We start from the raw sequence: 115,343 nt of genomic DNA on the forward strand, positions 1-115,343 counted from the left end.
ATTTGTATCGACAAGTCATTCTGGATCATTCCAGCCACCCACATCATCGGGGCACCTTGGATGATTCAACGTACAAAGTCGAATTGAATAACCCTACCTGTGGCGACGTGATCCACTTGGAGCTCGCTGTCGAAGGAGACACCATCAAAGACATCGCGTTTACTGGCGAAGGCTGTTCCATCAGTACCGCCAGTGCATCCATGATGGGGGATGCGATTATCGGTAAGACACTAGCAGAAGCTGGTGAGCTATCAGGCTTGTTTTCTGAACTCGTCCAAGGAAATGACATTCCTCAAAGCGATCGCTTAGGCGATGCTTCCATGCTTGGGGGTGTGGCGAAGTTTCCTGCACGCATCAAGTGTGCGACCTTAGCTTGGAAAGCATTAGAAAAAGCCATTGCTGCTGACAGTACACAAGCATCTGTCAGTCACAGCCACGCCAATGAATCTGACACTGAAGAAACCAGCGAATAGACAACCGCACTACAAAAGGAGTGAGAACCATGGGTGTACCCGAATTAGAAGAATATAAATTTGGCTTCCACGATGACGTGCAGCCTGTTTTTAGTACCGGCGAAGGATTGACCGAAGACATCGTCCGTGAAATCTCACGGGTCAAGCAAGAGCCAGAATGGATGCTTGAGTTCCGCTTGAAGTCTCTTGAAGCCTTCAACAAGATGCCCATGCAAAACTGGGGCCCAGACCTGTCTGACATCGATTTTGATGCCATCAAATATTACCAAAAACCAAGTGATCGTCCTGCCCGTGATTGGGATGACGTACCAGAAAAAATCAAAGAGACCTTTGAACGCATTGGTATTCCAGAAGCCGAGCGGGCATACCTGGCTGGCGCTTCTGCTCAATACGAATCAGAAGTCGTTTATCACAACATGAAAGAAGAGTTTGAAAAACTTGGCATCGTCTTTACCGATACCGATTCAGCCTTGAAGGAATACCCTGAGCTGTTCAAACAATACTTTTCAAAATTAGTCCCACCAACCGATAACAAGCTTGCTGCTTTAAACTCAGCCGTTTGGTCAGGTGGTACCTTTATCTATGTACCAAAAGGCGTTCGTGTCGATGTGCCATTACAAACCTATTTCCGAATCAATGCCGAAAATACCGGTCAGTTCGAACGAACATTGATCATCGTTGACGAAGGCGCCAGCGTTCATTACGTCGAAGGCTGTACCGCCCCAACCTATTCAAGCAATAGTTTGCACGCTGCCATCGTTGAAATTTTTACCCTAAAAGACGCTTACTGCCGCTACACCACCATTCAAAACTGGTCAGACAACGTCTACAACCTAGTAACCAAACGGGCCAAAGCCTTAGAAGGTGCTACCGTTGAATGGATCGATGGCAACCTAGGTGCCAAAACAACCATGAAATACCCAAGTGTGTATCTAGATGGCAAAGGCGCACGAGGCACGATGCTTTCCATTGCCTTTGCAGGTGCCAACCAAATCCAAGATACTGGTGCAAAAATGATCCATAACGCACCAAACACCTCCAGCTCCATCGTCTCAAAATCAATTTCTAAAGACGGCGGTGCAGTAAACTACCGTGGACAAGTCACCTTCGGCAAGAAGAGCGCAGGCTCTATCTCCCATATCGAGTGTGACACTATCATCATGGATGACCTATCGAAATCCGATACCATCCCATTCAATGAGATCCACAACAGCCAAGTGTCCCTAGAACACGAAGCCAAAGTCTCCAAAATCTCAGAAGAACAACTGTACTACCTAATGAGCCGCGGCCTCTCCGAAAGCGAAGCAACCGAAATGATCGTCATGGGATTCGTCGAACCATTCACCAAAGAATTACCGATGGAATACGCAGTCGAATTGAACCGGTTGATTAGTTATGAGATGGAAGGGTCTGTGGGGTAATGGAGTTGGATAAGCTAGAAATGCCTATTTGCAGGTGTTTCTGGCTTTTTTTATTTTGGGTGTGTATAAAGTAACACCATTTGGATATAAATTTTTAGAGAGATTTAACTAGTATGCAGTTATTTTTGCATTGTTAAGCCTAAATAAAATAATTAGTAGCGCCCAATTTTGAAAGTATACGTTTGCTGAATATATGAATGATAAAGGTAAAGAGACAAAACTATGGTATGTTACAAAAGATAATTTTGGAAAAGATACAGCAATTGAGTCTGTTTTAGTATTTGATAAGGATAATAAAATTAGCAGATATAAGAATACTAAGTTAACTATCGGCGAAGTCTCTAAGATGACAGATGAAGAGATATTAGAAAAAGTTAAGCAAGATGAATTTGATTATCAATCAGTTAGAATTCAAGGTATACGAGAAGATATTGCAATGGCGGAGGAGCTATTAGAGAAAAGCGACAGTTCCATAGTAAAATCAGGAAAAGAATTCCTATCCAAGATGAAATCAGATAATAATTTGAACCCAACTGATATCGAACCATCAGATTTTTATTTCAATATTATCACTGATTCATCAGGAAATCAGACGGAGAAGGAAGGGTTTTTATTTATTATTCATGAAGTGAGTTACCCTGATTCTAGTTATACAGGATTATATAATGTAGAAGGAGATTTGTATGCGATTGGGGACAATTATGTAAATGATGAGACAATCAATGAGGCAATCTCCAACAAAGAATATCAAATGCGTACAGTGCAAAACGAGGTAACTTATGAAATTACGGCTCCGACTGTAGTGCGAGCACCCCAAGTTTATGAAAGCACGTATAATTATTTTCCTATTGAGCCTCTGGGATGGTCTATAGCCTTCAGAACAAAAGATTTAGTCTCACTTAAATTTGATCAACCAGATACGGATATTGAGAATATTACCATTGATGAATAGTCTTTTGCTCCTTATTTTGTTATAGATGAAGTTTTTTATTTACTTAAATAAAAAATCACGTTTTCCAATGGTTATGAAAAAATGATTTTTGCTCTTTAAAACTAGCACCACTGACTAAAAAATTATAAACCCAAGGCATCGTTTAAATAGCAGAGATAGATCTAGCAGTATTTAGAAGCTGTTAAAATTGGGGGGAGAACATTTTTCTTTTGTTTGAAAAATCGGTTAGATAAATCTGTAATAAGGTCTATAAATCGTTGTTAATTCAGTGATCAATAGACCATTTTATTTTTTGAAAAGAGAGAAAAAATGTTGCTGTTTCTGTTCTATTCAGAATTGCAGGTATTGCAAATGATATATATTCAAAATTCTTAGATTGAAGTACAGTGAGACTATTTTGTTTATGAAAGAAATATTTATTACATTGTAAAATCTAGGGAAGAAAAGATCTGACTACCCTTGGCATGTTTTGCTTTGTTTTCTATTAGGACTATTTTTTTATTATTCGATTAAATCTATTTCGGCTATTGTAGAAATGTGGTAATTTAGTTAGAATGTTTATTGTTAGCTATTAGATCTGATTAGGATTTTTTTGTAGTTATGAAAATGGTTAATGCGTCAAAGCTATTTACTTGCGGAATAAAGAAAAAGGCAATTGAGTGAGATTAGTAGGAGGAAATTTTGGCATGCAGGGTGAAGAAATAGGGGCAATGAGGAGAACAAAAAAAATAGTCAGACAAAAGATACTACAAGAAAAAAATATATCTTTTATATTGGCATATTCTTTTGTATTAGTTTGATTTATGTGTATGTGAATAGTTATTTTCTGGTATCTGGTGCAGATTTTGATTTTCATACAAGCAGAATTATTGGTTTAGCTAATTCTTTGGAAAATAATCACTGGTTTCCAAAAATAAATTACTATATGGCAAATGGCTTAGGATATGGAACACCGATGTTTTACGGGGAATGGTTTTTATATATACCAGCAATCTTGATAAGTTTTTTTAATTTTTCCGTTGTTCAATCTTGGATGGCGTTGTATGTTTGCTTTTATACGGGTTCATTGACCATTCTTTTTTTTACAGCTAAAAAATTTGAGCTTAGTGACTTTCGAGCATTTTCATTCTCTGCATTGATTATTTTCAACTCTTTAATGGCAACTATAGTGAATGGGGCAATAGCTTTTGCTATATGCTTAGTACTATTGCCTTTGTTATTGTACTATCTGTATCAATTATTTTATTTTGAGAAGACGAATATAGCAGCTGTTTCAATTATAGCTGCAATTATTGTCAATACACATATCTTAAGCACAATGGTAGTTGCATTAATATGTCTTTTATTCTTTTTTTTAAATATACGAAGAGTAAATGGTAAAGTAATGCTTGCTTTAATGAAAACCATTCTTTTAACAGTGGGATTCTCCGCCTTTTTCCTTTTGCCATTACTAGAGCAGAAAGCCTCACAAGAGCTGATTGCATTTCATACACCTAATGCTTTTAGGTATACTAGTGTAAAAGGGATAGGGACTATTTTATTTAATTCTTTGAACGATAATGTAAGAACCATTAGTAATTTCCCGACATTAAGCGCTGTTGGAGTCATTCTTTTAACAGCTACATTGCGTAAGTTTGATATGAAACCAAGCCTGCTAAGAGATTTATCTTTCCTCATATTTGCATTGATTATTTTAGGAAGTAACATGTTTCCTTGGATAGAATTTTCTTCGTCCTCTCTAGGAGCTGTTCAATTCGTGGGAAGATATCTTGTATTTGCACTCATTCTAATCATACTTTTAAGTGTTCTGAATCATAAAATACCAAATTATTTGTTTGTGTTTTGTATAGTTTTGACAATTTTTTTGGGAATTTCTCGGAATACATTCCCAGATTTTACGACATCCGATAATCCGCAAGAAGTAATTATTCTTTATAATAGTCCAGAATATGAACAAAAAAAGTTAAATAGATATGAAGATTTGAATGCTATGAGAAGCGGTGTAGAAGGAAAATCAGTGGTTCTGGGTGTTTCAGGGGGAGAGTATTTAAATATTGGTGCCGATCCTAGCAATTTATCAACAAATGGCGAACCAACAATCAAAAATGGACAAATAGTGGGTACTGATAAATCCTATGGAAAAATAAAAATCCAATATACTATTGATAATGAAGAAAAAAAAGCAGAGATTGTGGTCCCATTGTTATGGTATAAGGGGTATGTTGCAAATTATTCAAAAGGAGCCAAAGGAAGTCAGCCTAACTTGCTTTTATCAGAAACGACTGGAAAAGCACTTGAGGATGGCAAGATAACATTGCTAGCAGAGAAAAGTGGCTCAGTTGAGATTTATTACGCTGGCACACTTATCCAGAAACTCTCGGCATGTCTCTCTGTATTTTTGGTATTGCTTGTATTGACTTTTAAAATTAGAAGAAAAGTAATGACTAAAAAATGAATTTATTAGTATATCTCTGTGAGTGAGGTGTCTCATAAAGATATGACATTAATCTTTAAATGATCGTTCTAACTCGATTAACTCTAAAATGAGTTTAATAAAGCAATTACTGTATTATAAAGCGATTAAATGACGATTATTGTCAATAATGATGAATGGGGTATGCAGAGCGTGAGAGCGACATTGATCGTAAAGTATGCTTTCGAAGTGTGTCAGATGCAAACTCAAACTCCGAGACACTAAAGCCACAACTGAGGTTGTTAAATCGTTAAAAGTGATGAAAGAGAAACGAGTAAATAAGTTGTTTATACGTTTGTTGGTATGGTTTGATCCCGGCAAATTGATTGGACTAAAAATGAAGAAAACTAGTGATAGAGAGTGTCATTTCCCCCGAAAGAAGAACTTGATCGATAGACCCAATCGAACACTCTGCAAACTATCAAAAAGAACATATTATTTATGATATGTTTTTTGAAGGTCAGTCTTAGTCAGAAATTGTTTCAGGTGGACTTTTTCTCATAGCTGTCATGGATTTACCAAATTCAAGTGCAGTGATTGGATTGCTAATCAAGTTTATATAGAGAATTGTCAAGAGGTATATAAGTAAATAACTTTGAGGCATTATACATCTTATTTTCTTATATAAAAAGTATATTCCTCTTTTAAGAAAGAAAAAGTGTACCCCGAAGCTTGCTGGACAATTGTAGTGACCCCAAAAAGTTAGACTTTTATGGAGTGGAGAAATCCACTCCTTTTTTGTACGATAAAATTAACTGTTAGACAGCTGTTTTTACAGCTTCTCTAAACTGAACCGGACTTCGCCGATTTAATTTCTTTTTGATGCGTTTATGTTTGTAATAATAGATATATTGGTCAATTTTTGTTTTCAATTCATCAAAACTCCGATAGATTTCTCCATGAAAAATTTCTTGCTTTAATAAACCAAAGAAGTTTTCCATAGGTGAGTTATCTAAACAATTCCCTTTAGGAGACATACTCTGGAAGATTCTACGAAATGGGCAATCATTTGTTATCTGGATTGCTTCTTCTAATCCTTCCATTATGGCTAGTGCGTTTGGTTTTTCAGAAATCCGATAAGATAGAATTTCACTATTGTAAAGATCCGTGAAAGGATCTAAATACAGCTTTTTCTGACGAACGACACCTGTGGTGTCTACCTCATAATACTTAAACTCTGTGGTATTAGTTGTAATTTTTTGGTGACAGATATTTGTATAAAACCGACGATGAATACGATTTTTGGCGACAGTGCCAACCTTCCCACGATAAGAATTGTACTGTCGAGATTTTCGAGTGTAAGACTTTACTTCGATACCTAGTTTTTTTATCAGACGTTGAATCTTCTTTTTATTGACATGAATCCCTTGATTCTCTAATTTTTTTTGTCGCAGACAGCCATAGTATTTATGCTCTCTGCGAATTTCAAGCACTTTTTCTTCAATTTCTTGGTCTGGGTTTAGTCTGTCAAACCGTTTCTGCCAATACATATAGGTTGCTTTAGGAAATTTCAATGTTTCAAGACGCTCAACTAGTTTGAATGATCCTCGGAGGCTGGCGATGATTCGTGCGATTGATTCTTGCGTCTTTGTTGGGCTTCCTGTTTTCGCAGCTTCCTCAACTCTTTTAAAAAGGCATTCTCAATTTGAAGGGATCGTACTTGCTTTTCTAATGCCTTAATACGGTTGTGTTCTTCAGTTGTTGTACTTTCTTTTTTGTTTTCTTTTTTTCTAGTCAAAGTAAGTGGTCGCCCTTTCTCTTTTGAGAGCCCTTCAATACCTGCTTCTCTGAAATTACGCATCCAATTGGCAATAAGCGCAGGGTTGTTCATTTCTAAAGTGCTGGCAACTTCTCGATAGGACATCTCACTTTTTTGATATAACTCTAGCGCATTTAACTTAAATTGAACAGAATATTACTGATTTTGATGCTTTCTCAATAGCCCTTCCTCTCCGTATTCACGATAGGCATTCACCCAATCACTTACTTGAGACACCGCATTTGTTGGCAAGATGACGATATCCGCCCACGCCACTAAGATATTCTTTAACGATTTTTAGTTTTAATTCAAAAGGATATTTTGCCATACAAATAACGACCCCCAAAAGTTAGATTCTTTGGTCTAACTTTTGGGGGTCGCTTCAAATCAAGCGAGGCGGGTATACTTTCTTTTTCATTTTCCCGCATCGAAAATAATATATCTTGCTTCTATTCTGAAAAATTGGTTTGGTTTCTTGAGGAATATCATCAAAATTATTGGTCTGACTTTTTGTTAGCTGTTAAGAAATCTTCTGATTGATGATCAAAATGAGAAGAGCTGTTTTTTTCCGTATTGTTTCCGATCAGAATATATTGCCTTTTAGATAAAACTCATTATATAGCGATTGTGTGATAATGGATTCGAACAACTAATTTAAATTGTGATTTTCCAACGAAATACTTTTCCTTAAATGAATGAAAGTAAAATCAGTTTCATGCAAATAAACGGCGACCATCTGCTCAAACACTACTGCTTATGATTGGATTGGTATTTTTGTTATTTAAATTGTATTAATATTGAGAAACTGCTATCATTATGTGTTGTTAGTGGAGTATTCAATTTTTTGAAAGGGGGCTTCTAGTGGGAACCTCATTACCAAGTAAACAGAACTTTCCAGAATTCTTTTACTTATTTGCAATTATGATTTTCGGTGTAATCTCAACATTTATTACGTATCCCATAACCAACGGGGATGAAGGGTATCATTTAAGCAGGAGTTATACTATTTTCTCTGGAAATAATCCTGATTCAATGAAGACTGATACTGTGCGTAACCTTGAATTAATGGCGATAGCATCGAATAAGGAAGAACATGATTTTGACGTAGGCTCTTTCTTTAAAACAAAGTTGTCGGATGTCCAGGAGGACACGTTAAGCTTCCATCTGCAAAGAGAAAATAATTCAATCCTCAAAATAGGTATAGGTCATCTTCCAGCAGCCATAGGTGTGTTGATAGGTAGATACGTTTATCCCAGTTACGGTGTCATGTTAGTCTTTTCCAGACTTTCAAACTTAGTTTTTTTCGCGATCAGCTTATTCTTTATTATCAAAAGCAGTAAGGTAGCGAAATGGGCGTTGGTCATGCTGTTTTCAGTGCCATTTTTACAGAAAATTGCTAGTCCAAGTTATGATGTCTATTCTTATGTGGTTCTTTCAGCGTTTATGGTCAATTTATTGAACTTAGCTAGAGTAACTAGATTTAAAGATGTAACCAAAAAAAAGATAGGCTATACCCTTCTTACGATTTTTTTCATTTTGTTTGCAAAGAATAATTATGTTTTTGCATTACCTTCATTGTTTTTTCTGCCGTTGTTTACAAATAAAGCAACAGAGATATACACACGACAGAGGAAAGGCGTTCGCTTCGCTTTTTGGATTTTTATCATGTTAGCCGCTGTTGTTGTACTGTATTTCTTAAATCAGATATTTGGTTTAAGCAACTTTTTTAAACAATTTATTCATTCTTATTTGAATACTGAAACAATGGATCGAAGAGGAAGAACCTTGTTCAATGTAGTTTCTACCATATTGCCAGATATGTTTAATCTGTTCTGGTTGTTGTGCTTGTTTTTTGTGATGTTAACTGAAAGAAAATTCTCATGGAAACCAGCATTTATTGTGGGATTGATTGCAATTTTCTTCACAAATTGGGTTGGGGTTTTTGCCGGTTTTTATCTCATATTAGATAAACCAACCCAAGCATTTGATGAACTTAGTGGACGCTATCTGCATCCCTTTATTATCTGCTTCTTACCTTTTATCCAAACGATAAGTTACAGATACAATTTAGTATCCTCGCAAAAAGCAGTAAAAATGGTGGCGATTTTTTCTACAGTCTTAATAATGACATTATATTTGGTTGTTTGCTACTATAGAGGGTATGTTATTCATACCACACCTACATGGACGACAAGGTAAATGAATGGGGGGGCTGACCAAGTGAACTGGACATCCATTAGTAAACTAAAAAGTCAGACTTTTATGGAGTTGAGAAATCTACTCCTTTGTTTACCTCTTTCACCAACTTCATTTTACGACGTGCGCTAGCAAAGATTTGCATGTCTAGAGGGAAACGTAAGAGCTCTCGCAAAAAAACTCCTTTCTATTTAGGGTGCGACCGTTTCCTAAATAGAAAGGATTTTTTGTGTTTGAGAATTATAAAGACAAAAGGTGGACAACAGGAAATCAGCAGTCATTTTTGAATACCAAAAAGGAAATAATCGCTTTTGATCAAATAATCTTCTGTATGAATGGCAAGGAATCCAAAACAAGTGAAAAATGCCTTTATCGTTGAGGTCTGTTTGATATGCTCAACAAACAATTTCCGCAAAAGTATATATTTATATTGAATAAAGTATAAATATTGTGTAACATATTAAAGAAAGCGATTACAAAGACAGGTAAATGGAAACTGAAGAACAATCATGAATGATAGTCTGGGCATAACACTCTTCTTACCAAGGGATCAGAACATACTATGGCAGTTTTCTTTTTCATACTACTCTTAAAGCTTAAAAGTCTTGTGGAAAAACAATGAGAAGAACAATAGGCTGTTTACACGTTCGGTATAGCCCAGCAGCATTTTATTTTCGTGTAGAAAGGAAAGAACTATATGGATCAAATCAATGCAGTAACATTTGGGTTTATGGCACGACGCGGCGAATGGGAGACGGAAATATGTAAATCTTCACTAAAAATCATGAAGAAGAGATGTGGTGCAACTCATGTCATTTTACCGATTGTAGTGACGCAAAAAACTCCACAATCCACAGTGATTGATTGGCAAGCAGAAACGGTTCTAAGTGATCTCGAAGTGATCCAACTGATACACTATGCCAAAGACATCGGTCTATCTGTGATTTTAAAACCAATGGTCAATGTCGCTGACGGGACATGGCGTGCGCATATTAATTTTTTTGATCATGATGTCCCATGTGAGCCTAAATGGTCTGAATGGTTCAGCTCCTATGAAGCGTATATTTTACATTATGCAGCGATTGCTGAGAAAACCCAGTGTGAAATGTTTGTTGTTGGCTGCGAGCTGGTTAATTCAGATCGACGGGAAGCACAGTGGCGGGAATTGATTGCAAAAACAAGAAACAGCTATGCTGGACAAATCACTTACAACTGTGACAAATACCAAGAAGACCATGTTGCTTGGTGGGATGATCTAGATGTAATTTCTTCTTCAGGTTATTATCCCATCGATCAATGGGAATCTGAATTGGTTCGAATTGAACAGGTTGTAAAAAGATACAACAAACCCTTTTTCTTTTGTGAAGTAGGTTGTCCTAGTCGTAAAGGGAGCCAGTATTTGCCGAATGATTGGCAGTTGAATGGATCTGTTGATCAATCTGCACAAAAAGCATGGTATGACAAAATGTTTGCTGCTTGTCAAAAATATCCTTGGGTTAAAGGGTTCGGCATTTGGGACTGGAAAGCCGACGTATATCCGCTGGAATTAGTCGACAATGACACAGATTATGCTATCTATGGAAAAAAGGCAGAGAAAGTAATAAAAAAATATTTTGAAGAAAAATAATAAAAGTATATACATTTAAAATAAAAAGTGATAATATCTAAATGTAATCGTTTTCTTTATAATTTTATTAGGAGGAGAGAGCATGAAATTGAAGTTTTTGAAGGTATCTGGGGTTATAGCAGCAGTTGGGATTTTAGGAGCTTGTGGCACTGGCAGCTCCAACACTGATTCTGATGGAAATGAAGTTGAAACAATTACTTTTATCAACCATAAAACTGACTGGGAAGGAAACGGGAAATGGGATGAGTATATGGCGGAATTCAATGAAAAATATCCCAATATCAATGTCGAAATTCAAACGATCACAGATTATGCTGGTCAAGTAAAAACAAGAATGAACAGCAAAGAATATGGTGATTTGCTAATGATTCCTGGTGATATAAATCCTCAAGATTATAGTACATTTTTTGAACCGCTAGGAGACAAAAGCGAACTTTCTGAAAAATATTTAGGCTTAAATGATCGTTCTTATCAAGGAATATCTTATGGCATTCCAACTCAAATGAATGCTACGGGTATGGTGGTAAATATGCAAGTCTTTAAAGATGCCGGCATTGAAGATTTTCCAAAAACACCGGAAGATTTTATAGAGGCTTTAGAAATGATCAAAGAAAATGATGAAGATGTGACACCATTGTATACAAACTATGCAGCAGGTTGGACTTTATCAAATTGGGATTTTGTTCGTGCAGGAGCGGCGGGTGATGCTGATTTTACTAATAAGATGACTTCTGACCCCGCACCATTTTCTGATGGAAAAATTATGAATACGATATACAGTACACTTTATCAAGCAAGCAGCAAAGGTTTGATTGAAGCAGATCCGACTACCACTGATTGGGAACAATCAAAAATTGATTTAGCCAATGGTAAAATTGGTGTTATGGTATTGGGCAGCTGGGCAGTACCGCAAATACAAGAAGCAAATCCAGACAATGCAGAAAATATTACTTTTCAGGCCTTTCCAATGACTGCGCCGGACGGCAAGCAATATATGGGGGTTGGCGGCGACTACAACTTAGGCATCAATGTCAATAGTGAACATAAAGAAGCTGCAAGAAAACTATTGGATTGGCTGGTGAACGAGTCAGATTATGCTAAAGACAATGGCGGTCTTCCTTCATTGATTGGCGCAGAATATCCAGACTCTTTAAAAGACAGTCAGGCAGCTGGTGTTGAGTTATTAGAAGAGAACCCTGCGCCAGAAGGAAAAGAATCCTTGTTCAGCGATATTAATAACCAATCAGAACTAGGCATTGGATCAACTGATAACGAAAAACAACGCATGATAGATTCGGCAATTGGGAATACATCTGAAAGTTTTGACGCTATCATGGATGATTTTAATTCTCGATGGTCAAACGCTATAGAGGCAGTTTCAGGTAACTAATATTTGAAGCGATTCAAAGAAAGCTGCTTAACATAGATGTGCAAGCATCTGTTTTAAGCGGCTTTATTTTTAGGAGTGTGAATCATGAGAAAAATTAAGATGTCACAAAAAATGGAGAAACGTTTAATTATTTTTTCTTTTACCATTATTCCTCTAGTGCTGTTGCTAACGTTCTCTTACTATCCCTTAGTAAAAATGTTTCAATATAGTATGACAGATTGGAATGGCTATAGTCCCAACAGTAGTTTTGTCGGGATAGATAACTATCGAACGGTTTTAACGAATCCTGCTTATTTCACTGTATTTAAGACAAGCATGTATTATTTTATTGCAACCTTTTTTCAATTAGGTCTTGCGCTATTATTTGCAACGATTCTATCGTTTAAAGTAAAGTTTGCCAATTTTTGGAAAGGGATTTTGTTTTTTCCATACTTGTTGAATGGTGTGGCGATTGGATTTATCTTCCTTTATTTTTATAAAGGTGGAGGAACATTAGATACTGTATTGACTGGTCTAGGGCTTGAGAGTCAAATTCGTTTATGGTTGGGTGATCGGTCAATCAACAATATTTCACTGGCATTTACATCCATCTGGCGCTACACGGGATTCAATTTTTTGATTTTCTTAGGAGCGATCCAATCGGTCAATCCGGAAGTCTACGAGGCTGCCGAGATTGATGGGGCAAATCGTTGGGACGAATTTTTATACATTATATTGCCGAGTATTCGCAACATTATTTTCTTGAATATTATCTTAGGAGTCAGCGGTTCGTTGAGCGTATTTGACATCCCGTATATTATGACTGGCGGATCGAATGGCACCACTACTTTTGTTATTCAGACGATCGATACTGCCTTTAAGTACAACAAAGTTGGCTTAGCATCCGCAATGGCGATTATACTGTTGATGATTGTGGTGGTCGTTACAGCGATTCAACGATTAGCAACACGAGAGAAAGGAGCCTAGCTATGAAGAGAAAATCATTCACGATCGGGAAGATAGTTCAATACGCTGTCTTGCTTTTGGGGACTGTTGCAGCAATTTTACCGATCCTCGTTGTATTTATCGGTTCATTAAAATCAAATGATGAATTTTTGACCACCGGTGTTTTAGCATTGCCTCAATCTTTTGATTTTAGTAATTATAAAACAGCATTTGTAAATGGACAAATGCTGTTAGGGTTTAAAAACACGATGCTTATTTTTGCTATTAGTATGGTTGGAAAACTTACGCTGGGTTCGATGTTTGCTTATGTAATGAGCCGGTTTGATTTCAAATTAAAAAAAGCCATCATGCTTTTGTTCATGATGGCAATGCTGATCCCAGGAATCACAGCTCAAGTAGCAACATTTCAAATTATCAATAACTTAGGATTGTTTAATACAATGTGGGCAGTGATTGTATTGAACTTAGGTACAGATGTTATATCGCTGTATGTGTTTATGCAGTATCTCCAAGAGATTCCCATCTCGTTGGATGAATCAGCGTTTTTAGATGGTGCCAGCTATTTTGGGATCTTTTGGCGTATCATTCTCCCCAATTTAAAAGCACCGATCGTTACCATGTTGATCATTAGCGGTGTAGGTGTTTATAACGACTTTTACAGTCCGTTTCTTTATATGCCCGACCGTAATTTGAAAGTGATTTCCACGGCATTATTTGCTTTTAAAGGTCCCTATGGAAGCAACTGGCCAGTTATTTTAGCGGGAGTAGTTATTGTGATCATTCCGATATTGATTGTGTTTTTAGCTTTACAAAAATATATTTATAATGGTGTAGCTGGGTCGGTGAAATAAGGAGGAAGTGTTATGCTGCAAACGTCATCACGCGTCGTTCTTTTTATCGAAAAGTGTTATCAATGCATCAGCAATTCTTTCTTTTTTTGGGGAATGGTTATTCGTCACTTAATTGTGTATGGATGGTCTAGCGCGATGCGAAGAACACTGCTTAGACGAAATATGCAAACAGACCAACAAGTGGCAGAAAGCTCAAAACGCTGGCATCCCTTTGACTCTATTCTTTCAACGATGTTGACAAGCGGATTAAGCTTGTTTTGGCTCAGTCAGTTTTCGAATACTGAAAGCAGGATGTCTGGTTTGATCAAAGTAGTAGGGACAACCTTATCGATTCTATCATATCTTATAATGGTTTATTATCTTCTAGAAAGTGAAAAAAAAGGACCTGGGGTAGCAGCTTTGTATCAAGGTATCAAGAATATCGTTATACGACCATTTTTCACATTCTTTCTAGTGTCGCTCTTTATTCTGGCAAGTCTTCTTTGGGTAATAAATCCCATTCTGTTTTTTTCGGCAGCACCAGGAATTGTGGTCGAATTTATTTATCAAGGAAAACAAAAAATTTTTTTAGCCCTGAAAAGGAGAAAATATGATCTATATTAATAATAATAAGGAGTTTCACTTAACGAATGGAATGATTAGTTATATCTGTAGGGTTGAGGAAAAAACAGGTGTCTTGGAGCAGCTATACTTTGGATCAGCCATTCCTCATCAACCAACGTTTGATTACTTGATTGAACGTGAGATTCGTCCTTCTAATAACTTCAAGAAAGAGGACCATACCTCTTCGCTGGAACATATTAAGCAAGAAATGCCAATGTATGGGACAACAGATTTTCGCTATCCTGCCGTTGAAGTTCAATACCCAGATGGAGATGCTATCAGTCATTTTAACTATTCGAATTATCGGATATCAAATAAAAAGAGAAAAATCCCTAATTTGCCAACTAGTTTCTATGACGAAGCAGAAGCTGAAACGCTGACGATTGTATTAAAAGATCGTTATTCTTCTTTGACAATTGAAATGGATTACACTATTTTCAGAGATTTCCCTATCATTTCTAGACAGAATCATATCGTGCATCATGATGATTGCCGTTACCAATTGATGCGGTTTATGAGTATGAGTCTTGATTTGCCAATAGATGACTGCGATTGGCTGCATTTAGATGGTGCTTGGGCCAGGGAAACGCAAGTGAAGAGGGACAAACTGCATAGTGGATTGCAGCAAATTTCCAGTACCCGCGGTGCCAGCAGTCATATCCACAATCCCTTTTTTGCAATATGCGAAAAGTCTGCAACTGAATTTCAAGGAGACGTGTACGCATTTAGTCTTATTTATAGCGGAAATTTTGTTGGACAAATCGAAGTGGATACATATCGTATCTCTCGTGTTCAAATGGGGATCAATCCCTATCAATTTTCTTGGCAATTAGAAAAAGGTGACGTTTTCTCCAGCCCAGAAGTCATAATGAATTATGCACAAAATGGCTTTAATGAAATGAGTAGAAACTTCCATGCTTTTTTTAAAAAGCATTTTATTCGCCAAACGTGGGCATCGAAGGAACGTCCTGTGTTGATAAATAATTGGGAAGCCACTTACTTTAATTTTGAGGAATCAAAGATTCTGGCATTAGCTCAAGAAGCAGCCGATTTAGGGATAGAATTGTTTGTTTTAGATGACGGCTGGTTTGGTCATCGAGACAATGATGCTTCTTCATTAGGAAACTGGCAAGTCGACAAAAGGAAATTACCGCATGGCATTCGCAGTTTATCACAAAAAATCCATGAAAAAGGTTTGAAATTCGGGCTATGGTTTGAACCAGAAATGGTTTCTATGGATACACCTCTTTACCAAGCTCACCCTGATTGGATAGTGGGGCACCCGCAAAAGAACATTTCACATGGGCGAAATCAATACGTGTTGGATTTTAGTCAGAATTGCGTCATTGACTGTATTTTTGAACAGATGGATGCAGTGTTAAAGGCATGTGAGATTGATTATGTGAAGTGGGACATGAATCGCTATATCTCAGAAGCGTATTCCGTCTCGTTAGGAAAACAGCGGCAAGGCGAGTTTTTCCATCGTTATATTTTAGGCGTCTATGCTTTGTACGAAAAACTGTTAGCAAAATATCCTGATTTGTTAATAGAATCCTGTGCTGGCGGCGGCGGTCGATTTGACCCTGCCTTACTGTACTATGCTCCTCAAACGTGGACGAGTGATGATACAGATGCGATAGAGCGCCTCAAGATTCAATACGGTGCATCAATGGTTTATCCGCTCTCTGCGATAGGAAGTCACGTATCTGAGGTACCTAATCATCAAGTGGCCAGGATGACGTCATTAAAAATGAGAAGTGATGTTGCCTTGTTTGGCACATTTGGGTATGAATTAGATGTGACTAAGCTTTCTCAAAGAGAAAAAAGTCAGGTCAAAAACCAGATCATACTTTTTAAAAAACATCGGACGCTGCTTCATACGGGCACTTTTTTCCGTCTGCAAAGTCCTTTTAATGGGAATGTATGCGCATGGATGGTCGTTTCTGAAAATCAAACAGAAGCTTTGATTGGTTATTATCAAATCTTAGCAGAGCCTAATCCGCCTTATCAGCGCTTGCGATTAAAAGGATTGAACGCAGATTTTGATTATACGATATGGGAAAAAGAACAGGTTCGAACGGGGAAAGATTTGATGGCTGTCGGCTTGATTTTTGGCGAGAATTATATTGATCGAGCATCAGATTTTTGGCAACGACAAATGGCAGGGGATTTTTCTTCAAAGCTCATTTATTTAACACGAAACAAAATGCAGGGTTAAATAACAAATAGACAAAGTAAAGGAATCAGGCTAAAATCAAAAGGGAGAGTAAGCGAAAGGTGAATGAGAATGCAAAAATATATTTATATTTCAAATGATATTCGCAATCGGATTTTAGACGGCACCTACAAAGCAAATGACCAGATTCCTTTTGAAAAAGATTTGTGTACAATGTATGACTCAAGTAAAATGACGATCAAAAAAGCGTTAGATATTTTAGTTTCAGAGGGCTTGATCATTAAGCGCAGGGGATCGGGAACATTTGTTAAGGACTTGGCTATTGAAGAGATCGAGCGTATAGCGATGGCAAATCAATTTCGAGGAACTACTGCGTTAAATCCTGGAAAAAAAGTGACTAGTCATGCGTTGACCTTTACTGTGGTAGTTGCTGATGAACTAGTCGCCAATAAGTTGAATTTGACACCAAATAGTTTTGTATATGATATTTATCGGGTTCGTTATATTGATGGAAAGCCCAAAGTCATGGAAAAAACGTATATGCCTATAGATTTGATTCCAGGTTTAAAAAAAGAAAATGTAGAAGGATCCATATATGAGTACATTGAAGAAGATTTAGGATTGGTTATTCAAAGTGGTCATCGACGGATTTCGGTTCGAAGAGCTACAGAGGAAGAATCGCAGTATTTAAAACTTGAAAAAGGCGACCCCGTCGCTGTAGCAGAACAAATTGCGTATTTTGACACCGGTGCTGCTTTCGAATACTCAAGATCGGTCCACCGATACGATGAGTTTTCAGTGGAAATGATCCTCACCAGAAATTGAGCAATCAGCGAATTGATTGCTCAACTTTTTACACGAAAAACACAAAAAGTATTTACCAATATAATTAAAAGTATATATCAGTTTTACGGTAAAGTGCTTCTGTGAAGGTATTCTATGATGTTAGCGAATCCGCTGCAATATTAGGGGATGGAAAGAAAATGTGATTGTTGAAAAACGATCATGGATGCTTCTAAATTAGAAGAGAACGTTGACGGCAAACAAGGATGTCTTTCAGACGCAGCTTAGTGAAAGCCGCTCAATTCTTTGGAGAGAGGGAAAAGAATTGAGTTCTAGCTTTTTTTACCAGCTCTATTTGGCAGCGCAATGAGAAGCGTATAGCGCAGACATCACAGAACCTTTCACAGGAAAAAGTAGTTGACACAGTGAACGTATCAAGGCTTGTTTTTATGCTTGAGGCGATGAATGGTACCATTTTTTAGTCATTACCAGGTGCCCGATTTCTTTCACAGATAGGTCCAAACGCCTTATTACTAGCAGCAGAATGTTGTGGTGAGAAGGGGAATCAGCAACAATTTCATCGCATCTTTTTTATTTCCTGCCAATCAATGGTACATCAGAAATTCCAATAAAATTCAGCCTGTACAGTTCAGAAAAGCTGCCAACGAATTGAACCAGCCGTTAATTTTAAAAAGAGGGAAGGAAAAACTATTGTATTTTAAGGATGCCCAAGCATTATGGGGAAAATATCTAGGCAGTGGGAAAAAGCCGAAAGATTTTGACGAATTTTGGAATAATGGGAAGAAGATCATTGAGGCATTGCCTAAAACGTTTGACCTAGTGCCTCATGAGATTTTTTCGCATGTCGCAAAGGGTTATGATTTGTTTTTTACCGCACATGACGGTAACCGTATCCACTGTCAATTCATCGTACCAATGGATGAGAAAAAGAAATATCCGACTCAATTTCAATTTCATGGCTATCATGGAAATAGCGGTGATTGGAGTGACAAAATCGGCTTAGCTGCAGAAGGGTACTGTGTTATCGCAATGGATGTTAGAGGTCAAGGCGGAATATCTGAAGACAGCAGAAAAGTTTCTGGCGGAACCTTGAAAGGTCATATTATTCGTGGTGTAGATGACGGACCGGATGAATTATTTTATCGGCAGGTCTTTCTAGATGTTTACCATCTGGTGCGTATCGCGTGCTGCTTGCCTCAAGTCGATGAGAATCAATTATCTGTGTATGGCGCTTCTCAAGGTGGAGCATTAGCAATCGTATGCGCAGCTTTATCGCCTTCAGTCAAACAAATTTTCACCTTATATCCCTTTCTAAGCGACTATCGTGAAGCGTTTCGATTAGAGGTGACACAATCAGCTTATGAAGAATTGGCATACTGGTTTCGCTTTAGAGATCCAAGTCATGCAAAGGAAGAAAGTTTTTTTTCGGTATTGGATTATATCGACATCCAATACTTGGCAGAAAGAGTACAAGGAGAAGTCTTTTGGGGGATTGGATTAGCGGATACTATTTGCCATCCGAAGACACAATTTGCTGTGTTCAATCAATTGCAAGGGGCAAAAGAAATGATTGCTTTTCCAGAATACGGACATGAATACATTCCGCTTTTTAGTGATTTCATGCGTAAAAAATTAATTGGAGGGAAAATGAATGAATGATTTTCCAAAAGGGTTTTGGTGGGGAGCCGCCACATCTGGTCCTCAAAGCGAAGGACGTTTTCAAAAAAAACACGCAAATATGTTTGATTATTGGTTTGAAATCGAGCCAGAGGCTTTCTATCAACAAGTAGGACCGGATACAGCATCCAATTTTTACAATAGTTATAAAGAAGATATTGCACTAATGAAGGAAATCGGACTAAACAGCGTACGAACATCGATTCAGTGGAGTCGGTTGATTGACGATTTAGAAAAAAACAGCATCAACGAGGAAGCTGCCGCTTTTTACAACGATATGATCGATACATTCCTTGAACACGGCATCCGTCCTATAATGAATCTGCATCATTTTGATTTGCCCGTAGAGTTATATCACACATATGGCGGTTGGGAATCTAAACATGTTGTAGAGTTATTTGCAGGGTTTGCGAAACATTGCTTTACTCTTTTTGGCGATCGCGTGAAAGAATGGGTGACACATAATGAACCAATGGTTGTTGTGGATGGGGAATATTTGTATGAGTTTCATTATCCAAAACAAGTAAATGGGAAAAAAGCAGTCCAAGTTGCTTATAATCTTAATTTAGCTTCAGCTAAAGCAATTGAAGTCTTTCGCAGCCTGGATTTGCAGTCAAAAGGAGGGCGCATCGGAACAGTCTTAAATTTAACCCCCACATACGCAGCTAGTGACCAGACTCAAGATTTGGAAGCAGCCCGCTTTGCTGAGTTATGGAACAACAAGATGTTCTTAGAACCAGCTGTTTATGGCAGATTTCCAGAAGAATTGGTGCAGATATTGGAGAAGGATCGTGTTATTTGGGAAGCAACTGAAGAAGAAGCTATTATTCTCCAGAACAACACCATCGATTTTCTAGGTGTGAACTTCTATCATCCCCATCGTGTGAAAGCACCTGAGATAGCACCTGACTCGGTTGGGGAATGGATGCCTAATCGTTATTACTCTGAGTATGAGATGCCTGGGAGAAGAATGAATATTGATAAAGGCTGGGAAATTTATCCAAAGGCGTTATACGATATTGCATTAAATATCAAAGAAAATTACGGGAACATTCCTTGGTTTGTCTCTGAAAACGGGATGGGGGTTTCGCGAGAAGAACGCTTCTTAAATGAGTCCGGTATGATCGAAGACGACTATCGTATTGATTTCATTAAAGAACATTTGGACTGGCTTCATAAAGGAATACAGCAAGGCTCAAACTGCTTTGGTTATCATTTGTGGACACCGATAGATTGCTGGTCATGGAGCAACGCCTATCGCAATCGCTACGGATTTATCTCTAACGATATTCATACCCAAGTGAAGACGATCAAAAAATCGGGTTATTGGTTTAAATCTTTTGTAGGAGAAGCCAAAATTGTTTAAAAGGCGCTTGTCTTATTGAAACTTTACGCCTGATCTTGGCAATCGCAAAGCTTTGTCCGTTTGTTAAAAGTGTTAAAAACTTGATTTCTAGAAAATCGAGGGAGTATTGGATAAGGGAAATTTAACTGCCGTTATTCCAAAGAGCCGATTGAAAAGAATGCTAATCAAAAGAAAAATCTTTTTAGGGAGGTTGATGTGCTAAGCATCAACCTTCCTTTTTTAATCATTTATCGTCGACAAATCGTGAGAGAGCAAGTAGTGCAAGCGAATTAGTGTGTAAAATGAATTTCGTTATTCATTAAATTTTAAAATTGAATATGGCAAAATGATTTTTTGAATTTAGTTCTAATAGTTTAGTTATTTAAATTGAATTGGCATTGAGTAACTGCTATTATAAAGTGTCGTCAATAGTGAAATATTTAATTTGGTAAAGGAGTACTACCTTTGAAATTGATACGATCCTTCGTTAGACAGCATCAATCAATTATATTGTTTACACTTTTATTTGGACTTGTTTTCATTTTAGGTTATTATCCTCTGTGGAGTCAAAAGCTATCTCTGATATGGAAAATAGATAGCGTAGGGCAGTACTATCCAGCATTTATTTATACTGGGCGTTACCTGCAAGACTTTATCTTAGGACTATTCAGTGGACAAATCAATCTTCCAAGCTTCGATCTTTCTATAGGTATGGGTGAAGACGTGATTGGTTCATTAAACTACTATGGTTTTGGTGACCCGCTCAATATTTTTTCTGTTTTTGTAACTGCTCAAAATGCACCATATTTATTTTCTTTTATGATTATTTTCAGAATGTGGTTGTCTGGTTATGCTCTGATGAAATATTTCTCGTATTTCAGATTTGACAAAGTAGCGATTATTTTTAGTGCCCTATCCTATGTATTCTGTGGTTTTTCGGTTGTAGGGGGAACAAGGTATACCGAATGGCTCTCAGTTCTAATTTTCTTCCCAATGATTTTATTGGGGATTGAGAAAATGATGCGTCAAAAGAAATTTAGTCTCTTCATTGTTTCTGTGATGTTTGCGGCTTTATGTGGTTTTTATTTTTTATTTATGGTTTCCGTTGTGTTAGCACTATATTTCCCTATACGTCTATTATTTAAACGTCTGAGTTTGAAATACTTAGTTGCAAATGTAGGAAAAGGAATATGTGCATATATCTTAGGAATTTTGTTAGCAGCTCCTTTTTTCCTACCGACTCTTCAAAGCTATTTCTTAAGTGAGAGAAACAGTGAACCGATGAGTAATATTATTTTCAATTTAAATAACTATATCCCGAATTTCTCAATCAATTTGGGGGACTTTCTTACTATGAAAGATGTCGAGCCGCCTATTTTCTTATCCGGAATTATAGTAATAGAATTATTAGCAATTATTCTATTACTTTTTCTGCCGAATAATAGAAAAAAAGTACAGTGTTTGATTTTTCTAGGTCTGGCATTTATTGCCTATTCTTTGCCTATCACAGGCTATCTACTCAATGGATTTGGTCAAACAAATGATAGATGGGCGTTTATAGTTCATTTGCTGCTTTCAGGAATTTTGGCTTATGTAATAACGGAGTATAGAAAAATATTGGACAATGAACTTACTCATCAAAAGAGTAGAAACAAAAAAATAAGTATTGTTTATCTTCTTTTAGGGACGGTGATCATTACAAATTTAATTGTAAATTTGTGGGGGATTTATTCTGATTATGGTGAAGGATGGACGCAAAAATTCATTCCCCTTGAAACTTCAGAAGTATACACAGCATCACCCGTAAAAAACTCAAAAAACATAAAGGAAGATGTTGAGCTGTTTAGAGTTTCTAACGACACATTTACTGAAGCTAATGGGCGTCCCGAAAATGTAGCAATGATTAATGATTATTACGGATTAACCTACTGGCTGAGTATAATAAATAAGCACACGCAAGAAATAGTTGATCAATACCACCAATCGTCTTTACGATGGCGGTCATATGGTTTTGAAAAGGATAATGCAATGAATACCCTGAGTGGTGTGAAGTATCATCTTTCAAAGGAGCCGATGCTAAATGAAGATGGGTACCAACAAGTTGAAACTCTGTCTTTCAACAATGAACAGTGGTATGTGTATGAGAATAAAAATTTCCGAGGCTTGGCTTATATTTTGAACGAAGATGACATGAATATCTCTGACATACATGTCGAAGAAAATCGGAGTCATTTGCAAAAAGTAATCAAAGATTCCTCAAGTAATGTGAGGGAGATATATTATAAAAAAAATATTTTTGAAATCAATGCAATTGCAAGTAAAGATGAAAATCTTGTGCTATCAGTTCCTTATCATAATAATTGGAAAGCCTATATAAATGAAAAAGAGGTAAGCCTGAATAAAAGCGGAACAAACTTTATGACTGTGCCGCTTAGTGAAGGAGAAAATCACATCAGGTTTATCTATTCCAACCCATTTATTTTAATTGGCACTATTTGCTCTGTATTTTCTCTCATTGCTTGTGCAGTAATTTATTTTTATTCGAAAAAAAGCGGATAACTAAAGAATACGATCTTGTCTATGTAATAAGTATAGATAAGATCGTTTTTTTGATTTTGATTAAGAGTCTGAAGAAAAAGAAATAAGTTATTTTAAAACGAGATTACTGCTACCTTTACAGGATTCACCGAATAAAATCTCTTACTTATTTGTGAAGTGGGCAGAAAAAGATTCAAAACTAGATTAAACTTGGTCATACAGAGTGATAATCATCAGACAATCAACTAGCTTGCTCATCACATAAGGAAACATTTGCTGGCGGGCACTTTTTGAACTTTTCAAAGGGTTATGCACCTTTGAATTACACATTTATCAGATTCGAAAAAGCAGTTGGAAACTCAGCGGAAATCGGAGCGATTTTTGACAAAGAATGACTAACAGTAAAAAAGCATATTTGTAAAAGTATTTGATGGAAATAGGATGGAAGAAATACTAATTCTGATTTTAATAATTACGCTACTAGTTGTAGAATTACACGATTCTATAAAAACACAAATCAATAATAATCGACCCTTGCTAGTGATCAATTTGATTGCTGGTATTTTTCTTGGCGTTTTTAGGTAGTGTCTTTCCTACGAGATGACAATATTTTTATTTGAATGGACAGGTATAGCTATTGGATTATTGGATGTAAATGCTGATGTGATCAAACAAGAAAATAATCAAAGCGACCATGTCGATGATCAGAGTGAAACAGAGCGAACACATTATCATATAGATTTAAAAAATGAAGAGTAGCTGTAATGGATGCTCTATTTTATATTAAAGGAGGGAAAATAATGGGAATCTCAAGTTTAGCAACCAAATATCAATTTGAAAACTTCGGTACAAAATGGTCGGGTACACGAAACGCATCTGCAATCACAACAGTTGTAGTACATCACCAAGCAGGCACAAACTTTGATAATATGCCTGGGATTTGGAAAAATGTTCAGGCATCAGCACATTACGGAATTGGACAAGATGGAACGATCAGAGCGTATATCGATGAGCTAAAGACCGCTTGGCATGCAAATAATGCTAACAGCTATTCGATTGGAATCGAGTGTACCAATACAACCGGGTCGCCAAATTGGCAAGTAGCTGAAAAAACAATTGATGCGTTAATAAAGCTGATTCAGGATATTGAAAAACGTTATGGACGGAAGATGATAATTATTGGACATAAAGATGCGCCAGGTGCTGCAACGGCATGTCCGGGTCCATTTTTATATGAAAGATTAGGGGAAATACGCAGCCGTGTGGCGAATGGATCTGTTATGGCTCCTAATCCAAGTTATGTAGTAGAACCATGGAACGTTCAGCAAGTCGTAAGCACCGATGTATTAAATGTACGCGCTGCACAAAATACTCATTCGGCTATTTTACGACAACTAAAGCGAGGGGACACGTTTCAGGCGACTAGAATTACTAGAAATGGGGAAAGCGTGAGTGGCATCACGACATGGTTTGAAGTAGCGGGCAACGGTTGGGTATCAGGGGCTTTGGTTACGCCTGTCAATCATGCAGTCACTGCACCGTCTGCAAATGTTTGGCACAGTCGTTCTGGAACAGTCACAGTGACTGCAAGTGCTGGTATCAATTTAAGAGGAACCTCCGCATCTGACACAACAAACCCAGGAAGTTTAGGGATTTTAGCTCTATTAAGACCTGGACAACAAGTCAAATATGATCGAGTATTGGTGCAACGCAATGGACATGCCTTTGTTCGTCAACCACGAACAGGTGGCTATGGGTGGCTGGCAATAGGACCGACTAAAGATGGCGTTGTTGTTTCTTATTGGGTTTCTGGGATAAAGGTTTAATTATTAGTATTAAAAAGATTTTCTAGTATACAGAAGGAATTAGGGGATAGTTAATAATTCCTAAATCATTAAGACTATAATAGATGTTTCTTAAGGTTGATGGGTGGAAAAACACTCATCAATCTTTTTTTGTCGCTAAGCTTTAAAAAAAGAAAATATCATTGATTTTTTTCAAATTGATTTAAATATAAGTGAATATATATGATATTATGATTTTAAATATTTTATAAGACTTGTTATAGTATAGGAGGAGTATATTTTAATGATTGAAATGATTGCCAGTGGGCTTGGAATTGTAGTAGTAGCTACAGGGCTATGTAGTGCTGCAATTAATCTGTTTTCTAATAAAATCTATATGACGAATATTGAAAGAGCTATAGAAACCAATCTTTCTAAAGCCAAGAGAAGTGTTGTGGAATATACTTCCATTGCTTTCTGTTCTTTTTTGATGTTGATCATTATTGTTGTTTTAAGAAATGGATTATTTCAAGGAGAAAACAGTTATCAAGAGATTACTCAGGATCAGTTGGAATTGATTTTAAATAATGAGGAGGAACAGAAAAAAAGACAAGTTTCTTTAATAGATAAAATTGAAAAAAGTAACAAATTAAACTATATACAGAAAATAGAAAAAAAAGAGACAGTGAATCAATTTTTTAGAGAATACAGTAAAGAAGATTCAAAAGCAAATTTGGTACGGTATAATAATATGATCAGAGATGTAGAAAGTATAAGAGGAAACCCATTGTTAGAGTTAGTTCTTGTTACAACTCTCTATATATTATTGATTGTTTTCTATTATTATCAATATAGAAGTTTTAAAAACAAATTCTATGTTAAAAGAACATTTATTAAAGATATTAATGATGAGATTTTCTACATAATTAAAAGAATAAAACCTGAGTTAGTACTATTAGAAAGTGCAGAGGGAATTAATAAAATAGTGGAAATGAAGCAAATATATGACAAAGCTATTTATAACGAGTCGAGAGAAGAAGTTAATAAGAAAAGACGAAAATATTTTTTTGCAGTTATCAAAGATACTATTTTTGATAAAAAGATATTTAAATTTAGGGTAATAACATATCTTAGTATTTTTTCTATATTAACCGCTATCGCCACTACCAGTAGTGTTTTTATTATAACTGATAAAATGGGTTGGTTAGATTTTGTTTCTAGTATAAGTATTGCATTATCAATTAATCTAATGTATATAACATTTCAAACTTGGGCTTATTCAAACTCAAAAAAAAATGATGATTAAAATTCATTCTTACGAACAAACTAGATATCAGCAAGCATTTAGCTTGTCTAATGAGAAAAACAAAAATATTGATAGATTGATTTGATCCATACGAGGAGATTGAGTAGCATATAGCAATTAGAAGTGCGCTAGTTATTTGAGCTAAAGGCAAGCAATGTTATACTAAAATCAGGACCATTCAATACATGTAAGTATACACAAAATCAAGCGAACAACGGAGAAATAATTGATGACCAACCAACTAATCATCGAAGATCATCATTTCAAGAAAGGTGAGCTATCTAGCATAACGACGGCATATATCGATCAGTACCCAGTCGTTTACATACTCTACAACCGAAATGAAAAGAAAAGACCTGTTGCGTACATTGGTCAAACGGTTCAAGTGAATAAACGATTGAAGCAGCACTTGAATAACTCTAAGCGCAGAGAAATTAAAGAAGTCTTGCTGATTGGTCATGAAAAATTCAATCAATCAGCGACCTACAATATCGAAACCAATTTGATCAATCACTTCATTGGGGATGAGCAGTTTCAGTTACAAAACGTCAGTCAAACAAGACAGGTGCAGATGCATCAGTATTATGAAAAAGAGTATTATGATGAAGTGGTCTTCCAAGAGTTATGGGAAGAATTGCAAAGGCGTCAGTTGGCGAAGCACTCAATCGATACGATTCGCAACAAAGATGTATATAAATTATCCCCTTTTAAAGAACTGACGCCAGAACAGTTAGATATAAAACTTGAAATCATTGAGTACTGTAAACAAGCGATTCAGCAGGATGAAACACAAAAAGTCTTGATGATTGAAGGAGAAGCTGGAACGGGAAAGAGCGTCCTATTGGCATCTCTCTATAACACCCTTCAAGACTATACAAAGTCAGAGCCTGTATTAAAAGGCACCGATAACTATTTGTTGGTCAACCATTCAGAAATGTTAAAAACCTATCATACAATGGCAGAAAGTTTGCCAAATTTAAAAAAGAATCATATGTTAAAGCCAACTTCCTTTATTAATAAAACAGATAATCAGAAGTTGCACCCAGACATCGTTATTGTGGATGAAGCCCATTTGCTTTTAACAAAGAAAGACAGTTATAACAGTTTTCACTATGAAAACCAACTAGAAGAGATTATCAAGCGAGCAAAAATCACGATTTGCATTTTTGATCCGAAGCAAGTATTGAAAATCAAAAGTTACTGGGATCAGGACAAACTGGATCAGTTTCAGAAAAGGTACAATGCTTCTCGCTTTCAGCTAAAAGATCAATTAAGAATGAAAAGTAGTCCACAAATAATTCAATGGATCGATGATATCGTAGAAAAACGTGTAACACCGATTCCAGAATCAACAGCATCTTTTGAGCTTCAGATTATGGAAACCCATGATGCGTTGAAGAATAAAATCTTTTCTCTCGATAAAAAGGAAGGTCTGTCACGGATCATCTCAACATTCGATTATGTTCATAAGAAAGACGGAGCTTCTTATCTTGTAGATCCTGGTGGGATCAACCTGCCATGGAATACGACCGATACGAAGCGAACATGGGCGGAGCGACCAGATACGATCAGTGAAGTCGGTTCAATCTACACCGTCCAAGGCTTTGATTTAAACAATGTAGGAGTCGTCATTGGTCCTTCCGTTGATTACGATCCAGAGACCGACCAGCTTGTCATCGATATCGATAAATATGAGGACAAAGGGGCGTTTACGGGACGTGACGATATGAACCAAGAATTGACGAAGAAAGCCAAAGAAACGATCATCCTTAATTCATTGAATGTATTAATGAAACGAGCAATCAAAGGGCTATATATCTATGCGATCAATCCCAATCTCCGCCAAAAACTCATAGCCCTACAAAACGAAAGGAGCCAGTCCAACCATGCAAAACCAACCCTCTTCAATGGAACGGATCAATAAATTCAGAGATGATCGCAATTGGCGACAATTCCATAATGAAAAAGATCTAGCTATTTCTATCTCCATCGAAGCCGCCGAATTGTTGGAGATTTTTCAATGGAAAACACCTGAAGAAGCCACTCAAGATTTCGAACATCTAAAAGAAGAAATTGCCGATGTTCTGATTTATTCCTATATGCTGGCAGACAATTTGGGTCTTGATATTGATGAGATTATCAAAGAAAAGCTGGAAAAAAACAACATGAAGTATCCGGTGAAAGAAAGTAAAGATTCGAAAAAGAAGTATAATGAATTCTAACAAAAAAAAGCAAGGACGCTGCTAGTTCTTGCTTCTTTTTTTGATGGAATAGGAGCAACAACGGCTTTCTAAATTCATCAGTGATTGGTTACGAACGTTAAAAATCTGACATAATTGAGAAAGTTGAAGAGAACTTCAAATTGGTTACAATTTTTCGGAAATTTGAAGTTAACTTCAAATAAGCCCAATTTTTTATAAAAAATGAAGTTAGACCTACTGTCTGCAAGAGCAAAAACAAGATTATCCTATCCGAAAATGAAGGCAAGGTAATCGGTAAAAAATCGGCAACAATGAAGGTCGTTTTCTATCAAAAATATTTCTCCCCAAAAACCTAAAAAACCTATTGCCCCCCAAGCTCACTTACTGTATAGTAAACAAGAATATTTCATGAAAATAACCAAAAATAACTAATTAAAAAGACTTTGTTATTGAAAATTGCGATTAAACGATGCCGAAAACGGAATGTAAGAAGGAGAAAACAATGACGTATCTAACAAACAATCTTGTGAATTGCATGATCACTTTAGGGTTTATCTTCATCCATCTATCTTCAAATGTTATCTCATCCAGAAAACTAAACGTGCAATACATGAGCTCCTTTGCCGCTGGGGTAGGGATCTCCTATGCGATCGTTCATCTATTGCCCCATTTGGCGTATTTTCAAACGGTGTTGATTGATGAATTTGGCTGGGATTCGGGGATTTTTTATAGTCATGGAGTCTATGGCATCGTTTTGTTTGGCTTGGTCTTCAGTTACGTGATCTACAAAATCGATGAGCGGACGTTTATGGTGTTAGAAAAGAAAGACATCACCAGTGCCAAAAACGCCTTTTTTTGGTCGGATATCGCTTTTCATGTGATCTACAATATCATGATCGGCTATATCGTGATTGCCAATACGCTATCGGAGCGTTTTTACATTTTGACCTACTTTATTGCCTTTGGTTTGCACTTTCTCATGAACGATTGGCTGCTCTATCACCATCATGGTGCCCTCTATAACAAATATGGCCGCTTTGTGCTTTCCTTCAGTATTTTCGCGGGAGCTGCGTTCTCCCTCTTTGTTTCATTGCCCTACTATTTGGTGGTCATCATTGAAGCCTTGATCACTGGGGCTTTGCTGGTGAATATCATCAAATTTGAGTTACCCAATGAAGGAGAAGGCAGTATTCGTGGGCTATTGGTAGGCACGATCTGCTCTGGAATTTTGTTTGTATTCGTCTAGCGCGAAAAGGAGGACTGAATCATGGATGATTCGGTCCTCCTTTTTTTATAAATACGCAAAGTAACAGATAATTCTATATGAATTGAAAAAAATCACAACAGTTTTTATATTTTTGACCATTATTTACAATTTTATTGCGATGTTCGCTTGCTTTTCCCAAAGACATTCTATAGAATGTAAGCGAATAGAAACCAAAAAAATAGGCACCCCGTAATTCTGTTGGCGCAGACTTACGAGGCCCTGATCAGTCACTCACTTTAGACAGTTGACCAATCAAGTTGCCATAGTTGATCCCTAAAGGCTCAACGTGTTTATTGTACCGAAAATCTCGCGGTTTTTCTAGTGATTCCAGCGATTTTATCGGAAAAAAACGCGGGATGCTGGAGGTTTATTTTGCTGTGTCAAGTCATTGGACATTTCCTGTCTGATGACTTTTTTTGCGTGTGTTTCGTTTCTTATTGGCGCCGATAAGAAAGAACCTACGCCTTTCTAGTGACGACTAGAAAGAAGTCGATTACACCTGACGAGGTGAGACAGACAGTGATGTCCACGGTATAGAAGAGGGGATAGCAATGATGAAATCTTACTTTTTGTTGTCCCTCAGTCTATAAGGAACAGTGACAGCAGACGAACTAGGATCAGCTTTATCCACTAGAAGTGCGTAACTTGCCTAGGTTTCTATTCTTCAAAAAAGAAGGTCGCTTTCTTTACCATGGCAAGCGGGTTCATCCCTTTGAATCCGCTTACCTTTAAGAAGTGAAATAATAAATAGAAAAGAAGGTCTTTTTATGAAAAAAATGAACCATTATCTTTCATTGCTCATCGCAATGCTCGTATTGGGCGGATGCACGGAGATGAACCAAACGAAAACCTCCGATACAACAGTCAATACAAGTGAACAAACAGAACAAAGTATAGCATCAGCAACTGCAGAAGAACAAACGGAAGATGGGTTTAGCACTTTAGAAAACAATAACCCAACACAAGAACGAATCGATTATTTGTTAGATAAGGCAATGTATTATTATTGGCACGGGGGAGACCTCAAGGAAAATGAACGTGAGGTTTTTGCTGGATTGACCCTTAAAGGGGATCAAGAAGTACGTGAGGAACTGCTGAAGCAAGTGATACGTCTAGATCCAGTCACCACCGATTATCGACGCTCATTAGCCAGCACAAAAGTGATCAATAATAAACTTGATGAAGCAGTGGCGATTTTTAAAAGTGTAGTTGAGCAAGAACCAGAAAACTATCAAGCACTTGTTCAGTATTACGTATATGCAGGTTTATTAGAAGGCTCCTTTGATGAGACAGTGTATAAGAAAATGGAAACCTTAAATAAAGCCCAAACAGAAAAATTCAAAGATGGATTTGAACGCATAGAAGCGGTACGCAAGCAAGAAGTGCCGACTGCGATCAAAGAATACGAAGAAAATCACTTATTTATTTTACTCGGTTATGCCTTAGATGATGAAGGGCAAATGCAGGAAACGTTGATCAATCGCTTAGAGCATGCATTGAAACTTTTGGAGAAAAATCCTACAGCGAAAATCATTGTGACAGGAGGCGTTCCGAAGAAAGAGAATACGGAAGCAAAACTGATGCACCAATGGTTGATTGAAAATGGCATTGACGAGAAGCGAATTATTCAAGAAGCATTGGCAACAGATACGATTGAAAATGCCTTATTTTCAATTGATTTAGCAAATGAGCTTGATTTCAGTAATAAAATCACAGTGATTAGTTCTGCGAGTCATGTCCGCCGCGGAAAAGTTTTGTTTGAAACTGCGGATCGTATTATCAATGGTCAGCTGCATCCACAAGGAAAGCCTAAATACGAGATAGACATCATTGGTGAACCAGATAATGAAGAGCTGATCAAAACCTCAACGGAACAAGAGCGCCTTGTTTTGTACCGTGATTTGCTGCGGATCGAAGGCATCTGGCAATACCCAAACTTGCAGCGATGAGAAAGGTATTCGATTCAAAAACACAACACACAAATGACAGAGTTGGAGGAATCAAGAGAGATGAAAGGATATATGCAACGAATCGGGCGTTCATTGATGCTACCAGTGGCTACATTACCAATTGCAGCACTTTTTATGGGGATCGGTTATTGGATCGATCCTAGTGGTTGGGGAGGTAACAATTTACTTGCTGCCTTTTTGCTGATGACTGGTAGTACGATTTTAGATAATTTAGGTATTTTGTTTGCTGTCGGACTGGCATATGGTATGGCTAAAGATAAGGATGGTGCTGCCGCTGTTTCTGGACTAGTCGCTTTTTTAACACCGATCACGTTGCTAACACCGAGCGCTGTAGCTATGTTTCAGGGTATAGATGCTGAAGCGGTCAATATTGCTTTTTCTGCCATCAATAACAAAAATGTTTTTATCGGTATTTTGGCAGGGATCGTTGCTGCTGAGACCTATAACCGATTTGGGCAAGTCAAGTTACCGATGGCATTTTCTTTTTTTAGTGGCAAGCGACTGGTTCCGATTTTGACAACAGCGGTTATGGCCATCGCATCGGCGGTTTTAATTTTCCTTTGGCCAACGGTATACAGTGGACTCGTGTTATTTGGTGGTTGGATCTCCAGCTTAGGAGCCATCGGTGCTGGTTTATATGGGTTCTTTAATCGGCTGTTGATCCCGACTGGCTTGCATCACGCCTTAAACAATGTTTTTTGGTTCAATATTGCAGGGATTGATGATATTGGCAAGTTCTGGGCGAGTGAAGGAGTCAAAGGTGTGACTGGGATGTATCAGGCGGGGTTCTTTCCAGTGATGATGTTTGGCCTACCTGCCGGTGCTTACGCAATTTATCAATGTGCAAGACCTGAGAAGAAAAAACAAATTGGCTCATTAATGGTTGCGGCAGCCTTTGCTTCTTTCTTTACTGGTGTGACTGAACCCTTAGAGTTTTCTTTCATGTTCGTTGCTTGGCCGCTATACCTCATCCATGCTGGATTGACTGGTTTATCATTGATGATTGCGGCAACTTTCCAATGGACGGCTGGTTTCAATTTCAGTGCAGGTTTTATTGATTTTCTTTTGAGTTTGAGGGTTCCTATTGCCAATAAGCCTTATATGTTGCTTGGTTTAGGAGCGGCGATGGCAGTTGTTTATTACTTTACTTTCTATTTTGCTATCAAAAAATTCGACCTAATGACACCTGGCAGAGAGAAAGATGACGTTCCTTTTTCCAAAATGAAGGCAAAAGAAGGCCAAGATAATCACCATGCGCTAGCCCGAAAAATTCTTGTCGCATTAGGAGATACCCAAAACATTCAAAGTATCGATCACTGTGCCACGCGCTTACGAATTGCCGTAAAAAAGGTAAGTATCGTTGATCAAAAGGCACTCAAACAACCACCAATTGCAGGACTTGTCGTTATTGATGAACAGCATTTACAGTTGATTATTGGAACAGATGTAGGGTTCGTTGCTGAGGCATTGGACCAAATGATGAGATAGGTTGCCATTGCTCATGAAATGACAGATGGATAGAATGGTTGGGTGTCTTTGCACAAAAAGTACAAAGATACCACCATTGTGAAGCGCTTTAGTCTATGATACCCTGATAACAGATAGGAGGAGATAAGGATGTTGCGTTTCCAAATATGAAAAGGGTAGGCTGGTGTTGACGACAAGTTGTCCTTGTACGAAACATTCGGAGGAAGAGAAAATGAATACCCAATTAATTGATAAGAAATTAGAACAAAAGCAAAAAGAGTATGCTTTTTATGGCAACATTCGTGTGGTCAAAGCTGACAAGGTTTTGGTGGATCGCTCTTTTGGCTATGCAAACGATGCAGACAAATTACCAAATCGTGCCCATACCCGTTTTGGCATTGCCTCAGGTTGCAAGCTTTTTACGGCACTAGCCATTTGCCAATTAGTTGAAGCAGGCAAACTGAGCTTTGACACGACACTGCAGGAGTGTGTTCCAGATGTATTGCCAAAGTTTGATCCAGCTGTGACTGTTCATCATTTGCTTACACATACCTCTGGGATACCTGACTATTTTGATGAAGAAGTATCCGATGATTTTGAAGCACTTTGGCAAGATTTGCCGACCTATCGAGTGCGAACCCCCCGTGATTTTTTGCCGCTTTTTCAAAAAAAAGCCATGGCTGATCCAGTGGGAAGCAAGGTCAAGTACAACAATGCAGGGTACATCCTCTTAGGAATGGTGGTAGAAGCAGTTAGCGGCTTGCACTTTACCGACTATATTGGAAAGAATATTTTTGAAAAAGCAGAAATGACAGATGCTGGTTACTTTGCCCAAGACATGCTGCCTCGCAATACGGCATTAGGATATATTGAAACGGAATCAGGACTTAAGACCAATATATTTTCCATCCCAGCCAAGGGCGGACCGGATGGCGGTGCTTATGTATCAGTTGAAGACTTAGAAAAATTCTGGCATGCATTGATCAGCGGGCAATTACTGAGTAAAACAATGACCGAGATATTTTTGACACCACAAGTCTATAAGGAAGATGAATTTTTTTATGGCTATGGCGGTTTGATGAAAGTGGTAGAACAAAAAGTGGTGAAGTACATCCAGATGGGCTATGATCCAGGTGTCAACTACCATTCCGTCTACTACCCAGATCAGCAGTTGTTGATCGCGGTATGTTCAAACAAATCGGCACATGCCTATGAAATGCAAGAAGTGTTAGAAGAATTTTTCGTAGACTAATGAAGTAAGACCGAAACAGAGAGGAAGTCTGCTGTTTCGGTTTTGTTTATGTATGTAACCTACATAGTAAGTCTTTGAAAAATGAAAGAGAGCAATTGGTTTTTTGTTTTCCTAAACGAAATCTATATTTAATAAACGAATTGGCGAGCAGTTGTTTTCTAAAGTACCTTTGATTAAAATAAGCACAGCAGCTATCATATACTAACTAAGCAAAGGAGTGTGCTACATGCTAACAGGCAACAAAGTCACTTTAACCCCTGCGGAAATCAAAGATAAAGAAGCGGTCTATCAATGGTGTTTTCATTCTGAAACCACAAAGTATCATTCTGGACCACCTTCTTATCCTAATGCACCGATCGCCACCGAAACAGAGTTTTTTGAGGACTATCAAGAGTATTACTTTACTGGTGCCCAACCGCAAGATGGCAGAGGCTTTTTGATTCTACATGCAGGTGAACCGATTGGCTTTATTAGCTACTCCTCATTTCATCTAACAGACGGCATAGCAGAACTGGATATCTGGTTGAACCGGGAAATTCATTGCGGCAAAGGATTTGGCACCGATGCGATCGTCACCCTCGGTGATCATTTACATGAAACATTCGGCATTCAAAAATTGATGATGCGACCATCGAGAAAAAATATTGCTGCAGTCAAATCTTACGAAAAGGCTGGTTTTACGCAATCTTCCCAAGACCTTGCTGACTATTTGTTGGAAGAGTATCTTACTTTATATGCCGAAGGGGATTACGGGGCTGAAGAAACGGTGACATTGATCAAAACGTTTCCGTTAACTGCATTGAGCTGATTTCTTTAACGATTCCAGATCATATGGATAATAAAAGGGAGCGGGTCACTTTTTGCCAAAGCATAACCTAAACCAATAGCTGCGATGATTCCAAAGACTACTTTGAAACCTATAAACAGGATGTGTCTTATATTAGTCATTCTATTCTCCAATCGTTAAGAAACTCAAACCAACATGCACGAGTCATTTTAGTATGGTCGGTCCTCTGAAAAAAATATTCAGAGAGTATCCAAGATAATCATAGTCTTGACAATCAAAGGTAAATTAAAAAGTCCTAAATTTAGGACTTTTTAATTTACCTTTTAGGGCAGAAGCGGGATGAAGGATTGAAAATATTTTGATCAGAACACAATACAACGTTTTGGTGAAACTTTATCGAAATAAGGACTAGAAATAAGAAATTGCACCAAGTGTAATCAAATCAAACACAATATGGATGAGCCACGGAACATAGAGAGAATTCGATCGAACACCTGCTGCATTGAAAAGAATTCGAGCACATCCTTGCAATAAGAGGACATGGATGAGTGTTAGCAGGAAACTTCCATTCCAGTAAGTCAGCATATGAAATATGGCGAATACAAAGGCACTGAGCAAAGTGGCAATGATCATTCGTTGCGGGTTTTTTTGTAAGAAATTCAGAGAAATGATCAAAACGTAAAAACTAAATAATTCTTCTCCTAACAGCATAAAAGGCAGTTGCAGCCATGGAATATTTCCGCTAAGGTCATTGGCTTTTAAATCGAGTTTTAAAATAAGAACCAATAAAAAACTAGTGACAAAACTTAGGATAAAGGCAGCAAGGAGGAAAAGAAAGAAATTGCGGAACGGATTTTCTGGTTTAGAAAACAAATGAGCCGTTCCCTTCAGACTATAGGTAAGTAAGAATGCAATCAAGCTAGCTAGTAATAACGAATAAGGTGCTAGAAAGGGAAGAAATCCGAAAGATAAGTTTAAAAAACCGCAAAAAATAAGGACTAAACCGAAAATCACTCGAAGAGGGGATACCGGGGTGTCATAAAGTTTGTTCATACATAGCGCCTACTTTCTAATAAATCGCTTGAATTTGGGTGAAAAAATCGAAACATTGTGCACGCAAATAAGTAAAACCCAGCACATCGAATAATTGTAATGTTTGTTCTATTGCAGTTTTACTAGCATTTTTTTCTACCGTACAAAAAAGAATGACTTGTTCAAAAAACGAGTGATAGAGTTTAAATACAGAGCTGTGTAGTCCGAGAGTCAGGGGCTGCAACTGAGCTACCGCTTTTCTTGCATAGGTAAAATTTCCTTGGCCGATAAAGTTACCGCAACTATTGATAAACAGCTTTGCATAGATGGTCTCTCCTGGAGGATAGAGACGATACATACCAATTTTTTTCAATGCATTATCGAAGAAAAGGATTTGTTGCTCAGGTTTGAAAAAGCCCATTGTATTCGAATACAACTGTATTTCTTGCAGTGTCCACGTTTGAATGGACTCAAGATAATCTGCAACAATTTGAATATCGCTGACCGTAGCTTGGCTGTTATCTACCATTCCAGTTTCTTTGAAATGGACCATAACCTTATACCTCATGTTGATCATTGCTCTAAACACACGATCACTGCTTTTTTGAGAACTAGCAACTTCTTCATATAACTGTTTGAGTAGTCGCAAATCATTGCTATTGGAAGCAAGTTCGAATTTTTCCCAGTTGGTTTTGGTTTGTTTATTATCGTAATTGAAAATAAAGAAAAACTCTTCTAAATTAACCATCAAACGATCCAATACCTTCAATAATAGCTTAAAAGATAAATCATGATTTCCTTTTTCGAATTCGATTGCATAGGATTTCGTGACAATATCATAATAAATTTCTTTTTGTGAAAAACCTTTCTCCAATCGGATTTTCCTAATCAGTTCTCCGTAACTCAACCGTCTCTCTCCTTTATTTATTCGTTGAACAATCAAAAATGAAAAAGGTCATTATTGATAGAATAGTTATTCCATATGTCTTATCGCCAGATTATATCGCATCAGCAACGTCATTTTTTTTCTTTACAAAATAGAATAAGACAATCAACATCAAAACGGCGCCAATCGTTAGACCCAATCCACCTTCAAAACCAAAACCACCGCCATTAATCAATGCTTTGTCTGTTACAGGATCAGTTTGAATGACGGAAGAGTAAATGTGTAGTCCGCTAACAGGTACTCCAAAAAAAGGGCCTAACAGAAAGTTCCAGATGGCATGGAAAGCACCAACGAGCAACAGATTATCAGAAAGATAAAAAATGAACGACAGAATAAGTGAAGCCAAAAATAAGTTGAAGATCGCCAACGCAGTTACTGAATCATTCACTCCATGAAGAGCGGTAAAAATAATAGAATTGATGATCACACCCATCCAAACATTCGTTTTTGCGCTTACTGTGTTCATTATAAACCCACGACAAACGACTTCTTCCATTGTCCCTTGAAATAAAAAACCGAAAAAAGAGGCAATGACATAGAGCCAACTAATTGATTCTAAATGAAAGGAAACCTTAATTGACCCAAAAAATAAATTAACAAGAAATACGAATAATAGAAAAACAAAGCCGGTCAATAAACCTATGCCAATATTCTTTAGGGGGTGTCTCGCAGTTAAACCAAAGGAAGCTACTGAGCGATTTTCAAAATAACGAGAAAATAAGAGGATGGCAATAATTACGAAGATATTTACGAATAGAGCAGTGACTTCCTGTGCACCTATGTTTGAAATAAATAGGTTGGGTACTTCCGTCACAATGGTTTGAACAATGATCACCAAGATAATTCCAAGTAAAATAGCCAGTGTAACACTTCTTTTTCGTTCTTTTTTTGTTAGTGCCATAGAATCAGTGAGTGCTAATTTCATTTTAATCTCTCCTTCTTATTGAAAAAATAATTAAACGTTTAAACCAAGTAATCTTTTTTCTAGTATAGCATTTTGTAAAAAAATACAGCTAGTATAGCGTTTCTTAACAAAGCAAATCTTACAACGGCTAACTGAGTGAAATCCATTTGGTCCTGATAATAGGACCAAATAATTATGAAAGAATTTTTGGCTGTATGATGCTCACGTAACTAGATAAAAATAGGAGTGATAAAATGAATAAAAAGATGATTATTGCGACTTCAGTGGTATTGATCAGTACGTTAAACAGTGTCAGTGGCTTTGCTGATGAAAATTCTTCTGACAGCATACCCACGAGTGAAACAGGAGATACCTTACCATTGCTTGATGGTACCGTTTTAACTAAAGACACCGAGAAATGGTACGACATAGAAGGATCACTATATACAGATGAAAGGATAGAACAACTCCAAGAGGCCTTTATAAAAGCACATACACCACCGTTGCCGGAAGTAGAAGTACCAACACCAAAAGCAATCGAGCAACAACTGCCCGAACTACCGGAAGTAGAAGTCCCAACACTAAAAGTAATCGAGCAACAAGTACCTGAATTACCAGAAATAGAAGTACCAACACCAAAAGCAATCGAGCAACAAGCACTAGAAGTACCAGAAGTAGAAGTACCAACACCAAAAGCAATCGAGCAACAAGTACCAGAACTACCAGAAGTAGAAGTACCAACACCAAAAGCAATCGAACAACAAGTGCCATCGTTGCCAGAAATAGAAATCCCAGCACCAAAAGTGATCGAGCATCAAGTGTCCGAACTACCGGAAGTAGAAGTCCCAACACTAAAAGTAATCGAGCAACAAGTGCCATCGTTGCCAGAAATAGAAGTATTAACACCAAAAGCAATCGAGCAACAAGTGCCAGAACTACCGGAAGTAGAAATCCCAACACCAAAAGCAATCAAGCAACAAGTGCCAGAACTACCAGAAGTAGAAGTATTAACACCAAAAGCAATCGAGCAACAAGTGCCCGAACTACCGGAAGTAGAAATCCCAACACCAAAAGCAATCGAGCAACAAGTGCCAGAACTACCAGAAGTAGAAGTATTAACACCAAAAGCAATCGAGCAACAAGTGCCATCGTTTCCGGAAGTGGAAATCCCAGCGCCAAAAGTAATCGAGCAACAAGTGCCCGAACTACCGGAAGTAGAAGTCCCAACGCCAAAAGTGATGGAGCAACAAGTCCCATCGTTTCCGGAAGTGGAAATCCCAGCGCCAAAAGTGATGGAGCAACAAGTGCCAGAACTACCAGAAGTAGAAGTTCCAACGCCAAAAGTGATGGAGCAACAAGTGCCCGAACTACCAGAAGTAGAAGTTCCAACGCCAAAAGTGATGGAGCAACAAGTGCCCGAACTACCAGAAGTAGAAGTTCCAACGCCAAAAGTAATCAAGCAACAAGTGCCCGAACTACCAGAAGTAGAAGTCCCAGCACCAAAAGTGATGGAGCAACAAGTGCCATCGTTTCCGGAAGTAGAAGTCCCAACATCAAAAGTAATCGAGCAACAAGTGCCCGAACTACCAGAAGTAGAAGTTCCAACGCCAAAAGCAATCGAACAAAAAGTCCCATCTCTATCGAAAGTAGAAGTAAAAGCCCCAAAGCCAGGAAAACCTGAGGGGGATAATTCAAAAAAAGAAAGAGAAAAAAATGCTCCTGTGGCAATAGCGAAAAGTAAAAACGACCCAGATAGATCAATCAAGCTACGTAAACTAACAAACAATAAGAAAGACAGTCTGGATGGTATTCAGAGTAAGTTTAGAGAGGTGAAAAAGGTACATGTTCCGTTAGTGGTTGAAGGAAACAAGGCAATCTCAAATGGAAATATAAAGACCGCTCCTCTCTTGTCGAAGCTAAGTCAGCGAGATAGCACCAGTTTGCCCCAAACAGGATTCAGCAAACTAGAGGAAAGGACAAGTTTATTCGTTACACTTTTAGGTTTTCTCACAAGTGTAGTCTCTGTCTATCTTTTTCTATTGCCAAAAGTGAAAAGGAATGGGAAATAAATGAGTATTCATAGTGTAAAAGAGTATTTTCATTTTTTTGATGAATCGATCGAAAAACAGACTTCTATAAAGATTCAAGAGTATTATGAAGGAATAAAAAAAGAATTCACTTGTTTGATTCAGAGCATCTCTTCGGCTAATGCATTGCCTTCCATCAAGGAATTAATGATTTTGGATGCGAAACTACAAATTCTTTCAAGTTTGATGGAAGACAACATTTTCAAGTTGTCGGAACAAGAAATTATACGATTATCGGAAATAGATAGCGCTTCTTATTATGAAGAGATTTTCAAATTGGATGGGATGACACACACAAATGACTATCATTCGCTTTTATTTCTATAAGGATTCTCGCAAGTAGAAACGAAACCCCTTCGATCACCTTAGCTCAAGGATTCGAACGGGTTTCCTCTTTTCAGACAGTTTTTTTGACTCTTCTTCATCGATTCTTTTGCCACTAACCTCTCGCTAAGATATATCGATCAGGCCTGACTATCTTCACTTTTAATAGTTATCGAAAAATCGCATAAGCCCTCTATCCTTGCTATTCCAACATTTAGAACAAAACATAAAATAAACATAGTTTTTTTTCAAAATTCCGAGAAACAGCGAGAATGTTTGTGCTATAATGGTCGCTCACTGAAAAAATTCAACAGAATCTGGGAGGGTATAGCATGCAGGAATACATTACGATCCACAACGCCAGGCAGAACAATTTGAAGGGCTTTGACTTGAAGATTCCCAAAAGAAAAATCACGATTTTCACGGGTGTCTCTGGTTCAGGCAAGTCATCGATCGTCTTTGACACGATCGCCCAAGAAGCAGGCCGACAGCTGAATGAGAACTTTTCGAAATTTGTCCGCAACTTTTTGCCAAAATACAGCCAGCCCGATGCGGATGCCATCGACAATCTTTCGATGGCAGTAGTAGTTGATCAAAGCCGTTTAGGCGGCAATTCCCGCTCCACATTAGGGACGATCACGGATATCAATCCCTTGATCCGCTTGCTTTTTTCTCGTCTTGGTCAACCGTATTTAGGTCCTGCATGGAATTTCTCCTTCAATGATCCTCATGGGATGTGTCCCACTTGTGAAGGGATTGGGCGCATCGTCGGCTTAGATTTAGAAAAAGCACTGGATCTTGAAAAGTCCTTGAACGAAGGGGCGATCCTGCTTCCTGGCTACAAAGTCGGCTCTTGGTTGCTGAAGTCTTTCACCAATACGGGCTTTTTTGACAATGACAAGCCGTTGAAAGAATATAGCGAAGAGGAAATGAACCGCTTTTTGTACGCCCAAGGAGAAAAAATCGATTCCTTGTATATGGAAGGCATGAGTTCCACGTATGAAGGCTTAGTCGCTCGTTTTAATCGCTCCAATATCAAAGGTGGCAATGAAAGCTCCGCTACTACGCAGAAGAAAATCGCTTCTTTCATGAATGAGCAGAAGTGTCCTGACTGTCAGGGAAAACGATTCAATCCACAAGTACTCGCGTGTAAAATCGCGGGCTATTCGATTGCGGACTTTTTGGCGATGCAAGTGGATGAACTATTGACGGTTCTTCAAGAAATCTCGGAGGAGAGTGTCCAACCACTGCTTCAAAACATCCAAGCGAGAATCACTGATCTAATCAATATCGGATTGGATTATGTTTCTTTAGACCGTGAAACAACGACCCTTTCTGGTGGGGAAAGTCAGCGGGTAAAAATGGTCAAACACTTGTCTTCTAGCTTGAACGATGTGATCTACATTTTTGATGAACCGAGTATTGGGCTGCATCCAAGGGATGTCCATCGATTGAATGAATTGTTAGTCAAACTACGGGACAAAGGGAACACTGTCATCGTAGTGGAGCATGATCCAGACGTCATTAAAGCAGCTGACCATATTATCGATGTTGGTCCTAAAGCTGGAAAAAATGGCGGCTATATTACCTACGAAGGAACCTTTGAAGGATTGCTGCGCTCAGATACACTGACTGGCAAAGCATTTGGTCAGATGGTGGACTTTAAAGAAGCGCCTCGCCAGAGTCATCAGGTTATCGAAACGAAAAAATCGACGCTGCATAACTTAAAAAATACAGCACTGCGGGTGCCATTAGGAGTATTTACAGTGGTGACCGGTGTTGCTGGTTCTGGAAAGAGCAGTTTAGTGAATGGGGTTTTTGCTAAAGAATACCCCGAAGCCATTACGATCGATCAATCAGCGGTGGCGGGAAATATCCGCTCCAATCCAGCGACCTATTCTGGGATCATGAATGACATTCGGAAGTTATTTTCCCAAGAAAACAAGGTCTCAGCAGGTCTTTTTTCCTACAATTCCGAAGGCGCCTGTGAAACGTGCAAAGGCCACGGTACCATCAAGATGGAACTGTCCTTTATGGATTCCGTCGAGGTTTTGTGTCAGGCCTGCGGCGGCAAACGGTTTAAAGAAGAAGTCTACCAGTATCGCTTGAAAGGCAAGTCGATCGATGAAGTCCTTGCCATGAGCATCACAGAAGCGGTGGAATTCTTTGAGGAAAAAGCGATCCAAAGAAAATTAAAACAGATTTTGGCTGTGGGACTAGGATATATGACCCTCGGACAGCCATTGAATACCTTGTCTGGTGGTGAATGCCAGCGACTGAAGTTAGCAAAAGAATTAAGCAAAAAAGGCAATATCTACATTATGGATGAACCAACAACCGGATTGCACATGGCAGACATCAAGAGCATTTTGGCGATCATCGAACGACTAGTGGAAAAAGGCAACACGGTGATCGTGATCGAACACAACCTTGAGGTCATGAAAGCAGCGGATTGGCTGATCGATGTCGGTATTGATGGCGGGATTCGCGGTGGCGAAGTGTTGTACGAAGGGATTCCAGAAAAACTGATCGAGTGCCAGTCCTCGATTACAGCCCGGTATTTATTTTAATGAGAAAACCAAAATAGCCGCAAGCAGCTCTTTCATCGAGCGCTGCTTGCGGCTTTTTTTCTTTTTCCTCCAGCAAAAAAGAAAATGATAAGTCTAAAAAGTGAATTTCTGCCCGCTATTTTTTTCATTTTTAGTAGGTTTTTTGGTTAAAAATATATAAATTTGAGTATTTAATTACCAAATAGTGTGCTATTTATGTAATAGTATAGAAAAGAATTTCTTGAAAAAAGGAGTGGGATGAATGAGAGAGTTGCAATTGGCCTTCATTAGCAACCGTACGACCGCGCGCTTGTTTCGGCTGCTGAGTACGATTGAGCGAGACCGTGTGTTCACGATTGGCGACTTAGCAGAGCGCAATCAGGTGACGCAACGAACGATTGCCAATGATATCAAATACATGAAAGAATATTTTGGGGACAGTATTGCCCTCGTTTCGGGCAATAGCGGGTTTGTTTTCGAAGAGAAAAAGCCAGCAGACTATCAAAAAAGAAAGCAAAGCTTGTTAAAAAATGAATGCTTATTTGAAATTATCGGGAATATTTTTCATGGCAAACTATCTAAGGTGGATGAGCTGGCACATCATTATCATTTTTCAGAGAGTACTTTTCGGCGTCTACTCAATCAGCGAAACCCTATTTTAAAAAGCTATGGCTTGCAGTGGGCATCTAATCCCTTAACGATTGAAGGAAGCGAAGCCAACTTGCGTAAGTTTTTCAAAGATTTTTATTACGAAGGTGTGGAAACGATCTATACGTTGGTTCCAGATCAAGCCTTGCATGACTTGATCTTAGGTCAATTGGAGGACAAGTTCGGCTATTATGAAATCGGGTCTGGGGCGACTCCCGCAGCGTTTTACTACACGTTTTATATTGCCATCAAGCGTGCGAGCCTCGGCTATCGTATCACTGTGCCGAAGGAACTCGTTAGACAGGCGTATAAAGGGAACAGTTTTTCCAAGCTCTACGCACTGAAGGAAGGCATTGAAAAAATCTATCAGGTTCAGCTGCCCAAAGAAGAATTCGCTTGGATCTACTTAGTCACCTTGTGCAAGCGAACCTTGGATCAAGAAGAACGAGAGGAAAAGTTCTACCAACAATTTCATCAAGGCAAAGCCATCACAACTGTGACGGACTTGTTTCTTCAAAACCATGAGGTGCCCCAAGTACAAGCCAAAACGGTTGCGACATTTTTACGTTCTTTCTTTTTATCGAGAAAAATTAACCATGCGATTGCGCCGGTTTTGAACAAGGAAATGGATGATATCAAAGAGGTGATCATGCGTTCCAACAGCGAGAGTTACCAAAAGAACTTACAATTTCTTAAGGAGCAGAGCAAAAAACTCTCTTTGTCTACTGCCTACTTAGAAGACATCTGTGTCAGTTTAACGATTTATAGCGAGCTGATTTTCGATTATTATGCACCAGCAAAATCCATTTATTTCCTCTTAGAAGGGGATCATTTTGTGTGCCAGCATATCCAAACAAGAGCGATCCAGCGATTTGGCAGAAAGCATAAATTGACGTTTGTTCAACTGCAATATTTAACAAAACATACGCTTCATGCTGCCCATATCGATTTGATCGTGACCAATTACAATCGCTACCTCGTTGATTATAAAGTCAAAACAGATTACTTATTGTTAAAATCTCTCCCGGATGATCGCGATTGGGAACACCTCGAAAGGAAAATAAATCCCTATCAAAAACCGCTCTTCTAAACCAATTGCTGTGCTGTTCTCGCGTTTAAATAGGTATGTTATTTATTCATCTATTTCAGGTGTTTATGAAAATAATGATTTTCCTTTGAGAAACGAGCACGCTATTCTTAGTTTAGTAAGGAACACGCGTGTCATACTTACAAATAATTTGTCCCAATAACCTTCGTTTTTAAGAATCCAGAACTCGTATGTAGTTATTATTTTATGAAAACTTAATCTAACAACTTTCTCCAGACATTTGATTCATCAAAATGTCTTTTTTTGTCGTTCCCTCAAAAACGAAGAATATTGAGACAGCTTTGCGTGAAAAAGCAAGGAGCTATTCCCTAGTTTTCAGCTTTCTTAACGCAACAAAGACTTGAAGAAAGGAGGATATGATGAAATTACTTACATTGTTTTCGGCCGTATTACTACTGAGCAGCACGGGCGTCAACACGACGATGGCGTTCCAGCAAGTTGCTTATGCAGAAACAGAGTCACTTTCTGAAGGGACGCAACAATCTTCTGGGGAGGAAACCAATAATTCTGCTGATCAATCGGAAACGCAAGAGTCAACCGAGCAAAGCAGCGAGGAACAAACAACCTCTTCGGAAGCCACCGATGATTCAACGATCGCTAGCCAAGAAGAAGTAGAAGAAACTGAAGCACTGCCCGAAGCAGAAACGCCAGACAGCTCAGAAGATGAAGAGGAGCCAGAATCTGAAAACGAGCAAGTCGAAGGGTTCGATGCAGAAGCTGCAACCATCCCACTGACTGTAGCAAGTGAGGCGCAATTGCGGGCAATTTTACTTGGGGAACCCTTCACCGATGAAGAGGGCACGGAGTATCGTTACGAAGAAATCGCCAATGAGCAATCGCTAGTGCTTACTTTTGCCAGCAACTTGGCATTAACTGAGCCAATCAGTGGGATCCAACGGACGCACGTTACCTTTCGTAGTCAAGAAACACCTGTGATCGTTTCACAGACGGCAGCCGAGAACCTGATGCAGTTTGCAGCACCTGTTCAACTGACTTGGCAAGGGGTGCAGCAACAAGGCATCCAGTCAGCGCAAGGGCTGGCTCAAACAACTGGGGCATCAACGATCACTTTTGAAGATACCCAACTGGAGCTGACCACTACCGCAGGACGCGTGGTGAATAACAACCAAGCACAACTTCATTTCAAAGGAACCAATGTGGTGACGACAGCGACGTCTTCCATTCCAACCTTGTTCACGGCGGAAAGGCTTTTGGTTGAAGGGCAATTGACGATCAATCATCGCTCCTCAAATGCCACACCGATTTTTGAAATGAACCAAGTAGCAGTCGCTAGCCAAGCTGAAATTTCTGTCACTCGCAGTACCAACAGCAATACTGGCACCGTCTTTCACATGACGGGTACCGCAGCAAGCCTTGATTTTGGTCAAGGAAGTGTGACCACGATTCGCCAATCTGGTGCAATGGTCTCCTTGCCAAATGCCAATCAAGACAGCCGATTGACGTTAGCTACAGGGGCAACTCTGGACGTCGGCACAGGACAAGGGCTTTCTGGGAACTCCACCAGTACGTTAGGAGAGATACGGTTACAAGCAGGTAGTCAGTTAAAGCTATCTGAGTATGGAACAGTCAGTACGACACCCGCCATCAATGTCGGACGCCGCTTCATCGTTGAAAATAGTACCGCAGACCAACCTACCATCATTGAAGGAACGCGGACGGGCACAACGACCGAGGCATTTATTCAACTTCGAAGTGCGAATTCTGCCATCGATTTGGGGGAGCACACACAAACCAAGATCTCGCAGCATGGACCGATGTTTACAGGTGTGGCGAGTTCCACGATCGTGATCCAAGACCACGTGAAAATGAACAATCAGCATAGCAACGGATTTAATGGCAATATAGCCGTCGACAGTATTTCGATTGGTGATCAGGTGGAAATAGCCATCAGTGAACCTAGTAATGCTACTGTTGGTCAAGCGTATCGTACCTTTTTCGCAACGTCTTCGGTTCAAATCGGCAGTCATACAACAATTGACGTACCGAGAACGCGAACGACCTCTTCAGCAAGTACATCGAATGTCGTCATCGGTTTAGCATCGAGCAACGGAAAAATCACCATTGGTGACTATTCAGAAATAGCTGTGAATCAGCGTGGGGCGTTCGTCAACGCAAGCTTGGCTCAGGTAACTTTAGGGAAATACGCGAAACTTACTGGTGTGTTAGGTCATGGCTTCACCGCTGGAACGATGGTCGATCAATTTGAGCTGCTTGAAGGGGCTGAAATCACGATTGCTGAACATTCAACGAGTGCAGCAGCCAATGCGTTTTCCGTGCAACGACGCTTCTTTCTAGGAGAAAAAGCGACGATCAACTATTCTCGCACGTCATCGGCCGCCAATCCTTTCATTGCATTGGGTTCAACGTCGGCGGCATCCCAATTTCTATCAGAAGCAAATGCAACTATCACCCTTAATCAAGTAGGACCATTGGTTACTGGTCGCAGCACAACAGATATCTATATTGGTGAAGCAAATACGATCAGCCTACAAACCGCACAAGGCTTTACCGGCGGTACCTCATCTGCTGCTTCTTCAACCATTCGCAGGTTGCATGTGGGCGATCACTCTGAAATCACCGTTTCTGGACGAAGCAATGCAAATGTTGATTTTTTCCGCTTTAGAGAAGAAATCAAACTTGGACGTGAAGCGAAAGTAACGGTCAATCATACTACACGACAAGCAGCACGAGCGGTCTTTCGTTTAACCTTGGCGAACTCGAAATTTACGATGGAAGAAGCAAGTAAAGTCGAAGTTGATACGGGGGGACGATTTTTACAAGGCGTCGGAACGACGGATCTGCTATTTGGCGAAAATTCCTATACGAGAATCAACGCAGCGAGGGGAATGACAGGAAACACCACTGTTCGTTCCGTTACGCTGGGACAACATGCTGAAGTTCATTTGACAGAGCCAACAACGACGGCGATTCAAAATTCAGCTACAAGTCAAAATTACGCCAGAATCCGAGTGTCACAAAGAGTGGAATTGCAAGACAATGCCACCATGACGTCAAGAAGAGATCGAACGACTTCAGATTCCCGCTTTATATGGTTGACGGCTAGTAATTCATTTGTTTGGATTGGCAAAGGAGCTACCCTTGACGTGGATCAATCTGGAGGAATCTTTAGAGTCACGACTTCCTCTAATTTCATTCTCAATGATGACGCGACCTTTAAAGGGGTTGCGAGAGGATTAAATACGCAAGCGGGAGGGAATGCCTCAAGCAATCATTCGAATTCATTTGCGAACATCATGGTAGGGGCCAGAGCTAATTTTTTCATGACTGATAATCGAACAGGCATGGGGACATCAGCAGAATTTATCAATCGACCACTAGTCAATGTCCGTAATTCATTTTCCGCAGAAGAAGACGCTACGGTTGTATTAGAAACCATAAGAAATAAATCTGAAGTTCTTTATTTCAGACTAGCCAATGCACGATTGAATATAAACAATGTGAATTTGTTTGAAATTAGTCACCCTACGACAAGAACTGGTCAAGCCAATGCGCAATTGCAGCGTTTGATCCGCTCCGCACAAAATACGGTTGCGAATGGTTTGCGAATCAATGTGGCGAGTCAAAAACTATCAGTTTGGGAAAATGCTTCTTTAGAGGCACCAACGGAAGAATTTATCAATATTTCAGGAACGATGCGAATCAATCGAAATGGTGGCAATACCTTCCCCTATGGAGGCACAGGAAATGGCGAAGCACGTTCCAGATTGCTGAGTGGCGAACAATTCGATGGTTCCTTAGAAAGTCTTGAAACACAAACAGATATTTATCAAGTGATTGCGAAAAATAATTACAATAAAATTCGTTTTTCAGAACCAGAAGGCCTCGTTGCCCGAATTGATGCATTGAGTGATCAGTCGACTGAAATCACTGGTTCTATGTACGAGGATACCGATATCACAGTGATCTCCTATACCAATACTGACGGAGAACTCGTCGAATTAGACAAAAACTCTGAACGAATCGAATGGGGCGACTATCGTGATGAAAATCAGCTGTATCGCTATTTCCGTATTCCACTAAGAGAAAATGAACGATTGGAAACCGAGACAGAAGTGTCGATTTTCTTATCAAAACCGTCGATTGAGACCTATGTCGATGTCACAGCTCGTCAAACCGTCATCAAAGGGGTAAACCTTGAAGCGTACAATATCACCTTAGATCGTTATAAGATCAACGAGTTACCTACAAAAGAGGCATTGGATGCTTTGATCCTTCAAGAAAGTCGTGCGCAAGCCGCAAACGTCTTGACGGAAGCGGATATGACGGATGACTTTCGCATCGTAGAAACGGATCTTACACGAGAAGTGGACGAAGACGGCAGCTACTTTGCTGTTCTTGAGGTGGGGAATAAAGCCTACCAGATGGCTATCGGTATCGATGTGACATCGAAACTGGAGCATATGCGAGTGACGATCCCAACCAAAATGGTCTTCGAATCCTTGTACAATACAGCGGAATCGAATCGTAATTTTGAAAGCCAAACGTATGAGATCCGCAATCAATCGCCACTTGCCGTGGATACCTACGTCAATCAACTGGCGATCGATGATAGTGCCAGTATTGTCTTATTAGAAGCGGGAGAAGATCCTCTCGACTATGCCGAAAGTGAAAGCGAAGAAGAAGACCCAACCCTGACCTATGACGATATCTCAACCCCGCTGTTGCGATTGAATCTAAAAACGGAAGAAACACAGATCCAACTCTATGAAGCGATGGAGGAACAACACTTGGTTCGCCTAGAAGAAAGAAGCCGCGTGCCGATTTCCTTAACGGGGGACTTCTATGGAGACTATCCCCAATGGATCGTTGATACAGAAGCCGACCAAGGTGGGTACTATGAAGACTTGCTCGTACCGAAGTATCGCATCGTCTTACGCTTTGTCCCACGAGATTAAAGAAAAAAGATCGTACCAAACGTGAAGGAGGTGAATCCATTGGAGCAAACGAATCAAATCGAAACGAAGGATCGACGGAAATGGATCTTGTGGTTGTTGCTGTTGCTAGTACTTATCGGTGGGATCGGGTACTACTTTTACCAATCAAAAGCAGCAGTCCCTTTGATCAGTGCCGACCTGTTGCCAGAATCTGGCGATGCCACCGATCAGCGGGTTTCTGAACGGGCGCAGGAAATTGCAGATGCGAATTATTTCACCCTGCAAATCAATCCAGAAGCCATTTTTGAAGATGGTCAAAGCACGGGATCCATCGAGATCGTTAATCCAGGCACCAATGTGTACCCAATCGCCGTGGACATCTCTTTACTGTCGAGCGGGGAAGTCATCTATTCTTCCGGTGCGATCTATCCAAATCAATTTGTTGAAAATGTCGCCTTGGCGACACCATTGGCAAAAGGCGAGTATCCTGCCAAAGCCACCATCAATATTTACGACCCTGAAAGCAAAGAAAAACAAGGGGTCACTGAAGCTGAATTAACGATTATCGTTAAGAATTAAAAAAAGGAAAAGTGAGGAAATAAAAATGAAAAAATTTGTAGCAGCTATTCTAAGTACAGCAACGATCGCAGGAGTAATCGCAAGCGGCACCACCGCTTTTGCGACACAAACCATTGACGGACGTGAAGGCGATACGTCAGGAGATGTCCAAGTAAACGGGATCATCGGATCATTCGATAACACAACCCCTGGACCAAATCCCGACGATTTGAACCAATGGATCAATGTGACGATTCCAACGACTGCTTTGTTCTATACGACAGAAGAGTCAAGCCACAAAGAGATCGTTTCACCTAGCTACACTGTGACAAATAACTCAGCAGTTGGTGTAATCGCTTCTGTTGCGGGTGTCGATACACCATTGAATATGGATGAAGTAGACTTGTTAAACGTAAATGGTATCGAGTTGTTTGAAAATGGCACACCAACCGTAGCAGAAACAGAATTATTTACCCTTGAAGGCAACCAAGGTACGAATGAAGGCACGTTTGCGTTCACTGGTGAAGCAACACCGACCGATGCATCAGAAGAATCAAATCCAAGTTTCAAATTGGTCTTGAGCTTTGCGCCGGATGTAGAGGAAGACTAAGAATTGAAATCCCAGTAAAGAAGGGATCTATCGTATGAAAAAACGAAAACGAATCGTTCTTTTCGTCGCTGTGTTACTGACTCTGACTGTCTGGGATCTATCGGAAACCAGCGTCGCAGAGGCGACGACAGGGCAAGTCTCTGTGACCGGTCGAATCGGTGAAACGGTGACGCAAGAGGAAGAAGCAGACGATGACAATAAGAAAACGATCGTAGCAGATGGTTCTCAAATCGGACAAGGAAAATTACCACAAACAGGTTCATCAAACACAAGCAGTTTGATCATTCTTGGGTATACACTCCTAGTACTGTTTGTCGTCGCAGTAACAAGAAAAAAGAAACACGGTGAAAGCGTCGCTCCTTAACTATAGGCATCGCTAGAAGCGTATAGGAGAAACTGTGGGGAAAACTTGCAGTTTCTCTTTTTTTGATGAAAGATTTAACAAAAAATGGACCAAAAGAAGAAACAGTACTTAGTGATACCACAAACGCTGTATAAGTGAGGTCAGTGATAGCTTTGAAAGAAGGATACAGAAGATGAAAATCAAGAAAGAAGCGTTTGAAAGAACCATCATAAATAGTGAATACATCGGGTACTATACCCATCTGCTGAGTGCAGATACTTGCCCATATCATCAAGGAAAACAACTCGATACCATGCGTTACTTACTAGAAAACGATCGTATAGAAGAAATAAAAACCAATGCTCGCTATTTATTTCCATTACGTAAATATAAATTACCCAGCAACCTGCAAAAAGAGTATCAATTATTAGAAGAATGTGTCTCCTTTATCTCAAGCTTAAACACCCATCTGCTGATTCCTCAAGCAGCCATTGAGCAAAGTCTGTCAATCAAGGCAGAAAATGGAGCAAAAGATCAAAAAGAGCATTACAAGCAGTTGGTCAGAGGATTGCTGGATATTCTGCATTGACGCCTGTACCTGGGTGATTTTTCAGCAGCTAGAAAAAATAGTGAATGAATAACTAGAAGAACAAGCTGAGCTTTAGGAAGAAAATAACGGGGCTTGTTCCCCTCAAAGAAAGGAGTAAAAAAGCATGACGGTATTTACTTCAAAAACAGAATACCTTGATGGATTTCAAAAGAAATTTGCGGAGTCACACCGCGCCAATGGCGATTTAGCGGCGTATGTTGAAAAGCAATTGGCACTCCTTGATGAATTGGTAGCAGCCATTTCACCAGAAACATTTTGGGCGATCACCCCAGATATTTTGGGCATCGACGCCAAACTGGTCTTAGTCACAGAAATGATGCGATTCGACGATTTTTCCGACAATGAGATCATTCGAATCGTTGAAAATGATTACCGCTTTTATCTAAAAGAACTGTGTGGTTACAATCTAGGAACAAAAGCGAAACATTCTCTGGTTTTCAATGTGAGATGAATCAAAGAGGGAATGGTAGGCATCACTTCTAGCAAGACGAGTAGGTAAGAAGTGATGACTATTTTTAATACTTTTGCAATTAGGGAAGGTGAGCGATTGAAATAGAAGGGGTGTATCGAAAAAAGAGTGAATAGACAAAAAGCATTCAGGAATTGACTTCTTGAATGCTTTTTGTCTATTCACCTATCAAAAAAAGGTCTTTTCTTTGATTTCTACTTTCTCTCATGTGAAATCACCGTTTAAACGATGCCGAATCAGCAAAAATTCTGCAAATAAAATTATTTGTGTTATATTTGAAGGGCATCTGTTCATTTTTTTAATAATCGTTTATTTTTGATCGCGTATAATGAGAAAAATAAACGACGCGAGGACTATTTTTTTCGCTTTAATTGATCAGCTGGGGCAGGTTTGTCCAAATAAAACCCTTGTTGAAGAAAAATCTCTTCTTCAAGCAGGTACTCATGGATATCCGAGGTTTCGACCCCTTCGACAATAAATTGGATTTTACGATTGCTGGCGATATTTCGCCAGAAGTCGATCAAAAAGAAAATCTCTTTTTGGGACAGCACTCGCAACGAGATAGGCGAAAACTTGATCACATCGATTTTATCCAGCATCGGTGCAATATTTGTCAGTGAATGAATGCCTGTCCCTACATCATCCAATGCGACAGAGAAGCGCATCTTTTTTATTTGGTTGATTTTGTTCATAAGAAAGGACTTGGGATCACAAGCGATAGAAGGTTCTGTATCGTCTTCGGTGATCTCAATCAAAATACGATCATGGTAGGGAGCTAAATCAGCTAACATCAAAAAGGTTTCTGGGTAGCTGAGTTGTTGCGGGTGGATATTGAGACTGATTTTTGTTTCTTCGTTCGGATGAAGCAAGCTGAAAATTTCATTTCGATACCACTGCAGTAAACGAGTATGTAATTTTTTGTATTTGATCACTTGCTGGAAGAAGGAAAGGGGAAACCTATTTCTTTCGGTACTTCTCAATAATAATTCGTAGCCAATCACTTTCTGACTATCTGCTTTCATTTGAAAGATAGGCTGGGCATCAAAATATAATTGGGGAAATATCGATAAGAGTTCTTGTTCTATTTTCTCAGACATTGGTTTCTGCTCCTTTCTGGGGTCGCTTTATTTTTGGTTTCATGAAGTGCAGGAAAAAAGCTTATTTCGTGCGCTGCATCGTTAAAGAATCGAGCCTTTCAAAATCATGGGCGAACGATTTTAAAGAAAAATCTATGAAAGAAAGAAGGAGTAGTGTGTTTGTCCATCTGATTTATGCTGCGATCTATTCTGTGTTAGTCGTGAGCTTGCTCATTTCGTATGATTTGTTTATCAAGAACTTCAAAGAATTGAATTTACGCCTGTCGTTTAAAATTCTTATTGGTATTGTTTTGTTTATTTCGCAAGTCTACTTTATTATATCATTTTCTTTGAACAGTATCGGTTATGTTGCGTATGAATATACGATTCCAATCTTTATTTATTATTTTGGCATTCTCAAAGAAAAAATCTATCTGGTTGGGTTAGTACCCGTCATTTTGCTGACCTTTTTTGCATTGATCAATAAATTTGAATGGGAAGCCATGCTCTTTATTATCGGATTAAATTACATCATTTTAATCGTTACGGGCTTATTAAAGAAAAGATTTTATGGACAACCAAATCACACGGCATTTTACCTATTTTCGATTTTCGTTACGGTTGTCTCGCCGATGCTCAACGCCTTGCTTTTTTATCGCCGCGAAATTAGCGTTTGGGATGTAGTGTCTTTAGGCATTGGATCTGTGGGGATCGTTTCTTTATGGAAGTATTATTTGCAGAATCAAAAAAATTTCCTGGAAAAAATCAACACAAAAATCATTGAACGCAATTATGATGAGTTGACCAAGGTGAAAAATTTCCGCAGTCTGAACGAGGATATTTCAAAGCTGGCGCTACTTGAGAAGGACCAGCTCGTCGTGGTGATGATGGATTTAGATCATTTTAAGCGCATCAATGATCACCATGGACATCAAATCGGCAATCAAGCCCTATCGTTCTTTTCGGAAAAACTGATGACGTTTCTCTACCAGAAAAGTCCTTCCCATTTAGTCGAAGTCTATCGATATGGCGGCGAAGAATTTTTAGTCCTATTTAAAGAGAATACTTCTGATGCTGTGAAAAAAATTATTGAAGAATTCCATTTGTTTTTAAGCAATGAACAGTTGAAATTAGAAACCGCCCAACTGACCCTTTACTTTTCGGCAGGGATTTCAGAAGCAGCCTCTGCGTTAGACATTTCAGAAACCTTTTACCAAGCAGATCAAGCATTGTACGAAGCCAAAAGGAAGGGCAGAAACCGCACGATTATTTTTTCTTGAGACGTTTGCTTTTCTAAAGAAGGTTTCGCAGTCTTTTCTCAAGTAGATCAGGTGTTGTAAAAAACCAAAAGGAAAGACAAGGTCGTATGATTTTTTTAGACGAATGCTTTTCAGAAGAAATTTTAATAAAGAGACAAGGTTCGCAGGCTTCTTTGTCCAGCGTCGTAGCTTTTTCAAAAGGAAGAGAGGAAGCAATCTGGTAAGTATAACGGTTTACCGATTATCTTGAGAGGTTAATTGAAGGGAAAAAACAAGTAGAGTGCTTTTTAAGAAGTGGGAAGAAACCACTTCTTTTTTTGCACCAAGCATTGGGCAGTCGCGCTTGGCAGCATCGACTTGGTTTTCTGGCGTGTTTACAGTCTTTAAAAGCAATGGTATATTTATTTGATAAGTAAATAAAATTATTTTGTACCTGTGCGTAACGATTACTGACTAAGGAGACTTCCCCATGAAACCAATTCGGCGAATACTGTACCAAAGTGTTTTGTACGTAGCTATTCCTTTGATCGTGAGTCTACTGATTGGCTACCTAGCCAAATGCTCACTCCTGATTCCTGCCTCCATTATTTATGGCGTTCTTTTAGTGTTTATGATCCCTTCCGACAGCTTTTTATCAAGCAGCGTGGACTACCAAACGAAAAGCATGAATCCAAGTTTTCGTTTTCCGCCATTAAAGAGAAGGTTTGAAAGTGCGCCAGAGATGATCAATTTCCTCTTCGTTTTAACGGCACTGGTTTTGTGTTTGCTGCTCTTATTGGTTGGGTAAAGGGAATTCATAGAAATCATGTACTAAGAAGAATGACAAAAAGAAGAGGAGAACAGCGATGAAATTACTCAAACAAATCAATTTGATGGATGATAAAAAAACAATAAAGAGATTGAATCTCGCGGCGATTCCTAGTTTTATTTTTTTCTATGTGTTCTTTACACTCTTTGTCTTAGGTGGTCATGGGTCAAATGCTGAAACTTCGTTTATTTTCGATCTTTTGATCTTAATGGTTGCATATTTTATTCTCATCATTATTCATGAATTGATCCATGGTGCCTTCTTCAAGCTTTTTGACCCTAAAGGGAAGGTAAAGTTTGGGTTCAAAAATGGCGTAGCATATGCCACGAGTCCCCATTCCTTTTATTCAAAAGGGAAATTTGCCATCATTTTATTGGCGCCATTCCTTGGCATTTCTGTGGGTCTCTTTCTATTTTATTTATTTGGCTGGTTGACGGTATCTCTTTTTACCTTGATTGCTGCCGCACATGCCGCTGCTTGTGTGGGAGACTTTTACTTTCTTTTTCTGATTGTTAAAGCACCAGCGAACAGTTGTGTAGAAGATACTGAAGTGGGGCTGAATATTTATCAAGGAGAGTAGTTTATTTTTCAATTGATCTTGTCAAAATCAAAGAGCAAGAAAATGTATGCTAGAAAATCTCTTACAAAAAAACAAACACCTCAAAAGTGTTTGTTTTTTTATAGGACTGTTTATAAAAAACGTATATAGCAAGAAGACTGTTCGGCCGACAAAAAGACAACTTGTTTTAAACGACCGTTTTCTTATTAGCGCTTTACCGATACAACGGTAAGCTGCCAGCGACTTTATTGATACTCTTTTTCTTGCCTTTTAAACAAAGACCAAAATAAGCCAGTGTTTCTGTGGGAATCGTCTCAAGCGTCTGGCGGTATTGCTCATAAGAATTGGTGGTCTGAGCAACGTCGGAAAAATCAATGATGGTTACTTCTGGATCTGCTTGTTGACTGATCGATTCACGAATGGTCTGCAACTGTTCCTTGTTCGTTTTTAAGATAGGAATGGGAAAGTTGACAATGCCAAGGTGTTTTCTGCCCGTCGAATCGTAAATATCCTCTCCGATTCCTTCGGGAAACAATTTGCCTAAGGTTGCGCCTAAAATTGCTGCAGTATTTGCAACTAAGCCAATCGGTAATTGTTCATCGATAATCATGACACATTTTTCTTGGTTATTCATACGTTCTCACTCCATCTTCTTGGTAAATTGTTTGGTAAGCTTTCGGGGTGACCCCAATCAAGCTTTTAAAGATACGGGTAAAATGACTTTGGTCACTAAAACCTGTCAGAAAAGCGACTTCTGCAATTGCTTCTTGTGCTTCTAGTCTTTTCTTGGCAGCACTGATGCGCACCGTACTTAAATATTGAAACGGCGACAGCCCATACGCTTTGGTAAACTGCCGAATCAAGACGTACTGATTCATTCCAAGAACGTCACTTAATTCACTCAAGGACAATTTTTCGGCATAATGTTGATCGATATAGGCTTTTGCCGTTGCGGCTTTATTTGACACCGGGTCCGTTTGTTCGTGGGTGAAATCCGCATACTGAACAAGCAGGTCGTGAAGCAGACAAGTAAAGCGTTCTTGCTTTTCAAACTCATCACCGCGATCCGACAGCAGCAGCTGATGAACTGCATGAAATTCCTCTTTTTCTTTCACTTGGCGAATGACCGGTTCAGGAAAGTGGGGCGTCAATTGAGTGTTAAAAATTTTTTTGTACTTGTACCGCCATGTTCTCCGGGGTTAAGTGGATATTACGGTAAACCAGCTTCTCCTCCGTGAGTTGCTGGCAGCGGTGGGCAGCCTTTGGCGGAATCAAAATCAAGTCGCCTGCTTCAACGATATAGCAGGTATTTTGACAGGTGAATTGACGCGTCCCAGCTTCCATCAAGCCAATCACATAATATTCGTGCCAATGGTTAGGAAACTCCTGCTGGATGCCGTTAAATAATAAAGCTTCTACACCAAGGATGCTATCTTGAATGATTTTTCGTTCATTTCTCATCTGCATTCTCCTTTTTGTTACTATAACAAAAGTGGTTTTTGGTGAATAGAATGATATTGACTTTTGACTATTTTTCTTGATGGAAGACACTTGGTTGGGACTGAGAAAAGGGGCTGGAGAAGGTCGGAAAAGAGTGGATCAGGCTTGAAGAGAGAACAGCGGGTTATTTTGACGAATTTATGGAATGAATCACAGCAGATGGACCATGCGCCGTGAAAAAATAATGATAAATCCTTGGCATTTGAAAGTTTTATTGATGGAAGTATGGTACCATTTGACTGCAGTAAAGTTTGTGACGGTGGCTATCTTTGAAAGGTGGTGGTGCTTATGAATGTAAGTACTAACTCTTCAGAAAGGAGAAGCCTTTTTGTCCACAGCGGAAGCAATCGGGCTAATGATCAGTTTTGGTACATTTACCGCCATGCTGATCTTTGGTATCCTAGCCGCAGTGAAAAATGACAAAAAAAAATAACCGTCGACTTTAACAGGGAAACGGTTATCTTTTAAGTTAAAAAACCTGTCGCCGTCTTAAATGGCGCTGCAGAGGGGTTGTGGCAACAACTCCTCTTTACATAGTTAGTATAGCAAGAAGAGAGTGATTTTTCAACTTTTAACAAGGATATTCTCAAACAAAATCGATAAGCGACATAGGCAAAACCTTATTCTCAATTGAAATAAGGTGTTCGATGTAGTCATATTGGAAAAGTGTTCGAACAACTAAAAACGAATGCAATGTTTAAAGAAAAGGGAAGCATTATTATCGAAACTAGCGGCTAATAAGTTCCAGATAAATTCTGGTACATTTATTGCCATGCTGCTCTTTCGTATCCTAGCCACAGTGAAATATGACAAAAAAATAACCGTCGACTTTAGCAGGGAAACGGTTATTTTTTTACTAATAAAACCCTGTCGCCTTCTTAGAAGGTGCGAAAGAGGAGTTGTGGCAACAGGTTTCTTCTATACAGATCACTATCAATCATATTCGTGAATGCTAATCTACCAGTCGCTCGAGATCGTAGGAAAAACCGTTTTGCTTACTTAGTTCCTTGTAAAACAAGCCGCTTTTCTTTATTGTACGTTTCTGTGTGGCTAAATCTAAAGAAACTAAGCCGTAGCGGTTTTTATATGCATTGATCCATGACCAACAATCAATGAATGTCCATAGATGGTATCCTTTTATATTACAGCCATCTTGAATTGCTTTCCATAAATAGGCGAGATGGTCTTGGATAAATTCAATGCGATAGTCATCAATCACCTGTCCATTTTCATCCATGAACCGTTCTTCATTAGCAACACCCATACCGTTTTCTGAGATAAAGGATTCAATATTTCCGTAGTTATTTTTGATGTCCATACATAAATCATAAATTCCTTTTTCATAGATTTCCCATCCACGATATTCATTCATTCGACGGCCAGGCATAATATGCGGTTCAAAGAACCATTCTGGTAAGAATGGACTTTCTAGATTAACGGCAGAAGTTCTTGCTTTGACACGGCGTGGTTCATAGTAGTTTAGACCAAGTATCTGTGCGGTATTCTCTTCAATAATTTTTAGGTCTGTGTCATTGAAATCAACGGGTAATTGGTCGTATTCCTCCAGCAACGAGACTAGTTTTTCTGGAAATACTCCTTTGACCATGGGATCTAAGAAACTACGAGTATAAAAAAGATCCGCAATTTCTGCTGCTTTTTTATCTGCTGAATTTTGGCTTCTTGGGAAAGTCGGACTCAAATTGAGAATTACTCCGATTTTGCTAGATAGCTGGTATTTTTTAAAAGTTTGAATGGCTTTTGCATGAGCTAATATGGTAAAGAACGCTGCTTGAGCACCACGCTTAAAATCAATGAGATTTGGATAGTGAAAATCTTCTAAATAAGAGCCCAAGATTGGCCCCAAAGGTTCGTTAAAGGTGAACCAATGATAAACTAAGTCGCCAAACGCTAGAAAACAGGTATCAGCAAAATTTACATAAGCATCAACAACTTCACGTGATTCCCATCCCCCTTTATCTTGTAATTTTGCGGGCATATCAAAATGATAGAGATTCGCAAAAACTTTGATATTATTATTTTTCATTTCGGTAAAAAGATCTCGATAATAGGCTATCGCTTTCTCGTTTGGTTTACCAACCCCATCATTTGGAAACATTCGTGCCCATGAGATAGACACACGAAATGAATTGTGCCCCGTTTGTTTCATCAATTGAATATCTTCGTGGTAACGATGGATATGGTCTGTCGTAATACTAGGTCCAATTCGTTTATAAAAACGATGAGGTTCTTCGTGAAACCACCGATCCCATACGGTCTCTGCTTTTCCTGTTTCTCCACGCCCTTCAGATTGTTCTGCTGACCAAGCGGAGCCCCACCAAAAGTCATCTGGAAATGTTAACTGAGTTTGTCTTGACATTATCGTTTCCTCCTGTTCGTTTTTAATAGTGTAACATTGCTTTTAGTATAAATAAATACTTTTTATTAAAAATATATATCTTTTCGTGATGGGTATGTTTTTAGCTGTAAAAAGACAATTTTTTATGTTAAAGTATAAGTAATAGAGATGAGTATGAGGGAGTAAGTTATGAAGAAACAGCCAAAATATATGGAGGTTTATACGGAGGTAAAGAAAAAAATTGCCAATGGAACCTATCAAATCGGCGAAAAATTACCTACAGGCGATGAACTTGCGCATGAGTATCAAACAAGTAAGCTCACTGTGAAGAAAGGTATTGATATGCTAGTATCAGAGGGAGTTTTACGAACACGTAGTGGATTCGGAACGGAAGTTCTACGCAGACCAATTGATAATTCGAAAGTGTTTGGACCAAATGAAGGTCTTTTTGATTTAGTAGGGGAAGAACATGTGACTTCTGAAATCCATACGTTCTCAATTGAGTTGCCATCGAATGAAGTGGCAGAAATTTTAGAAATAAATCAAAAAGAGTATGTCTATAATATTATTAGAAGTCGTTTTATTGATGAACAACCGTATTCTATTGAGCAAACGTTTATGCCACTTTCTGTTATACCGGGGTTAGAACCAAAGCATTTGAAACGTTCTGTATATGGCTACATTACAAATGAGCTTGGTCTAGAGATTAAATCTTCCCATATTTGGATCAAAGGTGATGTGGCAAATGACTTCGATGCGGAAATTCTTTCTGTAAAACCAGGCGAGTTTATGATAGAGGTAGACAAAGTGGTGTCATTGTCATCTGGTGTACCGTTTGAATATTCTCTTTCGAGACATTTATACAAAGATTTTATTTTTGAAGCAGTTTTTGTTGAGAAGTGAAGACCAACGAATTTCGTTGGTCTTTTTTTGACTTTTGAAAAAGATATATAATTTTAAATAAAGATATTTACTTTTTTAAAAAGCTGGTGTATGATCATCCCATAAGCAATCGCTTACAACTAAAAAAGGAGACTGATCGGGATTATGAGTAAAAAAGATGCTATTTTTGAAAAGTTCGGAGTAATAGCCACAAGGCTAGGGAACCAGATTCATCTTCGAACACTAAGGGATGCTTTCGCCACTTTTATGCCTTTTATGATGTTGGCGGGATTTGTTACATTGATCAACTATGTTATTTTAGAGCCAACAGGATTTATGGGAAATATCATTGATCCAGCAACATTAACGACGATTCAAGAAATCGGGACTTCCATCAGTAATGGAACGCTAAGTATAACGACGCTATTAGTTGTTGCGGCAGTTTCTTATCATATGTGTGTTAGCAGAAATTATACAAATCATATTGCTGCTGTTCTAGTCGCTATTTCAACGTTTATTGTTCTCACCCCTATGATGACGATGTTTACACCAGAAGGAAGTCAAGAAGCGCTGGAGGTAGGTGGGGTTATTCCTGTCACTCATACTGGTGCGTCAGGAATGTTCGTTGGAATTTTTGTGGGCTTAGCTGCTACGGAACTCTTTATTAAGTTATCAAATAACAAAAAGTTACAAATTCAGTTGTCAGGAAATATCCCACCAGCTGTGTTGAAGTCATTTAACGTCCTTATTCCAATCATGATTACCGTGACTACCTTCGCAATTGGTTCATTTGCTGTCAATCAATTATTCAATATGGATGTTAATTCGTTGATTACTACTCTAATCACTGGACCTTTAAGTAGGGTAACGACAGGTTTACCAGGGTTCCTCTTAATTACCTCAATTGCAAATCTATTTTTCGGGTTTGGAATTCATCAAGCAGTGATATCAGGTTCACTTCTCGATCCGTTCTTAATTCAAAATATGCAAGAGAATATGGCTGCTTATGCGAATAGGGAAGATATTCCACATATCATAAACATGGCATTTAAAGATACGTTTGCTGTTATGGGAGGATCAGGAAATACTATTGCTTTGCTAATTGCTATTTTTATCTTTAGTCGTCGTAAAGACTACAAAGACTTTGCAAAATTATCCGTAACTCCTGCACTATTTAATATCAGTGAACCGATCATTTTTGGTTTACCAATTGTTTTCAATATTAGTTTGATTATTCCATTTGTATTGGCGCCGATTTTTTCCCTAACAGTTGCATATTTTGCAACAGCTGTTGGTTTAATCAATCATGTTGTCGTGCAGATACCTTGGACCACTCCTCCTGTCATATCTGGATTTTTAGCAACTGGTGGCGATTGGCGAGCATCAGTCTTGCAAATTGCGATCATTGCTGTGAGTGTTTTTATCTATTTACCATTTTTACGTATCGATGAAAAAGTTACCTCAACAATAGGGAATGAAGAGGCAAATGATTGAGAAGAGGAAACTTCACAAGATTTTTTGAAGTCTTCTCAAACCAAAGGTAAGAGAAACAAATAAATTGAACAAATCTATATATCAAAAAGAGACCACATAGATACATGTGAGTCTCTTTTTTTTGTGGATATATCGATCGGTGAACTTGTGAATAGAGGGAAAGAATTACCTGAAGAATTTTTTTATAAATCTATTGAGTTTCCATTCTATTTCTCACGGTTTTCGCTAACTTTTCAATAATGTACATTGCCGGTATCTGTGTTGTAATATCAGCTTCATTAATTTTTTCTAGTGAAATATTATAGGTTATTGCAATATCAGCTAATTTAGAAAGTGTTGAATTAGAGCTGCTGGTAATTCCTATTACTGAGCTTTCTGATAGATTCAAATGATTTAAATATTGAATGATTTCTGTGGTCTCGCCCGAAACGGATAAAGCGACGATACACATTTTTTTTGCTAACTCAGTGGATAGGTAATTAATAGGGTAATTACTAGGATCTTCAATGCGAATCGCCATGTTAAATAGTGACGAGAAATAAAGAGAACCATATTCAGCAACAACATTTGAGGAGCCTACGCCAATAAAAATAATCAGCTCTTTTTCCATCAATAAGTGAACTGCCTCATCAAATTTATCTTCAAAGAATTTATCTTGTGTCCGTACTAAAAAATTCAAGAGTTCACTCTCAAAATCAAGTGTTTTTACCTCTTTTTCTTCTTTAAGAGATTCGAGATACGCACTGAGGTAAATTTTAAATTCAGAAAAACCGGTACAGCGAAATTTTTTACAAAAGCGTAGTACGCTGGCAGTACTCGTATGACTTTTCTCAGCTAATTCACGAATACTCATGGAAGCAACTGCATTTACGTCTGAAATTATTGCTTTATATACTTCAATATCCGTTTCATTTAAGTCTGGTTGATAGTCAAGAAACAACATAGTAATCCCCTCCTGTTACAAATTGTAACAGGAGTGTAACCGGTGTCAATCGTTTGTTTTTGTAACCGTTTACTTAAAGGCGGTATTTATGGAGATAAAAATAATCTATACTGACCATGTAGTTAAGTTAAAGGAGTGTTTCAGGATGGATAAAGGAATAAAAATTGCAACAATTGGCGGTGGATCAAGTTATACACCAGAATTGATAGAAGGATTTATTAAACGATATGCTGAATTACCGATTTCAGAATTATGGCTTGTGGATATTGAACAAGGAAGAGAGAAATTAGAAATTGTTGGGGAACTTGCTAAACGTATGGTAAAAAAAGCGGAACTTCCAATGAAAATTTATATGACTCTTGATCGTGAAGCGGCATTAAAGGATGCGGACTTCGTTACGACCCAATTTCGTGTAGGTCTTTTGGAAGCGCGAGCGAAAGACGAGAGAATCCCTTTAACATATGACACGATTGGACAAGAAACGAATGGTCCAGGAGGGCTTTTTAAAGGATTACGCACGATTCCCGTTATCTTAGAAATAGTGAAAGACATGGAGCGTCTTTGCCCAGAAGCATGGCTGATCAACTTTACTAATCCAGCTGGCATGGTGACAGAAGCTGTCTTACGCCATAGCAATATGCGTAGAGTAGTAGGTTTGTGTAATGGACCAATTGGAATAGAACGTGGCATTGCAGAAACATTAAAAGTACCCAAAGAAGAATTATATGTTGAATTTACTGGACTAAATCATATGGTTTTTGCGAAAAAGATTTATCATAAAGGGATTGATGTGACCCAAAAAGTACTTACATTGATGACGCAAGATGCTGGTGATGCAGTTGGTCTGAAAAACATTGCTGATTTAGAATGGGAACCAGATTTTTTCCGAACACTTGGCATGATTCCCATCGGCTATTTAAGGTATTACTATCAAACAGCCACTATGTTGTCTGAGCAAAAACAATCAGCAGAAAAAGAAGGAACTCGTGCAGAAGTTGTGCAGAAAATCGAACATGAATTGTTTGAACTTTATAAAGATGAACATCTAGCAATCAAACCACCTCAATTATCAGAACGTGGGGGCGCTTATTATAGTGAAGCAGCATGTAATTTAATTAATTCCATCTATAATGACAAACGTGATATTCAAACGGTCAATACAAGAAATAATGGAGCCATCAGTGATATCGATTGTGATTCAGCGGTTGAAGTAAATTGTTTGATTACAAAACAAGGACCGATCCCTTTGACTACAGGTGAATTACCTATTCCTATCAAAGGGCTAGTTCAACAAATTAAGTCTTTTGAACGTATAGCGGCCCAAGCAGCTGTTACGGGAGACTATAACACTGCTTTATTAGCGATGACGATCAATCCCTTAGTTCCAAGTGATAGGACAGCAAAGCAACTACTTGATGAAATGCTTTTGGCACACAAAGAATATCTGCCGAATTTTTTTAAAGGAGAATGACAATGAATATAAAATACTATGTTGAGGCAAATTACCAGGAAGTCAGTAAGATCTGTGCAAAACTCATTTTAGATGTCTTGAAAGAAAAGCCAGATGGGTTATATTGCTTTGCAGGTGGTGATACACCCGTAGGAACGCTTAACATCATTGCAGAAGCAGCAATCAATAAAGAAATAGATTTATCCCAGGCAAAGTTTATTGAACTAGATGAATGGGTTGGAATCGATCCGAAAAATGAAGGCAGTTGTCTATCCTATTTGAAAAGAAACTTATTCAATCGGGTTCCTATTGACCTAAAGCAACTTCACACATTTGATCCTTTAGCCGATGATTTAAATGAGGAATGCAAAAAAGCTGATAAATTTATCGAGGAGAATGGAGGATTAACACTGAGTTTGCTTGGGGTTGGAGTAAATGGTCACTTAGGTTTTAATGAGCCTGGTTCGTCCTTCGAAGATAAAGCTCATATAGTGAACTTAGACGAATCAACCCAAAGTGTTGGGAAAAAATATTTTTCAGACGAGAAAGTTGATCGTACGAAAGGAATTACGTTAGGGATAGGACAATTATTACAATCTGGAACAATGATCGTACAAGCTAGTGGAGCAAAAAAGAAGTCTGCGATACAACAATTTCTAAGCGGTACGATTACAAAAGAGTGTCCAGTTACTTCTCTATGGTTGCACAAAGATCCTGTGTTGGTGGTTGATAAGGAAGTCGTGAACTAAAAGGAGGAAAAACGATGCAGGTCATTGAGAACAAGGTATTGCCTATATTGCTGAAAATAGGCAATAGTAAACACTTAGTTGCTATAAGAAATGGGATTTCCATGACGATTCCTTTTACTATTGTTGGAAGTATCTTCCTAATCATTGGTAACTTTCCAATACAGTCATGGATGGATTTTGTGTCAAATTGGGGGCCGCAGTTGAATGCACCAGTCAATGTTACGTTCGGAATCCTTGGACTGATATCTGCAATTGGCATAGGCTATCATTTAGGAAAAGAGTTTGGTGTTGATGCTATTTCTAATTCGATGCTCACAACTATCGGCTTTCTTCTAGCAACATTAAACGATGACTGGACGATAAATTTGGCTAATTTTGGTGCTAGTGGTATGTTTACCGCGATCATTGTTGGGGTATTTGTCACTCATGCTTTTAAATGGTTTGTCACTCATAATATTGTAATAAAAATGCCAGAAGGTGTACCGCCCACTGTAGCAACTTCTTTTGCAACGTTAATCCCAGGAGCATTTATTCTGACCGTTATATGGATCGTCAGAACTTTATTAGGGGTTGATATCAATGAAATCATTACTATTGTTTTCCAACCTTTAATGCAAGGGATGGGAACACTCCCAGGCATGCTGCTATACACACTTCTCGTTTGTTTGCTATGGATATGTGGAATCCACGGAGACAATATTTTGTCTGGAATTGCGACCCCTGTTTTCCTAAGTTATCTTGCTGATAATACGGCAGCTTTTCAAAGTGGTGTAGAAGTTCCTCATGTTTTTGCCGATGGATTTTGGATTGTCTTTATGTGTTTAGGCGGAACTGGCGCAACACTAGGTCTAGTGTTAAATATGCTCCATTCCAGAAGTAAGATGTATAAGTCGATTGGACGATTATCATTGCCGTCAGCTATTTTTTGTATCAATGAACCGGTTATTTTTGGTTTGCCTATTGTGATGAATCCTGTAATGCTTATTCCCTTTATAGCAACGCCTATGGTCCTATGTATCGGTACGTATATCCTAATGAATATTGGTATAGTAGGACCGATTGTTATTCAAGTTCCATGGACTATTCCTCCTATTATTGGTCCTTATTTAGCTACTAATGGTAGTATTGGAGCAGCTGTTTGGTCTGTTGTATCAATTGCTATCTCATATTTTATTTATATGCCATTTTTCAAAATATTGGAAAAGCAGCAAGTAAAAAACGAAGCCGCAAAGACACAGGAAACGGAAACAACGATTCCTGTTAGTATAAGTGAGTAGATAGAAAAAGCTTATTTTCCATCATTCATTAAGATAAGTCTTTTAGGTATCAGAAAATAACTTTAAAAAAGTATATTGGAAAAATGACGATTGCTTTTAATGATTCTGATAGTTTCAATAATAAAACAACAAATAGCATCAGTATCTAAGCGAATCAGTAAATGATTCGCTTTTTTTAATGTTGTATTTTTTATCCATTTGTTTCTATCAACAAAACCTTCTCGGATACTATATTGGATGTTATGGTAATCCTTGAAATCACCTCTTCGGTCCATCGTTAAAAAAAAACGAAGTTTCAGTTGTACCGAGAAATGATGGCGATTTCATTTTGTGCAAGCTATAGTTTAGGTGGGGGTAGCAAATATGATTCATTTCAAATTGACGTATCTTTTTTCAGAACCAAATGTTGAGGCGTTTCTTGATTTGACGAAGTGGAGGGATGAGGAATTTTTGGCTGAGATTGCCAAAATCAATCAAATCACTGAACAGCGGTTGAATCAACGAATCATGATTCATGAGGGAGAAGTTTTGATTCCTTCACTGATTCAACGAAAGTGGCCGGAAATTCTTTTCGATATCCAGAAGAATACGTTGTTTTTTTCGGAAGAAGAGCGGCGGTCCATGATTTATCTTCTGACTTTTTCAGCAGTGAAAGACTTATCCGTCTATCAGTTTCAAGAGCTGTTCTATGTCAGTAAAAATACGATTTTGAAAGATTTAAAGGGGATCAGAGAGGAACTTGCAGCTTTAAAGATTCAACTATTGTACTCTCGAAAATATGGCTTTTATCTAGAGGGAGAGGAATATCAGATTCGCGCTCTTGCTTTTCGAAAAGTCAGTGCGTTATCCAATACGAAAAATGGGAATTTGCTTTTATTTGAGGGAATCTATGAGCAGGATAAAACGATCTATGTTCAAATCAGAGATCGTTTGTCCGCAACACTGACTGATTTCAATCTGGTGATCGTTCCGAGTCGCTTCGAAGAAATGCTTTATTTTCTTAATTATCTATCCTTTCGGATGGCAGAAACGGCTGTTTCTTTAGCGGAGACAGAAATACCGCTGCTCCAGTCGCTGCATGTCCATCAAGTCAGTCAGCAGTTTTTAGCAGAATTTCCTGACATCAAAGATCGGAAAACAGAAGAACTTTATGTAACGATCCTGTTGAAAACGATTCTGCAAGGAGATATCGAAGATACTTCATTAGAGTTTTTATTGGAATGTGCCAGTAAGATCATTCATGAAATGGAACGGCTGGCAGCTATCGAGTTTGTGGACTATCGCACCCTTTTGATGAACACATTCTATCATCTTGTCCCAGCGTATTTTCGAATCCGCTACGGTTTTCCACTGGAGAATGTACTGATTGAAGAAATCAAGCTGCAATACAATGAGTTGTTTGAACTGACGAGACGAGCACTGGGTTCCTTAGAAGACCTAGTCGGCACGATCCCTGATGAAGAAATCGGTTATTTTACGATTTTGTTTGGTGGAGAAATCAGTAAACAAAAGGCCAAACGTGATTACTTCCAACTGAATGCATTAGTCGTTTGTCCCAGTGGCATCAGTTCATCCTTGATTTTGGAATCAGAATTAAAGGAACTGTTTCCCCAGATCCATTTTTTGCCGGCTCGTTCGATCGAAGAGTATGAAAATGTTCGGTTTAATGAAGAGATTGATCTGATTTTTTCCAGTGCGCCGATCAAAACCAAACGACCCTGTTATGTGATCAATCCGATTATGACACCAATTGAGAAGGATGAACTGGTTAAAAACGTACAAGCGGCATTTTTCCCTTCAAAAACTGGCTTGCATTCCATTGACGATGTGTTAGAAGTGATTTTGCCCTATGTTGATTTAAAAGCAGGAATCAGTAAGCAAAAGCTGAGAAAAATTTTGCAAAGAAAAATCAATCGAGAATTGAATAGAAGGGAAGACCAACGTCCGATGTTATCAGATTTATTAACAGCAGAAACCATCCAATTTACCGAGGTGCCGCTGACTTGGCAAGAAGCCATTCGAGAAGCTGCTGCGCCATTAAAAAAGACCAATAAAATTGAGGAGCAGTATATTACCGCCATGATCAATAAAGTGGTGGATCACGGTCCTTTTATCCATATTGGAAAAGGCATCGCTTTGCCTCATGCACGTCCAGAAGATGGGGTCAATGCCATCGGGATGTCGTTATTAAAAGTCAAAGAACCAGTGCTTTTGAATGATGATCCGCAACACCCCATTCACGTGTTTATATGTTTGGCGGCGGTTGACAATGAACTCCATCTAAAAGCGTTAGCGAGTTTAACTAAAATTTTGTCGAATAATGAAAAACTAACTGCGTTACTTTCCGCAACCAATGCGGATCAAATAATTGAAGTGATTAGAGAAGGAGAAGATGAAAAATGAAATTTGCAGCAGTGTGTGGGTCAGGATTAGGATCAAGTTTTATGGTGGAGATGAATATCAATTCTGTTTTAAATGAACTGGGTGTCTCAGGCGTGGAAGTGTCCCATTATGATTTAGGAAGTGCTGCACCCGATATGGCGGATGTTTTCTTCGTTGGCGGCGATTTAGCCGATAGTGCGCAGCATCTAGGTGAGATCGTAGTGTTAGACAGTATTATCGATCTCGATGAATTGAAGCAAAAGGTTCAAGCCGTTTGTCAGGAAAAAGGATTACTATAAAAAGGAGTAGACAGTCATGAACGAATTTTTAGATATTCTTGTTGATATCGCGAGTACCCCAGCGATCTTAGTTGCGCTGATCGCCGTTTTGGGGAATGTGCTGCAAAAAAAAGACATTGCCACGATCGTCAAAGGGGGGATCAAAACCTTTGTTGGGTTTCTCGTGGTCACTGCCGGGGCTGGGGTGATCGAAAGCTCTCTGGCGCCATTTGGGGAGATGTTCCAAGCAGCCTTTAACATGCAAGGGGTCGTACCAAATAACGAAGCGATCGTTGCGTTAGCGTTGACGACTTACGGCACCTATACCGCACTTATTATGTTAGCAGGAATGGCCTTCAATATTTTGATTGCCCGTATCACTCGCTTTAAATACATTTATTTGACTGGGCATGCCACGTTGTATATGGCTTGCATGATTGCGGTGATTTTGAGCGTTACTGGAATGAATACTTTTAATCTAGTTTTATTTGGGGGCTTAGCGTTAGGGATCTGTAACACGATTTTCCCAGCGATCGCACAGCCGTTTACCCGAGAAATTACTAAAAATGATTCCGTCGCATTGGGGCATACGGGGAACTTCGGCTACGCATTGAGCGGGTTGATTGGGAAATACGTCGGCAATAAGGAAAAATCTACCGAAGACATCAATTTTCCGAAAGGCTTGTCTTTCTTGCGGGATTCTACTGTTAGTATCACGATTACGATGGCGGTTGTATACGTGATCGTAGCAATTTTTGCTGGGAGTGAATTTATTACGGAAAATCTTAGCAATGGCACGAACTCGATCATTTATTCGTTGCAGCAAGCAGGTTCGTTTGCCGCTGGTGTCTTTGTGATTTTAGCTGGTGTCCGTTTGATTTTGGCAGAAATCGTACCAGCCTTTAAAGGGATTTCTGAAAAGCTTGTTCCTAATGCGATTCCTGCATTGGATTGTCCAATCGTCTTTCCTTATGCGCCAAATGCTGTTCTGATTGGTTTTCTAACCAGTTTTGTCGGTGGGATCGTTAGTTTGATCATCATGGTCTTCACAGGAACAACCGTTATTATTCCAGGGGTCGTACCCCATTTCTTCTGTGGCGCAACGGCAGGTGTTTACGGCAATGCAACGGGTGGTGTGCGAGGCGCCGTCATTGGGTCCTTTATTCATGGGATCATTATCAGCTTTATGCCGATCTTGTTGATGCCAGTCATGGGGGATCTTGGGTTCCAAGGATCAACTTTCTCTGATACCGACTATGGGGTTGCAGGGATCTTCCTAGGAAACCTAGCCAATATGGGCGGTCAAATCGCCATCTTCTCAGGGATAATTGCGGTAGTCGCGGTCTTGATCGGATTGACGATTTTCAAGAAAAACAGTCGGGCAAAATCTGTTTCTGAATAAATAGAGGATGGAGGGATAAATAGTGGCAATCAGTGAACAAAAATACCACGGGCTTGAAGAATTAGCGGCAAAGATTCGTTTAGATACCCTTTGCAGCATCAAGAAAATGGGACAAGGCCATCTGGGCGGCTCCTTTTCAATTGTTGAATTATTGGCCGTTTTGTACGGCAAACAGCTGCGAATCAATCCACAAGATCCACAGTGGGCGGATCGTGACCGACTCGTCTTGTCAAAAGGGCATGCTGGCGCCGCCTTGTATAGTGCATTAGCAAATACGGGCTATTTTGATCGGTCGTGGTTATGGACGATCAATGAGGGCGGCACGAGACTGCCTTCCCATCCGGATCGCTGGAAAACGCCAGGGGTTGATGCCACCACAGGTTCACTGGGACAGGGGACTTCCATGGCTGCTGGGATCGCGACAGGCCTGCGCTTGGCAGGCAAGGACAATTTTGTTTATTTGATCGTTGGAGATGGCGAACTAAATGAAGGACAGTGCTGGGAAGCCTTCCAATACATTGCCCACTTTAAACTGAATCACTGTATCGTCATTATTGATGACAACAAAAAACAGCTAGATGGGCCAACCAAAGACATTCTTGATCCCTTTGACATCCAGCAGAAGATGACTGCTTTTGGCTTTTATACAGAAAAAGTTCCAGGGGCAGACATGCAAGCCATTGATGAGGCAATCGAGCGCTGCAAAGCAATCGAAGACCAAGCGGTTTGCATTGTCTTGGACAGCGTGAAAGGACAAGGCGTTCCTTTCTTTGAAGAACTAGATGCCAATCATTCCGTGAAGTTTACCACGGATGAGATCAATCAAGCGGCAGAAGCGGCAATCAAAGAATTGACGATAAAAATCGAAGGAGGACGCTAAGGCATGTTTACATTAAGCAAAACCACTGCTGCTGGTAAAGAGCTGCGTACTTGTGTCGTTGACACATTGGTGGAACTCATGGATGAAAATAACCAGCTAGTTGCGTTAGATGCCGACCTTGGTTCTGCCAGCGGCTGGACCACGATTGCCAACAAACATCCCCAACGCTTTATCAACATGGGGATCGCGGAAGCCAATATGGTTGGTGTCGCGGCTGGCTTGAGTTTAACTGGTTATACACCTTTTATCCACACCTTTGGGCCATTTGCAACGCGTCGGGTATTCGATCAGCTGTTTATTTCTGGCGGCTATGGCGGCAATACGATCAATATTTACGGTTCTGATCCAGGGTTTGCAGTCGGGCAAAACGGCGGCACCCATACGACATGGGAAGATGTGGCTTTGATGCGAATGATTCCCCAATCGGTCGTCTGCGATGCAGCGGATGAAGTCCAAATGGCGTGGATCATAAAAACCTTTAGCCAATTATCAGGCATTCATTACGTACGAGGCAATCGGAAAGCGGTTCCGATGATTTATGAAAAAGGCTCGACCTTTGAACTAGGAAAAGGCAATATTTTAAGACCAGGCGATGAACTGTTGTTGATTGCTAGCGGACAATTGGTTTCTGAAACACTGCAAGTGGCAGAAGAATTAGCAGAAATAGGAATTAGCTGCGAAGTGATCGACATGTTTACCATCAAACCAATCGATAAAGAATTGATCCTCCGCGAAGTTCAGGGGAAACGGCAAGTCATCACCATCGAAAATCATTCTATTACCGGTGGACTAGGAAGTGCCGTCGCCGAAGTGCTTGCTGAAACAGGCAGTGCTGTCCCCTTAAAACGTATTGGTGTCAACGAACGATTCGGTCAAGTCGGCACACCCGATTTTTTGCAAAAAGAATATGGCTTAGATGCTGCTTCAATCAAGCAGCAAATAGTCGAGTGGAAGGTCAAGGGATAGAAAAAGGAAGCATCAGCGAATCAATGGTTGATGCTTCCTTTTCATTCCTTTCAGATCTTGTATAAAAAGCGTCAAACAGCGTGTCAGTCCTGCTGTTTGACGCTTTTTTATGAACTAAGACAAAAACCAGCGCCGTAAGTTTTCTGCTTCGGTTAATGGAAAATAGAACAGCTTACTTTCGGTGAGAGTATCTTCGGTTTTGATGGTTAGCTGTGACTTGCCAAGCCCTCTTTTGTGCTGCCAATGCGTGGTGGTGACAGTGAAATCTTGGATTTTATTTTTCTTCAGATAAGCGGTCACCTTCGTAAGACCGCGGATCGTTTGGCACAACAATACGTGGTTATCTAAAAATTGATAGCCTTGTATTTTGCCTCGCCAGATGCTTGATAACACGAAGGAGCCAAAGAACACGAAGAAAATCAGCGCTAACCACCAGAAAAAGAAGGCAGAGATTCCTACAGCAAGCAGTCCGATCAGCAGCTGCCAACGGCAGAAGTACCAAAAGTTGGGTCGTGGATTTTTCACTAGAGCGGTTTGTTGAAACGACCATTCGGGTAAAAAGCGGGTCAATGTTTCGGTCAGCTGCGCCTCTTTCAAAATGGGGAACAGATAGACCGTATCATCGCTTTCTGACGAACTGCCAGCAGCCAGCAGTAATTTGACGGAGCTTAGATGAAAGATTCTTCGATAAAGGTTTTGTTCGACACTCAGCCCTTGGATCCTAGCGAGGGGAATCGTTTGGTGTCGTTTAGAAAACAAGCCCTGCGTGATCAGCAGCTGTTGTTGGTTCGTTTCCACCGTAAAGCCATAATAACGGAAAAGATTCCTGGCGATCGCAAGGAAGAAAAACAAAATCAGCAGCCCGAGTAAAAGTGCAGCACCTAATAAAAGGCCAAGTTGCTGCAATTCCGATGCATAGGCAAAGAGATTGGGAATGTTGTCGATCACGTTGTAGCCGATGACTAGAACCAAGGTGAAAACAGAAAAATCAGTGAGAGAAAACAAGAAAATCTCCTTGAATTTCAAAGTGAATGTTTCTAGCGGCGGCTTGGCTGACTTCTCAGCTGAAAATGCAGCATAATCGTCGGTTGGTTCTTCTCTACTAGTTGTTTGGGCAGTCGGCTGTTGTGGTGTCGCAGCCGCCTTTTTTGACGCTTCGATGGAGGCAATGAGAGCCAGCGGCAATGCAGGGAAAAGAATTTCGGCTTCGCCACTCGAACTTGCGGCGCTTTCCAACTTCACTTCAGCTAGTTTAAACGGACGTAAATAAAAGTAATGATTCTCTTGAATCGTTTGGATGCGTTCAAATGGCAAAATCGTTTGTTTTTGGATAAAGAGTCCTTTGTTGACTAGTACACTCGTTTGATCGATTTGAAAGGTAAAGCGGGCGTAAGACAGTACCGCAAAAATCAGACAGACCAGTAAAAATAGCAGAATGCCGCCCAGAATCATCGGAAAAGAAGGGGCGTCGTTGAATAATTTGAATACAAGCAGAAATGCTAGTACCAGAAAATTTTTGCAATTTTTGAACCAATAAAGACCGATACACAGCAACGGCAGTCGTTGTTTTTCATAGATCATCTTTGACCACCTCGACTAAATTCATGATGGTTTCTCGCAAGCGTTCGGCTTGCGCCACTGGCAAGCCTTCAATGGTGTGGTTGGTGGCAGCCGTATGGATCTGTAAGGAGACTAAAGCGTATTTTCGCAAAAAGATCCCTTGGTCTGTTTCGATGTGCTGGATTCGACGGATCGGAATATACGTGGTGCTGCGGAATAGATAGCCACGTTGAATAGCGATATCCTTTTCTTGGATCTCGTAGCGATGGAATTTGTAACGGTAGCTCATCAGCACAAAAGAAAGCAGATGACTGATCAAAGTCAGTGCCAATAGGCTTGACCAAAGGGCGAACACCCAGAAATGAAGCCAGTTTTGCATGGATAAAAACCAAAAAGAAGCAGCGAAAAGTAAACTGAGAATGATCAGTGAAGTAATTGTCCGCAACCGCCAAACACGGATGATGGTCTGAGGCATTTGTTCATTTAATAAGGGATAATTCAAGGGAAACGTCCTTTCTATAAAAAAATGACTAATAAGTATAAATATAATGGTGCAGTGTAAGAAAAACAAGAGGCAAGGGAGAATTCAGTAAGGACAGCTGGCTCGATTGCAAAAAGATATGTGAGAAATCTTCTTATAAAACAAGGAAGAACTGTCGTCTAGTAACCTAAAAAAAAACCGTCTTAGATGACGGTCCTAGGGGGATCACATTCAGATGTTTTCGTTTAAAACAACCAATCATTGGTTAAAAAACTTGGATTACAGTGATCGCTTAGAAATACCTTATGAGTAAAACGAGAAATTCTCTCTTTATCTCAGTCTTTATTTATCGAATAGTACGAACGATTTTTTCGGACTTCATTGAAAATGAAGAGAACAAAAAGCAAGGTAAGGAGGGCACATACTATCCTAATTATTGACGAATCACCGATTTCTTCAAGCAGCAGGTAGAGCACAAGACCCAAAGACAAAACATAAACACCTGTCCAAAAGGCGCATTTGCTCATTGATTTTGAGATTGCCTGACTATCTGCTTGTGCTTTTTGATTTTCAGTCAAATCATTGTATCCAGCTATCAAGAAGCCCCATTTTTGTTTGCGAAACTGAACACCACACAAAAAGCATCCGAGAGCAAATACAACGACCAAAAGATAAATCAACCAATACAAGTTTTCTCACTCCTTTCTTATCGTTCAAGAATGATCGTTAGGTTTCGTGTTTCAACACCACTCATTCAGCGAAACGTCGAACCATCGTAATATCTGTTTCCAAATAGCCCATTTTTTTGTATAGCTGATACGCAGACTGATTATGGGCAAAAACGTGCAAGCCGATTTCAGTGATGCCTTGCTGGATCGCCCACTTTTCTAAAGCCTGTAACGCTTTGGTGCCATAGCCTTTTCCTCGCTGGTCTTCCTCGATGATAAAGTCATAGATGAAGGCTTTCTGGGCAGCTGTGTTGACCCAAATCACCCCGATCGGTTCACTAAAATCAGCTGCAAATAAAGAAAACAAGTGATTGTTTTCGGTGGCAGTCCCTTGAGGAAGTAAAGAAGCAAAGCTTTCTTTGGCTAGGGCGAGGGCCTCGTCTTTGGCCCATGTGCCTGCTTGGACTTTGTCATTGGCGTATTCGAAAACTGCATTGGTTAAGTAGGCAGCGTAGTCGCTGTCTTTCATTGGGATTAAGTTCATCTATTTCTCCTTTTGTCCTTTTCAGCTCTTCTTAACCTACAGAATGATTGTAGGCAATGAGAAACAAGGACATTTGATATGAAACGGTTTGTTTCCCCTTCAGTTGAGGCGCTCTGGCAGCGGCTCTCGTCGTTGAAACAAAAATAGGTCATCCGGTGCAAACTGGTGTCGTGCATCGCAAGTATAGCCTCGCAACCAGTCAACCCCATCGATGCGGCGAACGTAGAATCCTTTGGGGAAATCGTCGGTTTTTTCCAAAGGCACAGAAGCGATCGTGATTGCGGCAGCTGGCGCTTTTCCTTGGGATTTCAGTCCGGTACTATTTGCCAGTTGGCGATAGCTAAGACGAAAGTGTAAGGCCATTTCCAAGGTACAACAAGTCAATCCATAAGAAGGCGCAGCTGCAAAAATCTCCGTCAAAGAGCCACCTTGGGGGAGTCCCAGTTCTTTAAGGGGAACAATCACACAAGCAGCACGCTGTTTATCGGCACTGAGGGAGAGCTGGGGATGGCGCAAGAGCTGGTTGGCATACGCGTTTAAGTGAATCTGATTTTCTTCCAACTGCTGGCAAAGGCGGTTTAGCGAAACCCCGCCATACTGTACGATCACTTCCTTCAAATCAAACACTCCTTTCAATAGGGATCCTTTTTATGAAAAATCAGTTTACACCCTCGTTCTTGGACAAATCGGCATAAATCGCAGCAACTTCTTCTTGGTAACGATTCTTTAGTCGAGGGGGACTTAAAATGCGTAGGCTTTTTCCAAAAGAGAACAAATAGGGCACTACCCAGCTTTCCTCGGGCAAATCAACGGTAACGACAGCAGTGCCTTCCTCCGTCAAAGTAATATCCTGATGATCGAACTCATCATATACCCGATAAAGAACGTCGGCTTGAAAGAATAGACGCGCAGGATAGGTGTCAACAGTCAACTCAATGGCAGAATCAGGCGCAGTGACTGGGAAAAAATGCTGGTCAGTGACGTGGACCTGACTCATGCGGCTGATTTTAAATGTCCGAAAGGCATTCTTTTGCTGGTCGAAGGCTTGCAGATACCAAGCTTGCGAGCGAAAAAGCAGTTTATAAGGCTGACAGATGCGTTTTTGCAGTCCCTGTTTACTGATATAGTCAAAGGTGATCACGTGGTTTGTTAAAATACTCTTTTTTAATAAATCAAACGTGTCGTTGCCGTTTTCTCGCCGATGCCAAGTGGAAAAATCCACTTCTAGCCAATCAGCATCGGGCTGTTTAAACAAGGATTGCAGTTTTGCCAGCGATTGCCCACTGATCTGTGGCGTCAGCTGGCGAATCCCTTTCAACGCCAAAAGCAGGTTTTTCCGTTCTTCCTCTGATAATAACACTTTATCCAACACAAAACTGCTTAACAAATAAACGCCGCCATTTCGACCCGTTTCGGTATAGATGGGCACGCCAATACTGCTTAGGGTATTGATATCTCTGGTGATGGTGCGAGTCGAGACTTCAAATTGTTTGGCTAATTCAGAAGTGGTTGCTTTTTCATGATTCAACAGGTGGTAGATAAGGCCGAATAGGCGTGTCGTGCTCACTTGGTTTACTCCTTTTATAAAAAGATGATAAAACACTGACAGAAGGTGTCTAGGTTTCTATCGTATCATAAAGACAAAGAAGGAGGAACTCCAATGAAATTTTCGATAATGGCAACGGAAAGAACCAATAATTTTACTGATCCAGCGATTCAAGCAAAAATCACTGGCTTATGGGAGAAAAACAGCGAGGCGGTCAAGAAAGCCGCAGAAAAAGGAACGGTCATCGCTTGCGTTTACCACGAGTATGAGTCAAACTATCAAGGAGACTATGCCGTTTCGCTTTGTTTCGAAGAAACGGAGCAAGCAGACTTTGATACAGAAAAATATACTTGGAAAAAGTATCCGGTCGATCGGCGCAATGCGCAGGGCATTTTGACTACTTGGCGTCAAATCTGGTCAGAGGAAGAAAACCAGCAGCTGCAGCGCAAGTATTCCTTTGATTTTGAACAATATGCGCCAGACGGCGAAGTAACGATTTTTATCGCCATTGCTGAAAACAACAAAGAGCAGCCATTTTCCTGAATAGGAGGACAAACAATGAGACAATATGAAAGCAAAGCAGCACTGATCCAAGAGATCACAGAACGTTACCAAAAATTTCGCCAAGAATTTGATGAAATTCCTGAAGCCTTGCGAAATCAACGGATAGCAAGTGTCGACAAGACCCCTTCAGAAAACTTGTCTTACCAAATCGGCTGGGTCAGTTTGTTATTGTCATGGGAAGCACAGGAACAGCAAGGGATCAGCGTTCACACACCTGCTGAAGGGTACAAATGGAACAACCTTGGCGGATTGTATCAATCGTTTTATCAGACATACGGCAGTTTGACCTTCGCACAGCAGCAAGAGCTCTTAGACCAAAAAGTGACGGCACTTTGCCAGTGGATCGAAGGCTTATCCGATCAGGAATTGTTTGAAGCAAGGCAGCGGGATTGGGCAACCACCAAAGCACAGTGGCCAGTCTATAAATGGATCCATATCAATACAGTAGCACCCTTTACCAATTTCCGAACGAAAATCCGAAAATGGAAAAAGGAAGCACTGCATTGATCAATAAAAGAAGCAAGCTGGTTGAGCGTTTTTTAGCAACTGAGGGAACAGCTAACTTAAAGAATTGTTAAACAGTTGATCTGTGAAGATCAGCTGTTTTTTTTGTTTTGTGTCATCGCAAGAAACCACCTGGAAAGCCTATGCTAGCTTATTGTCTAGTCGGTTTAGGTTAAGGAATAAACTGTTATTTTAATTCCTAAAGTGACGCGAAGGTGACAAAAATGAAACGCCAATTCGTAAAAGGGTATGCTATATTTTAAACAGTACTTGTTTTTTTACAGAAAAAAAAGTGAGGAGTCGATGGCGTATCTTACGCAATCGCCGCCAATTGGTTTTATAGAAAACACACAAAACCATTCCCAAGTCCGATGCAAGTTTGCTGAATATTCAGCAAAATAAAAGTAAATGACTAAGAATAGAAAGGGTGAGGATCATCGAAAACAACCAAACCATTGGCTTGACGTCAGGAGAAGTCAAGGTGCGGGTGCAGCGCGGTCAAGTCAATAAGACAAAAAAGGATACGACGAATACGTACCCGAAAATCCTTTTTACCAATATCTTTACCTTTTTCAATTTGATCAACTGTGTCCTATTCTTTCTCGTCTGTTTGACGGGTTCTTATCAAAACGGTTTGTTCGTCTTTGTTGTCTTCAGCAATGTGATCATCAATCTCTTTCAAGAAGTTCGTTCCAAACGAACGCTGGATAAGCTGGCATTGCTAAAAGTTGCCAAAGCCGATGTTTATCGGGATGGCAAGCTGGAGAACTTGCCGATCCACAAACTCGTAATGGATGATGTGTTACGACTGAAAAGCGGGGATCAAGTGCCGACGGATGCCAAAGTCATTCAAGGATCTTTAGAGGTAAATGAATCCTTGCTGACTGGTGAAATGGATACGATCTACAAGCAGCCAGCAGACGAGTTGTTTTCTGGTAGTTTTATCACTGCTGGCGAAGCGTTATGCCAAGTGATCCACGTAGGCGCTGACAACTATATCGCAAAAATCAACAAAGAAGCCAAAACCATCAAACGACAAAAATACTTGATCCAAGGCAGTTTAAACAAAATCATTCGTTGGATCAGTCTGATTTTGGTCCCATTATGTACCCTCTTGTTCGTTAAACAGTTCTATTTCTCTCATGCGACTTTCAACACCGCCATCTTACGGACGGTGGCGGCAGCTGTGGGAATGTTCCCCGAAGGTTTGTTTTTATTGACCAGTGTCACGTTGACCATCAGTGCCGTCTATCTGGCGCGCAAAAAAGTGATGGTGCAGGAATTGAACTGCATTGATGCCTTGGCACGGGTCGATGTTCTTTGCTTAGATAAAACGGGCACGATCACCGAAGGCAAGATGACGGTGGAAAAGACGATTTCCTTTCATTCAGAAACACCATTGGCAGAAATCACTGGTAACTTAATGGCGCAGCTGCCCGATCAGAACCCAACGGCAATGGCGCTGCGAACCTTTTTCCCAGAAAAAACGACGTACCAGATGCAGCAAGTCGTCCCTTTTTCATCAGATCGTAAATTCAGTTGCGTCACGTTTGAAGGACAAGGCACTTATTTCATCGGAGCTGCGTCGATTTTACTGGGAACCAACCATGAAGCTGTCTTAAAACAGGAAAGGCAGCTGGCAGAAGAAGGCTACCGAGTGATCGTTTTGGCTCACAGTACGCAAGGCTATGAGGAGGCAGGACTGCCGACGGATATTGAACCGCTGGGCTTTTATTTGCTGTCAGACACGATTCGTGAAGATGCCAAAGAGACCTTGGAGTATTTTCGTTCACAGGCAATCCAATGCAAGATCATCTCTGGCGATGATCCAGTGACAGTCAGTCAAATCGCGAAAAAAGTCAATCTACCAGGGGCTGCTGATTTTATCGATGTGTCAAAATTAACTGCGACCGAATTAAAAGAAGCTGTCAGCAACTATCAGATTTTTGGTCGAGTGACGCCGCAACAAAAGAAAGAAATGGTTCTCTACTTGAAAGAACAAGGGCATACCGTCGCGATGACTGGCGATGGCGTCAACGATGTTTTGGCGCTGAAAGAAGCCGACTGCTCGATCGCAATGGCTTCTGGTGTTGATGCTGCGCGTCAAGTGTCAAATCTGGTTCTTTTGGAAAATCAATTTGATGCTTTGCCATCGGTCATGGATGAAGGCCGCCGAGTGATCAATAACATTACCCGCTCAGGTTCATTGGTGCTAGTGCAAGTCTTATTCTCCATCATGATCACCATGGGGACGTTGTTATCAGGAACGACCTATCCTTTTGAGCCGATCCAATTAACGATCATCAATGCCTGCTTTGTCGGCATTCCGACCTTCTTTTTAAACTTTGAACCAGACTTCAATCGGATCAAAGGGGACTTTATGACGACGATTTTCAAAAATGCTTTTCCAACAGCCTTGACGATTACGGTAGGAACTTTGCTGATCATCAACTTTGGCTATTGGTTCAACAGCAGCAGTAAAGCTCTATCGATCATGAGCATTATTTTTACTGCTTGGAACTATCGCTTGATCCAGAAAAAAGTCTATCCAGCGATCAACAGCTATCGAACGATGATTTTTTTCAGCACTCAGATCTTGTACTTTGCTGCTTTGATCGTCGGTCGCGACCTCTTTAACCTAGGCAATACCAGCTATCTCAACCTCATCCTCTTGATTGCCTTGTTGAATTTTTCCGCCTACATGCAACGCTTTGCGGATAAGGGCATCGAGCTGCTGATGCGAAGATATACGAAGAAACGTAAAAGTTTATCAAAAGAAATGATTCAGTAAATAATAGAAAAACTGATTGCTTAAGCAGCGTTTGCAGCGTGCTAGGCAGTCAGTTTTTGATTTAAAATAAATTTCTTTTTTTTTCAAGGAGTCTAAGTCTTGCTATGAAACTCGTTTCATACCGTACAATCAACCAAGGGACCTTTTCAGAAAATTGTCGAAAGTGGAACAACTAATTTTCTATGGTAGACTTAGGTCACGAGCAAAACAATCAGATAGGAATGAAAGAAATGGCAACGATTCGCGATATAGCAAAAATTACTGGTTTTTCGATCACGACGGTCTCTCGTGTGATCAATGGCCATCCTTATGTCGATGAGCAAAAGCGAGCAACGATTTTGGCAGTGATGGAAGAACTAGATTACAAACCGAATAAAATCGCCCAAAAACTTAGCTCGGGGAAAACCTATAATATTGGAGTCATCGTACCGTTTGTCAATCACGCCTTCTTTGATGGAATTTTAAATGGCATCATGGAAGAAGCCTTTGCCCAAAAATACAAGGTGACGTTGCTTCCGACCAATTTTGATCGGAAGCTGGAGCTAGAATATCTAGAAGAATTCGCTGCAAAGGGATTTGACGGCTTGATCGTCATCACCCGCGCAAATCATATCGAGACATTTTATCCCTACATGGAAAAAGGACCGATTGTTTTTTGTGAAAATTCGACCGGTACTGCCGTTCCTTTCGTTGCGGTCGACTTGGTCGGCTCTGTGACAGCCAGTATCAATTATTTGAAAGAACAAGGTGTAAAACGCTTGGGACTGACGCTCGGGCGCAGCAAACGCCTCAGCTGCAATTCAGTCAACACGATCGCAAAAGCCAAGGAGCTGTTTCCTAATTTTTCTGAAGCAGATATTTATTGGGATTGTATCAAAGCACAAGATGGGATTTCCGCAGCTGCATTTTTTAAGGAACGAGGAATCGATGGGGTGATCACAAATGGGGACGAGATCGCAGCGATGATCTTAAATCAATACCCTCACGGAACAGCACCCGTCGTGATTGGGCAAGAAAACCTGCTCATCAGTCAAATGCTGCACTTTTCTTCCGTTGAGTTTCATCTGGATCAGTGCGGCAAAGAAGCCTTTCGCTTGTTTCAAGAAAGAAAACAAGAGCAGATCATTCTGCCTTACGAACTTATTATTCGTGAATAATCATTGTTATAAAAAGAACACACCTTTTTGTCGAGAGGTGTGTTTTTGCCTGCTTATTAAAGGGGAATTGTAGAGATAAAATAAAAAAATAAAGAAAAAATTTATTTTGAAAGCTTGCTTTTCACAGAGTAAAGGGCTACCATTGGTCTGTGGCTTTTTCGCCACAAAAATAGGAAACGTATCAGACAAGAGTACTTGGGGAAGATTCTCTTGGGGGAAGCCTGATACGTTTCCTTTTGTTCATTCTAACACTATTTATATATAAAGTAGAGAGATATTGAGTAGATAAATAAAAATACTACTGTAATTGATGAATAGGAAAAAGGCAATCTCACAGACGAGTTTCTCTGGAGCGATTTCCTACAACATGCTGGATGGCAAATTGCTCCATCATGTTTTGATTAATTACAAAGCATCAACTAACTAATTGTGTTGCACCCACTAGAAAATTACATAATTTCGCAACACCTGTTTCAGCTGTTTCTTTGATTAGAACAGTCGCAGTATTTTCGTAAACATGAATCACACTAACTTCTTGTAAACCGGTAAAGCCAATAACATTTGCCTGATAGTTTTGACCAGGGAACACTTGGTATTTTTCCATGTTTTTATCTCCTTCATTATTCTTATTTCAAAAGAATAATAATTAAAATTTAAGAAAAAGTAAAGTGAAACGATTTTTCATTCAAAAACACAGCCCTTTGGCGTTTGTCTCGAGTAGTTTCGATCATTTTCTGCAATTTTTCATTATGTTTTTCAATAAATATGCGGTGGCTTATTGAACTTTATTCAAGAATATATGCTGCTTTTTTTAAGCAGCAATCACAGATTTCATCTAAACGAATGGGAGAAATCAGCAGCTGAATTGTTTGTTTTGTACCGGATTGGGGCTTATAATAAAAATAGGAAGAAGGATCGACGTCATCGCTTCCTAAATCAATTGAAAAGGGCGTGGAAGTTATGGAAAACGTATACCGAAATAACTTTGTCAAAAGAACTATTCAACTGATGTTTGCACCAAAAAAAATCAGAAAGCGTCCACCAGAACAATGGATCAAAATGCCTACCGACCGAGGTATTCGGGGAAAGGACGCGTGATCCAGCATCTCGCAGCTATGCGTGAAATAGTATTTGAAGAAAGTAGAAAACGAAGGCAAGCCTGTTTGTAGGTTTGCCTTTTTTATTTTACCAAGTAGTGATGGCGTTCGTTATTTTTCCAAAATGATATCCAATAGGAAATAACATTCATCGTCAGAAATCGTGATCATAAACTGTTTTTCAATTTCTGTTAGTGCCGTTTTGATTGATCTTAATGTAGCTTCATCATATTTGTTTGTATCAGGATAAGCCAATTCATTCCCTTTTAGTAACAAACGTTCAATCAAATAAGCCGTATGGACCAATGTGTTTAAGATGATCGAGTTGGAAAAAGTCATGCCAAAAGCTGTTTCTAATTGGACGATCAAAGACTTTAAAGTGTCTTTGAGTTTAAAACCCGAAAGCAAGTAGAGGTATTTGTCTACGGATTCGATCCCCATGTCAATGACGATATCACGTGTGTAAAGCTCTGACGTAGCAGTTTGCTCTTTTTTTAATACACCACCAGCAAGTTTGATTAGCTTGTGCAGACCATTATTTAAGATGATTTCTTGCAAGGAGATGAAAGGGATAAAGGCAATTTTAGGATCTAATGTACCGACCATTGCGAGAATTTCGTAATCGTTATGTTTATCAATGAATTCGGTGACGGATCGTGCATCATTGCCACTGATCGGTTTGATATCCACGTCGTAAATACCGAAATTCTGAAAGCTGCTCTTTAAATTTGTTTCTAAAAATTTGGCAGTTCCTTCACCAGTACGGCAAACAGTATAAATGACTTTTCGCTTTTTGATACCAAAGTATTGATTGATTTTTTGCTGAATACCGTGGCTTCTTTTTTTCTCCAAATCAGCCAGTGACATGGCGGTCAAAGCCAGTTCCATTGAAAGCAATTCTTTGTTTTTTGCGGCTTCAAGCAGTAACAGAGTATCGATTCGTTCAAGAATAAATAAGTTCTTACCGGTTTCTTCTTTGATTTGTCCTTCAATCCCAGTCATGGAGCCCATATCGACAAACAATAAACAGTTTTCATAGTCTAGTTCCACAATCAATTGCTTGATTTTATCATAGACTTCTTTTGGGGCAGCCTGAAGTGGCATATCAATCGGGACTATAATCTCTTTACCTAAAAGCTGATTGATCGTATGGCTTAATTCAGTCGCCACTCGGTCACCATGTGCACAAACGAAAATACCAAAATCGCTCGTGGGTTTTTCGTTGTTTTTTATCGATGTAATTATTTCCGATAGAACAAGAATGTCATCTTCAGAGAAGAAGAGCGAATATTGGTTTTCTAGCTTTCGTATGATTCTTCTCAGTGCATTCGTCACTTTTTTATCAGCGATTTTTTTGCTCAGATCCAAAGTCGGTGCTTTTCCTTCTGCAGAGCGACTGTACATATACAAAGCAAAGGCAGTACTGATAGTGTCACTAATGATGATGTCACATTCTTCATACAAAATATCGGAAACGATCAACATGATATTTTTTATGTCTTCATTCAAAAGGAAAGTGAACTGTTCGTTCATCAGCCGTTGCTTAGCGATTTTTTGGCTGTAATCATTAAATGCTTTGGTGATTGAGTAGCCGTCTTTCTTTTCTTGGAAAAATTCCAGAAAATCATAGTCACCTTCAATAGGTTCATGCAAGAAAGATTCACTCCCAAAAATGAAAGCTTCTCGGTCGATCAATGTGTTGATGATCTTTTTTTCTTTTTGAGTGGTCGAAATAAAAGCAGACATGACTGAAGGCGGGAAGAACTCTTGGGTGATCAAGACTTTTTCAGCCTGTGTCTTTTTCTTTTCTAAAAGCCCTCGGGCGACGGATAGCTGGATATCGCTTTTCAGTTGTCCGATGTTTCCAATTGGCGTGTAGGTCAATAAGGAGGCAACGGCTTTTCCATCAACAGTGATCTGAGTGTTGATTTTTTTACTTTCACGGTCATAGAGATGAAAAATAAGCTCCAGGCGTTCTGAAAGATCACGATTGTTCAAACTAGGCATCTGAATGGAAACCGGAATACGTCGTTTAAAGGTATCCAACAAAACAGAATTCGGTGGTTCAGTGGTGGCAATGATCAAGAGCGCAGAAGCATACGTTTTATCTTGCGTTTCTCCTAGTTTATAGTAACTGCCTTTATCAATATATTGGAATAGCATCTCTTGACCTTCAGGAGGCAATCGATGGACTTCATCAAGGAATAATACACCGTTATCTGCAATCTCAATCAAGCCTTTTTTATCTGCTTCAGCCCCGGTATAAGCGCCTTTCTTACTTCCAAATAGCTGACCCAGTAGCAGTTGTGGGTTGGTGGAATAATCCGCACAATTTAAGGTGACAAACTGTGCTTCTTGAGAAAACACCCCTTCTTTTTTACCATGCTCGTACATTTTTTCAGCCAGTAGGCTTTTTCCAGTTCCTGATTCACCCAAGATCATCGTATGTAATCCTCTTGGAGGATAATTGATTGCGGCTTCGGCTAATTGAATAACGGGTGCTAAGCTTTTATGGGCACCAATCAGTGTCTCGAATGGTCGGTCTGATGATTTACTTTTTGACAAAGCGACGATCTCCTCAACGCTAGAAATCGTTTGCAATGGAATATATGGCAAAGAAAAGAGCTTCTCAAGGCTACGCTTGCAGAGAAAACGAGTAGGTTTTCCTGTGATTTTGATCAGTTTGTCTTCTTTTACTAATGCATTTAGATCAGCCGAGACATTGTTTCGCATCAGTCCTAATTGCTTTGCCACAAACATTGCGGTGATTCCAACATCAGGTTGTTTTACTAAATCTGATCGCGTCAAATCGGCGGTTACTTCTAAACAAAAAGCATATATTTTATCTATTCGTTTCATCAATCGTTCACCTCATGTCTAACTATACCGATAATCTTCGTAAAAGCAATACTCCTTCCTAAAGGGATGTGTCTCTCATGCATTGTTGGATCGTCTCATGTGTATTGAAGCGTATCGTAGCGAAACATTTTTATAAAAGTGAACAATTATGTGTATTGGATGTGTCTTATTATCTGTGGGAAAGCCTATTATTTCAGTAAATAAAAAAGTTGGCACGCAAATTGCATAAAGAAAAGTGAAAGGAGCGAGGATATGGAAAACAAAATAGGCGTCTTATTAGCAAGCCATGGGAAATTTGCTCAAGAGGCATTGAACAGCTTGAAAATGATTTTGGGAACGGTAGAAAATATCGAAGCAGTAGCTTTAGAACCAGGTACTGATCTTTCTGGATTTGTCGAGGTGATGGAGGCAAAGATTGAGAAATTGAATACCGAGGACGGTTTGCTAATTTTAAGTGATATTTATGGCGGCACTCCTAGTAATGCTGCAGCAATTATTTTATTAAAGCATCAACAGGAAAACTTTATCGCCTATTCTGGATTGAATTTAGCGGTCTTATTGGAGATCGCTAATAATCGTAATCAGTCATTTGTGAAGTTCGAAGATAGTATCCAGCAAGTGCTGCCGCTGATTTTTAAGAAAATCGAAGTGGCACCACTAGAAGCAACGGCAAAAGAAGAGGAGGAATTATAAAGTGGCTATTGAACTAGTTAGAATCGATGATCGGTTGATCCATGGACAGGTAGTGACGACTTGGGTCAAACAGAAAAAAATTGAGCAAATTTTGATTGTTAATGATGATATTGTAAATGACCCTGTTCAAAAATCAGTTTTTGACATGATGGCACCGCAGGATGTTTTAGTGAAAACATTTGGTGTAGATAAGTTTATCGAGGTCTACCACAAGACGACGATCAAACGTAGAACGTTGATTCTACTGACCAATTCGATTGATGCACTCAGTCTTTGTACAGGAGAAGTTACCTTTGATACGTTGAATGTTGGTGGGATGAAAAACAAACCGGGCAGAAAGCAATATACCAAAGCTGTTTCTTTATCCGAAGAGGAATTGAAAGCCCTTCAACTTATACAAGAAAAAGGGGTCGCTGTAGAAATTCAGATGATTCCTTCGGATAAGATCATCACCTTAAAAGACATTGAAAGGAGTGGAAAATAATCATGCTGATACAGTGTTTAATGTTGGCGATTTGGGCAGGTATTTGTACGGTTGATGAAAGAACTTTATGGACAGGTACACCGAAAGCAATTCTAGCAGGATCTGTCGCAGGTCTGATTATGGGGGATGTAACGACAGGGTTAGTGATCAGTGGAACGTTGCAGATGATGTGGCTTGCTAATGCGGCGATTGGGGCTTATGTACCACCGAATGAAGCGACAGGTGCAATCATTGGGGTGGCAATTGCAAGTATGACTGGAGGAGGCTTGGCTACAGGTTTAGCAGTTGCTGTTCCTACGGCATTGTTGTGTCAGCAAATTATTATGTTGACGAATACTGTCAATATTTTCTTCCTCCATCAAGCGGATAAAGCCGTTGAAACGGGTGATTTTGACAAAGTAGCACGCTATAACTATTTGGGGATTCCGTTGAGTTTTGTTGCTGGAGCGGTACCGGTCTTTTTGGCATCATACTTTGGTGGACCAGCGGTGGAATCTGTTCTTGATTTCATACCGGAGCAAGTGTTTGATGGCTTGACTGTCGCAGCAGGTATTATTCCTGTTGTGGGGATGGGAATGCTACTTATGATGATGATGGGGAAAAACATGTGGATCTTTTTGCTATTGGGCTTTGTTTTCTCAGCATATTTAGGATTAGGGACCATTGCCATCTCATTGATTGGGATTAGTTTAGCAGCATTGTACGACTTGATTATCAATAAAAATGAAAAAGAAGCAGTCAGTGTAGAAACAAGTGAGGGGGACTATGATCTATGACGAACAAAGTACAACAAGATGACGTGATCAAATCAGAACTAAGAAAATCATTTTTCCGATCAAATTTGTTGATGGCAACAAGCAACTTCGAGCGGATGCAGGCATTAGGTGCATATTATTCAATCGTTCCAACGTTGAAACGGCTATACGGGGATAAGCCTAAAGAGGAACGTGTGGCAGCGATTCGTCGGCATCTCGAATTTTTCAACACTAACCCTTATGTTTATGGTCCTATTTTAGGGATTACAATGGCGATGGAAGAACAGACACCAGAAACCCAAAAGGAATCAGTTATTGCGGTTAGAACGGGACTGATGGGTCCCTTTGCCGGGTTAGGGGATAGTTTGTTAGCAATGACTGTTGTTCCGATCTATATGAGTATTGCATCAGGGTTAGCGATTGAAGGCAATCCAATTGGTCCGATCTTATTCTTTGTTTTATTCTCCTTAACTATTTGGCCCATCAAATACAAAGGATTGATGCTTGGCTATGAAAAAGGTTCGGCTCTTTTGACCGGGAAAGACGGCAACAACATTTTGAGACGTCTTTCAACTATGGGGAATGTCGTAGGTATGATGGTCGTGGGATCGTTGATCGTCACAACCGTTCGAATCAACACTGCAATTGAATACACAGTGGGAGAATCAACGATCAATGTTCAAGAAATGCTTGATGGCATCATGCCGAATTTATTTCCATTCCTGTTGACTATCGGAATTTACTATCTTCTAAAGAGAAAGAGTGCAAAAAATGCCGTTCGCATTATTATTGCTATCATGGTTGCTGGGGTAGCACTTTCTCTGCTGGGAATTTTGGCATAATCAACAACGGCTGCTAGTGAATGTCAGCAGTAAGAGAGGGAAGGTTCTATGGAAACAATGCGTGTCAACGGCAAAGAAAATAACTGGTCGGTGGATCTTGAACAGCCGATTAAAATTGATTGGGCAGCACTTGATATCGACTTACAAAACGCAGAACTGATCATCTATCACGAAAACAAACAGATATATCGATCAGCCGTAGGTAGTGACGAAGTGTTTCGATACTTAAAATTGTCCATATGTGGTAAAAAACGGAAAAGATTTGTTGTTCAGCTTTTGGATTTGTCAGAAGAGACCGCTGAGTCAATAGTAAGAGCGGCGACAGTGTTTTATTCAGCTAATGGACAATTAGAAACGGCTTCTTGGATCACACGCTTAGATGATCCGATTGAAAAAGAACAGACCTTTTATCGTCCACGAGGCAATATCTGTTTTGAAAGACAACTGGTGATCAAGAATAAACAGGCAGATACCTTTTTAGATATCGCAGGGCTTGGGTATTATGACGTTTATATTAATAACAAGAAAATCAATGATTATTTTTTAAATTCTGATGTAACCAATTATTCGGCTTGTGTATATTACGACACGTATAAAATCAACGATTTTTTACATCAGGGTCAAAATCTGATTCAAGTGTTTTTAGGAAATGGTTGGTATACAGCAGCCCCATTGAAACTTTTAGGGAAATACAATATGCGTCATCGTCTAGCAGTCGGCAAACCGATGATGATTTGCCAAGTAAGTCAATATCAAAATGGAACGATTACTGAGTGCTTATGCTCTGATAGCAGTTGGCAAGCATCGGCGAAAAATCTCGTGTTTGATAATCTTTATATAGGGGAAATAAGAGATTTTAGCGGTCGCTTCATGGCTGCACACGAATGCCGAAAAGTTGACTTGACGACAGTTGAAATACCTGGTCCCGGTGGAATACTCACTCCTAGTTTTATTGAGAAAATCAAACGAGAATCTGGACTTACACCCAAATCGATCATTAAACAGGACAATCATTACTTGATCGATTTCGGTCGGATCATTTCGGGTCAAATCAGATTGGCTGTTATGGCAGATAACCAGCAGATTTGTATCGAATATGCCGAAAAAATAACCGAATCGAATGAATTGGACTATTCTACAACGACAACCAGTACGTATGGGGTAGATGATCCTGAGATGAAGATTGCTGCGGAAGATCCTGTGATTCAAAAGGATCAATTTACGACAGGTGTAGGTGTGACTATTTTCGAGAATCAGTTTACGTATCATTCTTTTCGTTATGTTTCCATCTATGAAAAAAGAGGTGCTTCTTTCGAGATCGAGAAAATCGAAGCATTTCCGACTTATACAGAAATGAGTCAAATCACAACATTCGATTCTTCAGATGAATCATTGAATCAGCTTTTTGAGGCACATGTTCAGACGAAAAAAAACAATATCCACTCCTATTATGAAGATTGTGCGCGGGAACGTTTAGGTTATGGTGGGGATATCGCAGCTTTGTTGGAGTCACAGCTTACGTTATTTGATTCCGAAAATCTGCTGAGAAAAGTATTGGCTGATTTTCTCTACGACCAGACGATAATCGGTGGGATCACGCAAACAGCACCTTATATGGGGATTCAGACCTATGGACCAAGTGATAAAGCTGGGTCTTTGGGATGGCAGTTGGTCTTACCAGAAATAGCGATCAAATTGATCAAATATTATGGGACTCACTTCTTAACAAAGCCTATTCGAGATGGGTTGAAACAGCACTTGAATTATTTGCTAAGCTTTAGTTATGACTATATCAAGCAATGCTGCCTTGGCGATTGGGGTGCTTTAGAGACAAAGATAATTAACGGAAAAGAAACACCACCTGATCGAGAATTTTGTTCTGCTGCAATGTACTTGATTTTATTGAAGAAGTATCGATTATTGTCGACTAAATTAGCCTTATCATCTGAACAAAATGAACAGCTGAATGAAAGAATCGCTCAATCGGAGGCGCAGATCAATGAGGAGTTCAAAAATCCTGATGGTACTTTTCAAAGTGGCAGCCACTCGTCGTCCATCTTTGCATTAAAAGCTGGTTTAGTAGAAGATGAAGTTGTATTTATCGAACGTTTGGCGGCTCAGATTCAAGCAACGGATTCGCTTATTACTTGCGGTATTTTTGGCATGGCATGGTCATATGAAATTTTTTCAGATCAACCACAGTTGATTTATCGTTGGTTAACTAGAAAAAAACACCCGAGCTTTTTCAATATGATTCAGCAAAACAGGGGTGTATTGAGCGAATACTTTGAAGCGATGCCAGGTTCTTCGCTGAACCATGCAATGTTCTCATCCTATGGCAGCTGGTTTGTCACAAATCTACTAGGACTGAAAGTAACAGAGGACAGTGAAGGTACTGACTGCTTGTTCTTCTCGCCTTATGTGCCAGAGGATTTGCATTTTGTTAAGGGAAGCTATCGATCCATACATGGAATGATCACCACTTCTTGGCAAAAATCCGAGAAGATTGTCACTTGTCAGCTTAAAGTACCTAAAGCCATAAAAGTGATATTTGGCGCACAAGTTCAAGTTCACCAAAAAGATTGTTGTGAGCAGGGAGATCAATACGTTTTGACGATTGCTCCAAGCTAATTCAGAACGATGAAACGTAATAAAGTAAAAACGATCAGAGAATGCTTCTGATCGTTTTTATTTTTCACATGAAGAATAGGATGAATACCAGAAAGAGGGGAAGAAGCATTTAGGTAGTCTTTTTCGTACTTGAATTCTGTTAAAATACATATATAGGTTTAAACAGGAAAAATAATCTTATAATTTTTAAAGAAGGTGAAAGCATGGATTACCAAGAAATCGCGCGTCATTTTCAGACGACATCCTTTGATCCCCAACCGTTTGTGCAAACGGCGATCGATGATCGAAAGGTAAGGGAGAAGCTAGTGGAGAATGTCGTTGATGGTCAAAATCATATCAATGAGTATTTTAATAGTTATTTGATCATTAAAGAAGTAGCCATTAAAAACCCTGAGCTGATTTATGATGAGTGGGAACGGATCTGGGCATTGAATACCCACAAAAATTCCTATCATCGGTGGATCGCCCACGATTTGATCACGCACCTTCTGGTGATCGATCATGAAGACAAGTTTGAAGCAATCAAGCGAGAATATGTACTGCTGCCCAAAGAAGAAAAAATCAGTAATTACAAGAAGATGTCTGAGAATATCCAAAAGGCTATGAAGCTCAAAGACCTCAGCAAAGAAATTTCACTGTTATGGAAAATTAAGTACATGTGATGAATGAACGGATAATCAGGTTGATGGTATTGCTTTCTATTAGCTAAATCATAGAAAAAACAGGCTATCTTTTTGTGATTCAAAAACGAGCAGATGTATCAGTAGCAAGCATCGATTATGACGTTGAAAAAATTGATATCTCTGTTTTTTTAGCCTGTAGTTGACTCATTATTCGATACTGAGCGCGCGTATTTCAACATGTCGCTGTATGAAATAACAGGGAAATCTCCCTTAAGTCCTTGTAAGAAGCTAAGTGAAACTTTATACTAGAATGTAATACTTATTCAAAAAAAGGACAAATAAAATGAGGACATGAGCTTTTATGAAGAAATATTGTAAGGATAATGTGCTAGAAGCGGCGATGACGCGTCTGGAATATATTTTTGATACGTTTCCCCATGTGTATTTCTCTTTCAGTGGTGGAAAAGATAGCGGGGCCATGATCCAATTGGCTGACCAAGTCGCACAGAAAAAAAAGAAAACTTTTGATCTGCTGATTTTAGATATCGAAGCAAATTATGACGCTACGAGAACGTTCATGGAAAAAATCAAAGCGTTACCAAGTATCAATCAAACCTTCCACTTCTGTTTGCCCTTTTACGAGGACAACAATACCAGCGTCTTTCAGCCACAATGGTTGATGTGGGATGAACAAGAACGTGAGAAGTGGGTACAGCCGATGCCAAAAGATGCGATTTCACTTGCTGATTTGGATGAATCATTGATGGAAATCTATCAGAGTGCAAATATGAACCCTGATAAGTTCTTACGAAACTTTGCTCATTGGTACGCAAGCTATCATCAGTTTGAGCCTGTTGCTTGTGGTGTGGGGATACGAACCCAGGAAAGTCTGTATCGGTATCGATCGATCACATCGCCAAAGTATAACTTTCGGAAGCAATGCTGGATCAAACGGCAAGTAGCAGATTCAATGGTCGTTAATTTTTACCCAATCTATGATTGGAAGACCGAAGATGTGTGGGGAGCCTATGCCCATTTTGACTGGCCGATCAATGGCTTTTATGAAAAGTTGTATGATCATGGCGTTCCGATCCATCAAATGCGGATCTGTCAGCCTTACGGTATGCAGCAACGTAAAGGCTTGTACCAATATGCTTTGGTGGAACCGGAAACGTGGGAACGCGTCGTCAATCGTGTGTCAGGAGCCAATTTTGGTCGATTGTATGCCCAGACGGGATTATTGGCGCATTACAATACGAGAAAGCCCAGTCATATGACTTGGCAAGAGTATGCGGTCTTTTTACTGGAATCAATTGGACTTTATTCAAAGAAATTGCAGGATCATTATTACCGCAAAATCACGATTTTGATTGATCATTATCGAGAAAAGCACGGGATCGAAGTGGAAAATATACCCGATGTGACCAAACGTAAGGACTGGCTGAAAAACGAAGTACTCTGGCATGACTGGAAAGGGATCGCTCGTGCGTTAGAAAAAAATGATTTTTCTTTGAGTACGCGACAATATAGTTTGACGAAAAAAGATGAGTCTGAATTGTATGAGTTGGCGGTCGATTTTGGGGCGGCTTTGGGGATCGAGCATTTACCCAAGTATCAGTTAAAAAAATTGAATGCCAAATACGAGTATTTAACGAAAAAAATCACCTAACGATGGACGAGTGCGTCCTTAGAGAGGAAGGGTTTTGTGAACGAACGATTGGTTTTATTTTTTCCACCGTATAAGAAAAGCCAATTCTATCAATTGATGGGGGCTTTTTTTGCGGAACGGGTGTATCAGCAGCAATTTCCGTACTTAGTCAATGATGAGAACTGCTACTGGTACGTGATTCTTGATGACGAAAAACGGGTGACTGCTTTTTCTTATTATGAAAAAGGCGCCAACAAAGTGGAGCTAGGGGAATTTTATGAAAAAGATCCAGCCGCTCAATTTAAAAAGTTTCTTTTACGGAAAATGCTGGTGGATATCAGCCGCAAATACCCAGAAGCAGAGATTCTCGCTTCTAGTAACCAGCCTAGTGAAATTGCCCTTTTGGAGTCAAAAGGGTTTGCGGTCTATCGACAAACAAAAAATTATTCATTTCTAAAAAGGAGTGTAGTACCTCATGAGCGATATCGATTTTCCAGTGTTAGCGGCGAAGCTGATCCCAGTCAGCAAGATTCACGCGAATACGTATAACCCCAACACCGTGGCTGCTCCAGAAATGGATTTACTGGAACTGTCGATTCGAGAAGATGGCTTTACGCAGCCATTGGTTTGTTACCATGATAAGGAGCAAGACAAGTATATTTTGATCGATGGGTTTCATCGGTACATCGTAGCAAAAGACCGCTTGGAATTGCCAAGTGTTCCGGTCACGGTGATCGATAAGCCATTTGAGAATCGCATTGCTTCAACGATTCGCCACAATCGAGCACGTGGTACCCATGGCATCGAGAAGATGGGAAACATCGTGCAGCAGTTGGTGGCTAACGAGTGGTCGGATGAACGAATTGCCAAGGAATTGGGGATGGACCGCGAAGAGGTCTTTCGCTTTAAGCAGCGTTCAGGTTTGAAAAGTGCCTTTTCTAACCATGAATTCAGCAAGTCTTGGATTGAGTTTGAAAAAAGATATTACAAAGGCAAAAAAGAGACCTGAGAAGTTGAAAAAACTATTTAAAAAAGCTATCTATTAGAAGATAGCGATTCGTTAATAATTCTTTTTAAATTTTGAATAGGTGTTTTTTACAACGATAACGATCAAATTGACCACCATCGACAAGCAAAGCGTCCCTAAGAGAATAGCTAGGATCACACCTAATGCGTCTCTTAGAAAGCTGAAGATCGCTTCAATGATAAACATGGTTTTTCCTCCTTTTCTCATCGTCTATTTTTTCTGACAATTGCAAAAACAGCTTCCTTGAGCAATAACTACCCAAAGACTTTGCCCTGCGGGGTACATGCCTCAGTTTCTTGAGAACCCGTCGCTTCAAAATTGAGTATACTTTGTAAATAATGAAAAAACGTTTCTATTTTTTTCAATCGGAGAAAAAATCGGAAATGTTAAGAATAACGACACCTTTTCTGATTTTTCTTCGGTTTACATCAATAATCGTATCAGGTTGCATAAAAAAAGTAAAATGATAACAAAAAATCGAATCGAGAAAAAAGATACTATTTCGTAACTTTATAACCGTAAGCGAATTCAAAAACCTTGCTGCACCAAGTCTTTAAAACGTAAAGACTTGGTGCAGCTCTTTTGTTTCCCGCTGTAACGAGGTTTACAAAATGATTGACATCATTTTCTAGCAAAAGCATAATTGCATAAAAATCAATGCAGATTAAAACCGTTTTATAACAAGGATAGTAAGCGCACTTTTAGTTCGAAGACAAAATTCTTTGTGATGCTGGGAGAAAGCATCAGTGGATGTTTTGACAATAAGCCGATCGACATGTGGAGATCAGGCAAAGGAAGCGAGACGATTTTTACTCGAGCATGAGTTTGCTCAATGATGGAACGAGGGATCAGACTGCAGTATCCAGTTCGTTCGATCAAGTACGGAATCGTACTGATATTGCTGACAGACTCCCAATGGATCGAAGGAACCTGATTGTCAAGATAGCTTTCAATTTTTGTGCGAGCTGGACAGTCAGACTTGGAACGATAGAGATGGCTCCCTTCAAGGTCGGCTAGCTCATTGATGATTAATGGGTTTGAGAGTGACGTAATGCAGCAAAGCTCTTCTTGAAACAATTCCTCGTAAGCAAAATGTTTCTCGTGAGGAAGTGAGCATAAGGCAAAATCAATTCGGTTTTCATTTAGTGCACTGGCTAATTCTAGTGTTGATCCCACGACGATCTCGAAGTTTATTTTTGGATAGTGCTGCGAAAAATCGTGAAGCAGTGCAGGCAAAACCAAAATGTCATAGGGTTGAAGGATGCCCATCCGTAACGAATACTCGACCGTATGGGAAGCATTGATCAACTGTTCTTTGACCTGCTCCCAGTGGGCAATCAGTTCGGGTACTTCCTGTTTCAACAATTCGCCTTCCAAGGTCAATACATTGCTTTTTCCTTCCAAAAATAACGCTACTTCTAATTCGTCTTCTAACTTTTTGATATGGTTCGTAACGGTCGACTGGGCATAGTTTAGTTTGGCGGCAGCTTTAGTAAACGTACCTTCCTCGACGATTGTTTTGAAGGATTGCAGCTCCTTGATAAAATCCACGTTTGTTCCCCTCTCTTTTTATCCATTATACAAAAAAGGAGCGGAGAGAAAATTTCTTTTTTTTCTAGGAAATAAAAAAAATAGATACAAAAGTTATTTAAAACATGCAGTCTGTTTTGACCGTATGTTTCTTTGTTTTTAAAATAACGATTTCCACATGTGGGGCTAAGAATAGCCGCTAAATGTCTTTCATTAAAAAATCCACGAAGCAGGCCAACTTTTCAGGGATTACGAACAGCACATAAAAACAAGACTGGGGCTTTCTCCGCTGTGCTTGAATAGAAAAACGTTTATTAGGAGAGGAATCTTGCAAAAAAAGGTCTGATTTTTTTCTGATGTGAAAAAAATAGACACGCTAAGAGAAAAGAAAAATGGATACTTAGGAAAGGGCCAAAATAGCAAACCGCGCAATGAAAAAACTGACGGCGCTTCCTTCAAGAAGGCCGCCAGTTTCCTTAAATCAACGAATCGGTGTGATTCTTGGCTGAATCAGCTGTTCAATCGTTTTGTGGATGATCGTCCAGTCCGAAAGGGTGGGGACATTGGAAATGCGCAGTTGCTGAAATTTGGTGTTGCTTTTCAGATGTAAGTCAAAATTGCTGACGATCAAATCTATTTCCCGATGGATCAATTCTTGTTCATCAGGAGCCACTTCAAAAAAGTAACTGATTTCTGTATGGTCGTTTTTAAATAATTCCGTTGATGCGGCTAAGAAAGCATCTAATCCAGCACCGCCTTGAAAAGCAAAGGCTACTTTGAGGTGTTTTTTCAGCTGGGGATTAGGCGCTAACTCGCTTAACAAAGTCAATGTGACTGCGATATGTTCCAAGTGAGTAAAGGAAAAGAAGCGGCTTTGATCGTTGAAAGGTTTCAACCACTCATTCCAAGCAAGGTAATCCGTCTTGAATGTCGTTTCAACAAAGGCTTTGATCTGCGGATCAGCAAACTCATAATTGGCAGAAATCATCGTCAGCAGGCGAAGATTTACGAGATACGCGATGATCTTGTGGGCGGCTGCAGGTGGAATAGCGACGCCAGATTTCTCTAAAAAGGCAGTCGCTTCTGCAATAATTTCTGGTCTTTCTGTATGGTGAAAAATGTAATCCGCATCGCTTTCTCCATTGATGTCCATCGTACTATAGGAAAGACAATGGAGCGCATTGACAAAGATCCAAAGCAGTTCTTGTTGCGGCAAGTGGATGATTCGGTATTTTTTCAAGTAATGTTCGTTTAATATTTCTGAGAAAATAGCGAAGCGTTCTTTCTCCAATAGATTGCGTTCTAAAGACGGCGGCAAGGTCAAAAAGTAAGAATAGCGCCACCTACGCTTGGCGATACTTAGCCACAGAGCAAGTCGGTAATGGCTGTAATGCAAATCTTTCTTGTTGGCTTCCTTGGCTTTTTGGACCAGCAGGCGGGCATCCGCGGGACTATCCTTATCTAAAATCGTGCTATCGCCATAAGCAGAAAAAAAGACGAACAGACAAAATCGGATGTCCGCTTCGGTACCAATAAAGTCAAGATGATTCGTGGCAATAGTTACAGAATAGGTTTGCAACGACTTGTTCATGTAGCTGATCGTCCGTAAAAGATGACTGCGAGAATAACCGAATTCAATCGTTGCTCGGTGAATAGAGTATTTTTTATTATCAATAATACTCGTCATGATTTTAAACTCCAGCGTTTCCATCCCCAGGTATTGAATGGCAGAATTGATGGAAGCGTTCGGCGCATAAGCGATCGAGACGATGTTCGTTTCTGAGAGTGTGATCTTGACCAGGTCTTTTGGCAAACTGTCACTTAAAATACTCAGCTCTTTGGTAACTGTAGGCAAAGATAGCCCTAGTAATGTCGCCAATTCTTGTGGATGATACCCTGTCGGTGCAGCATTTAGCACTTGTAAGATTTTTACTTGTCGAGAAAATGCTTTGTCCCGATGCAAGTTGATAGATAAATTTTCTAACATTGAAGTCACCACCTATCCATTGAAATTACGCTCGTTTTAAGTAAATTATATAATACTCTGCGCCAATCAAGAAGTCTTATCCCTTGAAAATTGGCGGATTTCATGTTAATGGTGCGCCGCATGTTTCATCGAGTGTGAAGCAGTCATTGAAAACAGCTTTTTTAGAAAAAGCAACCTTGCCAGTTGCAGACCTAAAACGCTTGGATTGATTGGTACAAAGATAAGTGTGAATAACGTTGGGGAAAAGAAAAAGGAGAAAAAATGAAAATGAAAAAACGCGTAATTATAAGTAAGAGCGCTTTAGTAGGGATGCTGATTTTAGGGACAACCTTTCCAAGCACATGGCCGATCGCTCAGGCAACAGAAACACAACAAACAAAGCAGCAAACACCATCAATAGACTCCACCGTTCCTTTGCTGACAGATTCAACAGGAAGCATGGACACAGGAGAAAAGACAAATTCCCAAGAAGGAAATGCTGACGTCGTATCTTCCGAAACAACCGCAAGTGAAGTGGTGATCACCACTTCAAACCCAGAAACAAATCAATCTAACGCAGCTGATACTGCAGAAAAAACTCAAATTTCAGTTACTGCCCCATCTGCTGAAACCAATGTAGAATCTAGGGATAGTCAATCTTTCGCTGCAGAATCAACGAAGAGTATCGAGAGTTTCAACTACGATCTGACTGTAGAATATGATCCGATCAAGTATAAAGCACTGGTTTTGGATTTGCCAATCCCGGAAAAATACGCACACCAAACACTATACCAAGACCCGCAGTTGACAGAAGATTTTTATGTCTACAAAACGGATAAGGTATACATGCTGGTGGGGCTATGGTATACAAGTGAAGTGACTGGTACCAATCAATTAAATATATCTTGGACAAGCTTCACAGGTTTTACGATCAACTATTACGGTCTAACAGCGGTTTTAGAATATACCGACGCCAGCGGCAACCTTTTGTTCATGGCGACATATAATGTTCGCTTTACAAATAGCCATCTGACCATTAAGTATGTAGATGAGTCTGGGATGGAAATCTATCCTTCTCAAACCATCCATAATAGTACCAATGAACCCTATAATGTCTCTACAAGTGCGTTTATTCCAGAAATTCCAGGGTATGTTCTTGATACCAATCAACTACCAACGAATGCCAAAGGGAATTTTCCTCGAGGCGAAGCGACAGTGACCTACGTCTATCAAAAAGCACCAACGGACTTCACAGCGCTATCCGTGAAAAATACGACGATTTATGAACAGGATACATGGTCAGCGGCGGATAATTTTGAACAAGCAGTCTCAAAAGAAGGAAAAATATTGACTTACGAGGATTTCCTCGCTGAGGGCGGCAGTGTGTCTGGGCAAGTCGATACTAGTCAAGCTGGTACCTATACAATCAGCTACCACTTAAACAATGTAAGCAAAGAAGCAACGGTCCTCGTCAAACCTCGATTCACTGCGATTACTGTTCACGATTCTTCGTTGTACGTCGGCGAAAATTGGTTCCCAGAAGATAACTTCGACCAAGCCGTCGATCGGGACAACCATCCAGTTGCTTTTGCCGATGTGAGCGTTGACGGAAGCGTCGATACCAATAAAGCGGGGACCTATGAGGTCGTGTATCGTTATGATGGGATAGAAAGCAAAGCCATTATCACCGTTAAAGCCGATCAAACGACAATTAAAGTTCACGATAGCGAGTTGTACACAGGGGAAAACTGGAAAGCTATGTATAATTTCGATAGTGCAACGGATCGAGATGGTAAACCTGTTGATTTTGGGGATATCACTGTTACAGGAACTGTCGATACAACGCAAGCAGGCAAGTACGAGGTCATTTACAGCTATCATGGTGTAGAAAGCAAAGCCCTTGTTACCGTCAAAGCCGATCAAACCACAGTTAAAGTTCACGATAGCGAGTTGTACACAGGGGAACAATGGGAAGCCAAGGGCAACTTTGACAGCGCAACGGATCGGGATGGTAAACCTGTTGAATTTGGGGATATCACTGTTACAGGCAAAGCAGATACAAGAAAAGCTGGCGAATACGAGGTCACTTACAGCTATCATGACGTAGAAAGCAAAGCCCTTATCACCGTCAAAGCGGATCAAACCACAGTTAAAGTTCACGATAGCGAGTTGTACACAGGGGAAAATTGGACAGCCAAGGACAACTTCGATAGCGCAACAGATCGGGATGGTAAACCTGTTGATTTTGGGGATATCACTGTTACAGGCAAAGCAGATACAACAAAAGCTGGCGAATACGTGGTCTCTTACAGCTATCACGGAATAGAAAGCAAAGCCCTTGTTACCGTCAAGGCGGATCAAACGACAGTCAAAGTCCACGATAGCGAGTTGTACACAGGAGAAAACTGGACAGCAAAAGACAACTTCGCCAGCGCAACGGATCGGGATGGTAAACCTGTTGATTTTGGGGATATCATTGTTACAGGCAAAGCAGATACAACAAAAGCTGGCGAATACGTGGTCTCTTACAGCTATCACGGAATAGAAAGCAAAGCCCTTGTTACCGTCAAGGCGGATCAAACGACAGTCAAAGTTCACGATAGCGAGTTGTACACAGGAGAAAACTGGACTGCCAAAAACAACTTCGATAGTGCAACGGATCGGGATGGTTTAGCTGTGGAATATGAGGATATCACTGTCACAGGGACTGTCGACACAACGAAAGCAGGCAAGTACGAGGTCACTTACAGCTATCACGGCGTAGAAAGCAAAGCCGTAATCACCGTCAAAGCCGATCAAACGACAGTCAAAGTCCACGATAGCGAGTTGTACACAGGAGAAAACTGGACAGACAAAGACAACTTTGACAGCGCAACAGATCGGGATGGTAAACCTGTTGAATTTGGGAATGTCATTGTTATAGGCAAAGCAGACACAACAAAAGCAGGCAAGTACGAGGTCACTTACAGTTATCATGGCGTAGAAAGCAAAGCCACTATCACTGTCAAAGCGGATCAAACGACAGTCAAAGTCCACAAAAGCGAGTTGTACACAGGGGAAAACTGGACAGCCAGAGACAACTTCGATAGTGCAACGGATCGGGATGGTAAATCTGTTGAATTTGGGGATGTCATTGTTACAGGCAAAGCAGATACAACAAAAGCAGGCGAATACGTGGTCACTTTCAGTTATCATAGTGTAGAAAGCAAAGCCATTATCATTGTCAAAGCGGATCAAACATCCCTAAAAGTTCACGATTCAACGATCAAGCAAGGCGATGAATGGCTGCCAGAAACAAACATTGATTCTGCCACCGATCGCGATGGCAAAGAAGTAGTCTTTTCAGAAGTAGAAGTCAACGGCACAGTGAACAACAACATAGTCGGTCAATACACGGTTTCCTACCATTACGGCGCAGTGATTGCCTATGCCGTGATTACTGTACAAGCAAAAGTCAGCGAAGCGCCTAACGAAACACCTGAAGAAACGCCAACAGAAGTACCAGAAGAAAATCGTCCGGAAAGTGAGTCGCCTGCGACTGAAATCCCTGAAACTGAAGCGTCTGATCCAATAATAGAAGAACCGATCAAGACACGTCCTGAGACAGAGACGTCAGAAACAAACGATCAAGAGAAAAACGGAAAACGGCCATCAGAACAATCAGACAAACCCTCAGCAACAGCGCAGAAAACACCGATCAAAGCAAGCAACCAATCCACTGCTAAGCAACTGCCAAAAACAGGAGAAACAAGCAGTGTCTTGCTAAGTGTGACAGGTATCCTATTCTTAATCGGCGGGCTGGTGTTCTTGTACCGTAAGAAATCATGGAGAAAACAACAATAGGATCAACAGAAGAGCTAGCAGAATAAAACGTACAGGACGAACAAGCTGGATGAATCGCTTATAAGAGAGAAAAAAATCGATCTTTAAGCCATCACAAACATCAGCAATGTTCGTCCTGTTTATTTATATAGTGAGCAGCCGAGAGTACGAAGTTCAGCCAGCACGTGTATTTAGGAAATGACCACATCCTTCTCCAGACTAAGGTAGCGATAAAAAGTTGAGCGCTTTAAGCCTGTTTGGGCACAGATATCCACAACGGCTTTTCCTTCCTTTTGATAAAGATTCAATGCGTGTTGGATCAGTGCGGGATCTACTCGAGGACGACCACCGATATTTCCTCTAGCACGAGCGGATTCTAAGCCTTCTTTGGTCCGTTCGACGATGATATCTCGTTCGAATTGGCTAAAGGCTTGGAAAACAGTCATCATCAATTTTCCTTGAGGGGTTTGTGTATCAAAATTTTCTTTGATACTGATGACTTTTACGCCTTTCTTTTCAAAAAAGTAGACGAGATCAATTAGGTCTTTGGTACTTCTTCCTAGCCGCGAGAAACTTTCAATAATGATTTTATCGTTTTCTTTCACTCGTTTTTTTAGTTTATTTAATTCAGGACGATTTGCGCGTACACCACTGATCTTTTCAGTATAAATTTTGTTGCATTCATACCGGTCAAGTAAATCCAATTGACGAGAGAGATCCTGTTGTCTTGTGGATACACGGGCGTATCCATAAACCATATTTGTCATACAAATTCCTCCAGTTGCACAAAAGAGTCTACATAGAGAATACCTTGTTTGTTCACTTAAGTACATATTCTAACACCAACTTAAGAAAATTTGGGAAATAGGAAGGTTTTTTTATAGGCGCAAATATTGTACTATAGAAAAGAACCCAGTCGGTGAAGGAGAAACACGGAGGGCAAAATGAGAGAATTGCAGTTAAATTTTATGCTAAACAAAACGACCGTTCGATGGCTTCAAATGTTAAATACCTTTGAGCGAGAACGGACTTGTTCCATCGCAAATTTAGCCAACAAACTTGATGTGACCCAACGGACGATCAGCTCTGACATCAAGGAATTGAAAACCTATCTGCAGGAGGCAGCGGAATTTACTCTTGAAGCCAATGGCTATCGTTTTAGAGAAACCAATCCGAAAAGATACTTGTCTCAAAAAAAGGAGCTTGTTGCAGAAGAAGGCATGTATCAAATCGTGGAAGCCATTTTCCACGGAGAATTCTGTTCGGTTGAAGAGTGGGCGCAGCGCTTGTATGTTTCGGAAAGTACGATGCGTCGTTATTTGAATACCGCTTCTGTGACGTTACGAAAGTATCATTTGGAGTGGATCTTGCAACCGGTTAATTTGAGTGGATCAGAAGCCAATATTCGCAAGTTTTTTAAAGATTTTTATTATGAATCAGATGTCACCCCGCATACGCTCTTGCCCCCCAAAGAACTGATCGCGTTAGTCAGTGATGCCTTCTCAGAAATTCCTACTGAGTTGGTGAATACAGGGGTTTCTCCGAGTGATTTTTATTATAGTTTGTATATTACCATCAAGCGCTATCAACTGGGAAAGACCGTTCAGATTCCTCGATCGTTGGCAACGATCGTCGAAACGCATGAGGCATTTGCCGTAATGAATGACTTAGCGCATAAAATCGAAGCGCTATACCGAGTAAGACTGCCGCAACAAGAAATGATGTGGCTTTATTTAGTGACCGTGATGAAACGGACTTTGACCGAACCTGAAAAAGAGCAGCAATTCGTTGCAGCGTTTGGGCTGTATCCTGAACTCGAAGAACTGAGTCAGCGCTTTGTTCAAGAATGGGGTATTTCCTTTCAAAAGCCACAACAGGTCCAGACGATGATCCACGCCTTTTTTCTGTCAAAGAAAATCAATGAGCAGCTGGCGCCCGTTTTAAATCACTTGCTAACAGAAGTAAAAACTGAAGCGCAAAAGCATGGTTCTGCTGCTTATCAAAAAAATCTGGCATTTATGAAGCAGCACCAAGCGATTCTAGGATTCAAACAGGAGTATCTGTCAGATATTTGTGCCGCACTGACCCTTTATAGTGAAGCAATCAGGGAGCTTTATGCTCAAAAAGTCAGACGGATCGCATTGATAATAGAAGGTGATCTCTATGCCTGTCACACGATTCGTGCGCGCTTCTTGCGTTATGTCGGCAATGATCATCGGGTATTTTTTCCAAAAATCAATGAATTGACGAGCGATTATTTGAAGGAAAACGCCATTGATCTTGTGGTCACGAATTATAGTGAATATTTATCAGAGTTCATCTTAGCGACTGATTCTCTTTTACTCAAAGCAATCCCCGATCATCAAGATTGGCTAAGAGTGATTGAAAAAATCGATCCTCAGTTAGGGCAAGCGTTAAGCGTTCCCACAACCTGATACACGTGTTGCAAAACAGCATGACGAGGACATAGGTGGATAGATCAAAGAGAAAAGCCGCAACCGTTACGATCGACGGGTGCGGCTTTTATTCGTTTGTCTAATAAAAAAGGGAGTTATCTGAAAATATGCCCACTATTCCTGAATACCAAAAGACTGGGTTATTTTGGTGAAAGAACAGCCTAAGCTAAAATAATTAGTTGGCATTTACTAGTTTATCAAAAATCGCTTCAAAGGTTTTGAACGTATCACTGTCTAACTGACACAGCCATAAAAGGTAGCTTTTTTCTTTGAATGTCCATTCGATTGAAGGGTAAGAGGCAATCAAGGCTTGGTATTTCTCTCGTTGTTCACTGGTAGCTAATAACCACCGCTTCTCAAAAATCTTTTTCTCTTCCATTTTTTATCTATCCCCCATAAAGAAACGTTGCCTGAAACTTCACTAACGGGCAACGTAAATCTAATGATATGCAGATCTACGTTTAGTATACCAAAGAAAAATGAATTTTTTTAGAAGATGTGTAAAATTACATATAATTTCTTTTATTTTGCTTTTTTCTGACATTTTTTATAGAAAAGAGGCATTCTGTTGAAGATAACTGTTGATAAAAATGTTTCAGACAATGCTAAGAATGAGTAGGCAAAAACAATGTATCCATCGTATTGAGTCAAGTGGTTACAGGTAATAACAAAAATGGACGATCCTTTTTAAATCATAAGGAATCGTCTTTTTTTATAACGCTTTTTTTTGCACAAACTTTCAAAATGCCTTATTTGAAAAGAAAATGAAAATCAATTTATTCACACAGGTTTGCAAATCTTGATTTATTGCTCGATGAGCAACCGTGTTAAATTTAACCTCGATTAAAACAATAAAATTTCGTCAAAAAAACATCTTTTTTTAGAGCTCATCTATGATATTTAGTGAGTTTCTATCGAATAGGTTGTTCCAATAAGGTCTAAGACAGATTTTTTTTGAGGGAGTAAGAAAGGACGCGTGATAAAAGTGAAATGAATCTTTAACGTACGAAAGAATAGAGAAGCAGGGGTGACTTATGAATAACTAATTTAGTGATGAAGTCACAGGTTTGTTAATGATCAGTCATCGGACAATGTTCTCCATTCTAGCAGCGGTGATTGGCTCAGAAGAAAATGCGAAGTCATTCTATGACAAACTACCTGATGAGGAAGGATGAATTCGTACAAGCATCATTAACCGGAGAACATGAAGAAATACAACGATAGAAAGATATATAGGTTGAGTTGGAAGGGAAAATAAAATGAAAAACAATTTTAAATTGAAAGCAACAGGTTTATTACTCGTTTGCCAAATGACTTTATCATCATTACCAGTGGTAGCGATGGCACAAGAGCACGAGGATTTGGAAGAAAATTATAACATAGAAAAACTAGTGGATGGGTTAGAAGAGAAGCAGCCAGAGGCAGCAAAACAAGCTGAAAATGAACCAGTCGATCCACAAGAACAACATTTAGCACCAGATGATACCCAAAAGTCAGAAGCTAGGGATATGACGGACACAAACGCATTATCTGAACAAGTACTACAGATGAATACTCAAGGAAGCCCCATCTATTCTTTGAAGGGTCTTAACAAAAGAGAAACACTCAATACAACTGGAAGTAGTGCTTATATTTTTAACGTATGGATAGAGGAAGATGCGAATGGGTTACCTGTATTCAATCATGATATCAGTAAGCATTTCATAAATTATGGCGCGAGGGTTACATTTAGCAATGGACAGTCGGCTCAGACATTTAAAAATGCTGCGACAGGCTCCCATATGATTTGGCAAGTAAATTTAAATGACCAATTGAGACCGAGACGTGGTGATACTTATACGATCAGAGATCTTAATCCATCAGGTAATCCGATCCATGCGGCAGCTACCGGCGTCTTGATGGAAGATCGCTATTATGAAGATGATCGCCAATTCGGGCAAAGTGTCTATGATCTTTTTGTAGGGGATACTTTTGAGCAACTACAAGAAGGTGTAACACAGCAAATAATTGCATCTACAAGAAGTAACTTAGAGGATCAAATGTTTCCTAGTGAAGAGAAGCAAAGATTGTTAGGACTTTTAAGTTCAGCAGAAGATATTTTAGCCAACCAGAAAATTAGCGACACCACTTTAAATGGTCTAACGACTGAATCGACACAAGCAAGCGGTGAGGCTGAACCAAATGCGACGATTTCCATTCGCGTTGGAGAAACAGAACTTGCAAGTGGACGTGTAGGAAGTGATGGCAAGTATAGCGTAACGATTGAAAAACAACAAGCGGGCACCGTGGTTACTGCGCAAGCAAGATTAGGCGATATCGAATCAAATATTGCCGAAACAACCGTTATTAGAGAAGGAATTGATGAAACAACGATTTCTAAGCTAAATACTGACTCCACAAGTGTGACGGGAACCGCAGAGCCAAATGCGGAGATCACGATCAAAGCTGGTGATACCGTGATTGCAAATGGACGTGTTGGCAGTGATGGCATCTATTCGTTAACGATTGAAAAACAACCAGCAGGTACCGTAATCACTGCGCAAGCAACCTTAAATGGCATTTCATCAAATATCGCAGAAACCATGGTTGAGCGAGCAACGATCGCCGAAACAACGTTGAATGAAGTGACAACCACAGACACGACTGTTAGTGGAACAGCCGAACCCAATGCACAGGTGGAAATCACGATTGGTGATGAAACCAAGAATGCCACTGTCGATAGTGATGGAAAGTTTGCAGTAGAGATTGATCCGCAAGCAGCAGGAACCATGATTACTGCGCAAGCCAGCATCGATGGAATGCAATCAAATATTGCTTCAACGATCGTTGTCAATGATCCAGCAAACACCGAAGGCACGATCACACCAGATACCTACAATGTTTCTTCTGGCGAACAATTCCTGAGAGGGACGTATACCGGTGATGTTGCATCTGCCCGTGTGTATGTAAATGGATCATCCGTTCGTGGTGGGAATTTTGCTGAGGGTTCGTTTGAATTCTTTATCGGCAATCGCATCCAATCTGTAGATGATGTCGTAGAAATCGAAGCCTTGGATCAATATGGCAAGGTACTTGATCGGACAACCGTTGAATTGACTAGAGATTTGGCTGGTACGATCACACCAGATCAATACCGTGTTGGCGAAACAATGATTACAGGGACCTTTACGGGTGATGTCAACTTTGCCCGTTTAGTGATCAATGGCACGGCTTCTAATGCATGGGGTGGTACTTTCAATGCCGATGGCACCTTCTCGTTTTATGTAGCGAATCTTGGAATCAAAGCTGGCGATAAAGTTGAGATCCAAGCGTTGAATCGCCAAATCAATGGCAACACGGAAGCAATCGTCGTGTTAGAAACCAAAGAAGTAACGGTTATTGACCAGCTTCAAGGGACGATCACACCAGATAAATACAGTTACACCGATACCACGATTACGGGAACCTTTACGGGCGATATCAATTTTGCCAACTTGGTGATTGATGGACAGTCTGTAGGGAACTGGGGTGGCACATTTAATAAAGAGACTGGTCGCTTTGACTTCTTTGTTCACGCACAATTTAGAGAACAGATCAGAACAGCAGCAAAAGTTGAGTTGCAAACCTACCATCGTGAAACAGTTGATGGACAAACGATTGATCATAAGCTGGTGTTGCAGCCAGTTGAAATCGCCAAAGCAGCTGGCTCGATTCAACCAGCAGCCTTCAAAGTGACAGAGAGTGAAATTACGGGAACCTTTACGGGTGATGTGAATTTCGCCAACTTGATCGTTGATGGGCGTTCAATTTCCTGGGGTGGTACCTTTAATGCGGCAAACCAAACCTTTACTTACTTTGTCAATCAAACGACTCGTGACTTGATTCGTGATGCAAAAACAGTCGAATTGGTTGCTTACCATCGTGAGATGATTAATGGCCTTCCGATAGACACCGAATTGGACCGCAGTGTCGTCACTATCGATAAAGAATTTATTGGCACGATTACACCAAACCCATACAAGCTGGGGGATCGAATCGTTACGGGGACCTATACAGGCGAGGACATCAACTTTGGTCGACTAGAAATTGATGGCATGATCCTGTGGGTGAGCGGTTTTGCGGATGGGACCTTTACCGCCTACTTGAACCAAGAACAAGCCAACAGCGTGACGAAAGACAGCCAGATGACGATCTATGCATTGCATCGCTTTGCTGACTTAAGTACCCAAGAGATCGCACAAGCAACCGTTACGATCACAGAATAAGAAACAGAATCTACGAGAGACCCTTGTGCCTTGCCTGTTGCAAGGGTCTCTTCATTGATAGAAAGAGAGAAAGCAAATGAACATGAAGAAAAAAATCGTTACCTTCTTTAGCCTTGTCCTCATGGGGAGTTTTTTAGCGGCCTGCTCGACGGATGACCAAGCAAAGACGGATACTACCCAAGGCAGCGAACCAATTGAACAAATCACGGACCAAAGCAATGCCGAGCCGCAATCGATCATTGGTGGATTAAAGATCATCATTGACAAACAAGAAATCAACCATAAGAAAACAGAAGATGGGGAACAAGTTTTACATACATTTACCATCACAGCAGAAAACATGGGCTCAGTTGCCGCAGGTCTAGGTTCGATTGATTTTCTTTTAGAAACTGAAGAGGGAGACCTTCTTGAACTTGATCATACCATGGCGATGTTTGGCAATGAGATCGCTGTAGGTGAAACCATCACTGGACAAGTTTCCTTTGCTTTAGAAGAGGGACAAGTGGCGAAAAAACTGATTTATAAACCTGGTGAAGAAAAATTAGCAGAATGGGATGTTAAGAGCGAATGAAAATAAACGTTATTGGATTGGGGTATATCGGGTTGCCCACAGCACTTACTTTTGCAAACCATGGGATTGAAGTCGTTGGGGTAGATGTGTCAGAAACAGTCGTTCAATCACTTCAAGCAGGTCAGGCACCCATCGAAGAACCCGACATTGATCGTTATCTAACACAAGCTTTAGCGAAAAAGACCTTCCACGCACAGTTGGTACCAGAAAAAGCGGATGCCTTTATCATTGCCGTACCAACGCCAAATATCGCCGATCAATTTGGTAGTTGCGACTTGTCCTACGTGAAAGCGGCGATGGCTGCCATCTTACCTTATCTTGAAAAAGGCAACACAGTCATTGTCGAATCGACCATTCAACCCCGCACGATGGAAGACATCGTTGGACCATTTTTTGAAAAAGCAGGCTATACCATTGGAGAAGATCTCTATTTGTTGCATTGCCCAGAGCGTGTTTTGCCAGGAAAAATCTTTGAAGAGCTGGTGATGAACAACCGAATCATTGGTGGCATGACGAGCGCTTGTACCCAACAAGGCAAACGCATTTATCAGACCTTCGTCAAAGGAAACGTGCTGGAAACTTCTGCAAGTATTGCTGAGCTATCGAAATTGATGGAAAACACCTATCGGGACTTGAACATTGCACTAGCCAATGAATTGGTCCAAATTGGGGATCGTCTAAACATTGATGCACTCCAAGTGATTGCGTTAGCCAATCAGCATCCACGGGTCAATATCCATCAACCAGGACCTGGTGTCGGCGGCCATTGCTTAGCGGTTGATCCATATTTTGTGGTGGCGGCAGCACCTGAAGACGCGAAGTTGATCCAGTTGGGGCGGATGATCAATACAGAGATGCCTGAATTCATTATAAAAAAAGTCGAAGAGATCTTAGCGATCCATGGTGGAAACAAGATTGCTGTTCTAGGGTTGGCGTATAAGGGCAACATCGACGATGCCAGAGAAAGTCCAGCTGTTGAGATCGCTAAAAGACTGAAACAAAAGAACACTCTGCAGGTCACCACCTATGATCCTTATGTCGCCACTTCTGATGTTGCACACATTGAAGCTGCACTAACAGACAGTGACCTGGCATTGATCCTCTGTGACCATGATGCCTTTAAAGCCATAGCGCCAGCAGCCCTTCAAGCGATGAAACAAAAAATCGTTTTTGACACGAAAAATATTGTGACAGATAAAACAAGGTTCGATGTTGCCTATTCTCTCGGGGCATTACCAAGCGCCCAGTAAATGGTTTGATTGCTATTTATGTTATTGAAAGGGAAAACCGATGAATAAAGAAATAAATATGAAAAAATTGAAGCAAGTCCTTCAGCAACGCATAGGCTGGATTCTCATGATCATTAGTATTCCCTTGTTAGCGATGTTTCTTTATCTAACCTTTCTTGCTGAACCCATTTATCAAAAAAGTGCGCAGCTGCTGATCAGTCAGTCAGAAACGACATCTGGTAATCGACTGGAAAACCAGACCATTCAGGCAGACCTGCAGCTCGTTAGTACCTATAGCACCATCATTATAAGTCCTCGCATCTTAAATGAAGTCAGTGAAGCGTTAGAGGGAAGCTACGATGTGGCTGAATTGTCGGAGATTTTGAGTGTGACCAATGCCACCAACTCGCAGATCATCGAAATCAACGCGTACCATCAAAGTCCGAAGATCGCAGCTAAAATCGCCAATACGACCGCCAGCGTTTTTAGTGAAGAGATCCCTAAGATCATGAACATTGATAATGTCACGATCTTAGCCGAAGGGACCGTTTTGCCACAGGAAACACCTGCTCGGCCAAACAAGTTTTTGTTTTACAGCTTGACCACTTTCTTAAGTCTTCTTTTCGCTTTTACGTATCTGTTTCTTCTGTTGGTTTTTGAGCGCAGCTTTGCTTCGAATACGGAAATTGAAGAGGTCTTAGGGTTAAAGGTCATTGGTGAGATAAGCAAAGAAAAACGAGTTGCTTCGTTCAAAACCATCCAGTCGAGAAGCCTAAGAGGGAGGAAACGTGTGTGATGCGTAGTATGAAGGAAAACTATTCGATCATCAGCGAACAAGTCAAGTTGATTCGCGAGAATGTCGAGTATTTGTGCCAACAACAAGAAGCTCAAACGATTTTGATCACTTCAGGAGAAAGTGGCACGGGCAAATCCACGGTCTCGGCAAATTTGGCGGTCGCCTATGCCCAAAAAGGGAACCGAACCTTATTGATCGATGCGGATCTGCGTAAACCCACCCAACATTATTTGTTTTCACAAGAAATGCACGTGGGCTTGTCCAACTATATTCGACGGGACATCTCGATCGAAAGCTGTGTCCAACAAGTGATTTTAGAAGATTGCGAATTTTCAATCATTACTAGTGGCGCCATTATGTCAAATCCCAATGATCTGCTCGCTTCTTCGAAAATGACCGCAGCCTTGCAAGAGGTCAAACAACGATACGATGTGATCATTATTGATACGCCACCAGTCAATGTCGTTTCGGATGCCTTGATCCTAGCCAAGAAAGTCGACGGTGTGCTTTTAGTCGTTCATGCGGAAAAGACGAACAAACAATCCGCAAAAAATGCCGTCAAAAAACTGCGCCTAGTCAATGCAAACATCTTAGGTGTCGTGGCGAATGGCACCACGGACACAGCCGTAAATTACTATTATTAAGGAGGGGAACTTTGTGGAAAGACCCGCTTTAGACAAGCAGTCAAGGGTTCAAGCGACTGGCTATTTACGTTGGAAACGCACGATCGAAACACTCTTTAGCTTGGGCTTATTAGTCGTCCTTAGCCCGCTGTTGCTGCTGATTTGTATAGGGATCAAATTTTCTAACTGGCAGGCACCGATTATTTTTAAGCAAGTTCGTGTGGGGAAAAATGAGACCACGTTTGTAATGTACAAATTTCGAACGATGGTGCCTGATGCCGATCAATTATTAGGGCAATACCTCGATAAAAACGAAATTGAAGGGGCGATGTTCAAGCTGAAGAAAGATCCACGCGTGACGCGCCTAGGCCGTTTATTAAGAAAAACGAGTCTTGATGAATTGCCCCAACTGATCAATGTCTTGAAAGGGGAGATGGCACTGGTCGGTCCCCGTCCTCCTTTAGAAAGAGAAGTTGTCAGCTATTCAGAAAAAGACAAGCAACGATTGTCTGTCACACCTGGATGCACAGGGTTGTGGCAAGTCAGTGGACGAAACGAATTAAGCTTTCAAGAGATGGTCGCATTGGATCTTTATTACATCAATAACCTGAGCTGGTTATTGGACTTGAAAATAATTATGAAAACGATTGGCGTTGTTTTCTTACCCAAAGGAGCATTCTAATGGAGCAACAAGTACGTGTATCACTTTTAGGCAGCAATCTCGATTCCTTAAGCTTTCAGGAAACCATTACTAAGATCGAGGCGATGGTTGAACAGGGGACGCCCGCACAGCATGTTTCGATTAACGCGGGAAAAATAAACTTGATGCGAAAAGATCCCTCGTTGCGATCGATCGTCAATCGGGCAGCTTTGATCACGGCTGATGGTCAGTCGATCGTCTGGGCAGCGAAATATTTAGGTTGCCCAGTACCAGAAAGGGTAACAGGCATCGATCTTTTTCGTGAGCTGGTCAAATTGGCAGCAGAAAAAGGTTGGCGTCTTTATTACTTGGGCGCAACTGCCGAAGTCGTAGAAGCTGTCGTCAAACATGACCAACAGCTTTATCCCGACCTGAACGTAGCTGGGTTTCACCATGGGTATTTTTCCGAAGATGAATCATTGGACGTGGCAAAGAAGATTGCACGGACGCAACCAGATTTGCTGTTTGTCGCTTTTTCTAGTCCGCAAAAAGAGATTTGGCTCGATACATTCAGTGAAGTATTGCAAGTGCCCTTTGCGATGGGCGTTGGCGGCAGCTTTGATATCGTCGCAGGCAAAACCAAACGAGCGCCTTTGTGGATGCAGCGGTCAGGGTTGGAATGGTTTTATCGCTTTGCGCAAGAGCCAGTCAGGATGTTTGATCGCTATATCATAGGAAATCTACGTTTTTTACAGTATGTGTGGGGAGAAAAAAGAAGAAACGCATGAAATCAAAACAGCAAAGCAATCACCGCTTCTTCATGGGCATTGTCGCCATCTTTCCAATTATCGATGTTTTAAATGGTTTATTTCTTAGTTTAGGCATTCCTTTTCCTATTGGGGTGTTCTATCGTCTACTGTTCTTTTTGTTCTTAGTGCTCATGATTGTCACAGAAACGATCCCTCTTCGTTACTATACGTATTTAACGTATGGATTTATCGCTGCGACGCTTACGATTTTTCTGTTACAAGCGCTTTTTCTAGGGTACAGCTGGCAGTGGGTGATTGAGGATCTCTCGGTGTATATCAAATACCTCTTATGGGTACTGATTCCTTATTATGTCTATCAACGAAAAAACGACTTCTCCAAACTGCACTACGATAGCTTATTTATTGTCATTAGTATCTGTTTTACCCTCGGTTTGCTGATTCCTTATTTTTTAGGACTGGGTTATCAAACCTATGACAACTCTGATGCTGGGTACAAAGGCTATTTCTTTGCCAATAATGACACGAGTTTTGCCTTTATTGTTTCCATCACCTTTACACTGCAAGCACTGATCGTTTCGATCAAAGAACAAACCCACAAACGCTCGTTTTTCTTCGCCAGCTTATTTGCAGGAAATTTGGTGTGCTTGGTTCTTGTGGGAACCAAAACAGGTGTCTTTTATGGAATTGGCGCGTTAGTGTACTTGCTCCTGCGATTGATCATAGGGGTGGAACGAAAGGCTCGGTTGCAACAGCTATTCATTTGGCTGCTCAGTTTTTTTACGATTTTTTGGTTGTTCATACAAGGCTTGCCGTTACTGATCCAAGCCGTCGAAGGAACCTATCTTCGCATGGTGTATTTCTATCATCTTTTCGACGGCGACTTGATCCGCCTGTTTTCTAGTTCAAGAAGTGATTTTTTGATTGGCGGGATGGAGGCTTTCTTAAAGGATGAGGCACGTCACTTTACCATGATCTTTGGTCAAGGATTTGAATACCGATTGGCACACTTTGGTCGTCTTGGCTTAATTGAAATGGACTTCTTCGACACCCTTTTCGGTCAAGGATTGTTAGGGACCGCCTTATTGCTGCTGATGCTCGCCTATTTTGTCTACTTGGCCTTTCAGCCGCAAAAACGCTCGGTTTATAGTTTTGCCTTGATCGTCGTGCTTTTTTATAGCTTTTTTGCCGGTCATGTTTTGTATTCGGCATTGTCTTCTACCTTCTTAGGATTGATTTGTGGAGGCATTATTTTAACAGAGAAAGAGTGAACAACTGATTGAAAAAATTACTTTTGAGACTGGGCTTTTTCTCCCTCGGTTCGTTAGGTTCAGCGGTTTTAAACTTGGTGCTTTTGCCCGTAACGACTAGCTTTTTGACACCAGAAGAATATGGGAAGACCAGTATGTTTTTCCTTGCACAGACCTTTTTGATATACGTGATTTATCTCGGCTTCGACCAAGCCTTTACAAGGGAATACCATGACCACGAAAACAAACGCGAATTGCTGCAGCAAGCGATGCTCGTGCCATTGCTCGGTTCACTTTTCTTTCAGCTGATCCTAGTGGTTTTTGCGGCAGACTTCTCGCAGCTTTT

The 115,343-nt window shown here is 40.0% G+C and carries 95 protein-coding genes and 2 pseudogenes (3 of these 97 only partly in view); 74 read left to right on the forward strand and 23 right to left on the reverse strand.

Going from position 1 to position 115,343, the window contains the following annotated elements; translation table 11 throughout:
* A protein-coding gene (locus tag IGK61_RS02410) for a cysteine desulfurase (RefSeq protein WP_074535295.1) crosses the window boundary here: on the forward strand, nucleotide 1 shows a 1-nt sliver of it. Its footprint begins 1,244 nt before the window's first position; just 1 of its 1,245 coding nucleotides falls inside the window; the start codon falls outside the window, past its left edge; the stop codon is cut by the window's left edge — 1 of its three bases falls inside, at nucleotide 1.
* A protein-coding gene (sufU, locus tag IGK61_RS02415) for a Fe-S cluster assembly sulfur transfer protein SufU (protein WP_005232105.1) crosses the window boundary here: on the forward strand, nucleotides 1-473 show its 3' portion. Its footprint begins 22 nt before the window's first position; only the last 473 of its 495 coding nucleotides appear in the window; its start codon lies beyond the left edge, outside the window; the stop codon is at nucleotides 471-473. Before IGK61_RS02410 ends, sufU begins: the two co-directional genes overlap by 23 nt.
* Before the next feature lie 29 nt (nucleotides 474-502).
* On the forward strand, nucleotides 503-1,894 hold the full coding sequence (sufB, locus tag IGK61_RS02420) for a Fe-S cluster assembly protein SufB (RefSeq protein ID WP_005232103.1): 1,392 nt from the start codon (nucleotides 503-505) through the stop codon (nucleotides 1,892-1,894).
* Between the two features lie 193 nt (nucleotides 1,895-2,087).
* Nucleotides 2,088-2,846, forward strand: a complete 759-nt coding sequence (locus IGK61_RS02425; protein WP_254777440.1) for a hypothetical protein — start codon at nucleotides 2,088-2,090, stop codon at nucleotides 2,844-2,846.
* An 811-nt stretch (nucleotides 2,847-3,657) separates the two neighbouring features.
* The gene (locus IGK61_RS02430) at nucleotides 3,658-5,301 is read left to right on the forward strand and encodes a hypothetical protein (protein ID WP_254777439.1); all 1,644 of its coding nucleotides are present in this window, start codon (nucleotides 3,658-3,660) and stop codon (nucleotides 5,299-5,301) included.
* A gap of 776 nt (nucleotides 5,302-6,077) precedes the next feature.
* Here IGK61_RS02430 and IGK61_RS02435 read toward each other — a convergent pair.
* A pseudogene (locus IGK61_RS02435) lies at nucleotides 6,078-7,406 on the reverse strand (IS3 family transposase).
* Between the two features lie 533 nt (nucleotides 7,407-7,939).
* On the opposite strand from IGK61_RS02435, the gene IGK61_RS02440 reads away from it, so the two are divergent.
* The 20 genes and pseudogenes from IGK61_RS02440 (at nucleotide 7,940) to IGK61_RS02535 (ending at nucleotide 35,285) form a co-directional block, all read left to right on the forward strand.
* On the forward strand, nucleotides 7,940-9,277 hold the full coding sequence (locus tag IGK61_RS02440; protein ID WP_254777478.1) for a DUF2142 domain-containing protein: 1,338 nt from the start codon (nucleotides 7,940-7,942) through the stop codon (nucleotides 9,275-9,277).
* A 694-nt stretch (nucleotides 9,278-9,971) separates the two neighbouring features.
* Nucleotides 9,972-10,901 (forward strand): glycoside hydrolase family 113, encoded by a 930-nt coding sequence (locus tag IGK61_RS02445; RefSeq protein ID WP_438844668.1) that lies wholly within the window; start codon nucleotides 9,972-9,974, stop codon nucleotides 10,899-10,901.
* An 82-nt stretch (nucleotides 10,902-10,983) separates the two neighbouring features.
* Nucleotides 10,984-12,291 (forward strand): ABC transporter substrate-binding protein, encoded by a 1,308-nt coding sequence (locus tag IGK61_RS02450; protein ID WP_015508931.1) that lies wholly within the window; start codon nucleotides 10,984-10,986, stop codon nucleotides 12,289-12,291.
* An 84-nt stretch (nucleotides 12,292-12,375) separates the two neighbouring features.
* The gene (locus IGK61_RS02455) at nucleotides 12,376-13,257 is read left to right on the forward strand and encodes a carbohydrate ABC transporter permease (RefSeq protein WP_005227426.1); all 882 of its coding nucleotides are present in this window, start codon (nucleotides 12,376-12,378) and stop codon (nucleotides 13,255-13,257) included.
* A 2-nt stretch (nucleotides 13,258-13,259) separates the two neighbouring features.
* On the forward strand, nucleotides 13,260-14,087 hold the full coding sequence (locus tag IGK61_RS02460) for a carbohydrate ABC transporter permease (RefSeq protein WP_005227428.1): 828 nt from the start codon (nucleotides 13,260-13,262) through the stop codon (nucleotides 14,085-14,087).
* Between the two features lie 12 nt (nucleotides 14,088-14,099).
* Nucleotides 14,100-14,690: a hypothetical protein gene (locus tag IGK61_RS02465; protein WP_254777477.1), complete on the forward strand. Its 591-nt coding sequence runs from the start codon at nucleotides 14,100-14,102 to the stop codon at nucleotides 14,688-14,690.
* The gene (locus IGK61_RS02470; protein ID WP_074536876.1) at nucleotides 14,677-16,908 is read left to right on the forward strand and encodes an alpha-galactosidase; all 2,232 of its coding nucleotides are present in this window, start codon (nucleotides 14,677-14,679) and stop codon (nucleotides 16,906-16,908) included. Before IGK61_RS02465 ends, IGK61_RS02470 begins: the two co-directional genes overlap by 14 nt.
* 69 nt (nucleotides 16,909-16,977) lie before the next feature.
* The gene (locus IGK61_RS02475) at nucleotides 16,978-17,691 is read left to right on the forward strand and encodes a GntR family transcriptional regulator (RefSeq protein ID WP_005227435.1); all 714 of its coding nucleotides are present in this window, start codon (nucleotides 16,978-16,980) and stop codon (nucleotides 17,689-17,691) included.
* Nucleotides 17,692-18,360: 669 nt separating this feature from the next.
* Nucleotides 18,361-19,329: an acetylxylan esterase gene (locus IGK61_RS02480; RefSeq protein ID WP_074536878.1), complete on the forward strand. Its 969-nt coding sequence runs from the start codon at nucleotides 18,361-18,363 to the stop codon at nucleotides 19,327-19,329.
* The gene (locus tag IGK61_RS02485; protein ID WP_074536875.1) at nucleotides 19,322-20,713 is read left to right on the forward strand and encodes a glycoside hydrolase family 1 protein; all 1,392 of its coding nucleotides are present in this window, start codon (nucleotides 19,322-19,324) and stop codon (nucleotides 20,711-20,713) included. Before IGK61_RS02480 ends, IGK61_RS02485 begins: the two co-directional genes overlap by 8 nt.
* 444 nt (nucleotides 20,714-21,157) lie before the next feature.
* On the forward strand, nucleotides 21,158-23,251 hold the full coding sequence (locus tag IGK61_RS02490) for a YfhO family protein (RefSeq protein ID WP_254777476.1): 2,094 nt from the start codon (nucleotides 21,158-21,160) through the stop codon (nucleotides 23,249-23,251).
* A 779-nt stretch (nucleotides 23,252-24,030) separates the two neighbouring features.
* A complete protein-coding gene (locus IGK61_RS02495) occupies nucleotides 24,031-25,056 on the forward strand; it encodes an N-acetylmuramoyl-L-alanine amidase (RefSeq protein ID WP_074536874.1) in 1,026 nt (341 codons plus the stop codon).
* A gap of 262 nt (nucleotides 25,057-25,318) precedes the next feature.
* Nucleotides 25,319-26,320: a hypothetical protein gene (locus tag IGK61_RS02500; RefSeq protein ID WP_074536873.1), complete on the forward strand. Its 1,002-nt coding sequence runs from the start codon at nucleotides 25,319-25,321 to the stop codon at nucleotides 26,318-26,320.
* 229 nt (nucleotides 26,321-26,549) lie between these two features.
* The gene (locus IGK61_RS02505) at nucleotides 26,550-28,244 is read left to right on the forward strand and encodes a DUF2075 domain-containing protein (protein WP_074536872.1); all 1,695 of its coding nucleotides are present in this window, start codon (nucleotides 26,550-26,552) and stop codon (nucleotides 28,242-28,244) included.
* Nucleotides 28,207-28,542, forward strand: a complete 336-nt coding sequence (locus tag IGK61_RS02510; protein ID WP_074536871.1) for a nucleotide pyrophosphohydrolase — start codon at nucleotides 28,207-28,209, stop codon at nucleotides 28,540-28,542. Before IGK61_RS02505 ends, IGK61_RS02510 begins: the two co-directional genes overlap by 38 nt.
* A 481-nt stretch (nucleotides 28,543-29,023) precedes the next feature.
* Nucleotides 29,024-29,767 carry a hypothetical protein gene (locus IGK61_RS02515; RefSeq protein WP_005227479.1) on the forward strand — a complete coding sequence of 248 codons (744 nt, stop codon included), beginning with the start codon at nucleotides 29,024-29,026 and terminating at the stop codon, nucleotides 29,765-29,767.
* Between the two features lie 788 nt (nucleotides 29,768-30,555).
* Nucleotides 30,556-31,737 (forward strand): ElyC/SanA/YdcF family protein, encoded by a 1,182-nt coding sequence (locus IGK61_RS02520; protein ID WP_074536870.1) that lies wholly within the window; start codon nucleotides 30,556-30,558, stop codon nucleotides 31,735-31,737.
* 60 nt (nucleotides 31,738-31,797) lie between these two features.
* Nucleotides 31,798-33,243 (forward strand): annotated as a pseudogene (nagE, locus tag IGK61_RS02525) (N-acetylglucosamine-specific PTS transporter subunit IIBC); the annotation flags it as partial.
* A gap of 214 nt (nucleotides 33,244-33,457) precedes the next feature.
* On the forward strand, nucleotides 33,458-34,477 hold the full coding sequence (locus IGK61_RS02530) for a serine hydrolase domain-containing protein (RefSeq protein ID WP_074536868.1): 1,020 nt from the start codon (nucleotides 33,458-33,460) through the stop codon (nucleotides 34,475-34,477).
* 226 nt (nucleotides 34,478-34,703) lie between these two features.
* Nucleotides 34,704-35,285 (forward strand): GNAT family N-acetyltransferase, encoded by a 582-nt coding sequence (locus IGK61_RS02535; protein ID WP_074536867.1) that lies wholly within the window; start codon nucleotides 34,704-34,706, stop codon nucleotides 35,283-35,285.
* 387 nt (nucleotides 35,286-35,672) lie between these two features.
* On the opposite strand, the gene IGK61_RS02540 is transcribed toward IGK61_RS02535, so the two are convergent.
* From IGK61_RS02540 to IGK61_RS02550, 3 genes are all read right to left on the reverse strand, one after another.
* Nucleotides 35,673-36,317, reverse strand: coding sequence for a CPBP family glutamic-type intramembrane protease (locus tag IGK61_RS02540; RefSeq protein ID WP_151196791.1), 645 nt, complete (start codon nucleotides 36,315-36,317; stop codon nucleotides 35,673-35,675).
* A 16-nt stretch (nucleotides 36,318-36,333) separates the two neighbouring features.
* Complete coding sequence (locus tag IGK61_RS02545; protein WP_074536948.1) at nucleotides 36,334-37,203, reverse strand: Rgg/GadR/MutR family transcriptional regulator; 870 nt, start codon at nucleotides 37,201-37,203, stop codon at nucleotides 36,334-36,336.
* A 91-nt stretch (nucleotides 37,204-37,294) separates the two neighbouring features.
* Complete coding sequence (locus IGK61_RS02550) at nucleotides 37,295-38,167, reverse strand: CPBP family intramembrane glutamic endopeptidase (RefSeq protein ID WP_074536947.1); 873 nt, start codon at nucleotides 38,165-38,167, stop codon at nucleotides 37,295-37,297.
* 233 nt (nucleotides 38,168-38,400) lie between these two features.
* Between IGK61_RS02550 and IGK61_RS02555 the strand changes: the two genes are divergently transcribed.
* From IGK61_RS02555 to IGK61_RS02600, 10 genes are all read left to right on the forward strand, one after another.
* The gene (locus tag IGK61_RS02555) at nucleotides 38,401-40,215 is read left to right on the forward strand and encodes a hypothetical protein (RefSeq protein ID WP_430606071.1); all 1,815 of its coding nucleotides are present in this window, start codon (nucleotides 38,401-38,403) and stop codon (nucleotides 40,213-40,215) included.
* Nucleotides 40,216-40,560: a DUF7006 family protein gene (locus IGK61_RS02560; RefSeq protein ID WP_074536610.1), complete on the forward strand. Its 345-nt coding sequence runs from the start codon at nucleotides 40,216-40,218 to the stop codon at nucleotides 40,558-40,560.
* A 329-nt stretch (nucleotides 40,561-40,889) separates the two neighbouring features.
* Nucleotides 40,890-43,127: an ATP-binding cassette domain-containing protein gene (locus IGK61_RS02565; protein ID WP_074536609.1), complete on the forward strand. Its 2,238-nt coding sequence runs from the start codon at nucleotides 40,890-40,892 to the stop codon at nucleotides 43,125-43,127.
* Nucleotides 43,128-43,368: 241 nt separating this feature from the next.
* Nucleotides 43,369-44,844, forward strand: coding sequence for a helix-turn-helix domain-containing protein (locus IGK61_RS02570; RefSeq protein WP_074536608.1), 1,476 nt, complete (start codon nucleotides 43,369-43,371; stop codon nucleotides 44,842-44,844).
* Nucleotides 44,845-45,218: 374 nt separating this feature from the next.
* Nucleotides 45,219-49,799 (forward strand): hypothetical protein, encoded by a 4,581-nt coding sequence (locus IGK61_RS02575; RefSeq protein ID WP_074536607.1) that lies wholly within the window; start codon nucleotides 45,219-45,221, stop codon nucleotides 49,797-49,799.
* Nucleotides 49,800-49,838: 39 nt separating this feature from the next.
* Nucleotides 49,839-50,357, forward strand: a complete 519-nt coding sequence (locus tag IGK61_RS02580) for a hypothetical protein (protein ID WP_074536606.1) — start codon at nucleotides 49,839-49,841, stop codon at nucleotides 50,355-50,357.
* A 25-nt stretch (nucleotides 50,358-50,382) separates the two neighbouring features.
* Entirely contained in the window at nucleotides 50,383-50,946 is a 564-nt protein-coding gene (locus IGK61_RS02585; protein ID WP_074536605.1) for a hypothetical protein, read from the forward strand.
* A gap of 34 nt (nucleotides 50,947-50,980) precedes the next feature.
* Nucleotides 50,981-51,310: an LPXTG cell wall anchor domain-containing protein gene (locus IGK61_RS02590; protein WP_016609681.1), complete on the forward strand. Its 330-nt coding sequence runs from the start codon at nucleotides 50,981-50,983 to the stop codon at nucleotides 51,308-51,310.
* A gap of 172 nt (nucleotides 51,311-51,482) precedes the next feature.
* Complete coding sequence (locus tag IGK61_RS02595; RefSeq protein WP_074536604.1) at nucleotides 51,483-51,878, forward strand: hypothetical protein; 396 nt, start codon at nucleotides 51,483-51,485, stop codon at nucleotides 51,876-51,878.
* A 124-nt stretch (nucleotides 51,879-52,002) separates the two neighbouring features.
* Nucleotides 52,003-52,350: a DUF7006 family protein gene (locus IGK61_RS02600; RefSeq protein ID WP_015508957.1), complete on the forward strand. Its 348-nt coding sequence runs from the start codon at nucleotides 52,003-52,005 to the stop codon at nucleotides 52,348-52,350.
* A 371-nt stretch (nucleotides 52,351-52,721) separates the two neighbouring features.
* Here IGK61_RS02600 and IGK61_RS02605 read toward each other — a convergent pair whose 3' ends face one another.
* Nucleotides 52,722-53,465: an EAL domain-containing protein gene (locus IGK61_RS02605; RefSeq protein ID WP_010748787.1), complete on the reverse strand. Its 744-nt coding sequence runs from the start codon at nucleotides 53,463-53,465 to the stop codon at nucleotides 52,722-52,724.
* A 134-nt stretch (nucleotides 53,466-53,599) separates the two neighbouring features.
* On the opposite strand from IGK61_RS02605, the gene IGK61_RS02610 reads away from it, so the two are divergent.
* The 3 genes from IGK61_RS02610 to IGK61_RS02620 all read left to right on the forward strand — a co-directional run bounded on the left by IGK61_RS02610 (nucleotide 53,600) and on the right by IGK61_RS02620 (nucleotide 56,091).
* The gene (locus tag IGK61_RS02610; protein WP_228074223.1) at nucleotides 53,600-54,724 is read left to right on the forward strand and encodes a GGDEF domain-containing protein; all 1,125 of its coding nucleotides are present in this window, start codon (nucleotides 53,600-53,602) and stop codon (nucleotides 54,722-54,724) included.
* Nucleotides 54,725-55,172: 448 nt separating this feature from the next.
* Complete coding sequence (locus IGK61_RS02615; protein ID WP_074536603.1) at nucleotides 55,173-55,490, forward strand: hypothetical protein; 318 nt, start codon at nucleotides 55,173-55,175, stop codon at nucleotides 55,488-55,490.
* 58 nt (nucleotides 55,491-55,548) lie between these two features.
* Nucleotides 55,549-56,091: a DUF3267 domain-containing protein gene (locus IGK61_RS02620; RefSeq protein WP_074536602.1), complete on the forward strand. Its 543-nt coding sequence runs from the start codon at nucleotides 55,549-55,551 to the stop codon at nucleotides 56,089-56,091.
* Nucleotides 56,092-56,284: 193 nt separating this feature from the next.
* Here the strand turns inward: IGK61_RS02620 and IGK61_RS02625 are convergent, their stop codons facing one another.
* Genes IGK61_RS02625 through IGK61_RS02635 form a run of 3 tightly spaced genes read right to left on the reverse strand, consistent with a single transcriptional unit; the run spans nucleotide 56,285 to nucleotide 57,531 of the window.
* Complete coding sequence (locus IGK61_RS02625; protein WP_005232083.1) at nucleotides 56,285-56,704, reverse strand: DUF2000 domain-containing protein; 420 nt, start codon at nucleotides 56,702-56,704, stop codon at nucleotides 56,285-56,287.
* Entirely contained in the window at nucleotides 56,697-57,185 is a 489-nt protein-coding gene (locus tag IGK61_RS02630; protein WP_254777470.1) for a helix-turn-helix domain-containing protein, read from the reverse strand. Before IGK61_RS02630 ends, IGK61_RS02625 begins: the two co-directional genes overlap by 8 nt.
* Before the next feature lie 43 nt (nucleotides 57,186-57,228).
* Nucleotides 57,229-57,531: an AraC family ligand binding domain-containing protein gene (locus IGK61_RS02635; protein ID WP_240934952.1), complete on the reverse strand. Its 303-nt coding sequence runs from the start codon at nucleotides 57,529-57,531 to the stop codon at nucleotides 57,229-57,231.
* Between the two features lie 367 nt (nucleotides 57,532-57,898).
* Between IGK61_RS02635 and IGK61_RS02640 the strand changes: the two genes are divergently transcribed.
* Nucleotides 57,899-58,003: a putative holin-like toxin gene (locus IGK61_RS02640; protein WP_017144486.1), complete on the forward strand. Its 105-nt coding sequence runs from the start codon at nucleotides 57,899-57,901 to the stop codon at nucleotides 58,001-58,003.
* Between the two features lie 519 nt (nucleotides 58,004-58,522).
* On the opposite strand, the gene IGK61_RS02645 is transcribed toward IGK61_RS02640, so the two are convergent.
* Nucleotides 58,523-59,947 carry a glycoside hydrolase family 1 protein gene (locus IGK61_RS02645; RefSeq protein ID WP_074536600.1) on the reverse strand — a complete coding sequence of 475 codons (1,425 nt, stop codon included), beginning with the start codon at nucleotides 59,945-59,947 and terminating at the stop codon, nucleotides 58,523-58,525.
* 168 nt (nucleotides 59,948-60,115) lie between these two features.
* On the opposite strand from IGK61_RS02645, the gene IGK61_RS02650 reads away from it, so the two are divergent.
* Complete coding sequence (locus IGK61_RS02650; RefSeq protein WP_005227520.1) at nucleotides 60,116-60,829, forward strand: GntR family transcriptional regulator; 714 nt, start codon at nucleotides 60,116-60,118, stop codon at nucleotides 60,827-60,829.
* Nucleotides 60,830-60,973: 144 nt separating this feature from the next.
* Entirely contained in the window at nucleotides 60,974-62,302 is a 1,329-nt protein-coding gene (locus tag IGK61_RS02655; protein ID WP_074536599.1) for a PTS sugar transporter subunit IIC, read from the forward strand.
* Between the two features lie 190 nt (nucleotides 62,303-62,492).
* Here the strand turns inward: IGK61_RS02655 and IGK61_RS02660 are convergent, their stop codons facing one another.
* The gene (locus tag IGK61_RS02660) at nucleotides 62,493-63,245 is read right to left on the reverse strand and encodes a MurR/RpiR family transcriptional regulator (protein WP_074536598.1); all 753 of its coding nucleotides are present in this window, start codon (nucleotides 63,243-63,245) and stop codon (nucleotides 62,493-62,495) included.
* A 145-nt stretch (nucleotides 63,246-63,390) separates the two neighbouring features.
* Between IGK61_RS02660 and IGK61_RS02665 the strand changes: the two genes are divergently transcribed.
* The 8 genes from IGK61_RS02665 (at nucleotide 63,391) to IGK61_RS02700 (ending at nucleotide 72,629) form a co-directional block, all read left to right on the forward strand.
* The gene (locus tag IGK61_RS02665; RefSeq protein WP_074536597.1) at nucleotides 63,391-64,716 is read left to right on the forward strand and encodes a 6-phospho-beta-glucosidase; all 1,326 of its coding nucleotides are present in this window, start codon (nucleotides 63,391-63,393) and stop codon (nucleotides 64,714-64,716) included.
* Nucleotides 64,717-64,718: 2 nt separating this feature from the next.
* Entirely contained in the window at nucleotides 64,719-65,444 is a 726-nt protein-coding gene (locus IGK61_RS02670; protein ID WP_074536596.1) for a glucosamine-6-phosphate deaminase, read from the forward strand.
* Nucleotides 65,445-65,458: 14 nt separating this feature from the next.
* Nucleotides 65,459-66,721, forward strand: a complete 1,263-nt coding sequence (locus IGK61_RS02675) for a PTS sugar transporter subunit IIC (RefSeq protein WP_074536595.1) — start codon at nucleotides 65,459-65,461, stop codon at nucleotides 66,719-66,721.
* 363 nt (nucleotides 66,722-67,084) lie between these two features.
* On the forward strand, nucleotides 67,085-69,124 hold the full coding sequence (locus IGK61_RS02680) for a BglG family transcription antiterminator (RefSeq protein ID WP_074536593.1): 2,040 nt from the start codon (nucleotides 67,085-67,087) through the stop codon (nucleotides 69,122-69,124).
* On the forward strand, nucleotides 69,121-69,402 hold the full coding sequence (locus IGK61_RS02685) for a PTS sugar transporter subunit IIB (RefSeq protein ID WP_005227537.1): 282 nt from the start codon (nucleotides 69,121-69,123) through the stop codon (nucleotides 69,400-69,402). Before IGK61_RS02680 ends, IGK61_RS02685 begins: the two co-directional genes overlap by 4 nt.
* A gap of 16 nt (nucleotides 69,403-69,418) precedes the next feature.
* Nucleotides 69,419-70,783: a PTS ascorbate transporter subunit IIC gene (locus IGK61_RS02690; protein ID WP_005232062.1), complete on the forward strand. Its 1,365-nt coding sequence runs from the start codon at nucleotides 69,419-69,421 to the stop codon at nucleotides 70,781-70,783.
* 22 nt (nucleotides 70,784-70,805) lie between these two features.
* Nucleotides 70,806-71,663, forward strand: a complete 858-nt coding sequence (locus tag IGK61_RS02695; RefSeq protein WP_074536592.1) for a transketolase — start codon at nucleotides 70,806-70,808, stop codon at nucleotides 71,661-71,663.
* 3 nt (nucleotides 71,664-71,666) lie between these two features.
* A complete protein-coding gene (locus tag IGK61_RS02700; RefSeq protein WP_074536591.1) occupies nucleotides 71,667-72,629 on the forward strand; it encodes a transketolase family protein in 963 nt (320 codons plus the stop codon).
* Between the two features lie 114 nt (nucleotides 72,630-72,743).
* Here IGK61_RS02700 and IGK61_RS02705 read toward each other — a convergent pair whose 3' ends face one another.
* The 6 genes from IGK61_RS02705 to IGK61_RS02730 all read right to left on the reverse strand — a co-directional run bounded on the left by IGK61_RS02705 (nucleotide 72,744) and on the right by IGK61_RS02730 (nucleotide 77,449).
* On the reverse strand, nucleotides 72,744-74,210 hold the full coding sequence (locus IGK61_RS02705) for a PH domain-containing protein (RefSeq protein ID WP_167827332.1): 1,467 nt from the start codon (nucleotides 74,208-74,210) through the stop codon (nucleotides 72,744-72,746).
* Complete coding sequence (locus IGK61_RS02710; protein WP_074536589.1) at nucleotides 74,200-74,691, reverse strand: PH domain-containing protein; 492 nt, start codon at nucleotides 74,689-74,691, stop codon at nucleotides 74,200-74,202. The genes IGK61_RS02705 and IGK61_RS02710 overlap by 11 nt, the downstream gene beginning before the upstream one ends.
* 314 nt (nucleotides 74,692-75,005) lie before the next feature.
* Nucleotides 75,006-75,359, reverse strand: a complete 354-nt coding sequence (locus tag IGK61_RS02715; RefSeq protein WP_074536588.1) for a DUF3784 domain-containing protein — start codon at nucleotides 75,357-75,359, stop codon at nucleotides 75,006-75,008.
* Nucleotides 75,360-75,420: 61 nt separating this feature from the next.
* Nucleotides 75,421-75,882 carry a GNAT family N-acetyltransferase gene (locus tag IGK61_RS02720; protein WP_060792756.1) on the reverse strand — a complete coding sequence of 154 codons (462 nt, stop codon included), beginning with the start codon at nucleotides 75,880-75,882 and terminating at the stop codon, nucleotides 75,421-75,423.
* Between the two features lie 99 nt (nucleotides 75,883-75,981).
* Nucleotides 75,982-76,500, reverse strand: coding sequence for a helicase (locus IGK61_RS02725; protein ID WP_074536587.1), 519 nt, complete (start codon nucleotides 76,498-76,500; stop codon nucleotides 75,982-75,984).
* A gap of 40 nt (nucleotides 76,501-76,540) precedes the next feature.
* Entirely contained in the window at nucleotides 76,541-77,449 is a 909-nt protein-coding gene (locus IGK61_RS02730) for a helix-turn-helix transcriptional regulator (protein ID WP_074536586.1), read from the reverse strand.
* A gap of 93 nt (nucleotides 77,450-77,542) precedes the next feature.
* Between IGK61_RS02730 and IGK61_RS02735 the strand changes: the two genes are divergently transcribed.
* From IGK61_RS02735 to IGK61_RS02750, 4 genes are all read left to right on the forward strand, one after another.
* Nucleotides 77,543-77,971 (forward strand): effector binding domain-containing protein, encoded by a 429-nt coding sequence (locus IGK61_RS02735; protein ID WP_074536585.1) that lies wholly within the window; start codon nucleotides 77,543-77,545, stop codon nucleotides 77,969-77,971.
* A 15-nt stretch (nucleotides 77,972-77,986) separates the two neighbouring features.
* Entirely contained in the window at nucleotides 77,987-78,499 is a 513-nt protein-coding gene (locus IGK61_RS02740; RefSeq protein WP_074536584.1) for a ClbS/DfsB family four-helix bundle protein, read from the forward strand.
* Between the two features lie 424 nt (nucleotides 78,500-78,923).
* Entirely contained in the window at nucleotides 78,924-81,287 is a 2,364-nt protein-coding gene (locus tag IGK61_RS02745) for an HAD-IC family P-type ATPase (protein ID WP_074536583.1), read from the forward strand.
* A gap of 230 nt (nucleotides 81,288-81,517) precedes the next feature.
* Entirely contained in the window at nucleotides 81,518-82,444 is a 927-nt protein-coding gene (locus tag IGK61_RS02750) for a LacI family DNA-binding transcriptional regulator (protein ID WP_074536582.1), read from the forward strand.
* 415 nt (nucleotides 82,445-82,859) lie between these two features.
* Here the strand turns inward: IGK61_RS02750 and IGK61_RS02755 are convergent, their stop codons facing one another.
* Nucleotides 82,860-83,048 carry a hypothetical protein gene (locus tag IGK61_RS02755; RefSeq protein WP_005227564.1) on the reverse strand — a complete coding sequence of 63 codons (189 nt, stop codon included), beginning with the start codon at nucleotides 83,046-83,048 and terminating at the stop codon, nucleotides 82,860-82,862.
* 604 nt (nucleotides 83,049-83,652) lie between these two features.
* Entirely contained in the window at nucleotides 83,653-86,400 is a 2,748-nt protein-coding gene (locus IGK61_RS02760; protein WP_074536581.1) for a sigma 54-interacting transcriptional regulator, read from the reverse strand.
* A gap of 252 nt (nucleotides 86,401-86,652) precedes the next feature.
* Here IGK61_RS02760 and IGK61_RS02765 point away from each other — a divergent pair, with 252 nt between their 5' ends.
* From IGK61_RS02765 to IGK61_RS02805, 9 genes are all read left to right on the forward strand, one after another.
* On the forward strand, nucleotides 86,653-87,093 hold the full coding sequence (locus IGK61_RS02765; RefSeq protein ID WP_074536580.1) for a PTS sugar transporter subunit IIA: 441 nt from the start codon (nucleotides 86,653-86,655) through the stop codon (nucleotides 87,091-87,093).
* A gap of 1 nt (nucleotide 87,094) precedes the next feature.
* Nucleotides 87,095-87,577: a PTS system mannose/fructose/N-acetylgalactosamine-transporter subunit IIB gene (locus IGK61_RS02770; protein WP_074536579.1), complete on the forward strand. Its 483-nt coding sequence runs from the start codon at nucleotides 87,095-87,097 to the stop codon at nucleotides 87,575-87,577.
* Nucleotides 87,578-87,579: 2 nt separating this feature from the next.
* Complete coding sequence (locus tag IGK61_RS02775; protein WP_074536578.1) at nucleotides 87,580-88,353, forward strand: PTS mannose/fructose/sorbose/N-acetylgalactosamine transporter subunit IIC; 774 nt, start codon at nucleotides 87,580-87,582, stop codon at nucleotides 88,351-88,353.
* Complete coding sequence (locus tag IGK61_RS02780; protein ID WP_074536577.1) at nucleotides 88,350-89,174, forward strand: PTS system mannose/fructose/sorbose family transporter subunit IID; 825 nt, start codon at nucleotides 88,350-88,352, stop codon at nucleotides 89,172-89,174. Before IGK61_RS02775 ends, IGK61_RS02780 begins: the two co-directional genes overlap by 4 nt.
* A gap of 48 nt (nucleotides 89,175-89,222) precedes the next feature.
* Nucleotides 89,223-91,805, forward strand: a complete 2,583-nt coding sequence (locus tag IGK61_RS02785) for a family 78 glycoside hydrolase catalytic domain (RefSeq protein ID WP_074536576.1) — start codon at nucleotides 89,223-89,225, stop codon at nucleotides 91,803-91,805.
* 203 nt (nucleotides 91,806-92,008) lie between these two features.
* Complete coding sequence (locus tag IGK61_RS02790) at nucleotides 92,009-92,467, forward strand: hypothetical protein (RefSeq protein WP_074536575.1); 459 nt, start codon at nucleotides 92,009-92,011, stop codon at nucleotides 92,465-92,467.
* Nucleotides 92,468-92,789: 322 nt separating this feature from the next.
* The gene (locus tag IGK61_RS02795) at nucleotides 92,790-94,097 is read left to right on the forward strand and encodes a DUF3440 domain-containing protein (protein WP_074536574.1); all 1,308 of its coding nucleotides are present in this window, start codon (nucleotides 92,790-92,792) and stop codon (nucleotides 94,095-94,097) included.
* A gap of 36 nt (nucleotides 94,098-94,133) precedes the next feature.
* Complete coding sequence (locus IGK61_RS02800; protein ID WP_074536573.1) at nucleotides 94,134-94,625, forward strand: hypothetical protein; 492 nt, start codon at nucleotides 94,134-94,136, stop codon at nucleotides 94,623-94,625.
* Nucleotides 94,552-95,085 carry an IbrB-like domain-containing protein gene (locus tag IGK61_RS02805; RefSeq protein ID WP_005227576.1) on the forward strand — a complete coding sequence of 178 codons (534 nt, stop codon included), beginning with the start codon at nucleotides 94,552-94,554 and terminating at the stop codon, nucleotides 95,083-95,085. Before IGK61_RS02800 ends, IGK61_RS02805 begins: the two co-directional genes overlap by 74 nt.
* Before the next feature lie 51 nt (nucleotides 95,086-95,136).
* Here the strand turns inward: IGK61_RS02805 and IGK61_RS02810 are convergent, their stop codons facing one another.
* From IGK61_RS02810 to IGK61_RS02820, 3 genes are all read right to left on the reverse strand, one after another.
* Entirely contained in the window at nucleotides 95,137-95,289 is a 153-nt protein-coding gene (locus tag IGK61_RS02810; RefSeq protein ID WP_010748814.1) for a hypothetical protein, read from the reverse strand.
* A gap of 489 nt (nucleotides 95,290-95,778) precedes the next feature.
* A complete protein-coding gene (locus IGK61_RS02815; protein ID WP_074536572.1) occupies nucleotides 95,779-96,654 on the reverse strand; it encodes a LysR family transcriptional regulator in 876 nt (291 codons plus the stop codon).
* A gap of 460 nt (nucleotides 96,655-97,114) precedes the next feature.
* Nucleotides 97,115-98,620 carry a helix-turn-helix domain-containing protein gene (locus IGK61_RS02820; RefSeq protein WP_074536571.1) on the reverse strand — a complete coding sequence of 502 codons (1,506 nt, stop codon included), beginning with the start codon at nucleotides 98,618-98,620 and terminating at the stop codon, nucleotides 97,115-97,117.
* An 83-nt stretch (nucleotides 98,621-98,703) separates the two neighbouring features.
* Here IGK61_RS02820 and IGK61_RS02825 point away from each other — a divergent pair, with 83 nt between their 5' ends.
* Both IGK61_RS02825 and IGK61_RS02830 read left to right on the forward strand, forming a co-directional pair.
* Nucleotides 98,704-98,829 carry a hypothetical protein gene (locus IGK61_RS02825; RefSeq protein ID WP_276526194.1) on the forward strand — a complete coding sequence of 42 codons (126 nt, stop codon included), beginning with the start codon at nucleotides 98,704-98,706 and terminating at the stop codon, nucleotides 98,827-98,829.
* Between the two features lie 58 nt (nucleotides 98,830-98,887).
* The gene (locus IGK61_RS02830) at nucleotides 98,888-102,442 is read left to right on the forward strand and encodes a bacterial Ig-like domain-containing protein (protein ID WP_438844669.1); all 3,555 of its coding nucleotides are present in this window, start codon (nucleotides 98,888-98,890) and stop codon (nucleotides 102,440-102,442) included.
* A gap of 170 nt (nucleotides 102,443-102,612) precedes the next feature.
* Here IGK61_RS02830 and IGK61_RS02835 read toward each other — a convergent pair whose 3' ends face one another.
* Nucleotides 102,613-103,188 (reverse strand): recombinase family protein, encoded by a 576-nt coding sequence (locus IGK61_RS02835; RefSeq protein ID WP_438844670.1) that lies wholly within the window; start codon nucleotides 103,186-103,188, stop codon nucleotides 102,613-102,615.
* Nucleotides 103,189-103,365: 177 nt separating this feature from the next.
* Between IGK61_RS02835 and IGK61_RS02840 the strand changes: the two genes are divergently transcribed.
* On the forward strand, nucleotides 103,366-104,856 hold the full coding sequence (locus IGK61_RS02840; protein WP_438844671.1) for a helix-turn-helix domain-containing protein: 1,491 nt from the start codon (nucleotides 103,366-103,368) through the stop codon (nucleotides 104,854-104,856).
* A 196-nt stretch (nucleotides 104,857-105,052) separates the two neighbouring features.
* Here the strand turns inward: IGK61_RS02840 and IGK61_RS02845 are convergent, their stop codons facing one another.
* A complete protein-coding gene (locus IGK61_RS02845) occupies nucleotides 105,053-105,256 on the reverse strand; it encodes a hypothetical protein (protein WP_081116967.1) in 204 nt (67 codons plus the stop codon).
* An 880-nt stretch (nucleotides 105,257-106,136) separates the two neighbouring features.
* Between IGK61_RS02845 and IGK61_RS02850 the strand changes: the two genes are divergently transcribed.
* From IGK61_RS02850 to IGK61_RS02890, 9 genes are all read left to right on the forward strand, one after another.
* Entirely contained in the window at nucleotides 106,137-109,121 is a 2,985-nt protein-coding gene (locus IGK61_RS02850) for an immunoglobulin-like domain-containing protein (protein WP_438844672.1), read from the forward strand.
* 76 nt (nucleotides 109,122-109,197) lie between these two features.
* Complete coding sequence (locus IGK61_RS02855) at nucleotides 109,198-109,692, forward strand: hypothetical protein (protein ID WP_438844673.1); 495 nt, start codon at nucleotides 109,198-109,200, stop codon at nucleotides 109,690-109,692.
* Nucleotides 109,689-110,942 (forward strand): nucleotide sugar dehydrogenase, encoded by a 1,254-nt coding sequence (locus IGK61_RS02860; protein WP_438753032.1) that lies wholly within the window; start codon nucleotides 109,689-109,691, stop codon nucleotides 110,940-110,942. Before IGK61_RS02855 ends, IGK61_RS02860 begins: the two co-directional genes overlap by 4 nt.
* Before the next feature lie 40 nt (nucleotides 110,943-110,982).
* The gene (locus tag IGK61_RS02865) at nucleotides 110,983-111,717 is read left to right on the forward strand and encodes a YveK family protein (RefSeq protein WP_438844674.1); all 735 of its coding nucleotides are present in this window, start codon (nucleotides 110,983-110,985) and stop codon (nucleotides 111,715-111,717) included.
* Nucleotides 111,717-112,361 carry a CpsD/CapB family tyrosine-protein kinase gene (locus tag IGK61_RS02870; RefSeq protein ID WP_015508990.1) on the forward strand — a complete coding sequence of 215 codons (645 nt, stop codon included), beginning with the start codon at nucleotides 111,717-111,719 and terminating at the stop codon, nucleotides 112,359-112,361. The genes IGK61_RS02865 and IGK61_RS02870 overlap by 1 nt, the downstream gene beginning before the upstream one ends.
* A 13-nt stretch (nucleotides 112,362-112,374) precedes the next feature.
* Nucleotides 112,375-113,022 (forward strand): sugar transferase, encoded by a 648-nt coding sequence (locus IGK61_RS02875; protein ID WP_368742781.1) that lies wholly within the window; start codon nucleotides 112,375-112,377, stop codon nucleotides 113,020-113,022.
* Nucleotides 113,022-113,768 (forward strand): WecB/TagA/CpsF family glycosyltransferase, encoded by a 747-nt coding sequence (locus IGK61_RS02880; RefSeq protein WP_438844675.1) that lies wholly within the window; start codon nucleotides 113,022-113,024, stop codon nucleotides 113,766-113,768. The genes IGK61_RS02875 and IGK61_RS02880 overlap by 1 nt, the downstream gene beginning before the upstream one ends.
* Complete coding sequence (locus IGK61_RS02885; RefSeq protein ID WP_438844676.1) at nucleotides 113,765-115,018, forward strand: O-antigen ligase family protein; 1,254 nt, start codon at nucleotides 113,765-113,767, stop codon at nucleotides 115,016-115,018. Before IGK61_RS02880 ends, IGK61_RS02885 begins: the two co-directional genes overlap by 4 nt.
* Nucleotides 115,019-115,026: 8 nt before the next feature.
* Nucleotides 115,027-115,343 carry the start of a lipopolysaccharide biosynthesis protein gene (locus tag IGK61_RS02890; protein ID WP_438844677.1) on the forward strand. 1,099 nt of this gene lie beyond the right edge of the window, so only the first 317 of its 1,416 coding nucleotides appear in the window; it begins with the start codon at nucleotides 115,027-115,029; its stop codon lies beyond the right edge, outside the window.

This window comes from Enterococcus sp. AZ063 (assembly GCF_051715045.1).
Lineage (GTDB): Bacteria > Bacillota > Bacilli > Lactobacillales > Enterococcaceae > Enterococcus_D > Enterococcus_D casseliflavus.

Excerpts from the sequence above, each read along its gene's own strand:
- IGK61_RS02810 (WP_010748814.1), bottom strand. The coding sequence starts at position 95,289 with ATGTTTATCATTGAAGCGATCTTCAGCTTTCTAAGAGACGCATTAGGT.
- IGK61_RS02775 (WP_074536578.1), top strand. The coding sequence starts at position 87,580 with ATGCTGATACAGTGTTTAATGTTGGCGATTTGGGCAGGTATTTGTACG.
- IGK61_RS02700 (WP_074536591.1), top strand. The coding sequence starts at position 71,667 with ATGTTTACATTAAGCAAAACCACTGCTGCTGGTAAAGAGCTGCGTACT.
- IGK61_RS02610 (WP_228074223.1), top strand. The coding sequence starts at position 53,600 with ATGAAAGAAAGAAGGAGTAGTGTGTTTGTCCATCTGATTTATGCTGCG.
- IGK61_RS02475 (WP_005227435.1), top strand. The coding sequence starts at position 16,978 with ATGCAAAAATATATTTATATTTCAAATGATATTCGCAATCGGATTTTA.
- IGK61_RS02530 (WP_074536868.1), top strand. The coding sequence starts at position 33,458 with ATGAATACCCAATTAATTGATAAGAAATTAGAACAAAAGCAAAAAGAG.
- IGK61_RS02705 (WP_167827332.1), bottom strand. The coding sequence starts at position 74,210 with ATGATCTATGAAAAACAACGACTGCCGTTGCTGTGTATCGGTCTTTAT.
- IGK61_RS02680 (WP_074536593.1), top strand. The coding sequence starts at position 67,085 with ATGATTCATTTCAAATTGACGTATCTTTTTTCAGAACCAAATGTTGAG.
- IGK61_RS02735 (WP_074536585.1), top strand. The coding sequence starts at position 77,543 with ATGAAATTTTCGATAATGGCAACGGAAAGAACCAATAATTTTACTGAT.
- IGK61_RS02510 (WP_074536871.1), top strand. The coding sequence starts at position 28,207 with ATGCAAAACCAACCCTCTTCAATGGAACGGATCAATAAATTCAGAGAT.
- IGK61_RS02645 (WP_074536600.1), bottom strand. The coding sequence starts at position 59,947 with ATGTCAAGACAAACTCAGTTAACATTTCCAGATGACTTTTGGTGGGGC.
- IGK61_RS02740 (WP_074536584.1), top strand. The coding sequence starts at position 77,987 with ATGAGACAATATGAAAGCAAAGCAGCACTGATCCAAGAGATCACAGAA.
- IGK61_RS02755 (WP_005227564.1), bottom strand. The coding sequence starts at position 83,048 with ATGGAAAAATACCAAGTGTTCCCTGGTCAAAACTATCAGGCAAATGTT.
- IGK61_RS02550 (WP_074536947.1), bottom strand. The coding sequence starts at position 38,167 with ATGAAATTAGCACTCACTGATTCTATGGCACTAACAAAAAAAGAACGA.
- IGK61_RS02685 (WP_005227537.1), top strand. The coding sequence starts at position 69,121 with ATGAAATTTGCAGCAGTGTGTGGGTCAGGATTAGGATCAAGTTTTATG.
- IGK61_RS02795 (WP_074536574.1), top strand. The coding sequence starts at position 92,790 with ATGAAGAAATATTGTAAGGATAATGTGCTAGAAGCGGCGATGACGCGT.
- IGK61_RS02515 (WP_005227479.1), top strand. The coding sequence starts at position 29,024 with ATGACGTATCTAACAAACAATCTTGTGAATTGCATGATCACTTTAGGG.
- IGK61_RS02585 (WP_074536605.1), top strand. The coding sequence starts at position 50,383 with ATGAAAAAATTTGTAGCAGCTATTCTAAGTACAGCAACGATCGCAGGA.
- IGK61_RS02850 (WP_438844672.1), top strand. The coding sequence starts at position 106,137 with ATGAAAAACAATTTTAAATTGAAAGCAACAGGTTTATTACTCGTTTGC.
- sufB (WP_005232103.1), top strand. The coding sequence starts at position 503 with ATGGGTGTACCCGAATTAGAAGAATATAAATTTGGCTTCCACGATGAC.
- IGK61_RS02880 (WP_438844675.1), top strand. The coding sequence starts at position 113,022 with ATGGAGCAACAAGTACGTGTATCACTTTTAGGCAGCAATCTCGATTCC.
- IGK61_RS02765 (WP_074536580.1), top strand. The coding sequence starts at position 86,653 with ATGGAAAACAAAATAGGCGTCTTATTAGCAAGCCATGGGAAATTTGCT.
- IGK61_RS02540 (WP_151196791.1), bottom strand. The coding sequence starts at position 36,317 with ATGAACAAACTTTATGACACCCCGGTATCCCCTCTTCGAGTGATTTTC.
- IGK61_RS02790 (WP_074536575.1), top strand. The coding sequence starts at position 92,009 with ATGGATTACCAAGAAATCGCGCGTCATTTTCAGACGACATCCTTTGAT.
- IGK61_RS02785 (WP_074536576.1), top strand. The coding sequence starts at position 89,223 with ATGGAAACAATGCGTGTCAACGGCAAAGAAAATAACTGGTCGGTGGAT.
- IGK61_RS02620 (WP_074536602.1), top strand. The coding sequence starts at position 55,549 with ATGAAATTACTCAAACAAATCAATTTGATGGATGATAAAAAAACAATA.
- IGK61_RS02750 (WP_074536582.1), top strand. The coding sequence starts at position 81,518 with ATGGCAACGATTCGCGATATAGCAAAAATTACTGGTTTTTCGATCACG.
- IGK61_RS02720 (WP_060792756.1), bottom strand. The coding sequence starts at position 75,882 with ATGAACTTAATCCCAATGAAAGACAGCGACTACGCTGCCTACTTAACC.
- IGK61_RS02830 (WP_438844669.1), top strand. The coding sequence starts at position 98,888 with ATGAAAAAACGCGTAATTATAAGTAAGAGCGCTTTAGTAGGGATGCTG.
- IGK61_RS02470 (WP_074536876.1), top strand. The coding sequence starts at position 14,677 with ATGATCTATATTAATAATAATAAGGAGTTTCACTTAACGAATGGAATG.
- IGK61_RS02595 (WP_074536604.1), top strand. The coding sequence starts at position 51,483 with ATGAAAATCAAGAAAGAAGCGTTTGAAAGAACCATCATAAATAGTGAA.
- IGK61_RS02460 (WP_005227428.1), top strand. The coding sequence starts at position 13,260 with ATGAAGAGAAAATCATTCACGATCGGGAAGATAGTTCAATACGCTGTC.
- IGK61_RS02845 (WP_081116967.1), bottom strand. The coding sequence starts at position 105,256 with ATGGAAGAGAAAAAGATTTTTGAGAAGCGGTGGTTATTAGCTACCAGT.
- IGK61_RS02555 (WP_430606071.1), top strand. The coding sequence starts at position 38,401 with ATGAATAAAAAGATGATTATTGCGACTTCAGTGGTATTGATCAGTACG.
- IGK61_RS02570 (WP_074536608.1), top strand. The coding sequence starts at position 43,369 with ATGAGAGAGTTGCAATTGGCCTTCATTAGCAACCGTACGACCGCGCGC.
- IGK61_RS02840 (WP_438844671.1), top strand. The coding sequence starts at position 103,366 with ATGAGAGAATTGCAGTTAAATTTTATGCTAAACAAAACGACCGTTCGA.
- IGK61_RS02860 (WP_438753032.1), top strand. The coding sequence starts at position 109,689 with ATGAAAATAAACGTTATTGGATTGGGGTATATCGGGTTGCCCACAGCA.
- IGK61_RS02675 (WP_074536595.1), top strand. The coding sequence starts at position 65,459 with ATGCAGGTCATTGAGAACAAGGTATTGCCTATATTGCTGAAAATAGGC.
- IGK61_RS02660 (WP_074536598.1), bottom strand. The coding sequence starts at position 63,245 with ATGTTGTTTCTTGACTATCAACCAGACTTAAATGAAACGGATATTGAA.
- IGK61_RS02805 (WP_005227576.1), top strand. The coding sequence starts at position 94,552 with ATGAGCGATATCGATTTTCCAGTGTTAGCGGCGAAGCTGATCCCAGTC.
- IGK61_RS02835 (WP_438844670.1), bottom strand. The coding sequence starts at position 103,188 with ATGACAAATATGGTTTATGGATACGCCCGTGTATCCACAAGACAACAG.
- IGK61_RS02450 (WP_015508931.1), top strand. The coding sequence starts at position 10,984 with ATGAAATTGAAGTTTTTGAAGGTATCTGGGGTTATAGCAGCAGTTGGG.
- IGK61_RS02485 (WP_074536875.1), top strand. The coding sequence starts at position 19,322 with ATGAATGATTTTCCAAAAGGGTTTTGGTGGGGAGCCGCCACATCTGGT.
- IGK61_RS02885 (WP_438844676.1), top strand. The coding sequence starts at position 113,765 with ATGAAATCAAAACAGCAAAGCAATCACCGCTTCTTCATGGGCATTGTC.
- IGK61_RS02820 (WP_074536571.1), bottom strand. The coding sequence starts at position 98,620 with ATGTTAGAAAATTTATCTATCAACTTGCATCGGGACAAAGCATTTTCT.
- IGK61_RS02760 (WP_074536581.1), bottom strand. The coding sequence starts at position 86,400 with ATGAAACGAATAGATAAAATATATGCTTTTTGTTTAGAAGTAACCGCC.
- IGK61_RS02590 (WP_016609681.1), top strand. The coding sequence starts at position 50,981 with ATGAAAAAACGAAAACGAATCGTTCTTTTCGTCGCTGTGTTACTGACT.
- IGK61_RS02455 (WP_005227426.1), top strand. The coding sequence starts at position 12,376 with ATGAGAAAAATTAAGATGTCACAAAAAATGGAGAAACGTTTAATTATT.
- IGK61_RS02690 (WP_005232062.1), top strand. The coding sequence starts at position 69,419 with ATGAACGAATTTTTAGATATTCTTGTTGATATCGCGAGTACCCCAGCG.
- IGK61_RS02600 (WP_015508957.1), top strand. The coding sequence starts at position 52,003 with ATGACGGTATTTACTTCAAAAACAGAATACCTTGATGGATTTCAAAAG.
- IGK61_RS02605 (WP_010748787.1), bottom strand. The coding sequence starts at position 53,465 with ATGTCTGAGAAAATAGAACAAGAACTCTTATCGATATTTCCCCAATTA.
- IGK61_RS02655 (WP_074536599.1), top strand. The coding sequence starts at position 60,974 with ATGAGTAAAAAAGATGCTATTTTTGAAAAGTTCGGAGTAATAGCCACA.
- IGK61_RS02575 (WP_074536607.1), top strand. The coding sequence starts at position 45,219 with ATGATGAAATTACTTACATTGTTTTCGGCCGTATTACTACTGAGCAGC.
- IGK61_RS02535 (WP_074536867.1), top strand. The coding sequence starts at position 34,704 with ATGCTAACAGGCAACAAAGTCACTTTAACCCCTGCGGAAATCAAAGAT.
- IGK61_RS02445 (WP_438844668.1), top strand. The coding sequence starts at position 9,972 with ATGGATCAAATCAATGCAGTAACATTTGGGTTTATGGCACGACGCGGC.
- IGK61_RS02650 (WP_005227520.1), top strand. The coding sequence starts at position 60,116 with ATGAAGAAACAGCCAAAATATATGGAGGTTTATACGGAGGTAAAGAAA.
- IGK61_RS02565 (WP_074536609.1), top strand. The coding sequence starts at position 40,890 with ATGCAGGAATACATTACGATCCACAACGCCAGGCAGAACAATTTGAAG.
- IGK61_RS02425 (WP_254777440.1), top strand. The coding sequence starts at position 2,088 with ATGAATGATAAAGGTAAAGAGACAAAACTATGGTATGTTACAAAAGAT.
- IGK61_RS02780 (WP_074536577.1), top strand. The coding sequence starts at position 88,350 with ATGACGAACAAAGTACAACAAGATGACGTGATCAAATCAGAACTAAGA.
- IGK61_RS02465 (WP_254777477.1), top strand. The coding sequence starts at position 14,100 with ATGCTGCAAACGTCATCACGCGTCGTTCTTTTTATCGAAAAGTGTTAT.
- IGK61_RS02560 (WP_074536610.1), top strand. The coding sequence starts at position 40,216 with ATGAGTATTCATAGTGTAAAAGAGTATTTTCATTTTTTTGATGAATCG.
- IGK61_RS02505 (WP_074536872.1), top strand. The coding sequence starts at position 26,550 with ATGACCAACCAACTAATCATCGAAGATCATCATTTCAAGAAAGGTGAG.
- IGK61_RS02615 (WP_074536603.1), top strand. The coding sequence starts at position 55,173 with ATGAAACCAATTCGGCGAATACTGTACCAAAGTGTTTTGTACGTAGCT.
- IGK61_RS02670 (WP_074536596.1), top strand. The coding sequence starts at position 64,719 with ATGAATATAAAATACTATGTTGAGGCAAATTACCAGGAAGTCAGTAAG.
- IGK61_RS02495 (WP_074536874.1), top strand. The coding sequence starts at position 24,031 with ATGGGAATCTCAAGTTTAGCAACCAAATATCAATTTGAAAACTTCGGT.
- IGK61_RS02635 (WP_240934952.1), bottom strand. The coding sequence starts at position 57,531 with ATGAGAAATGAACGAAAAATCATTCAAGATAGCATCCTTGGTGTAGAA.
- IGK61_RS02870 (WP_015508990.1), top strand. The coding sequence starts at position 111,717 with ATGCGTAGTATGAAGGAAAACTATTCGATCATCAGCGAACAAGTCAAG.
- IGK61_RS02855 (WP_438844673.1), top strand. The coding sequence starts at position 109,198 with ATGAACATGAAGAAAAAAATCGTTACCTTCTTTAGCCTTGTCCTCATG.
- IGK61_RS02865 (WP_438844674.1), top strand. The coding sequence starts at position 110,983 with ATGAATAAAGAAATAAATATGAAAAAATTGAAGCAAGTCCTTCAGCAA.
- IGK61_RS02520 (WP_074536870.1), top strand. The coding sequence starts at position 30,556 with ATGAAAAAAATGAACCATTATCTTTCATTGCTCATCGCAATGCTCGTA.
- IGK61_RS02500 (WP_074536873.1), top strand. The coding sequence starts at position 25,319 with ATGATTGAAATGATTGCCAGTGGGCTTGGAATTGTAGTAGTAGCTACA.
- IGK61_RS02665 (WP_074536597.1), top strand. The coding sequence starts at position 63,391 with ATGGATAAAGGAATAAAAATTGCAACAATTGGCGGTGGATCAAGTTAT.
- IGK61_RS02625 (WP_005232083.1), bottom strand. The coding sequence starts at position 56,704 with ATGAATAACCAAGAAAAATGTGTCATGATTATCGATGAACAATTACCG.